Origin of the sequence: Metabacillus dongyingensis (assembly GCF_019933155.2) — a bacterium.
GTDB classification, from domain to species: Bacteria; Bacillota; Bacilli; order Bacillales; family Bacillaceae; genus Bacillus_P; species Bacillus_P dongyingensis.
The window spans coordinates 115,344-229,301 of record NZ_CP082944.1 but is presented as its reverse complement, the minus strand read 5'-3'; the positions used below and the strand labels follow the sequence as shown (position 1 = coordinate 229,301).

The following is a 113,958-nucleotide window of genomic DNA, read 5'->3' as shown; positions in this document are numbered from 1 at the left end:
AGGCAGACAGAAAAGTCAGGTTTTTGCCGGATTTGTTCAGGCCGAGCGAGTTTGGCAATGGAGCTTGACATCAATGCAGAAAATTACTGTCATATCTCATCCTATCAAACGTTTGTTTAACTCTTAAATCCTTTTTGTGCGCGGATCATTGCGCTTTACAAGATAGTAGCCGATACCTGCAAGCGCCATAATAATGACAATCGGAATAATATATGGCTCAGCAGCATATTTAATCTCGGTCCAATTCGTGCCTAGCTGAATTCCCAAATACAAAAAGAAAATGGTCCATGGAATCATGGCAGCAACAGTATAAATCGAAAATCTCCATAACGGCATCTTTCCGATCCCGGCAGGAATGGAAATGGCATGTCTCACAACCGGAATGAATCTTGCTGTAAAAATAACCCCGGCACCATATTTTTCAAACCAGGCCTCTGATAGATCCAAATGATGTTTATTAATAAATAAAAACTTCCCGAACTTTTCAAGAAAGGGTCTTCCGCCATAATACCCCATCCAATAAAGGAAAACTTGTGCAAGCGTTCCTCCTATCACTCCGGCAACAACCGCTCCCGCAAACTTAATTTGTCCAAGAGAGATTAAATAGCCGCCATAACCCAGAACAATTTCACTTGGAATAACCTCAACCATTAATCCCAGAGCAATTCCGTAATAGCCTAAATCAGCCAGAACCTCTAAAAGTGAATAAATGAATTCCTTCATATTTGCTCCCCTGCTTTGTATTTTCTATAAAGAAAACATCATGATCCCTCATGTACTCTGGATTAGAATTTAAAGTCCGTTCGGATCATACGGGCTTTACGAAGTGTGTCAAAGACAATGACAAGCGCCGGTCCTGCGAATAAACCGATAAATCCAAGAAGTTTAAACCCTATGAACAGGCTGATCAGCGCCGCTAAAGGAGTAATGCCCATACTGCTTGAAAAGATTTTAGGTTCAATGACCCTTCTGACCACAGTGATGACCAAAAAGAGAATCACCAGCCCAATTGATAAAGCTTGGTCATTTTGAAAAAATGCGTAGATCGCCCATGGAACGAGAAAAGATCCTGTTCCAAGTATCGGCAGAATATCCACAATGACTATCAAAAGAGACAAGACCACTGTGTAGGGAACTCCCAGGATGGAAAGACCTGCAAACGCCATCACAAAAGTCAGAGCACTTAAAAAAATCTGCGCTTTTACAAAACCAATACCCGCTTTATTTAATTCTTCCAGGACAAGGGTGAGTTTCTCTTTCGTTTTCTCAGTTAAACTGTCTGCAATCATTCTTTTTAATCGCGGAAGCTCAAGGCTGAATAAATATAAGGCGATTAGATAGATCAGGATTTCAAACATAAAACCAGGAAGAAAGGCGATAAAATCAAGCAAGCTGTTTAAAAAACCATTCACGCCTTCTTCAAACGATTTAAGTCCGGCTGTAAACGATTCCTCAAGTGATTGAACAACTCCTCGCGGAATGGTTTCCTGCACTTGTTCCCATTTCGTTAATGTGGGCTGAATGATGCTTGCATAAACCTCTTTAATGATTTCAGGGAGACTCGATGCAAATGACACAAATTGATCAAAGACAACCTTAACTGTAAAGTAGCCAATCATCCCCAGCAGTGCAACATAAGCTGTAAATGCGGCAAAAACGGCAAGACCGCGTCCGAATTTCAAGTGTTTTTGCAGCCTTTGCACAGCCCCATCCAGTAAGAGCGCAGTAATTAATGCGAATAGAAGAGATAGGCTTAGCGGCAAAAGGATCATGACTACAACGATCAAAATACAGAGCAAAATCCATTTTTTCTTGTTCACCTTTTCGTTTCCCCTTTTAATATATATGCGTGTTCCTTTTATTATAATCTATTAAAAGGAAATCAAGTTATATACTAAAAAAAAAAGCAAGCCACGGCAGCCTGCTTTTAAAGTTAATTATCGCGAAAAAGCTGTTTTTGCGGCGGCTTTTATCAATACAAACCAGCCTATTACCAGGAAGACCCCGCCGGCTCCAAATAAATAAGCAAAATACTGAAGGGCCTGATTGCCTGCAAACTCAAAAACAAGTTTGATAAACTCGTCGCGGACAACTGGAATGAACAGAAGGACAGCAGCCAATCCAATCGCGGCATATCCCCCTATTAAACCAAAGCGGTAAAACAAACTGCCGAGCAAAAAGAAGCCGGTCAATAAGAAAAAACAGATAGCGCCGTCAATAAAGAAATTGACTAGATACAGATTTTCATATCCAAGAAACTTTGAAAAGTAATACATCTTCAGATCTGCTCGAACCATACTTGATTCCATTCCTTCAAGCACCATGATCAAAAGAGTATGCGCAGCCGCCATAAATATAGCAAGCAAAAGGAGAAAGAGACTCGTGGCTGCATAATAATTTTTTCTGGTTGACCCCATTTTGATGCTGAACGGATACGTCTCTTTTACAGTCAGAAACCCGGCAATGGCACTGAAAATATAAACCGCTATTCCGCTTGAGACCGTCAGATTCCCACCAGTTGAAAGCTGAATGCCAAAGGAAAGAGCCATGCAGCTGATCAGGATCGTCCAGAAAATCGTGAGTGAATTTCGAATATCCAATACTTCAAACAGTAAGATTCCGCGACATTGTCTCATCATGCAGAAACCCCGCCTTTCGGTTTTGCTGTTAAATAAACCATTAAATCCTGAACCGGCACATGTTCAACCTGCAATCCAGCTTCATTAGCTTCCATGCGGTTTTCTCCGTACAGGACGGCCTGTTCCATACTTCCAAATGATTTGCGGTAAACAACGTTTTTGTTTTTTACAAATTCTGAAACGGCGGCTGAAGATCCATTGACCACAAATGATTCCTCTCTCAGTTCATCTGTATTTTTCTGCATCAGCAGCCTGCCTTCAGATACAATCAGCACTTCTTCCAGCAGACGGGTGATTTCGTCTATTAAATGAGTGGATAAAATTAATGTCCTCGGATATTCTTCGTACTCTTCCAAAAGCAAATCATAAAACTTGCTTCTGGCTGCTGCATCAAGTCCGATATACGGCTCATCAAATATCGTAATCGGCGATCTGCTTGCAAGACCAACTGTTATGCCCAGCGCAGATTCCATTCCCTTTGATAAAGTTTTGATTTTCATATTTTCATTAAGATAAAAATCCTCAAGCAGTTTTTCAGCCGTTTCCCGGTTCCAATTAGGATAAAAGTAATTTGCAATCTTAAGGATATCTTTTATCTTTAACCCTTTTTTAAAATTTTCGCTTTCATTGATCAAACAGATTGACTCCGTTATTTCTTGATTTTCAAATGGCTCTTGGCTGTTAATTAAGACTGATCCCCCGGTAGGCATAATCTGTCCGGCAAGAATTTGCATCAATGTAGTTTTACCGGCTCCATTCCTGCCCAGCAGTCCGTAAATCTTATTTTCTTCAAGCTGCAGGGTGATGCCGTCAAGCGCTCTTTTTTTGCCATAAACCTTCGTTAATCCGCTAATGTTAACGTTCATTAAGACCGCTCCCCTTTTCAAGCATTTCTTTTAGGTCGTTTACACTGATATTCAGTTTTGCCGCTTCAGATTTCAGCGGCAAAATAAATGCTTCATAAAATTGCTCTTTACGCTTTTGAACGAGCTTCCCCTTTGCCCCTTCAGCTACAAACATTCCAATCCCTCTCTTCTTAAAAAGAATGCCTTTCTCCACTAATTGATTGATTCCCTTTGCCGCTGTTGCCGGATTAATTTGATAATGTGCCGCAAACTCATTTGTTGATGGAATTCTTTCTCCTTCCTGAACCATGCCATTGATGATGTCATCTTCAATCTGTTCTGCTATTTGCTGAAATATTGGCCTGTCGGTATCTAAAAATGGATTCATATGACCCCTCTTTCGGTTCACTTGTTAGTTGGTTAGTTACTTATGTAATTAACTATATATCAAAATGTCAAACATTGTCAACGATAACATCCTTTTTTTAGAAAAAATGGGTTCGGTCCTAAATGAAAAAGACGATCCCTTCATGGGATCGCCTGTTTTATGATATTTTCTCAAATGTAACCTTGACCACTTTTTTGGTTTTTTCATTAAATTCAACGAAAACAAGCACTTGAAACGTTTTATTCTTTTCCTTCAGCGTAAGCTTGAACGTTTCGATTGAAGTTTCTTTTTTTCTCTTTTTTCCTACGTGCAGGTAGTCTGTGATTTGAGCACCAGGGTATTTTTCCATGGTCTTGCGCATAGCAATTCTTCCGTACTCTTCATAAGAAAGAACTTTAGTTTCTGCACTCGCATGAACAGAAAACGCGGTCGTACTTCCTGCCAAACAGAAAATCAGTAAGATGTTCAGCCAGCTCTTCATTTTTACAATCCCTTCCTTCTTTTTGGCTGTGTTCGCAAAAATTGTTGTTTTCAATTTCACGTTTATCAGGATCATATCGTGCTCTTTTCTTTAAAATCTTTCGAAGTTTTTCCGGTAGGGAGCGACTTAATAAACATAATACAAATGAAAAGCAACAATCTTTTAGAAAAGAGCCTTCTTTTTCATAGGGTTTGTAAATGAATGAATTCTATGCAGACATCTCTTTGATCATAAACACTTGCTCCGCTTTTTCAATGAAACCCTCTTTTTCTAAGATTTCATGGACCAGCTGATTGGATTTCGATAGATTGACAGCCGTCCTGTTAATCTCTTCTGTGTGTGAAAATGCGAATGCTTCATGAAGCAGCGTGCGCAGAACAGCTTCTTTCTCCTGATGTTCAGGGTGTGCCTCACATTGAAATAAAAGGATTCCTGATAGAGCTCCATCATCATCATATTTCCGTTTTGACAGGGCATAGCCAATGGTTTCACCCTTTTCGTCTAATGCAAGAATGGATTCACCGTCCCTTATGTTCTGCCACTGCACCTGCCAAGGCGTCAGCTTGTTATAAAAAGAGACATCCTGTACGTCCCTCGGCTTTTTAACCTGGACACGGAATCTGCCTTTTGGTTCTTCGAGCTTAAGAGGAGCTGAAAGACCAAGGTGTGCAATCCGGTCCACAACCTGATAGCCCATTTTTTCATAAAGCTTTATCGCACGATCATTATGAGAGACGGCTTCAAGAGTAGCAGTGTCTACATTTTCTTTTTCATAAAGAGACAAAACCTCTTCCATCAGCTTTAACCCGACCCCTTTGCTTCGGTACTCAGGAGCAACACCTGTACCGCCATTCCATGCTATTTTTTTGCCGTCAATGGTTCTGATTCCATTCAGAACCAGCCCAACCGGCTTTGAATCGTGAAAAGCTACAACAGATAATGCCGGCGAAAGGTTTTCAAGCACCATTCGGTTAAAAAAATTCTCAAGGGACAGCGTCATATCAAAGTAATATCCCTCAAAGCCTTTATTCCATGCGGTTAAAGCCTCTTCAAGCGTACATTGAGACAATCTCTTAATTGTGATCATACCGCGCCCCATTTCTCATTAGCTTCCCAAAATTCATCGGCTAATACACCCATTAGGATATTGTCGTGAAACTCCCCTTCATAAAAAAGCTCTCCCCGTATAACGCCTTCCTGCTTAAAGCCTAATTTCTCATAGGAGCGTTTTGCTCTTGCGTTGTAGTGATAAACATTTAGTCCTATCCGGTATAATCCCAAATGGTGAAAGCCATGCTCAAGGATTAATTTCATCGCTTCAGTGCCAAAACCATGTCCGCGATGCTTTTCATCGTTCAGGGCAATTCGTACACTTGCATTCCGGTTTAAGAGATCGATATCCATCAGGGCAAGATCTCCTATTGCTTCATCTGTTTCATTCCGTACAATCACAAGATCCATTCGTGTTTTATCCAGCGCAAAGCTTTCATAAGCCTGCTCTATTTTCTCCATTGTAAAAAACGTTTGTGTACCAGTAAGCCTTCTAATCTCTTTGTCCTGCACACTTTTAAAAATCATCTCGAAGTCGTCTTTTCTAAAAGGACGCAGGTATATATTTTCTCCTTGTAAAAACCTCATGCAGATCCCCCTTTTTCTAAGTACATGAAGATCATTTCTTCTAAGGCACGGATTTGTTCTTGATAAGGGTAATTCCTGCCTATTACTGAATAGTGAAGACAAATGCCGTCTATGGTTCCCCATACCATAGAAGATATGAGCGATGGATCCGTCTCTTTGTTGAATTCATTCTGCCTTATGCCTTCTTCGATGATTTCAACAAGCAGCACTTGATAAACGTCGTCATACCGGTCTGTCATGACTTTCTTAAGTTCTTCATCACGGCCAGAATGAATCCAGAATTCAAGGTGAACACCGATCATTTTCTGCCACTTTTGAGATAGCTCAATTTCCGCATAGTTTTTGAAAAACTGGTGAAGTTTTTCTTTTGCAGTCCCTCTCTCTAGAAAACTTCTTTTCAGTTTTGCGATATTCTGCTCTGTCCGCATCTGCATCAGCTGAAGGTAAATTTCTTCCTTGCTTTTAAAATAGTTGTAGATTGCGCCTTTACTTAACCCAGATTCAGCAACAATATCGTCTATTGTTGCAAGCTGAAATCCTTTTTCTCCAAAAGCCTTAAGGGCACTTTCCAGGATATGGCGTTTCTTTTTTTCCTTATATTCATCTGAAACAATTGGAGCCACCTTTACACCTCCTTAAAAACCGACTATATAGTTTATTTTATTCCACTGTTAACGGTAAATTCAAACAATTTTGAAAAAATTTTTGTTAAATCTACCATTTGACTTTTACACAATAACCCCTTAATGTAGGAAAGGTCATTTTTTAAAAACACACATATATCTTCTTATTAAGAGAGGCAGAGGGACTGGCCCTGTGATGCCTCGGCAGCGGACTCGGATTTCCGAGTGCTGTGCCAATTCCAGCAAGCCGCGTGCTTGAAAGATAAGAAGAGGTTTATTCCATTCCGGATTTAAGATCTCTTCTGCTTTAGAAGAGATCTTTTTTTATAATAAGAAAGGTGGTACACATGGAGACAAAAGGAAATGGACTGGCATTATTGCCGTTAATCATATTTCTTGCCCTATTTGTAGGGTCTGGTATTATAACAGGCGATTTTTATAAGATGCCGATTCTTGTTGCAATTATCATTGCATCAGGAGCAGCTCTTATGATGAATCGTAAAGAGACGTTCACTGCGAAGGTTGAGAATTTTGCTAAAGGGGCAGGTCATCTTGATTTGATGATCATGGTCTTTATCTTCATCCTGGCCGGAGCCTTCTCAGAAGTGGCAAAAGGGATGGGTGCAGTGGAATCTACAGTCAATCTTGCGCTTTCATTTTTGCCGCAAAGCTTTTTGATTGTTGGATTATTTATCATTGGAGCTTTTATATCACTTGCAATGGGAACTTCAATGGGAACAATTGCTGCACTTGCTCCAATTGGGGTTGGCATCAGTGCAGAGGCTGATATTTCAATAGCTCTTGCTATGGCTGCCGTTATTGGCGGTGCGATGTTTGGGGACAACCTGTCTTTCATATCGGATACAACAATAGCTGCAGTTCGGACACAGCAGACGGAAATGAGAGACAAGTTCAAGGTAAACTTCTTCATCGTTTTGCCGGCTGCCATCATTACTTGTGCTGTCTTAATTGTGATTACTCTCGGCAATCAATCTCCTGTTTCACCTGGAGAATTCAGTTTCATTAAAATGCTGCCTTATATAGCCGTACTTGTAACAGCTCTTCTTGGAATGAATGTCATTATTGTTTTAACTGGGGGTATCCTGCTTAGCGGAGTTATCGGGATGTCTGATGGCAGCTATACGTTAACTGATTTTCTTCAGAAAATAACAGAAGGTATTATGGGGATGGCCGAACTGGTCATTCTTTCACTCTTAATCGGCGGTATGGTTGAACTGATTAAACGAAATGGCGGCATTCACTTTATTTTAGAAGCGATGACAAAAAGAATTTCTTCTAAAAGAGGGGCAGAATATGCCATTGCCGGTCTTGTAAGCACGACAAACCTTGCGACTGCAAATAATACCATCTCTATTATTGCAGCGGGCCCGCTGGCAAAAGATATGGCAGATAAATATGAGATTGATAAACGTAAATCTGCCAGCCTTTTGGATATTTTTTCTTGCAGTATACAGGGTTTAATCCCTTATGGCGCTCAAATGCTTACTGCCGCTCAATTTGCAAAGATTTCACCAGCTGATATCCTGCCATTCTCTTATTACCCATTCTTAATAGCCGTTATGGGTATTGCGGCTATTATTATTGGCTATCCGAAATTTAAAAAAGCCAAGTAGTTCCTGCCCTGCAGAGTCCGAAATTGGACTCTGTTTTTTCATAGATCTAAAGCGCAGGCGGATTTGTTCTGACCAAAGCTCAATGGGCCGGAGCTTTACGGTTTATTTTCCACACCCCTTTGACTTTTATAGTTTTCCTAACAAGAAAAAGAGCCGCTCATCCTATGAGCGGCTTTACTTCTTCATCAGTCCATGCAGAAGAAACTGGATCGTATATTCTTTTTCTGCTTCATCGTCCCAATCCAAATCAGGCAGAATGATGAACCTTCCGATCAGGAACCCCATAATTGTCGTAATGATCATCCGCAACACTGTTTCAGGAGGCATGTCAATCATCTCTCCTTTTTCCTGGAAGTGAATGATCAGCTTCTTCAGCTTCTCAACCGCATGTTCCTCAACGACCTTTCGGAGCTCCCCTCTGAACTCTTCATGAAAGAAAACTTCCTGGAGCAAAATCTTGATGACAGGGTGATTTTTCTTTATAAACTCATAGCGGTTTTCAAGAATGTATCTCAGCATATGTTCAAGGTCCTGATGATTTTGCTTCGTCACGTCCTGAAGAAAATTTCTCACTAAAAATGGGGCAATGAATTTAGTTATAGTCGGCATGACGATCGCAAACAGCAGGTCTTTTTTCGTTTGATAATGACGGAAAATCGTCCCCTCTGCGACTCCAGCTTTTTTAGCTATTTCACTTGTTGATGCTGCTGCAAAGCCTTTATCTGCAAATATTTCAATGGCAGCTTCTACTACCTTTTTTTGTTTTTCACTCATCTTTACATCTTCATCTGTCAGCTTCAATAGCTCTTCAATGGAAAATTGATTGCTCATCTTTTAAAACTCCTCATTCATCTATGTCCCTATTATAAATGAAAAAGAGAACACAAGCATTACAGCCTTCTTACCTTTTTCAAAGCGAAGATATTCAGAATCAGAAATGCCAGGGAAAAACCAAGCAGAATATAGACATCCTGTGCAATGTCCTCCCACCCGTAACCCTTAATCATGATCCCCTGCAGAGCCTCTGCACCGTATTTAAGCGGCATGGCATAACTAATGGACTGCAGCCACTCCGCCATCGTTTCGAGTTTAAAAAGACCTGAAAAGAACACTTGCGGCACAATGACGAGCGGGATGAATTGAAACATCTGCAGCTCATTATTAGCAAACGTAGACAGCAAGGTTCCGAGAGTCAAAGAAGTCATCGCAAGCAGAAACGTAATGAGCAGTACATAGAAATAAGGGCCTTCCATCATCATGTCCAGCACACTTATGGAGAAGGCAGAAATCAAAACGGCCTGAAAGGTAGTAAAAATACCAAATCCGATCACATACCCAAGAACCAGTTCCCAGCGTTTAAGCGGAGTCGCCATGATCCGGTCCAATGTTCCGCTTGTTCTCTCCCGCAGAAATGAAACGCCTGCAATCAGAAAAACAAAGAAAAAGATAAATACACCAATAAGAACTGGACCGATGTAATCAAAGGAGGTCATATCGTCTGATCCGTGCAAGTAGTTCACAGATGGCTGTGCTTGTTGATCCGGCTGGCCGCTTTTTTGGAGCACCCCCAGCACTGCCCGGCTTACACTCGGATCAGAGCCTTCTAATGTAATCTCTTGATTTCCTTTATCGAACGAGATAAAGGCATCCAGGCCGTCTGCTGTTATCCATTTTTCAGGTTCATTTTCCTCATATTCTATGACTTTACTATCGTTCTCCCCGAGAACTGTCACCAATTGCTCAGGTGCTCCGTGCACGCCAATTTTAGGTGAATAGGCTTCACTGTCAAAAATAAAGTTCATCAGAGTCAGAATAAATAACGGAGCAATCAGCATCAGCGCAAGCGTCCGCTTATCCCGGAAAAATTGCTGAATGATACGCGTCACAATCGCAAGTACCCTCATTGTTTAGCACCCCCATATGCTAAAAATGCTTCTTCAATGGAGTGTGACATTGTTTCTGATTTCAACTGTTCTGGAGTTCCCGAAGCGATCAGGACTCCTTCGCGAATGAAACCAATCCTGTCACATTTTTCAGCTTCATCCATCACATGCGTTGTGACAATAATCGTCGTTCCAGTACGCCTGATGTTCTCAAGCTCCTCCCAAATTGACTGGCGCAGGATTGGGTCGATTCCCACCGTCGGCTCATCAAGCACTAGGATTTGCGGCTCATGAAGCATGGCGATCGCTAGCGAAAGGCGTCGCTTCATTCCCCCTGAATAATCTCCTGTCCGTTTCGATGCGTGCTCAGAAAGGTTAACAAGATCCATTACATACTGAATTCTCTCTTTTTTCTTCTTTCCTTTTAAACCGCTGAGAGCTGCGAAAAAAGCTATATTTTCTTTTCCGGTAAGCTCTCCGTAAAGAGCGTCTGACTGCGCCATAAATCCGATTTTTTGCAGCGATTTTAAGTCCGGCATTTTTACACCTAAAACGTTCGCATCCCCGATGCTTGCTTCCTCAATTCCAACTATCATTTTAATTAAGGTTGTTTTTCCTGACCCTGAAGGTCCGAGCAGGCCAAAGATTTCCCCCTTGCCTACTGAAAATGAAACATCTTTTATTACTTCTTTTTTGCCAAATGATTTTGAAACAGATTGGAGTACGATGCTCATTTCATTCATTTAAACGCCTCCTAAATAAAAGTGAGTAATCACTCATTTATACTGTATTCGATAATAATTGTTTTGTAAAGTGAGTAATCACTTTTTTGTTAAAAAAAGCAGCGAACTTTTGTACAGTTCGCTGCTTTCCTTTATTTAAGCAATTTCCTTATTAATTTCAGCCCATTTTTTGCATGAGGATATCTGAAACTGAAATCAAATCTTGTTGTTTGGTGAAGAACACTTTTGTAATGTGTAAAGGCTTCAAAGCTGTACTTGCCATGATAATTGCCCATTCCGCTTTCCCCCACTCCGCCAAACGGAAGATGCGGTGTGGCAATATGCATCAGTGTATCGTTTATGCACCCTCCGCCAAAGGAAACCTGTCCAATAATCTGCTGCTCAGTCTGTTTACTTGAAGTAAATAAGTAGAGCGCCAGTGGTTTAGGGCGATCTTGAATAAAAGTAATGGCCTGATCTAAATCGGTATATTCCATAACCGGAAAAACCGGACCGAAGATCTCTTCCTGCATAACAGCAGCATCCACATTTACCTCATCTAAAATTGTTGGAGCAATTTTTAAAGATTCACGATCGGCTTTTCCGCCAAAAATAGCCTTTCCATCTGAGAAAAATTCCGTTAAGCGGTCGAAATGCTTCTCACTGATCATTCTGCTGTAATTTTCATTTAAAAGCGGGTTTTCACTGAACATTTCCGTTATTTCAGCTTGTAGCAAGGATAAAAATTCTTTCTTTACTGCGCTGTGAATAAGCAGATAATCTGGGGCGATACAGGTTTGACCCGCATTTGTAAACTTTCCGAATGCAATTCTTTTTGCAGAGAGCTGTAAGTCAGCATCTTTGTGGACAATACACGGGCTTTTTCCGCCAAGCTCCAAGATAACGGGAGTAAGGTGCTTGGATGCTGCCTCCATAACGATTTTCCCGACCGGCACACTTCCCGTAAAGAAAATTACATCAAATTTCTGGGCGAGCAGCACTTGATTCGTTTCAATTCCTCCTTCAATCACGACGACAAGCTCTGAGGGAAAGGTTTCTTCTACAAGCTCTTTCAAAAGCTTAGACACGTTTGGTGCAAATTCAGATGGTTTTAAAACCGCTGTGTTTCCTGCGGCAATCGCTCCGATTAAAGGCGATAATGCCAGCTGAAACGGATAATTCCAAGGTGCGATAATCAGCGCGGTTCCAAAAGGCTCCGGAACAATTTTCCCGGTTGTACCGATGTGGGTCATTGCTGTTTTTACCTTTTTAGGAGCAGCCCATTTTTGTAGATTCTTTTGTGAAAAGGATATTTCCTCAAGGAGGATTCCGATCTCTGTTGAATAGGCTTCAAACTCGGATTTGTTTAAATCCTTTTTCAATGCATCCATGATCGCACGTTCATTTTTCTTTATAAAAAGACGAAGCTTTTCGAGCCGATCATGTCTTCCCTGAACGCTTCTTGTGTTTCCTTTTAAAAAGTAAGCTCTTTGATGAGAGAGAAGAGCTTGGATTTGTTCATGAGTATTCATTGATTTTATCCACCTTTTAAAGTGTTTATATGTTTAATCTCATAAACATATAATACACAATGAAACGATTTGATGTCAATTTATATGGAATCAGTTTCGCTGCCTATTTTTGTGCATAAAAGCAGGCAGCCGCCTGCTTTACTTCCAATAATCAAACATAGGTCCGCCTTTGCCCAATAAAGGATCATTTTCAGGCAATGGCACGTTTTGAATATGCTTCAACGCCTTTGGACGCTCTTCTTTCTTTCCCGTGCACATATCCATTTCCTGTTGATCTGGATAGGCTCCCATCACTTTGAAATCTGAGCTTTTTTCTATGCATTTATGTCCAACGCCTGCAGGAATGACTGCGACATCCCCTTGTTGAACAGCAACGGCTGTTCCGTTTTCCCCTCCGAAAAGGATTTTTGCCTTACCGCTTACAACTCCTAAAACTTCATGAGAGGTGCTGTGATAATGATGATAGTCATAAACACCATCTACCCATGTTCCCGACCAGCCGTGCTCAAGAATCGTGTACTCGAATTGTTCCGTTGAAGTAAAGGCTCCTTCGTAAACGAGAAGCGGCAAATTAGGATTATTTGGAATACTGCCGTCGTCTTTGAACAAGAATGTTTTCAGTTTCATTTTATTTCACTCCTTTTTTTACTGTTCCAGGTATAAGCAGACGCCAAACCGAGGATACTGCCTAATCTTCTGATGTAGTTTCCGCAAAAACATAGCAAATCGCCATAATTATTGCGGTTTATCATACGATCCTTATTTTTCCTTTTTAATTATAACAAGGATGAAGGAAACCGTATCTTTAATTTATCTTAATCCTGCATCGTCTTTTTTTCTGGCGGTTACGCAAACTGTAAGTTCAGGACGGACTTTTTTATATGATACTTTTATGTTTTCATATCCGCATGCAAGCATGTCATCGTGTATCTGCCGGCCGAACATTCTTGTCTTTTCAGCGCTTGCATCCTCTTCTCTTGGCTGCATGGTAATGGCGATTGCTCCGCCAGGTTTTAAGGATTTTGTAATGTTTTCGAGTCCTGCACGGGGATCGTTCCAAATTGTATAGTTATTAACGGAAAGGATTTTATCGTAGGAACGCTGCCGTAATTCAACCTTCTCTGCATCAGCTGTCATGAGCTTTACTCTCCCTTCTGCAATTTCAGATTCGAAATGCTTTTCTGCCTGTTCTTTCATTGTTTCTGATACATCAACACCATCAATCTTAATGCTGCGGTAATTCTTAAGCATGTGTCCCATGCTGTAACCTGGGCCAAATCCAATTTCTAAAATATGATCACCTGGTCTAATGCGCAATTTTGAAATGGTCCATTTGTTTATCGTCTGGTTTTCAAGTGCCATAATCCTGCCGGCGATGATACCAAAAAATCCTTTAGGCTTGCTGAAATTTTTCGTAAATGCTGAAAACATATCTGTCACCTCTTACGGATTCGTCTATTTCTTATCTTTATCACCAAACACAGCTTGTTAAACTACATCGGAAAGATAAATTGCTGTATTGACATGTATGCGGGTTGAACGTAAACTTAACTTAAACGTTTAAGTGATTTCGCATATTGCACGATGTTTTGCATATTGCTGTATTTGCTTAAACGATTAAGTAAAGGGGTTGACAACCTTGGAAAGTCCTCAGTCCGTTCAGGTAGAATCAGGTATTAAGCGGCTCGGCTTGTGGCGCAACCGTACATTTTTATCTCTTTTTGCTGCATATACTCTCTCCATATTCGGAGGCACCTTTCACACAATTGCCTTGAATATTTGGATATTGAAGACGTATGACAGCGCGACTTTGATGTCAGCGATATTAATTACTCATCTTCTCATCAGCTCCTGTTTTGCTTCCATTGCAGGGACAGCAGCAGACCGGATGAACCGGAAAAAAATGATGTGGATTTCGGATTTAATCCGGAGCGTGCTTGTAATCGGGCTTGCAGCTGCGATTTATGTGCATCCTCCTTTTTGGGTCATCATTCTTTTAACCGCTTTAACTGCTTTATCAGGGTTATTTAAAGGACCTGCTTTTAACGCTTCCCTTATTGATGTAGTCGGGAAAGAAAACATCCAAACCGCCACAGGAGCTATGAGTCTTGCAGATAATATTGCAAGAACTCTGGGATTTGCAGCAGGCGGAGTCATCGTGGCCGCTTTTGGGGGTGTCACTGCTATCTTAATTGATGCGTTTATGTTTCTTTTATCCGTTATTCTTGTCGTCATCGTAAAGGATTTCCCTGAACATCGGGCAGCGTTTGCAGCTAAAACTACGTTCAAGCAGGATTTTATGACAGGTTTCACTTATATATGGAAAGAGCCGTTTGCAAGAGCCATTACCATTCTCTCTCCTACCCTTATCTTGTTTTTCACAACTACGCTTATGATTATTCAGGTTATGGCAATCAAAGAATGGAGGGCAAGTCCAATAGAATTTGGACTGATTGAAGCTAGCATTCCTCTTGGATACATGGCAGGTGCCGGACTCATTATGTTTTTAGGGGAAAAACTGGTGCGCCGGGGTGTCCTCATTATCGGCAGCATGATAGGACTTGGACCGCTTTACATGCTGCTTGGAGAGATAAACTCCGCGGCATGGAGCATCCCGCTTATTCTATTGGTTGGTTTCATGTTTTCTTTTTGTACACTGCTTGTGAATGTTATCCTTCGATTAGAAGTTACAAGCGAGCTGCAGGGAAGAGTGTTCGGAATGATTGGTGCGCTCACAAGTGTTCTGCCCCCTGCAGGATTAGCATTCGCTTCCTTTTTTACAGATGCATTTGGCGGAGGACGGGTCCTCTTTATTTGCGGACTGTCGCTATTTGCAGTCGGGATTATCTGCTGGGTGCTTTTAAAAGATATTAAGAATTATAAATAAGCGTAAATAAGCGCATGCATAAAAAACAAGGTGATTACCGAAAACCAAAACTTTATTAGTGATCATTCTATTTTTTCTAGCCGTTTTTAGATTTTCATTAGCCATTTTCAATATTTTTATAGCGTAATGCTTTTGCCCTTCTGATCATTTACTGGCCGGCATGATAAAAAAGCATTTTTTGCCGGATTTGTTTTTGCCAAGGATTAGCCGCTTCCCCTTTCTATATGTGCATACAAAAAAGCTGCTTGATCACCAAGCAGCTGTCTTAATTTTTCACATCTCCATGATGGAATGGACATTTACCCTGGATAGGCTCAATGTCATCCCCGATAAAATATTGCTTCCACTCTCTGTGTTCAGGATCTCCGTAATGGCTGATGTTCGGATGCTTTGGAAGCTGATCCCACTTCTCAACGCGCTCTCTCACCTTTTCACGGGACATACTTCCGCCTTCTGATGTGCCTTCTAACCCTTCAAAGATGCGGCGGGGCTGAAAGCCAAGCACTAAGCTGTTCCCCAGATCTCTCGTTTTCCGCTGTTTATATGCTGGAGCGTTTCCGAAAACAAAGTACGGCTCATTTGCGAAAGAAAACGCCCAAAGATGATGATCCGGATCATGAGGATAATCCTCAGGCCATGGCTCCTTGTCATTGTCATGAAGATATTGAAGAATGTTCCAGAAGTACTCCCGGTAATAAGGAATGGATTTTTCATCTTCTTCCGGTTCGACGAAAACAAATAATCCGTGGCGGATCAGTCTTTTCGCATCATCAAATAATTGCTTGAAAGCAATCAGAGCCTCAGGAAGATTTGACCAGTCTTCCTTTGAAACATATGCGTATCTGAGCTCTCCTTTTTTTTCGGCTGCCATCCCGAAATAGCATGGAAAGGTTTTATCTGTTACTACATTATGAAAATTTTTATACTCCCGAATGACCCATTCAGGGACAAGTTCAGGGTTTGTCATATCTTCTTTTTCTAAAAGGTATTTAGATTTAGTTATCATCTTTTCACTCCTTGAAAGATTGCGAGAAAGTGTTCATACTTCATTAAATACCCTGCAAACCACTACTTAAACCCTTTTTATATTTATTAAACAAACGTTTAATTAAGACCCGATGCTATACGGTAAAAATTTCATTGTTTTTACAGTGCGCCAGTCGCTATACTTATCATAGAAAATGGTAAAGAAAAGAGTGGTCTCATGCTGAAGCGTTTTTTCGCCTATTACCGCCCTTATAAAGGGTTATTTTTGATTGATTTTTCATGTGCGGTAATCGCCGGACTGCTCGAGCTCGGCTTCCCGCTTGTCGTCAATGCCTTTATTGACCGTCTCCTTCCAAGCGGAGACTGGAACCTGATTATCTGGGCATGCGCCGGATTGCTTTTGCTGTACATATTAAACACAGTTCTTCAATATGTTGTCACCTACTGGGGGCACATGCTTGGAATCAACATAGAAACCGATATGCGCAAAAAGCTGTTTGAGCATATACAAAAGCTTTCCTTTCGCTTTTTCGATAATACGAAAACCGGTCATTTAATTTCACGCCTTACAAATGATTTAATGGAAATCGGCGAACTTGCCCATCACGGTCCAGAAGATTTATTTATAGCTGTGATGACGTTAATTGGAGCTTTTTCTGTGATGCTTGTGATAAATGTAAAGCTCGCGCTGCTGACATTCTTAGTCATTCCATTCCTGCTTTTCCTTGCTATTTACTTTAATAATAAAATGACAGGCGCGATTCATCAGCTCTATACAGACGTTGCTGACTTCAGCGCGCGTGTTGAAAACAACGTCAGCGGAATTCGCGTTGTGCAGGCTTTCGGAAATGAAAGATTTGAGAAAGATCAATTTCAGAAAAACAACCTGCGCTTCCGTTTATCAAAACTGCTTGCTTATAAAATTATGGCTATGAACTTATCAATCAGCTACTTCCTTATGCGCCTTGTCACACTGTTTGTCTTACTATGCGGCACTTGGTTCGTGATTCAAAATGAGCTTTCCTACGGTGAATTCATAGGCTTTGTCCTGTTAACGAATGTTCTTTTCCGTCCGATTGAAAAGATCAACGCCATCATCGAAAGCTATCCGAAAGGAATCGCGGGCTTTAAGCGTTATATTGAATTGATTGATACAGAACCCGACATTGAAGATAAACCAGGTGCAGCTGACGGTGGATCATTAACCGGGGATATTCGCTATGAAGGTGTATCCTTTGGTTATCAGAATGAGGACAATGTATTAAACGAAATTGATTTAACGATTCATTCCGGAGAGACCGTTGCATTTGTAGGCCCTTCCGGCGCCGGGAAAACGACGTTATGCAGTCTTCTTCCCCGATTTTATGAAGTGAGCGCAGGCCGGATTATGATTGATGGCACAGATATCCGCGACTTGACTCTTCACTCTCTGCGGAGGCAAATTGGAATTGTTCAGCAGGATGTGTTTCTTTTTTCCGGAACGATGAGAGAAAACATTGCTTATGGCAAGCTTGATGCAACGGAGCATGACATAAGGCTTGCAGCGAAACATGCACAATTAGAAGAACTGATTTTTTCTCTTCCAAACGGGCTTGATACGGTAATTGGAGAGCGCGGCGTCAAATTATCCGGCGGACAAAAGCAGCGCTTGTCCATTGCAAGAATGTTCCTTAAGAATCCGCCAATTCTTATACTTGATGAAGCTACCTCCGCCCTTGATACCGAGACGGAAAAAGCCATTCAGGAATCTCTGGCAAAGCTGTCTGCAGGCAGGACAACACTTGTCATCGCTCACAGGCTCGCAACGATTAAGACCGCAGACAGAATTATTGTGGTAAATAAAGAGGGCATTACTGAACAGGGTTCACATGATGAACTGATGGCAGAAGGAAAAGGATACCGCAGGCTTTATGAAGCGCAATTTCAGACTTAATGAGGAAATCGGCTGAAAAACATTGGACTTCAACTGTAAAAATTCTGATTTAATTTGATAAATTCTATAAATGGCTGCTAAGTGAAAATGGCATCCCTGATAGATGACAAAAAGCTGATCCGTCACCCGGATCAGCTTTTTTTAGCTCAATTTTGTATTCAAAGGCTTCAATTTCGCCTCAATTTCCGCACGGCGGTTTTCAAGGAACGGCGGCAGTGCAAGTGACTCTCCTAAGTGGTTCAATTCTTCATCTGTATCAAATCCAGGCCCATCTGTTGCAAGCTCAAACAGAATGCCATTCGGCTCTCTGAAGTACAGAGAACGGAAATAAAAACGGTCTACAAATCCTGAGCTTGGAATTCTCTCAGATTTCAGTTTTTCAATCCATTTATGCATTTCCTCTTCATTGTCCACACGGAACGCAACGTGATGCACGCCTCCGCGGCCGAGACGTTCTTGAGGAAGGTCGAGGCGTTCTTCAATGTGAACCTCTGCCCCTGATCCTCCTTCTCCTGTTTCAAATACTAAAATCTCTGGCTGTCCAGGCACGTCAGATGGATAGCTTCCTTTTGCTCTAAAGCCCAGAATGTCTGTTAAAATTTCAATTGTTCTCTCCGGCACTGCTACTGTTAACTTCACAGGTCCAAGTCCAATGATGGCGAACTCGGCTGGAACCGGACTTTTATCCCAAGGCTGTCCTGCGGCAACTCCATCGTTATTTTCATCAGAAACCAAGATCAGGCGCTGTCCTTCAAAGTCCTTGAATGACAAAGTTTGGCGGTATCCTGCTTGAACGATTTCGCCGTGTTCCACATCATGTTCTTCAAATCTTTTTTTCCAAAAGCTCAGTGCCTCGTCATTTCGTACACGCAGCGAGGTTGCCGATATACTGTTGACCCCTTCATGCACGCGTCCTGCATTTGGAATTTCAAAAAAGGTAAGCTCCGTACCCGGATTGCCCTTTTCATCTCCATAAAATAGATGATAAACAGATACATCATCCTGGTTAACGGTTTTCTTAATTAATCTTAAACCTAACGTCTTTGTATAAAACTCGTAGTTTTCAGGTGCTTTAGCAGTAATGGCCGATACATGGTGAATGCCTTTTAATGGCTGCATGTTCATCCCTCCAAATAATATCTTGAATTCGAGATAATTTCTATACTTACAATATACACGCTCTGATTAGTGATGTCAAATATAGTCTGCTGGTTCCTGATGAGCAATGGCCGAAGACAGCTGAAATAAGGCTTTTCACCCCTGATTTATGTCATTCAATCCCATCTCTCCCCTTAAAAGCATTGGAAAAAGTTTCATATTTTGCTAGTATCAAAGAGGAATGTTTTTTAGGAGGGATCTCATGAGCTCTGGAGATGACAAGAGACGGAAAAACTTGAAGGTCATTCAGTTTGATAAGGATAAAAATAGTTTAATTGAAACCTTGCAGCCTAAGGAAACGTTTGAAGATGTCGGAGGACTTGAGGATGTCAAAAAGCGGATTCGCATGGACTTTATCATGCCCATCCAATCTCCTGAGTTTTTTCAGGCATACGGAAAAACTGGAGGGGGAAGCTTGCTGTTGTACGGTCCTCCGGGATGCGGAAAGACTTTCCTTGCTAAAGCGATTGCCGGTGAAATCGATGCCAGCTTCATTCACCTGGAACTGCAGGCTATTCTCTCAATGTATGTAGGCCAAAGCGAACACAATTTGCATGATATTTTTGAAAAGGCAAGAGAACAAAAACCGTGCGTTCTATTTATTGATGAATTGGATGCACTGGGAGGCAATCGTCACCGCATGAGCCAGCATCATGACCGTGTGCTCGTGAATCAGCTGTTAGTTGAGCTTGACGGTCTCCAATCTTTTAACGATCAGGTATATATTATCGGAGCCACGAACACCCCGTGGTACCTCGATCCTGCCCTTCGCCGTCCAGGAAGATTTAATTCGCTGTTATTTATTCCTCCGCCGTCTGAGGAGGAACGTGAGCTGATTCTTTCAATCAAAACAAAAGATAAGCCTCAGGATAAGCTTGATTTGTCAAAAATAGCAAAGGTTACCAACCATTTCTCAGGCGCTGATTTAACACAGGTAATCGATGATGCTATCTCAAAAGCGATTGAGCGTTCTCTTGAACAAGGCTCCCTACAGCCAATGTCCAATACTGATTTGCTGAAGTCAGCCAAAGATCGTAATCCCACAACACTTGAATGGTTTGCCACTGCAAAAAATTACGCTACCTTCAGCGATACAAATAAAGATTACAAGAAAGTGCTTCACTACATGAAGACACATGGAATCAGGTAAGACATGAGTAATTGGCATATTCAGACAATCGAGCGCATTAAAAAACTCAGAGACTGGAGAAGATATGATGAAGCAATTGAAGAAGCACAGAAACTCATCGCATCAGATCCGGAAATCGCCCATTCCTATTCCATACTGGCAGATATTTATTCTCATAAAGAAGACTTTAAATCAGCGATTCATTTTTCAAAAGAAGCATTAAAAAAAGACCCTGAGGATTACACAGGCAGCTTTCTGCTGGTCAGCTCTTATTATCAAAGCGGAGATATGAAAACTTTTGATCACGCTGTTGAAGATGCACTGCGGATATATCCCGATGTTGCCCATTTCTATTATTTAAAAGCTCTGAGAGCCTTTCAAAAGAACAAGCTCAAGGACTCACTTAAGCTGATGGAGAGCGCTCTTGCCTATGAGAGCGAAGAGCCTGTTTACCTTGCAGCCTACAGTGATTTCCTGCTGCTTGCCAACAAGAAGAAAGAATCGAGGGAATTCGAAAGGATTGCCTTAGAAAAAAATGAGAATGACCCGCACGTATTCTATTCTTTGGCCAATACTGCTTTTAATCGCGGAGACTTCAAGCAGGCCAGAGAACTGAGCAGGCTTGCTGCCGAAATAGAGCCTGAGGAAGAAACATACAGAGAGCAATACATGGAATTATTAAAAACGGCCTATCCCATTCACACGTTCTTCCTCCGAGTTATACAGGTTAATTCCTTCCTGAGAAGAAGATCAGCCGTCTTATTTTGGATCATCATGATTTTTATTTTTTTTGCCTTTAACCCGTTATTTTGGCTCTACCTTTTGTTCACATTGTGTCCGTACTATATCAGCAATTTCCTAACAGGGCTGTTTGTCAGACGGAAGCTCGGGATTACCCGAAGGAGGCGGAATGTCAACATTTCAACTGCCATTCTTACTGGGTTATTCATCATATTGATTGGTATGGGCGCAGCATCTATCTTCATGGAATAAGTCATGACCTTTTTATAAAGGTCTATTTTTCTTTACCGGCACATTCAGGACGTTTCACTTTTTAATTGAACGGGGAATGGTAAAAAAAGAGAGGTGATTCGTGTGCCGTTTAATTACGATGAGGACTTTGAAAACACGGATTTCCGAAAGCATCCAGAGAAATACCGCATTGGCAGAGGCGAACAGGGTGTCCTCCTTGTAGAGCCATATAAAAGTGAGATCTTGCCTTATTGGCGCTTTAAAACTCCTGAGATCGCAAAGGGATCCTCTGAAAAGATTTATCATCTTTTTCTTGAATACAAAGACAACGATGACTTTGTCGGTATGGACATGGCGCGGAAATTTCTGCAAATGGGCTACACACGAGCAAGAAGATATGCTAATTACAAAGGCGGACGTAAGTATAAAGAAGATGGAAACATCCATAAACGGGAAATTGACGAGGGAAAAGCCAAGTCTGCTGCATTCTTCAAAGAAATGTGGATGGCAGTCAGAGAAGACGTTGAATATTTGGAATTAAAGAAAGAGCATCAGAAAAAGTATGGTTAAAAAAGCCTATCATTGTCTGACAATGATAGGCTTTTCCTTTTACAGCTTATGATATTTTTCTTCAACAAGGCCGATCAGCGGATGATTTTCAGGAAGCTGTGAAATCTCCTGCAGTGCACCCGAAATGCCCTTTGCCTGAATCAGCTGCTGAATTTCAACCGCTTCTTCATCTTTGTCAAAATCATATTTTAGACATGCTGCAATGCCAGCTGCAAGATCATCAGGCGAAATCCCTTTTTCAAGCAGCCTTCTTGCAGGTGCTACAAGACGGTCATCAAAGCCTAATTTACGTTTTGGAGATCTTCCGACTCGAGTGACCTCATCTGAAATATGTTTATTTTCAAATCTGGCAATGATTTTTTTCACGTAGTTCAAATGTTCTCCCTCATCAAAACCATACTCTTTTACAAGCAGCATGCTTGTCTCATTCAGAGCACCTTCAACGAGACGGCGAACCTCTGTATCTTCAATGGCTTCCTTAACGGTAGCCAGTCCTTTTTGATACCCGGCGTATGCAGTCACAGCATGACCTGTATTTACGGTGAAAAGTTTGCGCTCAATATACGGAATAAGATCGTCAACGTAAGTGACTCCCTGAATGGAAGGCATATTTCCCTTTGCCTTTGATTGCTCAATCACCCATTCAAAGAAAGGTTCTACTGATACACTTAGAAGATCCTCGTTTTCCTGAATAGGCACGATGCGGTCAACTGCTGAATTAGGGAAACCGATCAGCTCTGAGACGGAATGCCGCTCTTCCTCATTTAGGTGCTTGAAGATCTCACTCTTCAAATGGTCTGTTCCGCCAATCATATTTTCACAGGCAATCACATTTGCTTCTGTTTTTTTTTCTTTGAGGCCTAGAGCGATTGTTTTCGCAACAAACTTTAGAATATTTGGTCCCACCGCAGTTGTGATCAGGTCTGCTTCTGCAATCTTTGCGATGACTTCTTCTTGATTCTCATTGCTGTTGATTCCTTTAACACCTGAAACAATAAAGGACTCAAACTCATCAGAAGCTAATCTGACTTCATACTTCCCTTTTTCATTTAATGCGTCAATAACATCCTTATTGATATCAGCAAAATAAACTTCATACCCTGCTCCGCTAAGCAAAGCTCCAATAAAACCGCGGCCGATGTTCCCTGCTCCAAAATGCACAGCAATCATCTTAATTCTCCTCTTCAAATAAAGCAATCAGCTCTTGTTTTGTAGTTACTTCAAGCATTTTTTGAACATTTTCTTCTTCTGAGCATAGAATCGCAATTTGAGATAGAAGCTCTAAGTGCTCCCCGTCCTTGCCGGCAATTCCAAACAGAATTTTAGCATCTTCTCCAGTACCGAAATCTACGCCTTCCGGAACTTGAACAATTGAGATTCCAGAGTGATTGACTTCTTTTTTAGCGTCTTCCGTGCCATGCGGAATGGCAACGCCATTTCCCATATATGTCGTAGAAAGCTCTTCACGCTCAAGCATTTTTTCTACATAATCTTCGTTGACATATCCGTTTTCAACTAGTAATTTCCCAGCTAAACGAATCGCTTCGTCTTTTGATCCAATTGTTTGATTTAGGAGGATATTTGCCTCATCTAGTATTTTTTTCATTGTCGCACTCTCCTATTTTATAAATTTTTGCGTAAGCCATTTGTGAAAGGTTTCATTTAACACAGCTGTCATCTTTGTTCCGTTGCCGGATTGAAAAAGCTGAAGGTTGTCTTCTGTTTCGATCAATGTTGCACTGATCAGGCTTAAAACCTCAAGCCCTGTATGAGAAAAATCTTCAGGTGCGAGCAGGAGAGCAAGGGTCTTCATCTCAATTTCCCTGTTATCCATGCCAGGTACTGTATAAGGATGTTCAAGGTTGAAAAGAACGAAAACCGGCTTAATGTTGCAGGTATCCCGGCAATGGTAAAGAGCGATTGACGAATCCGGTATACCAAGCCCGCCAAGCTCCTCCCTCTTCAAAAGCTCGCTCGTCAGTGTTTCGGAGTCTCTAATAAGACCCTGTTCCTTCAATACCTCTGCTGCTGAAAATAAAACGTCCCGGTGGTTTCCATGATTCGAGAAATGGTAGACTCTGAAATGCCGGAGAAGCTCTTTAACGGTTTTTGCCGCTTCTTCAAAGACTTCGATCTTTTCAAGCAGATTGACCTCGCCTAAAGCCTCTGCATAGCTTGGATGTCTGGTCATTTTTTTAGATTTGGATGTGCTTTTTAATTGTTCGCGAATTTTTTCAGCCTCATGATCCGCAAGCAGCGGTCCGACCTGTATATAATCAGAAGAATCAAGCGGCAGACTAACGGTTGAAATGATTAAATCAAAGTTTTCCAAATTCAGTTTTTTTAAGCCAATAAGCGATGATAAAGCTGTTTCAGTAATTTCAGGTATCTCTTTGTGTATCCTTGTCGCAAGCATCTTCGAGGATCCAATTCCGCTTGAGCAGACGATTAATGCTTTATATGAAAAGACCTGTCTTCTTTCCTCAAGGCTTGAACCAAAATGCAAAACGACAAAAGCCGTTTCATCATCTGGAAAGACAAGCGAAGGAAAGACGAGTTCCAATCCTTTTTTTACTGCCTCATAAAGCTTAGGGTAATTTTCTTTTGTCTCTTTGGCAAACGGGTTATGTGTGTAAATCCCGTCTTTCATCCGGTAATAAGCCGGTTCTAAATGTGAAATAAGTCCATTGTAAAGAGACTGATTGTTTCTAAGAGGAGCGTCGAGTTCGTCTGCAACGTATTCAATCAGCTGCTTTACATGCAGGGAGATCAAGGAATTTCTTTGTTCAAAGTTGAAATCTTCATTTTGCCTTCTCGCTCTTCGAAGATGAACAGCAATCTGCGTGATTTCTTCTTCTGGAAGTGAGAGGCTGAAAACATTCGTTAATTGCTTTCCTATCCTTGCTGCCATTTGAAATTCCTCAGATTGAAGCACATTCTGCACATCACTTTTCACGAAGGACACTGGTTCTTGCTGCATCAGCCTTTTCACTGCAACACTTAAATGAATCAATAGGGAAAAATAAGCGTTATCCGCCATTTCATAGGGCATCATTTCGAGAATCGGCTTCAATGCATCATCTGCCTTATTCAGATCACAGCTGGTTAAAAACCCTAAATACGTTTGGCTTTCTGGCTCCCTAATAGGATCTTTATCAATAATCTGAATGAACTCCTGCTCATCAATTGTCTCCAGCAGCAATGCCTCAAGCAGCCTTCTTTTTGCCGTTTCTTCCCCTGTAAGCTGAACCCCAAATCCTCTTTTTCTTACTAATTCAAGCTCATAAGGTTCAATTTTCTTCTCCACCCGGTCTAAATCATGACTGATGGTTGCTGCAGAAACAAGCAGTTTTGACGCAAGGGCATAGAGCTTCATTTGTTCTTTGGATTGAATTAATTCACTTATCAGCAAATACACCCGCTCATCCTGAAGGTAATCGTAGGAAGACTGCGAGGACAAGTCATTCCGCAGCCGGTCTATATCTTCCTTTAGACCAGTCAGCTTCACCCCTTGCCCTGCCTTCTTCTCAATTACAATCCGGTAATTCTTCAGTGTATCTTCAAGCTTTTTCATTTCTCGGTGAATGGTTCTCGAACTCACCCCGACATCATTAGCAAGCGTGTGAACCGTAATGAAGCCGGGCTGTTCAAATAGCTGCTTTAAAATGTCTCGTTCTCTGGCTGTTATATACACTTTCATCACCATCCCTGCTCATCTAAGCAAACGGATTACTTCTTTAATCGCTGAACCAGTTCATCATATTTAGGGCTGTTTAAAAAGTTATCTACTGAAAGATGTTCAGCCTGAGGAACTTTAGCCTTTGCTCGGTCCGTTAAGTCTTTATGCGTAATAATAATATCCGCATCACCCGGCAGATTATTAATTGCCGAGTTTGTCACTTGAATTTCAAGACCTGCTTTTTTGAATTTATTTTTCAATACAGAAGCTCCCATTGCACTTGATCCCATTCCGGCATCACATGCGAAGATGACCTTCTCAACATTTTTACTTGGTGTTTGTACTTCTTCTGATCCCGCAATATTAGGCTGCTTTCCTTCTTTCAGATCTCCAACCAGTTTTTCATAAACCGGGCTGTTTAAGAAATTTTCTACAGAAAGGTGAATGGCATTAGGCAATTTTTCTTTTGCACGGCTTGTTAAATCCTTATGGGTTATGACCACATCTGCATCACTTGGCAGCTGAGCAATTGCCGTGTTCGTTACATCAACATTCAGCTCTGCTTTTTTCATTTTATTCTTCAGAACAGATGCGCCCATTGCACTTGAACCCATGCCTGCATCACATGCGAATACGACTTTTTTCACATTTTGATAATGGTTTGCTGCATTTGGTTTCTTTTCAGCAACAAGTGAGTCTGCAACACTGCTTTTCTTGCCTTTCATTTGCTGCATTTTCTCTGTTGCTGCTTCAATGCTCTCATCATCTGTTGATTTCGATGATTTTAAAATGACACTTGCTACTAAGAATGAAATGGCTGTAGCAACTACTACCCCTAAAATCACACCTGCAAAGTTTCCTCTAGGCGTCATCGCTAATAGAGCAAAAATACTTCCTGGTGATGGAGTGGCAACAAGACCTGCATCAAACAGCATGAATGTCAGTACACCACTTGCTCCTCCTGCAATAGCCGCTAAGATTAACAATGGCTTCATCAAAATGTAAGGGAAGTAAATTTCGTGAATCCCCCCGAAGAAATGGATGATTGCTGCACCAGGTGAAGACTGTTTCGCATTGCCTTTTCCAAATACCATATAGGCAAGCAGAATGCCAAGTCCTGGTCCAGGGTTCGATTCAATCAGGAATAAGATGGATTTTCCTGCTTTTGATGCCTGCTCAATGCCAATCGGGCTGAAAATTCCGTGGTTGATTGCATTGTTTAGGAACAAAACCTTTGCCGGCTCTACAAAAACACTTGCAAGAGGCAGCAAACCTGCAGAGACAATTGCTTCTACTCCGCCGATAAGAATGTTCGTTAAACCTGATACAAGAGGACCGATTGCTTTAAAAGCAAGAATTGTTAAAAAAGCCGCTGCAATACCTGCTGAAAAGTTATTGTAAAGCATTTCAAATCCAGATTTGACCTTATCCTTGAACACTTGGTCCACTTTCTTAATTAAATACCCGCCAAGAGGACCCATAATCATGGCGCCCAGGAACATCGGGATTTCTGAACCTACGATAACCCCCATTGTCGCCGTTGCACCAACGACACCTCCGCGCAGATCATACACCATGCGTCCGCCGGTAAATCCAATCAGCAATGGCAGCAGATAGGTGATCATCGGTCCTACTAGCTCTGCCAATTCCTTATTTGGCCACCAGCCTGTTGGAATAAATAAAGCTGTAATCAGCCCCCAAGCGATAAATGCTGCGATGTTCGGCATGATCATTCCGCTTAAGTGACTTCCAAAACGCTGAATTCGAACCTTTATATCTGAATTGTTTTGTGTAGACATGTATTAACCTCCTAATAGAAATTTATGAAAGCGTTTTACCAAAACTCTATATGTCTATCTTAAGACTCATATCCTGTTCGTACAATTTAAAGAAAACCCAACTTTGTCACTTGTGCTGTTGCCAACTATGAAAAGACTGGAACTAACGCTTTCAAGATTGTAAAATAGAGGAAAACATTTATGGAGGAACCCATGAAGAAGCGAATCCTGAATGGAAATGATGCAGACGCTTACCAAAAAATCCGGCTCGAGGGTTTAAAAAACAGCCCTGAAGCATTTGGATCAAGCTACGAGGAAGAACAGCTTTATCCGATTGATCTTTACAAATCTAGACTTGAATCAGATACTGCCTTTACGTTTGGAGTTTTTGAAAAGGAAGAACTTGCCGGTGTTGTCACTCTAGTAAAAGAAACGAAGGTCAAGCTTAAGCATAAAGCTTCGATTTACGCGATGTATGTTTCTCCTGATTATCGCGGAAGGGGCATAGGAAAAAAACTGATGGCTGAAGTGGTAAAAAAAGCACAGGAGTTTGACGATACAGAGCAGCTTCATTTATCTGTTGTGAGCACCAATCCTTCAGCAAAGCAACTATACACTTCATTTGGCTTCACCGTTTATGGTCATGAAAAAAGAGCGCTAAAAGCTGATGGCATCTATTATGATGAGGATCATATGGTTTTATTTTTATAAGCGGGCTTGTTTTCTATTTATCCATCTATTTTGGATCAGCCACATTTGACATGATATCCATCTAAATCAAGAATTTATCTGCGATCATAAAAAACGGACCAGGATTTGGTCCGTTTTTCATATTGGCCGTTCGATTGAAAACAGCTCTCCGACTCTTGCGTAATCATTTCCCGCAAGTCTGCTGACTGCACCCAGTCCATCAGGATTAATTCTTCCTTTTTCATATATGCTCTTTTCTACGTGAAACTGAACAATTTTCCCGATGATCAAATCACATGCAGGCGAATCGTCACCGCCGAGCTCAATCACTCGTTCAAGAACACATTCCATGCGTACTTTGGCTTCCGTTATTCCTGGCACAGCAATCCTGCTGCTCTTAATAGGCGTTAATTGCGCCAATTCAATCTCACTTTGATCAGGCTGAAGGTTTGCTGCAGTGATGTTTATCTTTTCAACGTTGTCATGATCAACGATATGCACAACAAATTCTTTCAGACTGCTGATATTCCTGGCAGTATCCTTTTGATTTCCTTCGCTTCTTTGAACGGACACCGAAATCATCGGGGGATTGGCGGTAACGATGTTAAAGTAGCTGAATGGCGCTCCGTTTAATGTTCCGTCTTCTGAAAGCGAAGTGACAAATGCAATCGGTCTTGGAATAATGCTTCCTGTTAAAAGCTTATAATTCTCCCTTTCCGTGTTAGCAGCTGGATCAATGCTCAGCATTTTCATCACTCCTTAAAGCTCTCTAATCTCAAATGGCGCAAGCGCTTTTTCAATCTTTTCTCTTTGCGGCTCATACCATTTCGGCAGCATCAGCTTTTCTCCCAGCGTCTCCTCATCATGAGCAAATCCTGGAGGATCTGTTGCAATTTCAAACAGGATTTCACCGTGTTCTCTGAAATAGATCGCATTGAAATATTGTCGGTCCTGTACTGGAGTGACATGATATCCTCCGTTTGCAACATGCTTTTGCCACTGAAGCTGATCCTCATCATTTTCTGCTCGGAACGCAATATGATGAACCGTTCCAACTCCCATTTGCCCGCGGCCGATTGGCGTCATTTTCAAATCAATCACATTTCCAATCTCTCCAGTTGAACGAAAACGGATAAAATCTCCTTCTTGGCTGATTTTTTCAAATCCCATGATCGCCTCCAGCAGTTCTGCTGTTCTCTCAGGCTGAGCGGATAACAGAGTTGCCCCTCCAAATCCTTTTATTGCAACATCAGATGTGACTCCGCCAAACTCCCACTTGTTTGATTCTCCTTCTTCCCGTTCAACGATTTCGAGGTGCAGACCATGCGGATCATCAAAAACCACATACTCCTCACCGAACCGCTCCATTTTAGAAAATGGAACATCCATCTTTTCAAGTCTGGCCTTCCAAAAGCTCAATGCTCCTTTTGGCACAACATATGATGTTACTCCAACCTGGCCATCCCCAACTTTCCCCTGATAAGCATCAGGCCATGGAAAAAAAGTAATAATCGTTCCCGGTTTTCCTGCTTCGTCTCCAAAGTAAAGATGATACGTACCAGGATCATCAAAATTGATTGTTTGCTTTACCAGTCTCAAGCCAAGAACCCCTGCATAAAAGTCCGCATTTTCCTGGGGATGACCAACGATTGCCGTGATATGGTGGATACCTGCCGTTTTTTTAGTCATAGAAAACCTCTCCTTAATAAATTGTATTTTCTCTCATTTTATCTAAATAACACTTATTTTAATAATTATCTCGAATTCAAGATAATTTTAATTCATTTGTTATCGCATGTCAACGATTTGCTCATTTTACAAATATTAGTATTATTTTATTGACAATAGTGTACGTCACACACTATTATAAAATTGGAGGTGTCATAATGAATGAATTACTGAACTCGCTGACCACTGAACTAAGAAGAGGAACCCTTACACTTGCCGTCCTCAGCCAGCTGCAAACACCTCAATACGGATATTCTCTCGTCCAGCTTCTTGAGAAAAACAACATAACAATTGATCAAAGCACCCTTTACCCCTTACTCCGCAGACTGGAAAAACAAGAACTCCTAATAAGTGAATGGGAACTGACAGAGACTCGGCCAAGAAAGTATTACAAACTGAGCGATTTTGGAAAAGAGGTGTATGAACAGCTTAAAGTTGAATGGCTTAAAACTTCTATTCAAATGAAAAAGCTATTAGAGGAGGAATGATTCAGTGAATCTGATTCATCTTTATATTAATGAAGTCACACGAAGGCTTCCTGAAAAGGCTCAAGAGGATATTGCCCTTGAGCTGCGATCGAATATTGAAGATATGCTTCCGGAGGACTATACCGAAGAAGATGTAAAAATGGTACTGACTAAACTCGGAAACCCCGCTGAACTAGCACAAAAATACTCTGGTAAACCAAATTATTTAATCGGGCCAGCAATGTATAATTCCTATCTGTATGTCATGAAAATATCCCTTGCTGCGGCATTGTGCATCACGTTTTTATCCAGGTTTTTTGAAGGAATCATTCAGCATCAGGGTGATACTTCCATTTTTTCTCTCATGCTGACCATTTTCTTTGACATTCTTATCGGCTCCCTGCTTGTTAGCTTTCAAGTGTTTACATGGGTAACTCTGACTTATACGTTTTTGGAACGCGCTGTAACGATAAGTGATTATGTAAAAAACACGAAATGGACACCAGACGATTTACTGGCTTTAACCCATACTCCTAAAAGATCCATTCCCAGGTCTGAACCCATTTTCGAATTATTTTTCACGGTGCTGTGGGCTTCCATCTTTTTGAACGCATCGAACCTTCTTGGCTGGTACACACTGCAGGGAACTGGTCTTGAAGACCTTAAGCTTGCTGCCCCTCTATTTCAGGCAGATGTTCTTAAAATGTATCTCCCCGGCATTGCTGCCATTTTTGCATTAGAGATGTTTATAGCTATTTACAAGCTTTATACAGGCAGATGGACCAAAAGGCTCGCCTGGATCAATACTCTCAGCAATCTCGTTTTCATCAGCTTTTACTGCATCATGCTGCTGAATCCAGAGCTTTTCACCAATGATTTTATCAGCTTGACGATGAATTCCTTTGGAATACAGCCTGAAAATCATGATGAGGTTTGGTCTAACTGGATTTGGGCGTCAGCTGCCATCGTCATTCTCATTTCAATAGTGGATATGGCAAAAGGATTCAGAAACAGCAGAAAGCATGTTCTTTAACAGTCAAAAGGTGTTTACCATTTGGTAAACACCTTTTCTTATTGAAGCTTTTCTTTATTGTATCCCTTTTCACCATATGGTTTCAGCTCGTTAAGCCATTTTTCCTCAAGCTTTTTCAAAGCATGTTTCGCATCAAAATAGCCCTCTTCTTTTCTTTTTAATACTTCCAGCACTTCTATTGAAAAAGCTTCTTTTCCAAAAGTACTCCATTCGTTTTGAAGTGTTTTGTTTGTGCTTGATCCTGATTCAAGTTCAAACTGCTTTCCATTCAATGTTTTTAAGTTCAATGTGCTTCCGATAAAAAGTTTCCCGTTTCTGATATTCTTTATTTGATAGATTCCCGCTTCGGGTTTCGATTCTTTATAAAGCTGTTTTAATTCTTTTTTCCGATCCATTAATTGAATCTCCTTTCCTTTTTAAAGTATTTTCCAATACTCGCTTCCATCTGCCTTGCGGGCAAGAAATCCATATTCAATTAAGTACCGTCTAAGGAGGACATAATCGTGATAAATGGATTCTAATAGTTGATTCACTTCTTTTTCGTCATATTTCCGTTTTCCTTCAAATCGGTCAGCAATCGCTTTTAGGACAATCAGCTTTTGCTTTTCTTTAAGCGGAAATTTCTTAAGCTTTCTATGTGTCCCCTCAGGAAATAACTTTTCAAGCATTTCTGCTTCCTCCTCCTGAGTGACATTGTATCGGCTGTCAATCATTTTGGCTGCCTTGTGAGGAGTTATCAATACCGGTGCATGCTGATCCTTTTCTCTTAAAAGCTCCATGATCGTCAGCATCATTTTTGCCTGGCGTTCTTTTTCCTTCAATACAAATCGGTGGTTTCTGATTGTAGCTGAACTTCCGATCTCTAGCTCTTTTTGGATTTCGGCATCATTTTTTCCGGCATAAAAAAGCCGTAATAAACGATTTTGATGGTCCGTCAGCCCAGTAAGCTTTTTATCAAGTCCAATCAGATAATCAAAGACAGATCCATGTTCTTTTTCAATATGAATCTTCATCGCTTTTTCAGCATCATAGAACATGTCATCTACAGGGTAAATAACGCCTTTTTCTGTTTTGTCTCCGCAAAGCAGACAAATATAGTGCTCCTGGTTTTGGATGAACCCCTGTTTCCATTCATCCAGAGAAGCACTCCAAAACAACTCAGATACATCCATATAACAAACACTTCCCTATTTTGTTTAATATATAATAAACATTTTATATTATCGTTTGTTTATTTTCAACTAAAAAACATAAAAAAGGCACCGCATTTACGGTGCCTCTCTCTTATTAAACAATCGCCTCAAGGGTAACCTCGATATTCCCTCTGGTTGCTTTAGAATATGGGCAAAACTCATGAGCCTTGTGAACAAGGTCTTCTAATTGAGATTTTTCAATCCCCTTCCCTTTTACATCAAGCTTTACGGCTAATTTGAAGCCGCCATCAGCTTCATCTTTTAAAAAGCTTACATTAGCCGTAACCTCAGATTCAAATTTCACTTTTTCTTTTCTGGCCATATGCTGCAGAGCTCCATCGAAACATGCAGCATATCCCGCTGCAAATAGCTGTTCCGGATTTGTAGCTTCAGGCATTCTTTCAGCTCTAGGTGATCCCGGCATGGCGATATCCATGTTGATTACGCCATTTGATGAGTGTACTTTTCCTTCTCTTCCGCCTACTGCTGTAACTGAGGTAGTGAATAATGGTTCTGACAATTTTCATCTTCCTTTCCAGAAAATTCATTAGCTGTTATACACATATTTTAAATACCCTTTTTTATGAATGTTATTCTTTTAAACTATTTCAATCTGCAGAAAAAAATCATTATTTTCAATGATTTTTTAAAACTTTCATCCTTTCCCTGAAATAAAATAAATAATTTTTGCAGAAACTAAATTATCAAAAACAAATAAGCTGTGAAATAAGACCGCTATTGACATCGGAGCGGTTGCAGCAGTCTTTTATTTATTGAAGTGTAAGGGTTTTCTTAATTGTTTCTGCTGCCATATCGTTTGCAATCAAAAGTTGAACTTCTATATACTTAAACAGTTATTGTTTTTTGCAAGAAGTATAGTAAGTCTCCGGAGATTGCGGAAAACAGAAGGTTTTCGAATTATATTTAAATAAAATAAGCAGTTTTGAGGTGTAGGATGAGACCAAAAGTTGAAGTGAAAAATGTAACGAAGGTATTCGGAAAATCCCCCAAGAATGCTATTAAGTTACTTAAAGAAGGATATTCAAAAAAAGAGATACTGGAAAAAACGGGTTCAACCATTGGCGTAAATAGTGCAAGTTTTGAAATTTACCCAGGTGAAATTTTTGTAGTAATGGGTTTATCAGGAAGCGGAAAATCAACATTGATCCGTATGCTGAACCGCTTAATAGATCCTACAATTGGCGAAATTTTAATCGATGATGTCGATATTGTTAAAATGTCAGCGCAGCAGCTGCGAGACGTACGCAGAAATAAAATCAGCATGGTTTTTCAAAACTTCGCTTTATTCCCTCATAAAACCGTACTTGAAAATACGGAACATGGGCTTGTACTCCGAAACGTACCGGCAGATGAAAGAAGAGAAAAAGCCATGCAGTCACTCGCGGTTGTCGGTTTGAAGGGATATGAAAATCAGTATCCTTCACAGCTCAGCGGAGGCATGCAGCAAAGGGTCGGTCTAGCGAGAGCCCTTGCAAGCAATACTGACATTCTGTTAATGGATGAAGCTTTTAGTGCATTGGATCCGCTGATCCGTAAAGACATGCAGGATGAATTACTTGAACTTCAAGAAACCATGAAGAAAACGATTATTTTTATTACTCATGACCTTGATGAGGCCCTTCGCATAGGGGATCGTATTGCATTAATGAAAGACGGTACAATTATTCAAATCGGATCTCCTGAAGAAATCATGATGAATCCTGCAGACAAATATGTAGAACGTTTTGTAGAAGATGTGGACCTTTCCAAGGTGCTGCAGGCATCTCATGTTTTAAAACGTGCTGAGAGAATGACTCCTGATCGCGGTCCGCGTGTGGCTCTGCAAATTATGAAGGCTCAGGGATATTCAAGCATCTTTATTGTAGACCGCAAACAAAAGCTATTAGGGGCGCTCACCGCTGATGATGCATCCAATGCAGTCAAAGAGAATAAGACGGTTGAAGATGTGATGGCAAGAAATATAGCGACAGTATCAGAAGATACATTGCTTACTGACGTTATCGAAGCACTATCGAATTCTGCCCTCCCGGTTGCAGTAGTTGATCAGGAAAATCGCTTAAAAGGTGTTATTATACGCGGTGCTGTTATTGGAGCACTTGCAGGAAACAAAGATGATCTGAACATGAAGGAGGCAGATTAAATGGGACTCCCGCAAATCCCCCTCGCTGATTGGGTAGATACTGCTGTAGGATGGATCATAACTAATTTTCAAGGCTTTTTCAGCGGCATATCTGCCTTCACCGAAGGCTTTATAGATAGACTGGTAAAAGTTTTAGAGCTTGGCCCTCCTTTACTCCTTATTATTTTGATTACGCTGCTAGCTTTTTACACAAGCCGCTGGTCTATTGGTCTTTTTACACTGATCGGTCTGCTTTTAATTGAGAATCTTGGACTGTGGGATGCAACAGTCAACACATTGGCCTTAGTGCTTTCATCTGTTGTCATCACTATCCTTATTGGGATTCCGATTGGAATATGGGCATCGCAAAGTGATAAAGTAAGACAGATTGTCACCCCAATTTTAGATTTCATGCAGACAATGCCTGGATTTGTTTATCTTATTCCAGCCATTCTGTTTTTTGGAATCGGGGTTGTACCAGGAATTATAGCATCTGTCATATTTGCTGTACCTCCTACAATCAGACTGACGAACTTAGGGATACGTGAAGTTCCTAAGGATTTGATCGAGGCTTCGAATGCATTTGGTTCAACGACTTCTCAAAGACTCTTTACCCTGCAGCTGCCGCTTGCAGCGCCTACCATTTTAGCTGGAGTTAATCAGAGTATCATGCTTGCATTATCCATGGTAGTTATTGCGTCATTGGTAGGGGCGCCAGGATTAGGGGCAGAAGTTTACCGTGCTGTAACACAGGTTCAAGTTGGAGGAGGATTTGTAGCTGGTTTAGCCATTGTTATTATTGCAATCATATTAGACCGGATTTCACAAAACCTGCGTAAGCCTGCCTATCATCAAGTTATACCTAAGAGATTTGCGTATAGTATTTTTTCTTTATTGGTAATTGGTGCTTTTATTGCCGTATCTTTTGGCGGAGGCCAGGCTGAAAAGGCTTCTCCGAGTAAAGTAGGCGAACAGGTCGATTACAAAATTACAGGAATTGATCCCGGAGCCGGACTTATGAAATCCACAGAAAAAGCAATGAAGGATTACGGCTTAGAGGGAGATTGGACATTAATAGAAGGCTCTTCAGCAGCCATGACCGCTGAATTACAAAAAGCCTATGAACAAAAAGAACCTATCATTATCACTGGATGGACACCTCACTGGATGTTTACAAAGTATAAGCTGAAATATTTAGAGGATCCTAAAGGCTCGTTCGGTAAAGGTGAATCCATTCACACCATAGTCAGAAAAGGCTTAGAAGAAGAAAATCCCGGTGCTTATAAAATCCTTGATCAATTCTCCTGGGAACCAAAAGATATGGAAGAAGTGATGGGAGATATCCAGGAAGGCATGAAACCCGAGGAAGCTGCTGAAAAATGGATTAACGGCCATCCTGACAAAGTGAAAGAATGGGCAGATGGCGCTCAAAAAGGCAATGGTGAAAAAGTAAGCCTTGTCTACGTTTCTTGGGAATCAGAAATCGCAAGTACGAATGTCATTGGTGCTGCATTAAAGAAGCAGGGCTATGATGTCACTTTAAAACAAGTAGAGGCAGGACCAATGTTCACGGGTGTTGCCAATGGCAGTGCAGACGCGTTAGTAGCTGCATGGCTCCCAACAACACATCAGGACTATATTAATGAATATAAAGATCAAATTGTCGATCTTGGGCCAAATCTTGAAGGAACGAAATTAGGTTTAACCGTTCCGGAATACATGCCTATTGAGTCAATTGAAGACCTTAAAAAATAAACAATAAAAGTGCTGAAGAACGATTCTTCAGCACTTTTTATTTTTGCTATTTATTTTTACTGTTGATCTGGTCTCTTTGTTCATACATATTACTCCGGATCTTCATCCATTCAAACAGATGAGTCACAATCACTTTTAATACCGCATAGCCCGGCACAGCCAGGATAATGCCGACTACTCCAAATAAGTTCCCCGCAGTCAGGATCACGAAAATAATGGTGATCGGGTGGATATGAAGATTCCGTCCCATGATCTGAGGGGAAATGAATTTCCCTTCAACTAATTGGACAATCGTCCACACAATAATCAATTTCAGCACCATAAACGGTGATGTGACTAGCGCGATAATGAATGCAGGTGTAATTGCGATTGCCGGTCCTAAATACGGAACAACACTTGTAAAGGCTGCAATAAGGGCAAGAAGTGATGCATACTCCATGCCAATAATCAGAAAGCCTATGTACATTAACGCACCAATGCAAAAGCTGACAATGATCTGTCCCCTAATATAGGAGCTGATTTGATTATTCATTTCATGCATTACATTATACGTTGAACTGCGGAAAGAAACGGGCATGAACTTAAGAACATAAGGCCCAAGCTTTTTGCCGTCTTTTAAAAGATAAAACAAAATGAACGGAAGCGTGACAATCGCAAGGATAAAATCCTTTACTATCCCTACGATATTTCCAATTCCAGCAAACATATTATTTATAATGGTTGATGCCTGATCCGAAATTTGTTTTGAGAGATCTGCGACGTTAATATTCAGTGTCTTTTGCGCCTGATTCACAAAGTCGCTTCCGACAACATCTCTGACCAGCTGCTCCACATCGCTTGTATATTGCGGGAAGCTCTTGATCAGGCTCAGCACCTGTTCCTTAAGAAACGGGATAACCGACACAATCAAGATTGTCAGCAAACCAATAATCACTATAAACAGGGCCAGGATCGTGTATATTCTTCGAATGCCTTTTCTTTCAAAAAAATCAACTACCGGATTTAATACATAATAAACGATGGCCGCAAGAATAATCGGCAGCAGAATCGTTTTAATTAATACCTCAATCGGTGTGAAAATAAAGGATACTTTCATAAAGACAAGAATGTTCAATCCAATCAGAAGCAAAATCAGAAGAAACAGAACAAATCTATTATTAAGGATAAACCTTTTAAACGTCCCTACTCTGGGATTTACCTGTTTCATGAGTGTCCTCCTTTTTCTCTATGCACTCAGTACTTGTACTCTAATGATTATTATAGTGGCTTTATTTAGAAATTGAAAATATAATTCAATTCCCTTTTAAAGAAAGGAAAATATCTGCAAATGAAGATGAGGTCTGTCATTTTTGAAATCAGCATTCTTATCCAAATTAGCCATTGTAAAAGGCAGCCTTTAAAAATCATCATCCATTTTCCCTTTACGCATATATTGTCTACAACTGACTAAGGGGTGGGATATGAATGTCTGAAGATTACATTGTCTTAATGAAAAAGTGGTGTGAAAATATGTTAGAATGCTTTAATCAGTTACGTGATGAAAAACGAAAACATGGGGATCATCAAGACTTAGAGGTTTGGCTGCAGCAAATAAGCCAATTTAAAGAAGAACTTTCAACGGGATCATTTGAAGACAGCGAGATCTATGAACGTGCTAATTCACTATATGTAAAGCTTGCGGCTTATTTTGAACAAGACAGCGAAAATGAGCAAACTCGCATTCAAGCTGAATCCGTCACTGTCGTTCCAATCGGGGGGCACGCTCTTCCTCCGCTGCCTTATAAATATGATGCATTAGAGCCCTACATTGATCAGGAAATTATGAAGCTTCATCATGATAAGCACCATAAAAGTTATGTGGATGGATTAAATAAAGCTGAAAAAGAAATGGAGAAAGCACGTTTATCTAACAACTATGATCTTATTAAGCATTGGGAAAGAGAAGCTGCATTTCATGGAGCCGGCCATTATCTTCATACGATATTCTGGAGTATTATGAGTCCAAATGGCGGCGGAAAACCTGCTGGAAAGCTAATGAAGGAAATTAATCAAACCTTTGGCACCTTTGAAAAGTTTAAACAGCACTTCTCTGAAGCAGCTGACAAAGTTGAAGCAGTAGGCTGGGCAATTTTAGTCTGGTCACCCCGTGCACGGCGATTAGAGATCCTTCAGGCTGAAAAGCATCAAAACTTAAGTCAATGGGATGTCGTACCAATACTTGTCCTTGACGTGTGGGAACATGCCTATTACCTGCAATATAAGAATGACAGAAAAAAATACATCGAAAATTGGTGGAATGTTGTTAATTGGCAAGAAGCAGAAGGGCGCTTTCAAAAAGCACAGCAATTAAAATGGAAGCCTTTTTAATGACCATCGGATTTTCATGAATGATATGTAAAAAAAGGATGACTGAAAACAATCAGTCATCCTTTTTTTTGAACTATAAATCTGCTTTTTTATTTTAATGACTCATTGTACTCCTTTGAGTCCTCAAATCTGATTTTTTACTCATTTTAATGACTCATTGTACTCCTTTGAGTCCTCAAATCTGCTTTTTTACTCATTTTAAGGACTCATTGTACTCCTTTGAGTCCTCAAATCTGCTCTTTTACTGATTTTGATGACTCATTAAACTCCTTTGAGTCCTCAAATCTGATTTTTTACTCATTTTAATGACTCATTGTACTCCTTTGAGTCCTCAAATCTGATTTTTTACTCATTTTAATGACTCATTAAACTCCTTTGAGTCCTCAAATCTGCTTTTTTATTCATTTTAAGGACTCATTGTACTCCTTTGACACAACGAAACAGCCCCAAAGCATATTAACGCCCTGCACAAAGACAGCAAAAAGGACAACCCTGTACGGATTGTCCCTGATCCTCCTACTTATTATTTGCTGATAAACATCTGCGTCCAGTAATGGCCGTAAGATCCGCCTTTAGCGTAGCCTACACCAATTTCTTTGAAATTAGAAGACAGAATGTTCTTGCGGTGTCCTTCACTGTTCATCCAAGCTGTCACAACGCTTTTCGCTGTTGTTTGGCCCGCTGCGATATTTTCTCCTGCATAGCTGTACTGAATACCGAAGCTCTTCATCATATCGAATGGAGAACCGTATGTAGGCGATGTGTGACTGAAGTAATTTTTGTCACGCATATCTTCCGACTTATATTTTGCTACTCTCGCAACTTCCCAATTGGCCGTAAGCGGCTTTAACCCGTATTTGGCGCGTTCTTGGTTAACTAGAGTAACCACTTCGCTTTCCATGCTTTGATAAGCGCTTCCAGAAGGAATGTTAAGCGATTGACCCGGATAGATCACATTGGCATTTTTAACGCTTGGATTGGCTTTGATTAATTCCGTGACGCCAACCTGATATTTCGACGCAATTTTCCACATCGTGTCACCGCTTTTAACGGTGTATGTACTTGCAGCACTTGCTTGACTGCTGAATCCAAAGGCTAGAGCGACAACCAACAACATAAGTGATAAAGATTTTAATGTTTTCATAGTTTTATTTTATACGAATACTAGATTAGAAGAATAGCGGTAGTTTTTACCGAATAAAAGGGTTTGACTTTTTAGACAATATACATATGCCTGTTTTTTTGAAAAGGCTTTCTAAAATGAAAAAGATAATCGCTATTCTTCGTTTTTTTCTTCCAAAATCTTTGACATTCATATATAAATGATGTAAAGTACCAAATGGACGAACAATTAAATTGATATTCAACAATAACATTCGTATTTAGGGGTGTAAATCATATGGAAAATGTATTTGATTATGAAGATATTCAATTAATACCTGCAAAATGTGTAGTAAACAGCCGCTCAGAGTGTGACACAACAATCGCTTTAGGAAATCATACATTCAAGCTGCCTGTTGTGCCTGCCAATATGCAGACGATTATAGATGAAAGAATTGCGGTTAACTTAGCTGAAAATGGTTATTTCTATATCATGCACCGCTTCCAGCCGGAGAAAAGAAACTCATTTATTCAAGATATGAAATCACGCGGATTAATCGCTTCTATCAGTGTTGGTGTGAAAGAAGAAGAATACGAATTCATTGAGCAATTGGCTGCAGAGCAGCTGACACCGGATTACATTACAATCGATATTGCACATGGTCATTCTAATGCGGTTATCGAAATGATTAAGCACATCAAGAAGCATCTTCCTGAAAGCTTTGTCATCGCTGGAAACGTTGGTACTCCAGAAGCTGTAAGAGAACTTGAGCATGCCGGTGCAGATGCAACAAAAGTAGGCATTGGCCCAGGTAAAGTATGTATCACGAAAATTAAAACCGGATTTGGCACAGGAGGCTGGCAATTAGCTGCACTTCGCTGGTGTGCAAAAGCTGCAACCAAACCAATCATTGCTGACGGCGGTATCCGCACACACGGAGACATCGCAAAGTCGATTCGTTTCGGTGCTTCTATGGTCATGATCGGTTCATTGTTTGCAGGGCACGAAGAATCTCCTGGAGAAACAATTGAAATGGATGGAAAGCTCTTCAAAGAATATTTCGGCTCTGCTTCAGAGTTCCAAAAAGGCGAAAAGAAAAACGTAGAAGGCAAGAAAATGTACGTGGAGCATAAAGGCGCTTTAAAGGATACCTTGACTGAAATGGAACAGGATCTGCAGTCATCTATCTCGTATGCAGGCGGAACCAAACTTGATGCTATTCGTACGGTGGATTATGTGGTGGTTAAGAATTCGATTTTTAATGGTGATAAGGTTTATTAATTAATATAAAAGAGGAGACAGGTATTTTTTTGCCTGGCTCCTCTTTTTTCTAATAAAAAAAACAGCGACTGATCCCTCACCAATGTTGCTGTATCTTTTCTTATGGTTAGTTAAAGAAGAAAAAAATTTTCTTGAGAGGAATATATCCTCTCAAGAAAATTTTTCCTTTAATTTAGATTTATCTTTTAAAGAATCAAATGTATTAAATAAAAATTGTTCAACTGACCTTCTATTAACATTTAAATATTCTTTATCCAATGAAAATGTAATTCTAAACTCAAATCAGGATTGGAATGAATCTTCCGCGTTTCTGCTAGATGCTTAGCAATTGTTTGACGAAGCTTCCTGTTTCCTTGGGCTTCATCGTAGATTAATGGCTGGTCAAATCGCCTGTTCTTTAATATGAATTCAAACTCTTGATTTGGCGAAAAGACGACGAGCACCTGTGTGAGCGTATTCCACCTGACTCCGATTAGCGTAGCGACTTGAATGCCGCGCGGAGTTCTGCAGTGAAAAGCTCTGGCTGCTCCCACGCCGCGAAATGTCCGCCTCTGTCGAGCTTGTTGTAATAGATGAGTTTGGGATACGCCTTCTTCGTCCAACTCTTCGGGGCCTGATAGAGCTCATCAGGAAAGACGCTTACGGCTACCGGGATAGATACGCCTTTGACGTCGAAGAAGGAGTACTTGTTCTCCCAGTAGAGACGAGCCGCAGAAATCGCTGTGTTCGTCAGCCAGTAGAGTGTGATGTTGTCGAGCACATCGTCTCGCGTAAGGCCTCCGGGGTGTCCGGCAAAAGCCTTTGAGATCAGCTCCAGACTCTTCGCGTCATGGTCAATCATAAAGGCTGCCAATCCAACAGGCGAATCCACCAGTCCGGTCAGCGTCTGCGGGCGCGTCCCCATCAAGAAGGCGTAACCGCTGTGTTTGTAGAAGAAGTCCAGCTGCTGGACCGCGCGTTTCTCTTCGGCTGAGAGACCGGAGGGCAGCGGATTGCCTGACTGAATCGCCTTATCAATGTCGGGCGGAACCACGCCAGGCATGTTGGAGTGAATGCCAACCAGTCCCGGAGCCTTCTGTACTGCCATCAAATCCGTGATAAGCGCACCCCAGTCGCCACCTTGCGCCACATACTTCGTGTATCCAAGGCGCTTCATCAGCACTGCCCAGGCACGTGCGATGCGGTCGGGGTCCCAGCCGACCTTGGTCGGCTTGCCCGAAAACCCGTAGCCGGGCATCGACGGAATCACCACATCGAAAGCGTCTGATTCCTTCCCGCCGTATGCCGTGGGATCGGTAAGCGGCCCGATAATCTTCATCATCTCGATGATTGAGCCGGGCCATCCGTGCGTGATGATGAGGGGCAAAGCATCTTTATGCTTCGAACGAACGTGAATGAAGTGAATGTCCTCACCATCGATATTGGTGATGAACTGCGGCAGCGCGTTCAGCTTCGCCTCAAACTTGCGCCAATCGTAATCTGTTGCCCAATAGCGCGCGAGTTCCTGAATAGTTGCAAGCTGCACGCCCTGCGATTGATCCGAGACCGTTTCCTTGTCAGGCCATTTTGTCGCGAGTATGCGCCTGCGCAATTCGTTAAGATCCGATTCCGGAACATTTACATGAAACGGACGAATGGCGTTCTTATCAGTATGTTGCTTTTTTATCTTCTTTTGAATAGTTTGGGATTTTTGGATATTCTGTGCCAGGGCATTTGTGCCGCAGGTTGTCAATCCTAGGGACAGAGCCGAAATCATTGCCAAACGAAACCAGTATCTTCTGCTCATAAGTAGTAGCGCTCCATTCGGATAGTATTCTAGTGATACCCTTTTGTTAGGTTCCATCCGAAGTGCATTTCTTATTCCATTTTCTCAAAAAAGGTTACTTCACCAACAGCAGATAACAAACGGGACTAACGCAACCCGTCCGCTCCGTCCATAGAGGCTGATGACCATCACGATGATCAATATTTCGAAACGTCTGGCGAAAGGAGTTCCGACTTGGACCGGCGACACGCCCTTCTCACGAAGTTAGCTGGCTGAAGGAGCAAAGCATCTCGGTAAACGTCGGCAAGCTGACATGAGCATACATACCGGCACGCAAATCGACTCTCCGTTTCATTTCGATAACGAGGGGCGGAAAGTGACGGAACTGGATTTGGAATTGTACGCGGGACCGGTCCGAGTTATCGATGTCTCGGGCAAACCGAGCATAGCATCGGCGCAGAAGATTTGGGCGTGCATGAACTGAACGGAGTCGTCCGCTTGCTGCTTCGGACCGGTACATAGACTAATCCAAGCGTGTTCCCTACGGAAATAGCTTATTTGCGAGGCGATATTGCGCTCTTTCTGGCGAGCAAAGGAATTCGGCTCATCGGGGTGGACGTGCCGTCTGTCGACCCGCTCGACAGAAAGGAACTGTCTGCCCATCATGGTCTTCACGGGCACGACATTCAAATCGACCTCGAAAGAGAAGACTTAACGTCATCTGCAAGCAGACAATTCAAATCGTATTTAAATTTATTTCTGAATGCAATAATCGTTTCGCATGAAGGGAATATCACTTAACGTTCCTTTTGAAACACCAATCCTGACCGAAAAATTCTTTTTGATTTAATTCATTTGATTTTCTGATAAATCTGACTTTTCCATCCAGGTTCAACTGTATCAGCTCCAGAAAACAAAAATACCCCGTAATTAGTTTCAATTACGGGGTTCAAGCTCATGATGTCTGTTATATTGGAGTAAATGCTGAAACACTCAGCAGTCTAATACTTTATTTACTCAGTCTAGAACTTATTTTTCAGTCTAATACTTCATTTTCCTTGAACAGTCGCTGTTTCTCTATAATCCCTCTTACTCAACCGTAACACTCTTAGCAAGGTTACGCGGTTTATCAACGTCACAGCCTCTGTGAAGGGCTGCATAGTAAGCAATCAGCTGTAAAGGAATAACAGAAGCAAGTGGTGTCAGTTCCTCATGTATTGCAGGAAGAACGAAACGGTCATCTTCTTCTTCTAGACCTTTAAGCGCGATGATGCATGGGTTAGCACCGCGTGCTGCTACTTCCTTAACATTTCCGCGGATGCTTAAGTTTACGTGCTCTTGGGTTGCAAGCGCGATAACAGGCGTGCCGTTTTCAATCAGCGCGATTGTTCCGTGCTTAAGCTCTCCACCGGCAAATCCTTCTGCCTGGATGTAAGAGATTTCTTTCAGTTTAAGCGCACCTTCAAGTCCTACATAGTAGTCTACAGAACGGCCGATAAAGAAGCAGTTGCGTGTTGTTGAAAGGTATTCACGTGCAATGTACTCCATTTCGTCTTTCTGATCGCAAAGGACTTCCATTGCATTTGCCACGATGCCAAGCTCTTTTACAAGATCAAAGCTTAACTCTACACCTCTTGCTTCAGCCGTGACAGCTGCAAGAATGGCAAGTACGCCTAATTGTGCTGTATAAGCTTTCGTTGAAGCAACAGCGATTTCAGGACCAGCATGAAGCAATAACGTGTGGTTCGCTTCACGTGAAAGGGTTGAACCAGGTACGTTTGTAATGGTTAATGACTGGTAGCCATGCTCTTTAATTTGAACAAGAACGGCACGGCTGTCTGCTGTCTCACCGCTTTGTGAGATAAAGATGAATAATGGCCTTTCTGATAAAATCGGCATGTTGTATGAGAATTCACTTGCAACATGAACCTCTACCGGTTTCTTAGCCCATCTTTCAATGAATTGCTTACCGACAAGACCTGCATGGTAGCTTGTTCCGCATGCTATGATATAGAGGCGGTCTGCAGAGCTGATAGCATCTACAATTGCTGGATCAATTGTCAGCTTGCCTTGATCATTTTGATATTTTTGGATGATTTTGCGCATAACAAGCGGCTGCTCATCCACTTCTTTTAACATATAGTGAGGGTATGTTCCTTTTTCAATATCACTGGCATCTAATTCTGCTGTATAAGGAGCACGGTCAATTGTTTCACCTTGAAGGTTTTTGATTGTAACAGCTTCACGTTTCACAATGACGATTTCTTTATCCATCAATTCTACATATTGGTCTGTTACCTGCAGCATCGCCATTGCATCAGATGCAACAACGTTGAAGCCTTCTCCAAGACCAACAAGCAATGGGCTTTTATTTTTAGCAACAAAAATCGTATCTGGATTTTGATTGTCTAAAAGCGCGATCGCATAAGAACCTTTTAAAATGGAAAGTGTTTGGCTGAACGCTTCTTCCACGTCCGCTCCTTTATTAACGAATTGTTCAATGACCTGAACAACTACTTCTGTATCTGTATCACTGACTAGCGCAACATCCTGAAGATATTCGCGTTTCAAGCTTGAATAGTTTTCAATAACACCATTGTGCACTAGCGTAAAGCGGCTTGATGCACTTTGATGCGGATGTGAATTGCGTTTGCTTGGTGCACCGTGAGTCGCCCAGCGGGTATGTCCAATCCCTGCTGTAGACATTACATTTGCATTCACTTCTTCACGAAGAATGGCAATGCGTCCTTTTTCTTTGAAAACATGCACGCCATCTTCATTGATAACAGCAATGCCCGCTGAGTCATATCCGCGATATTCAAGCTTTTCTAGTCCACGCAATAAGATTTCTTTCGTATCCTGTTGTCCAATATATCCTACGATTCCGCACATAATTAATGTATCCTCCCAAATAGGCGGGGGACAGGTCAAGCCACGGGGACCTTTTGCTGTCCCCTCACACATGTCTATATTTTTTTTAGTTTAATTACGTTCTTCCCTTTGTGCAAAAAGTTGCCTCTTTGTTTTCAGGAGAGAGCTTACGGCTGTAATTGTCAACCGGGAGGCATCCGCCGAACTTTCGATAATCCTCCATCCTCGTCAACTAAGCTATTTTCGGTCCGCTTAGTTCAGGCGCTTTTCATTAATACAACCTCACAATGCTCCTTTCCATTCTAAAATAAAAACACAAAAGTAATCATACTATATTAACCTTCAAATCGTCAATTAAGTACTTAGCAAATGTGGATAGAAAGATGCACTATTCAGTATATGTTTTTATTGAAAAGATTGTTCTTGACTGAATTTACCCTATTTCATCAGCAACTCAAACATTCCGCAATCAAGGACTGTCCAGCTGCGCTGAAGATAAAAAGACAAGAAGCAATGAGGTATGGTTATAGTATTCGACTTGTCCCATCAGGTTTATGACTGTGAAAATCAGTTAAATTCAAGCAGGTGAAAATTGCGGCATATTCACGATAATTATTTTTGAAGAAAATAGAAAAAGGGCCTGCCTTATAGGCAGACCCGTGATTGCTTTATTCCGTTCCCATTTCTTCTTTCACTACAGCAACGATGCGCGTAACATACTTCTCGCATAATTCTGCTGTTGGCGCTTCTGCCATTACACGCACAAGCGGCTCTGTGCCTGAAGGGCGGACAAGAATGCGTCCGTCTCCATTCATTTCACTCTCTACTTCTGCAATGACCTGCTTCACTTTCATGTTGTCCGTTACCTTATACTTATCCGTTACCCTCACATTAATAAGCAACTGAGGGAACTTTTTCATTTCAGCTGCAAGCTCGGATAACGGCTTGCCAGTTACTTTCATGATATTCACTAATTGAATAGCTGTAAGCAGACCATCACCCGTTGTATTGTGATCAAGGAAGATAATATGGCCAGACTGCTCGCCGCCAAGATTATAATCCCCTTTTTTCATTTCTTCCACAACATAACGGTCTCCTACAGCCGTTTGAGAACTCTTCATGTTGTTTGCTTCAATTGCTTTATAAAAACCAAGGTTGCTCATGATTGTAGAGACAACTGTTTCTTTTTTCAATCTTCCATGCTCATTTAGGAATTTTGCACAAATAAACATGATTTGATCGCCATCAACGATTTGGCCTTTTTCATCAACAGCGATCAGGCGGTCTCCATCACCGTCAAAAGCAAGACCGACATCAGCCCCTTTTTCCATAAGGAAACCGGCTAATGCTTCTGGATGTGTAGAACCTACGCCATCATTAATATTCAATCCATTTGGAGTTGTGCCCATAGTTGAAACATCAGCATCAAGATCTGCGAACAAGTGCGTTGCAAGAGATGACGTAGCACCATGTGCACAGTCAAGTGCAACGTGGATGCCTGTGAAATCTTCGTCTACTGTTTGTTTCAGGAATTGAAGATATTTTTGACCGCCTTCGAAATAGTCATTAACTTGTCCCAGATCAGCGCCAACAGGTCTTGGCAGTGAGTCTTCTTCCTGATCCATTAAACCTTCTATTTCTAATTCCTGCTCATCTGACAATTTAAAACCGTCAGGACCAAAGAATTTAATTCCGTTATCTTGAACAGGATTATGTGAGGCAGAAATCATAACACCCGCTTGTGCTCCAAGAGCCTTTGTTAAATATGAAACACCAGGTGTTGAAATAACTCCTAAACGCATCACCTCAGCACCGATAGAGAGCAGTCCTGCAACTAGCGCACCTTCTAGCATATGACCTGAAATACGTGTATCTCTTCCGATTAACACTTTTGGGCGGTTCGCATTTTTTGTTAATACGTAGCCTCCAAAACGACCGATTTTAAACGCTAATTCAGGTGTTAATTCACTATTTGCAACGCCTCTTACTCCATCTGTTCCAAAATACTTTCCCATTCTTTTATCGCTCCTTTAGACAGTTTCAATCATCACGATTGCTTAGAAGAAATTTTCACTTTCACTTTATCTACAGGAAGGGTCCATTTAATATCCTGCGGCCCATTCACTTCTACCTTAACATCATGCTCTCCGTCGGACAGATCTGTCACATTTACAAATAATTCAAGATCAGACGGCTTAATATTCGTCAATACACTAGGTGCTCCAACAACACTTAAATCGAGCTCTTCGGATTCCGGCTCAAGGAACTGAATAATTTTCCCTTCCCCTAAACCCCGGATATTAACAGGCAGATTCTCAAGTATTTTTTCTTCTTCTTTTTCAACGTCAACTTTAATTTGGATTTTTTCGGGACTTACTTTTGTCACTCCGTCAGGTACAGGAATATCTACATCGAGCACGGTATCATCTTTGATTTTGCTTAAATCCACTGTTACACCATCTATAAATTCAAGCGGATCAATCACATCCAGCGGTCCGTATATGGTCACTTCGTTCGGCACTGCTTCAATGTTTGAGATGCTTAATCCTTCTCCAAGCTCGCCTTCATTCTTAAGTTTAAAAGGAAGCTTCTTGCTTGGACTTGTAATCGGCACTGTCACATCAACAACAGAAGGGTAGACCTCTAAAGGCAGGATGTTTCCGTCGTCGTCATATACCGTGACTTTTGATTCTTGCTCAATGGTTTCATTAGCATTTTGCAGATTCACCCTTGACTTGATCATAGCAATGCTGTCAATAAGCGTTTTAGATCCGGTTACTCTTACAACACTCGGTTTAACAATTGGGTCCTGTGCTGTATAACCAGTTTCAATCTGGTCTTTATTTATAAAATCCACTTGTACCGGAAAATCACGTGTAACTTTCTCCTCCACATTTACAGTGATAATGGAAGGGTTCAAATTCACCTCAAGATTATCCGCTATATTCTTATGCTTTAATTGAACCCGGTGTGAGCCGATGGACAGATCCGAGAGTTCAGCATAAATTTCAAAATCTTTAAGCTGCTTTGCCTTTAATAGTGAATTAGTTGGCCCGCTCAGCGTAACAGCTACCGTTTCAGGCACTCCTGTCACAATAACATCTTCTTGATCCAAATACGTTTTCACTTCAACATCAGGAATTGTTTCTGTATCTTTTGCAGACTCAGACGGCGCAGATGGAAATACGGATGTTACTGGCCCCGGCTGTTTTTTCGGAGCCGGCGTTTCGAAATTAACAGATACATAAAGAATGAGCGCCATTAACAGTGCAATTATTCTCATTACCCAATGATTATTAATCATCTTATCCATTTTTCTTCCCCCTCCACTGCCATAGGTTTGAGGAAGTGACCTTTGCCTGCTTTCCAAATTCGGAAACCAAGATTTCACTTAAAGCTTCAACGGTTAGATTTCTGTGAAGCTCTCCGTTTCTGGTCACAGAAATACTGCCCGTTTCTTCAGAAACGACTATCGTAATACTATCGGTTACTTCACTGATCCCAACTGCTGCCCGGTGCCTTGTCCCTAATTCTTTTGAAATAAAAGGACTTTCGGACAGAGGCAGATAACATGCAGCCGCAGCAATCTGATTTTTCTGGAGAATAACAGCTCCATCGTGAAGCGGAGTATTCGGGATAAAGATATTAATTAAAAGCTCAGAAGAGAGAGCTGAATGAAGCGGTATGCCCGTTTCTATGTAATCACTCATCCCTGTTTCTTTTTCAATCGTAACTAATGCGCCAATTCTTCGTTTTGCCATATAATCTGTCGCTTTTGTGATGGCATCGATTATTTTTTGTTGTTCTTCCTCCTCTGGAGCTCCGCTTCTTGAGAATAATTTCCCTCTGCCCAGTTGCTCTAGCGCCCTTCGCAGCTCAGGCTGGAAAATAATAATGATCGCAAGAAAACCCCATGTTAATGCTTGGTCCATGAGCCATTGCAAAGTCTGCAGCCCTAAGTACTGGCTCAGTGTACGAACGAGAATAATAACGATAATGCCTTTCAGCAGCTGAACGGCCTTCGTTCCCCGTATCACCATAATCAACTTATATATAACGAACCAAACCAGGAGAATATCAACGGCGATGCCGAGGTAATGCAGTAGTGGAAATTCCTCAAATGCCATATTCTCTTCCTCCATCAGTTTTAGTCATTTGCATAGGACTATAACTACGATATTATACCATATATTCTGCAATTAAACCGTATTGTACTCACATAAGCAAAGCGCAGGCCAGCAGATAAGACTTCGGCAAAAAATACCGGTTTATCTTTTAGCCAGAGTCTCAAAAGTGGTACAGCACAAAAAAGGCCCCTTATACAAAAGGTGACCTTTTAATTAAATATGGCGACAACCTCTCTTGAAAGAGATTTCATTTGATACCAAATCCACTCAAAAGCCTCATTGATCTCTTCAACATCACCTGTCACCTGTCCAGCAGAAGCCATATACTCTCCGTTAATCACCGTGACGTTTCCTTCAACTTTGCCTTCAATATTGATTGTTCCGCCTTTAACGGTTACATCTCCCTCAACAGTTTCACCTTCAGGAACGGTAACCGTATTATTTTCAACAACCAAATTAGGCTGCTTTGAAACGCTGAATTCTGAATCAGTTGACCAGGAAGAAAATAAACTGCCTGTCATCAATAACATGAAAAGAGAAGCAGCAGCCAACAATGGATGACCCTTTAGCCATCTGTTGACACCAATCGTTTTCTTTTCTTTGGGCAGACGATCCATGATGGCTTGAGTAAAATCCATCGGAGCCTCAATATGGGATGTACTCTGAACCAAGGCGATTGACTTCTCAAGCTCATGCAGGTGCTGCGTGCAGTCCGCGCATGACTGAAGGTGCTCTTTCAAGATTCGCTCATCTTGCTGCTTTATATCATGATCCAAATATTGATGGATCCGTTCTTTCATTTGTTCTGAACACTTCAACCTTATCACCTCAAATCATAAATGCCTTAATTGCTTCCTCAGCGCTTCTCGTCCTCTGTGAATTCTTGTTTTCACCGTACCGATCGGCATATCTAGAATTTCACTGATTTCAATTAAAGAAAGCTCATCAATATACTTTAATACGATGACAGTACGATATTTATCGGGGAGCTTTAAAATTTCTTTTTGAATCATCTGCTGAAGCTCCATTGTTTCCACTTGATCCTCGGGCAGAGCTACATCTGCTGCTACTTGAGAATACATCGTTAACCCTTCCGTTCCTGTCACTTCGGCATCCAGGTAATAATCCGGTTTTTTCTTTCTGATTCGATCAATCGTTAAATTTGTCGCAATGCGATACAGCCACGTAGAGAACTTCTTATCCATGTCATAGCTGTTAATATTCACATAAGCCCGGATAAACGCTTCCTGGGCTATATCCTCCGCCTCATGGGAGTTCCCGAGCATGCGGTAGCAAAGCTGATAAATTTTGTCTTTATATATATCTACGATTTCGGCAAAAGCATTCTGGTCGCCCTTTTTAACTTGTTTAATCCTATTTTTTACGATCGTCTCCATGATACCCCTTACCCCCGCGCAAGTGCGGGTTCCCCTTATTACGTATAAGCCGCATAAAAGGTTTCATTTATTTCGCATAAAAATATTTTAACAAATTTTAGGTTGTCTGTAGATGGCTTTTTAACATGTTTACCTTAAATTTTTCTTAAATAAAAAACACAGTTTATAAACTGTGTCTTTTTTAAAAAATTAAAGGAGCTTTTCGCCGAATAAAGAACCCATCAGAGCTACTGCTACTGTAGCTGTTTTGTTCTTTTCATCTAAGATAGGATTTACTTCAACAAACTCAGCAGAAGTGATGATATCTGACTCTGCAAGCATCTCCATCGCTAAATGACTTTCTCTGTAGCTGATGCCTCCGATAACCGGTGTGCCGACTCCTGGAGCATCGTGCGGATCAAGTCCATCTAAATCGAGGGACAAGTGAACACCATCAGTACGCTCTTTCAAATATTGAATGGTTTCCTCCATTACCTTAGTCATGCCAAGACGGTCAATCTCATGCATTGTATATACTTTAATGCCTTTCTCCTTAATTAATTCCTTTTCACCATCATCAAGGGAACGGGCACCGATAATCACAATGTTTTCCGGCTTCACTTTAGGAGTGTAGCCTCCAATTCTCGTTAACGTCTCATCGCCGATGCCGATACTTACAGCAAGCGGCATCCCATGAATATTGCCTGACGGTGAAGTGTCGCCTGTGTTGAGATCTCCATGTGCATCATACCAGATTACACCAAGTTCTTTATAATGCTTTGAAACTCCTGCGAGTGTTCCGATGGCAATACTGTGGTCTCCGCCAAGCACCAGTGGGAACGAACCTGATTGAATCACTTCGTCAACTTGTTCAGAAAGCTTTAAATTCCCTTCTGACACCGCTTTCAAATTTCTTAAATTATTTAACGAATTGCTATCCTCTTCACGGTTTGGACGTCCAATTTTAATATCACCTTTATCTTCAATCTCATATTGCAGCCATTCAAGTCGTTCTACAACCCCTGCGTATCTGATAGCACTAGGCCCCATGTCCACACCTCGGCGCATTTGACCTAAATCCATTGGTACCCCGATAATTGATATTCTTTCTTTCATGTAAATCATCCCCCTTAGTAAGAAACTCTGTATCTATTGTACTGATAAAAAGGGTCATGACTCAACTCGACAAAATCGTGTATATATATACAGAGTTTTCTGTAAAATAATTGGAAATAGCAGGGAATAATTAATACGATGATGTAGAGTCAGCTGATTTCCTGGTCACTTGATTATTTTTCCGAATTTCTACTTCACCTTTATGACTGATCTGAATTGAACAAATTAAACATCAAATTGGATCCAAACCATCCAACTCGCATTAGCCGTTTTTTAATTAACGAAAAACTATAACCAACTCGCACGACTCAGTGTTCAATTCCCGAAAATGGGTTTTTGGCTCGCAACTTCATTTTTTTATGAAAAAAAGATATAAAAATACCTGTTACTAGCTGCTGTTAGCCATTATTAATCAAAACTGCTGTTAATTATGAAAGAGTTTAAGCTGTGTATTGAACTTCATATTTAGAACCGAATGCCCAACTCGCAAAAATCAGCCTTTAATTAGTAAAAACTTATTTCTGACTCACCAAAATAATGGTTTAACTTGCGGAAAATGATCTCCAACTCGCAAGCCTCATATTCAAAAAGAAAACTGTTATAACATAAAGGATAGGATATTGAATTCATATATAAATAAAGTGAAGCACGTATCCATAAAGTAATTTTTTTCATTATTCCTAAACAAAAAACCGTTAGACATTAAGTCTAACGGTTTTTACAGGGTGTTTATGATGGAGCCTAGCGGGATCGAACCGCTGACCTCCTGCGTGCAAGGCAGGCGCTCTCCCAGCTGAGCTAAGGCCCCGATATAAATAAGAAGTTCTGGAGCGGAAGACGGGATTCGAACCCGCGACCCCCACCTTGGCAAGGTGGTGTTCTACCACTGAACTACTTCCGCAAAATGGTGTGCCATGAAGGACTCGAACCTTCGACCCTCTGATTAAAAGTCAGATGCTCTACCGACTGAGCTAATGGCACCTTATAAGAAAACACTCTTCAGTTTTGCAAGACGCCCTAATCTAAGAAAGATTATTCTAGGAGCGGCTCGATTTATGTGCTGAAGCTACGCTTCAATGATTACTCGATCGTTCTCTAACGACTGAGAAATCGGCACAAGAAATGGCTGGGCTAGCTGGATTCGAACCAGCGCATGACGGAGTCAAAGTCCGTTGCCTTACCGCTTGGCTATAGCCCATCAATTATGTATTCTATAAAATTCTAATTGACCGTAAAAAGGTTTATGTTAACTAAACATATTATTTACAGTCTAGACAAGAACTATTCAGTTAAGTTTGTCTAAATAAAGTGGTGGAGGGGGACGGATTCGAACCGCCGAACCCGGAGGGAGCGGATTTACAGTCCGCCGCGTTTAGCCACTTCGCTACCCCTCCACACATAAGTGGTGCCGGCAAGAGGACTTGAACCCCCAACCTACTGATTACAAGTCAGTTGCTCTACCAATTGAGCTACACCGGCATATATAGTGAAATACAATACTATTTATTCGCTTTTTAAAGTCGTCTGCTGCAATGTCTTAATGGTGGAGGATGACGGGCTCGAACCGCCGACCCTCTGCTTGTAAGGCAGATGCTCTCCCAGCTGAGCTAATCCTCCGCATAAAAGATTGTTTGATATTTCACATATTAAGACTTAAGTTTGAATGGTGACCCGTACGGGATTCGAACCCGTGTTACCGCCGTGAAAGGGCGGTGTCTTAACCGCTTGACCAACGGGCCGTTTTATTAGTTTAATGTAAGCTCCCAACCGGGCTTGAACCGATGACCTCTTCCTTACCATGGAAGTGCTCTACCGACTGAGCTATGGAAGCAAGGCTCCGCAGGTAGGACTCGAACCTACGACCGATCGGTTAACAGCCGATAGCTCTACCACTGAGCTACTGCGGAATAATGCTAGCCTGGCGACGTCCTACTCTTGCAGGGGGAAACCCCCAACTACCATCGGCGCTGAAGAGCTTAACTTCCGTGTTCGGCATGGGAACGGGTGTGACCTCTTCGCCATCATCACCAGACATAATGACAAAAATTATTATACTATAAAATCCGAAGATTTCAAGTGTTTTTTTGAAAGAAGTTATTCTTTCAAAACTAAATAACGTATGATAACAAGATTCACTTAGGTTTTACACTTTATTAGACTGTGGTTAAGTCCTCGAACGATTAGTATCTGTCAGCTCCACACGTCACCGCGCTTCCACCTCAGACCTATCAACCTGATCATCTTTCAGGGTTCTTACTCACTAATGTGATGGGAAATCTCATCTTGAGGGGGGCTTCATGCTTAGATGCTTTCAGCACTTATCCCTTCCGCACATAGCTACCCAGCGATGCCTTTGGCAAGACAACTGGTACACCAGCGGTGCGTCCATCCCGGTCCTCTCGTACTAAGGACAGCTCCTCTCAAATTTCCTGCGCCCACGACGGATAGGGACCGAACTGTCTCACGACGTTCTGAACCCAGCTCGCGTACCGCTTTAATGGGCGAACAGCCCAACCCTTGGGACCGACTACAGCCCCAGGATGCGATGAGCCGACATCGAGGTGCCAAACCTCCCCGTCGATGTGGACTCTTGGGGGAGATAAGCCTGTTATCCCCGGGGTAGCTTTTATCCGTTGAGCGATGGCCCTTCCATGCGGAACCACCGGATCACTAAGCCCGACTTTCGTCCCTGCTCGACTTGTAGGTCTCGCAGTCAAGCTCCCTTGTGCCTTTACACTCTGCGAATGATTTCCAACCATTCTGAGGGAACCTTTGGGCGCCTCCGTTACATTTTAGGAGGCGACCGCCCCAGTCAAACTGCCCACCTGACACTGTCTCCCAGCCCGATCAGGGCTGTGGGTTAGAATTTCAATACAGCAAGGGTAGTATCCCACCAATGCCTCCACCGAAGCTGGCGCTCCGGCTTCCAAGGCTCCTACCTATCCTGTACAAGCTGTACCAAAATTCAATATCAGGCTACAGTAAAGCTCCACGGGGTCTTTCCGTCCTGTCGCGGGTAACCTGCATCTTCACAGGTACTATAATTTCACCGAGTCTCTCGTTGAGACAGTGCCCAGATCGTTACGCCTTTCGTGCGGGTCGGAACTTACCCGACAAGGAATTTCGCTACCTTAGGACCGTTATAGTTACGGCCGCCGTTTACTGGGGCTTCAATTCAAAGCTTCGCTTGCGCTAACCTCTCCTCTTAACCTTCCAGCACCGGGCAGGCGTCAGCCCCTATACTTCGCCTTGCGGCTTCGCAGAGACCTGTGTTTTTGCTAAACAGTCGCCTGGGCCTATTCACTGCGGCTTTTCAGGGCTATGAACCCTAAAAAGCACCCCTTCTCCCGAAGTTACGGGGTCATTTTGCCGAGTTCCTTAACGAGAGTTCTCTCGCTCACCTTAGGATTCTCTCCTCGCCTACCTGTGTCGGTTTGCGGTACGGGCACCTCTCACCTCGCTAGAGGCTTTTCTTGGCAGTGTGGAATCAGGAACTTCGGTACTAAATTTCCCTCGCCATCACAGCTCAGCCTTATGTGAGAAGCGGATTTGCCTACTTCTCAGCCTAACTGCTTGGACGCGCATATCCAACAGCGCGCTTGCCCTATCCTCCTGCGTCCCCCCATTGCTCAAATGGTGAGGAGGTGGTACAGGAATATCAACCTGTTGTCCATCGCCTACGCCTTTCGGCCTCGGCTTAGGTCCCGACTAACCCTGAGCGGACGAGCCTTCCTCAGGAAACCTTAGGCATTCGGTGGAGGGGATTCTCACCCCTCTTTCGCTACTCATACCGGCATTCTCACTTCTAAGCGCTCCACCAGTCCTTACGGTCTAGCTTCAACGCCCTTAGAACGCTCTCCTACCACTGTTCGTAAGAACAGTCCACAGCTTCGGTGATACGTTTAGCCCCGGTACATTTTCGGCGCAGAGTCACTCGACCAGTGAGCTATTACGCACTCTTTAAATGGTGGCTGCTTCTAAGCCAACATCCTGGTTGTCTAAGCAACTCCACATCCTTTTCCACTTAACGTATACTTTGGGACCTTAGCTGGTGGTCTGGGCTGTTTCCCTCTTGACTACGGATCTTATCACTCGCAGTCTGACTCCCAAGGAGCAAGTCTTTGGCATTCGGAGTTTGACTGAATTCGGTAACCCGATGAGGGCCCCTAGTCCAATCAGTGCTCTACCTCCAAGACTCTCATACTTGAGGCTAGCCCTAAAGCTATTTCGGAGAGAACCAGCTATCTCCAGGTTCGATTGGAATTTCTCCGCTACCCACACCTCATCCCCGCACTTTTCAACGTGCGTGGGTTCGGGCCTCCATTCAGTGTTACCTGAACTTCACCCTGGACATGGGTAGATCACCTGGTTTCGGGTCTACGACCACGTACTAAAACGCCCTATTCAGACTCGCTTTCGCTGCGGCTCCGTCTCATCAACTTAACCTTGCACGGGATCGTAACTCGCCGGTTCATTCTACAAAAGGCACGCCATCACCCATTAACGGGCTCTGACTACTTGTAAGCACACGGTTTCAGGATCTTTTCACTCCCCTTCCGGGGTGCTTTTCACCTTTCCCTCACGGTACTGGTTCACTATCGGTCACTAGGGAGTATTTAGCCTTGGGAGATGGTCCTCCCTGCTTCCGACGGGATTTCTCGTGTCCCGCCGTACTCAGGATCCACTCTGGAGGGAACGAAGTTTCGACTACAGGGTTATTACCTTCTCTGACGGACCTTTCCAGGTCGCTTCATCTACCCCGTTCCTTTGTAACTCCGTATAGAGTGTCCTACAACCCCAAGAGGCAAGCCTCTTGGTTTGGGCTAATTCCGTTTCGCTCGCCGCTACTTGGGAAATCGCGTTTGCTTTCTCTTCCTCCGGGTACTTAGATGTTTCAGTTCCCCGGGTCTGCCTTCATTATCCTATGTATTCAGATAAAGATACTGTTCCATTACGAACAGTGGGTTTCCCCATTCGGAAATCTCTGGATCAAAGCTTACTTACAGCTCCCCAAAGCATATCGGTGTTAGTCCCGTCCTTCATCGGCTCCTAGTGCCAAGGCATCCACCGTGCGCCCTTCATAACTTAACCTAAATGGTCAACCGCATCATAAGATGCGTTTCGCATTTCGTTGTTTGTTTAGACATAAATGTCTAGAAAATCACTAATTATGGTAAGCGTAAATCTCAGTGAATTACTTGTTATCAATTACGTTATCTAGTTTTCAAAGAACAACCGACAAATCGGATGATTTGTCTTCTATCATAGAGAGAATGATCTCTCAAAACTAAACAAAAACCAAAAGCGTCCTCATATCTTCCTTAGAAAGGAGGTGATCCAGCCGCACCTTCCGATACGGCTACCTTGTTACGACTTCACCCCAATCATCTACCCCACCTTAGGCGGCTGGCTCCTTGCGGTTACCCCACCGACTTCGGGTGTTGCAAACTCTCGTGGTGTGACGGGCGGTGTGTACAAGGCCCGGGAACGTATTCACCGCGGCATGCTGATCCGCGATTACTAGCGATTCCAGCTTCATGCAGGCGAGTTGCAGCCTGCAATCCGAACTGAGAATGGTTTTATGGGATTGGCTAAACCTCGCGGTCTCGCAGCCCTTTGTACCATCCATTGTAGCACGTGTGTAGCCCAGGTCATAAGGGGCATGATGATTTGACGTCATCCCCACCTTCCTCCGGTTTGTCACCGGCAGTCACCTTAGAGTGCCCAACTGAATGCTGGCAACTAAGATCAAGGGTTGCGCTCGTTGCGGGACTTAACCCAACATCTCACGACACGAGCTGACGACAACCATGCACCACCTGTCACTTTGTCCCCCGAAGGGGAACCTTCTATCTCTAGAAGTGGCAAAGGATGTCAAGACCTGGTAAGGTTCTTCGCGTTGCTTCGAATTAAACCACATGCTCCACCGCTTGTGCGGGCCCCCGTCAATTCCTTTGAGTTTCAGTCTTGCGACCGTACTCCCCAGGCGGAGTGCTTAATGCGTTAGCTGCAGCACTAAAGGGCGGAAACCCTCTAACACTTAGCACTCATCGTTTACGGCGTGGACTACCAGGGTATCTAATCCTGTTCGCTCCCCACGCTTTCGCGCCTCAGCGTCAGTTACAGACCAGAGAGTCGCCTTCGCCACTGGTGTTCCTCCACATCTCTACGCATTTCACCGCTACACGTGGAATTCCACTCTCCTCTTCTGCACTCAAGTTTCCCAGTTTCCAATGACCCTCCCCGGTTGAGCCGGGGGCTTTCACATCAGACTTAAGAAACCGCCTGCGCGCGCTTTACGCCCAATAATTCCGGACAACGCTTGCCACCTACGTATTACCGCGGCTGCTGGCACGTAGTTAGCCGTGGCTTTCTGGTTAGGTACCGTCAAGGTGCGAGCAGTTACTCTCGCACTTGTTCTTCCCTAACAACAGAGTTTTACGATCCGAAAACCTTCATCACTCACGCGGCGTTGCTCCGTCAGACTTTCGTCCATTGCGGAAGATTCCCTACTGCTGCCTCCCGTAGGAGTCTGGGCCGTGTCTCAGTCCCAGTGTGGCCGATCACCCTCTCAGGTCGGCTACGCATCGTTGCCTTGGTGAGCCATTACCTCACCAACTAGCTAATGCGCCGCGGGCCCATCTGTAAGTGACAGCCGAAACCGTCTTTCCAACTTGAACCATGCGGTTCAAGATACTATCCGGTATTAGCTCCGGTTTCCCGGAGTTATCCCAGTCTTACAGGCAGGTTGCCCACGTGTTACTCACCCGTCCGCCGCTGACCTCCGAAGAGGTCCGCTCGACTTGCATGTATTAGGCACGCCGCCAGCGTTCGTCCTGAGCCAGGATCAAACTCTCCGAAGAAAATTTGTGACTCAATTTGTTGCTGACTTCAAAAATTTAAAACGTTTGGTACGCTTTTGGTTTTGTTTAGTTTTCAAAGATCATTTCCGTCATCAGTGGTGACGGCTTATATAATTTAACATGGTCACTATCGCTGTGTCAACAACCTTTTGAATAATTTTTTTCGTTATTTCAAATTCAGATTGTTTCTTAGCGACGAATAATAATATAACATCTATTCCAACCATGGTCAATAGAAATTATTTGATATTTTTATTTAAATGCTGATCGAATTTTCCGCTGATAATTTTATACAAATTACTGAGGAGTTCTCTTTTTTCTAAAAGAGATCTTTTTTGAACAAATGTCAGATTCTCATCTATCAGTATATTGCTGATAATTGATAATTCCTGTTCGACCAGCAGTTCCATTTCCCGTGCTTCTTTATCATTAAAAATGAATCCTTTTGACATATGATCCTCCTCTAAGCTGCCTAAGTTTTATCATTATTGCACAACGTGTAATTTTCTAATCATATTATTAACAGCTTGGCATACATATGAGACAAGAACATTGGGACGGGGTTGATGAGGATGAACAATTTTTATGTTTTACATGTTAAAAAGATCAAACAACTTATCATTATTGTAATAGCTGCGCTTTTTACAGCCGGGATTTTATATATAGAAAACGTCATGCAATTTCCTGTTTTCTCAACCGCAGATGGACCTAAAGCCGTTTTCAGGGGTGAGGAGAAGGAAAATAAAGTGTCTCTTACATTTGATATCAGCTGGGGCGACGAAAAGGCAAAGCCCATTCTTGATACGTTGAAGAATAACGGCATTACGAATGCAACATTCTTCCTCTCTGCAGCATGGGCAGAACGTCATCCTGAAATCGTCAAGCAAATTGTGAAGGACGGACACCAGGTGGGAAGCATGGGTTATGCCTATAAAAATTACACCGCTTTGGAGGCTGAGGATATACGCCGGGACATTCTCATGGCACAGGATGTATTTAATGAGCTCGGTCTTAAGGATATTAAACTCCTCAGACCGCCAACAGGCAATTTCAATGAAGAAATTCTTACAATTGCCGAAAGATACGGATATACGGTTGTCCATTACAGTGTTGATTCTGATGATTGGAAAAATCCCGGTGTAGGCACCATTGTTAAAAACGTCAATGACAGTGTTCAAGGCGGGGACATTATCCTGCTGCATGCATCAGACTCCGCTAAGCAAACACAAAAAGCACTTCCCCAAATTGTTGACGGCCTGAAACAAAAAGGATTAAAGAATGTATCCATAGCTGAATTAATCGCTAATGGAAATGCGAAATCAACAGAAGTTAAATAATGAATGCCGAATTATAGAAAAAAAGCTAAGCTCACATCGGCTTAGCTTTTTTGACTTGAGATAATTTAGTTAATAATAAAAGCTGATACGCATTGCATATGAGAAGCGGAATGAGCATGAGATACAGCCAGTTTCCTTCATTTACACGGAGAGCAGGGACCCATTCGACAGCTGTAACGACAATCATAAAGAATAAAGCTGGAATGAACGCCATTTTATTGGTTTGCTGCATCTTGATATATGCTACAGCCAAGCTGAAAATGACCAGGAATAATGCAAGAAGGATATATGACAGAGGTGATTCGCCTTCTGCCGCGAAAAGCTGGTAGCGGAAATAAATCAAATCAAACACCACAAACAAAATCAGCACGATTTGAATCGCATTCCATAATGCTGCTGTTCTGAAAATGCCAAGACCAAAGCGGTGGATCGTTAAATACGCAAAAAAGCCCATTTGGCTAATAATACTGAAAATAAAACCTACACCGATCAGCCAAAATAAAATAGAGAGGATTTCAATAAGATCAAAAGATGTGAAAAATTTCTGATACTCTCCCCACCTTAATGCAAAACCGACGATGCTTGTACTAATGCCCCCGACAAGCAGAGTCGTCAAAAACAAACGGACCCAATTTCTACTGTTCAATGCAGTTTCCCCCAATATGTAATCTACTCATGAAATTTTACCAATGTCTTTCTAAAAAAGCTATTTTATTTACCAGTATAAAAAGCTTTAGATAATTCATATTAAAAATAGGCAACTTGAAAATGAAAGGAGCTTTGCACAGATGAAAAAGCGAAGGTTGCTCTCATTATTTACACTAATAGCCATCTGTTCCTTCCTTGCAAGCTGTTCTCCAAAAGACCAGCCCGCAGGACAACTGGATTATGAAGAAACAAAAAAGATGGTTGTTGATATATTAAAGACTGATGATGGAAAAAAAGCGATCCAGGAAATTTTGAAAAATGATGACATGAAGCAAAATTTGATCATGGATCAAAAAGTTGTCTCAGATACCATTTCTAAAACACTGACATCCGAAAAAGGAGCGGAATTCTGGAAAAAAACCTTTGAAGATCCAAAGTTCAGTGAAAGCTTCGCCAAAAGCCTACAGACGGAGCATGAAAAAGTAATTAAGGGCTTAATGAAAGACCCGGAGTATCAAGAAATGCTTATTGGAGTCCTTCAAAATCCCGAAATGGAAAAACAAACAGTAAAGGTGCTTCAAAGTCAGGAATTCCGCAAGCATCTTCAGCAAGTGATAACAGAAACCATTAATAGCCCGCTTTTCAAAACAAAAATGGAAGAAACCCTTTTAAAAGCTGCTAAAGAAATGAATCAGCAAGGCGGCGGTCAAGGAAGCTCAGGCGGCACTGAAAGCGGCGGACAGCAATCAGAAGGCGGTCAAGGTGAAACTGGAGAAGGCGGTCAATAATTCCCGTAAATCTAAAAAAAGAGAAAAGCGCCAATCACTTGGCGCTTTTCCTTTATACACTCACAGGCACAAGTTCTGTTACCTTTTTGGCAATACCTAAGTAAATCTCACCTGTAGGGTGATCTTTCGCATAAACAGATGGAGCAAAGTCTTCTTCGTTCCAGTCCGGCTGCTGAAGGGGGATGTTTCCAAGCACAGGCACATCAAGTTCATGCGCAAGCTTTTCTCCTCCGCCTTTGCCAAATACATATTCTTTTTCGCCAGTGAGCTTGCTTTCAAAGTAAGACATATTTTCAACTACCCCGATTACCTCATGCTCGGTTCTGAGAGCCATAGCACCCGCTCTAGCCGCTACAAATGCTGCTGTCGGATGAGGAGTTGTCACGATGATTTCTTTACATGACGGAAGCATAGCATGCACATCGAGTGCAACATCGCCAGTACCCGGAGGCAGATCAAGCAGCAGATAATCCAGATCTCCCCACTCTACTTCCTGAAAGAAGTTGTTGAGCATTTTACCAAGCATAGGACCTCTCCAAATGACCGGAGCATTATCTTCAACGAAAAATCCCATTGAAATAACTTGAACACCGAACCGCTCAACAGGGATGATTCTTTCGCCCCTTACAACCGGTCTTTTGGTGATTCCCATCATATCAGGAACACTAAATCCATAAATATCCGCATCAATTAAACCGACTTTCTTGCCTAAGCGAGCTAATGCTACTGCTAAATTAACCGATACGGTAGACTTTCCGACGCCGCCTTTTCCGCTTGCTATCGCTATAAATGTCGGCTGCTTTCCTTCAGTGAGCAAGGAAGGATCTTCAGGCTTTGCTGTTTGATATTTCGCAATTACTTCTTGAGGCAGCTCTGTGAAACGGAGACCGACTGTTGCAGCACCTGCTTCCTTCAGCTTAGCGACGATCTCCTGCTGCAGCTGCATTTGTTCTGATGTACCAGTTTTGGCAATCGCTACTTTCATACTTATATGATTTTTCTCTTCTTTTATCGAAACTTCTTCAATCGCATTTAATTCTTCTAAGGTTCTATGTAAAAAAGGTTCTTTTAAATTCCCGACGACTTTACGAGCTGTTTCCTCTTTCAGCATGATAACCACCCTTTGTTGTATTCGTTTACATCAGTATAACATATTTAGACAAAAAAGAGGTATCGCACGTTTGAACCTAAATGGAGGAATGCGCAGCAGCAAAACAAAAAAATCCTTCATTCTGGAGGATTTTTTTCATGGGTCATATATCTTAAGATGCCATTATAGATGGAAGCAGCTATTTTATCCTGATATTTTTCTGTTCCGAGAAGCCGGGCTTCCTCAGGGTTTGATAAGAAACCTACTTCTACTAATGCACCTGGCTTATCGATATGTTTCATTAAATAGATTGTATTCATTTGTTTTGCTTTTCTGTCTGTATTCTCTAAATTCCTTCTTAATTCATCTTGAATGAATTTTGCCACCTTTTCATTCTCTTTCATTTTTGAATGATAAAAAGTCTGTGCCCCGCTCCACTGATTAGAAGGAATGGCATTCAAGTGAATACTTAAATAAAGGTCTGCTTCTGATTCGTTTATTATTTGGAGTCTTTTTCTTAAATCCTGCCCTTTTCTTTTTGAATATCCTTTTGTATCCTTTTCAGCTAGATCAGTATCCTTTTCACGAGTGAGGAGGACCAATGCTCCCTGTTCCTGAAGGTAATCTCTGATCTGCTTGGATATGGAGAGTGCGATATCTTTTTCAAGATGTTCTTTCCCGACTGCCCCTCCGTCTGGTCCTCCGTGGCCTGGGTCTATGTAAATGACCTTTCCTGTTAAAGGGAGATTCCACGACTTCCAGGAGCTGTCGTTGTTGAATTGAAACTGAAATAATAGGAGTAATAAAATAAAGCCTGCACCGAAGCCAAACCATCTTAGCTTTCTTCTCATTTTTTCCCCTCCTGCTCGTCCTTTAACACTATATGGCGGACCAGCAGGAAATATGATAAGTTATCCAGTTTTAATGGAGACGAAGCTTAAGCCGTTTTTCTCCTTTTTCAAAACCCTCCGACCACCACAAATGAATTAAAAACTCGCATGCATAATAGATCGATTCATTTTTGAAGTCATTTTCGCCAGGGTTCCCCCATATCAGCATGTAGTCAAACAGCTGGTCAACAAGCAGTTTTTCTTCCCGTCTTGATCTTGCATTTACAGTCTGCATGGTTTCTCCAAAAAAGCCAAACCTGCTGTAGCTTGCACCGAGCAGATATGCCTCTATGGAAAAATCAATGCAGCCATCTTCTATAGCTGAGTAGTCAAACTTTCCGGAATGCATAAAAACGCCAAAGCACTCGTAAGCTTTTGTTTTCAGCTGAGTTAACGTAAGGTCTTTTAGTATGCTGCGTTCATAGCTGATTTGCTTCTCTCTTCTTTTATCTGAAAGTGAAGTGATATTTTCCATCATATAAATGCCCCCTCACTTTATTGTCCTACTGCTAATCGTTATCATACGCGGTAAAGATTTCAAATCTCAAATAGGAAGACGGTGTTTTAGAAACAACAAAAAAACCACAACATAATGTTGTGGTTTTTGGAAAACGAATTAACGTTTTGAGAACTGAGGTGCACGACGAGCGCCTTTAAGACCGTATTTTTTACGTTCATTTTTTGATGTGTTTCAACCCAATTAACAATACATCAAATGCCTTTGTTAATATGGATTTAATACTTTTTCGATTTCGATGAATTTCATTTAAGTGCATTAAAGGGTATTCAAAAGGTATTCATAAAATCATATGCTGGCGGGCAATGTGTGTAATTACATAGAATGTTCTTTTGCAATTATTTAAACCCACTTTTAACCACCTGATTTCCATCTATCCATCCGTCACTTTAGAGTAATATAAATTCTAGTAAAAGAATCATATTGTGTTCATTTTATAATTCTTGGTTATCCACAAGAAGTTAATATAATCTGTTTTAACTGATTCAATCCCCTTTCTTCGAGGTAGCACATGAATTTATCTCTACTATGCTTATCGCATAGATGCTCGTATTTCCTTCATTTTCTTTGACACTAAGGGATAAAAATTATTTTTTGCACTAGTTGTGGAATTCCCTCCGAAAAAGTCTGTCCCTGGACAAGATTTAACAGCATGTCCCTCTCCTTTATCTAACACTCTTTCTCCGGAGTTAATATCCCACCAGTGGTGGTATGTGATACTGTTAATAGAAGGAGTTAATCCATATTTTAAACTAAGCAAGGACGTGATCATCACAATCGTTTCCTTTTGTTCCGCAGTCATTTGATTCTTCCCTTTATCAAAGTTCCCAAGATTTTCAATAGCTAGTGCATCTGCTTCGATCCTATGCATGGCCGCTTTATTTTGCAAACCAAATGAACCTTCGGGAGGTGTGTCAAATGGCCTGCCAACTGCGACTTTTCCGTCCGGAAAGGTGGTTAATTGTTGACTGATGTTACTCCAACCCATTCCCTTAACATGATGCTCCTCCATGGCCTTCAACAATGAAAAATGATTGGAACCATTGAATTGCTGGTAGGAAGGTGAATAAGTGTGATGTTGTTGGATCTTCCCTATCTTCCTTGTGAAGATATGGTTGAAAAGCCAATCCTTAAATTCCTCTCTTGTCATCAGAACATATTGTCCTTGCATGGATAGCCTTTTCGGAGGAATCCTTAATCTTTGCCCGGTAAAGATATTGTTCGTTGCAAGTTTATTAGCTGTTTTTATGGATTGGACGGTAGAGTTAAATACTTGTGATAGCTCCCATAGCGTATCGCCAGGAGCAACTGTGTACATTATGGGAACCCTTAATTTCTGGCCAACCATGATTTTATCTGATTGCAATCCGTTGATAAGTTTCAGGTCTATTACAGAAGTTCCATACGTTTTTGCGATTTTTCCTAAATAATCTCCTGATTTCACGTCATACAAATTTCTCAGGTTATTGGCTGCATGGGCAGGATATCCATTCATTAGTAGTAGTAAAACCAAACTAAATAGAAGCATATATTGTTTTTTCATTTTTTTGAACCCCCTTGTGATATCGTGAAACGCTGTTATCCATCAAAGGCACCTTTTCCTTACCTTTTTATATTTTGTAAAACCGCTATGAAATTATTCTAATGCATTAAAAAAGCGACTGACTTATGTGAGCATTCGCAGATATAAGATTTTATAACTTATGGGGGATAATTTTCGCCCATTTACGTGGAAGACGAACAAGAAGCATAGATAGACGGTAAGGGGTAAGCACAAAAAGTTTTTTGATGATACGAACGTGTAGTGAATCAAAAAAGTTTTTTGCCCCTTGACTGGCTGACTATCCGACTTAGCCTTCAGCAGGTAGAGGGTCAGAAGCCTAGGAGGCTCAGGCTGCTGTCCTTTTTGGCTTTTATTTTTTTAGTCCTTTTATATTCAGAGTCGTTCACTCGTTAAGAAATGCAATGGGTCTACACGCTTTTCCGTAGATCGTCATAAGTCTTAAGTTTTGGGTAAGTTTTGTTCCAAAAAAAGAGACTGACTATAAATAGTCAATCTAAAGTGACGCAAGGTGCTACCTCACGTCTTGTATATAATATGAAAGTGTTAAGACAAGCGTTACCCTATTTATTAAGTTATGACACCTTATCATATTTCCCTACAAAAAATTACATTTTTTGAGCGTTCTTCTTTTATTTTCATAATCCTTTTTCAACAATTTTGTAATCTGGATATTTATTGACTATTCCTTTGTATGTCCTTCTATTTTTGATAAATTCACTTTTTATAGATAAAACAAGCAATATGCTGCGATGTTATCTCCAGCTCTTAAATTCCGAAGTGCTAGCGCAAGTTCCTTTCGGTCTTCTTTTGACCTGGTTTTCCTGAAAATAAGGCAATTCTTAAAAGTAGCTGAAAGCGAGGTAAATTAGAAAACTTTTATTTTTTTTCGTATTCTAGCTTTTACTGGAGCACGAAAAGGTGAAGTTCTTGCGTTGTATTGGTCAGATATTGATTTTAATAATAAATCTATATCATTTAGGAAGACCCTAGTTACAACAAAGGGGCTGCAACTTCTGCAGACGCCTAAAACAGCAGCTTCACGCCGCGTAATCAGTATTGACGATGAAACCCCCACTAGGGTGGCTTAACAAATGGTGTAAAAGGCAATCTGAAGAGTTTTACGATGTTGATATAGATTTACTACCTGATGACCAGTGCCTCTTTTCCTAGGTACGACCACAATGAAAGAAAAATGAAGTATATCCGTTTAGCCAGCTTAAATGATCAGTTAACCAAGTTACCCAAAAACCATAAGTATTTTCCGTCTATTTCCATTCATGGTTTACGTCACTCTCATGCTTCTTTGTTATTCGAAGCTTGGGCTAGCATTAAAGATGTACAAGCGCGGCTTAGCCATACAGACATTCAAACAACCATGAACATCTATACTCACGTCTCAAACACCGCCAAAGAAAAAGTAGCCAATTTATTTCAAGATTACATGGATTTATGAGGAGGGGTATTCAAATACCTTTTTCGACAAATAAAAAACCCCTCCCCGATACTTCGGGAAAGGGCATAAACATTGATAATTAACGTTTTGAGAACTGAGGTGCACGACGAGCGCCTTTAAGACCGTATTTTTTACGTTCTTTCATACGAGCGTCACGAGTTAGAAGACCAGCGCGCTTTAAAGTGCCGCGGTATTCTGGGTCAGCTTCTAATAATGCACGAGAGATACCGTGACGGATAGCGCCAGCTTGACCAGCAAATCCACCGCCGTTAACGCTAACTAAAACATCATAGCTTCCAGCTGTTTCAGTTAAGTTTAATGGTTGTTTAATATCTTCGATTAAAGCTGCGAATGGGATGTAATCTTTTACTTCACGATCGTTGATAACAATACGGCCTTCGCCTGGAACCAGACGAACACGCGCTACTGAGCTTTTACGACGGCCAGTACCGTAATATTGAACCTGTGCCAAATTAATAACCTCCTTAATAATTAACCGCGAAGTTCGTAAACTTCTGGTTGTTGTGCTTGATGTGGATGTTCGTTGCCAGCATATACATGTAATTTTTTGTACATTTGACGTCCTAATGAACCTTTAGGAAGCATTCCGCGAATTGCTAATTCAAGCATTTTCTCAGAATAGTTTGTACGCATTTCAAGAGCTGTTCTTGATTTCAAACCGCCTGGAAATTGGCTGTGACGGTAGTAAATCTTGTCAGTCAATTTTTTACCAGTAAGTTCGATTTGTGCTGCATTAATGATGATAACATGATCACCAGTGTCTACATGTGGTGTGTAAGTTGGTTTGTGTTTACCACGAAGTACAGATGCTACTTCGCTAGCTAGACGACCTAAAGTTTTGCCAGCCGCATCTACTACGAACCATTTACGTTCAACTTCAGTTGCTTTCGCCATATATGTTGTACGCATGTTTTTCCCTCCTAAATATCTTTCAATTGTTAAAATTTAATCATTCTATTTCAAAACACAAATTAAACTCTTCCGGGGCTTATTTGTGGGGTTGAAATACATACCATATGATATATTATAACGTTCAGGCAACATTGTCAAGAAAATGTTACACCTGGTTTAGTTGTCATAATAAACTTTCCACAAATATAATCCGCACCCCGGGGCTGTTTTGCCGCAAAGGGAACGATCCTGTGCCTTCAGTATCTCCGGAATCTGATAAGGATCCAGCGCTCCGCGTCCTGCATTGATCAGAGTGCCGACCAATATTCTTACCATGTTATAAAGAAATCCGTCGCCTACAAACCGGAAAGTAAGCATGTCATCTTCTTCATAAAATTCGATATCATATAATGTTCTTACCCGGTCTTCTTTATCCGTCTTCGCAGAACAGAAGCTCGTAAAGTCATGAGTGCCGATAAGAAATTTAATCGCTTCTCTCATTTTGACGTAATCAAGTTTATAAGGATAATGATAAGAATAATTTCGATTAAATACATTCCGTATCGCTGAGCGGCTTATTTTATAGCGGTATTCCTTGGCTCGGACATGATACCTCGCATGAAAGTCATCGTTTACAAACGCAACGGATTGAATCGCAACGTCCTCAGCGAGCAGGGAATTTAATGCATTGGGCCAGCGGTTCTCAGGAATATAAATATCTGTATCAAAATGCAGAACCTGACCAACTGCGTGGACTCCCGCATCCGTTCTTCCCGATGCAAATACTTTTACTTCTTTTCCTTTATGAAGCCTTTTAAGGCCCCTCTCAACCTCACCCTGTACAGTTCTCATATTCGGCTGAATTTGAAAACCGTTAAATCTTGTGCCATCATATCCGATTGTGCATTTTACCCTCATGATAAGCTCCTATGAACGAAATAGTAATAGAACAATGCCTACACCGATTAATATGGTTAGAATAACTGTATCGAGGATTCCCCATTTCAGCTCACGCAGCTTTGTTCTGCCCTCGCCGCCCTGATATCCCCGCGCTTCCATGGCTGTTGCAAGTTCCTCAGCCCGTTTAAAGGCGCTTATAAACAGCGGTACTAACAGCGGTATGATTGCACTGATCCTTTGTTTTACAGGCCCGCTCGCAAAATCAACTCCTCTTGCCATCTGCGCTTTCATGATTTTATCCGTTTCTTCCATCAGTGTTGGAATAAACCGGAGTGAGATCGACATCATTAACGCGAGCTCATGGACAGGAAGACCGATTTTTTTAAACGGATTCAGCAGACTTTCCATCCCATCTGTTACTTCAATAGGAGTAGTAGTTAACGTCAGGATTGTTGTAAGCAGAATAAGAAACAGGAACCGCAGGGAAATGAATATCCCTTGTCTGACACCTTCTTCATGAATCGAAAGAAAACCGAATTCAAACAGAAGCGGACCTTCTTTCGTGACCAGAATGTGCAGAATAAATGTAAATAGAATAATCCAGATAATCGGCTTCAAGCCATTCAGCAAAAATCTCGGCGGCAGTTTGGTAGAAGCAACGATAAAGAGCGTGAACAAACCAAGGATTAAATAGGTCAGTGCATTGTTCGCAAAAAAGACAATAAAGACAAATAAAAAGATCATCGTTAGTTTTGAACGCGGATCCATCTTATGAATGAGTGAACTTCCAGGCACATATTTTCCAATGATCATACTGTTCATCATTTCGGGTCACCCTTTATCTCAGATGCAACCTGATCAACCAAGTCATCTATGGAAAGCGAGATCCCTTTCAGTTCCTTGCCAAGCTTTTGTTCTATTATCCTTTGAAGCTTTACGGTTTCCGGAAGATCAAGTCCTGCAGAAATTAACGTTTCAGAATGGCTGAATACTTCTTCAGGCGTTCCTTTCATTTGAACCGTTCCTTTGTGCATGACAACAATTTCATCTGAATAACAGGCAGCGTCTTCCATGCTGTGCGTGACTAGGATGGTGGTAAGCGATCGATCTTGATGGAGGGTATAGAAAAGATCCATGATCTCTTTTCTGCCGCTTGGATCAAGTCCTGCTGTCGGTTCATCGAGTACCAGCACCTTCGGCTCCATGGCCAGGACACCTGCAATGGCGACACGTCTCATTTGTCCGCCGCTTAAATCAAATGGAGATTTTTGAAGAACCTCTGCAGGAAGACCGACACGTATTAATGCATCTCTTGCCTTCACTTTTGCCTCTTCAGGGGATACGCCGAAATTCAAAGGGCCAAACATAATATCTCGTTCCACCGTTTCCTCAAACAGCTGATGCTCTGGAAATTGAAAGACAATCGCAACCAGTTGGCGGATTGATTTCAGGTTCTTATTTTTCTTGTTGGCTTCAATCTTGCGGTCCCCAATAGAGATCGATCCCTTTGTTGGCTTCAGCAGACCATTTAAATGCTGCAGGATGGTAGATTTCCCTGATCCTGTATGTCCGATAATCGAAACGAAAGAATGATCTTTAATCGCCAGATTAATATCATATAGGGCAAGACGTTCAAAAGGGGAATGAACTTGGTACCTGTGCTCTAACTCTTTGAATGTAATATCCATAGTTCATTCACCAGGCTTTCTTCATCTAGATGGTTGCTCGTCAGGTTAACCCCTGCTTCTCTCAGCTTCATGCTTACTCTGTATGGAAAAGGGAGATCAAGGCCAATTTCAACTAGCTTCTGATCTAGTTTAAAGATTGTCTCAGGTGTACCTTCGGCGAACTTTTCCCCGCCATTCATGACAACAATCCTGTCAGCCTTTGAAGCTTCCTCTAAATCATGAGTAATCGATATGACTGTCACGATGCCCTGATCTTTTAGCTCTCTTACTGTTTCCATGACTTCTTTTCTTCCTTGGGGATCAAGCATGGAGGTTGCTTCATCTAAGATGATAATTTGAGGCTGCACAGCGATTACGCCGGCAATGGCAACACGCTGCTTTTGTCCTCCTGATAGATGGTGCGGCTCTTGATCGAGAAATGCTTCCATCTTCACTTTATGTGTAGCCCATTCCACGCGCTTTTTCATTACTTCCCGCGGCACTCCGTGATTTTCTAAACCAAAAGCCACATCATCTTTTACGGTTGTACCGACAAATTGATTATCAGGATTTTGAAAAACCATGCCAATCTGTTTTCGAATCTCCCAAACTGAATCTTCATTTAGAGTGATGCCGTTTACGATTACGTTACCCTTCTGAGGCAGGATCAGACCATTCAGGACTCTCGCAAGTGTAGACTTGCCCGAGCCGTTATGACCGACGACCGCAAGCCATTCTCCTTTGATTACACTTAAGGAAACGGAATTCAATGCGGGTCTTTCATCCTCTTCGTGATAACGGAATGTCACGTCATTCACATGAATGATCGGTTGTTCCATTGCTGCCTCCCTCACCTGTGTTTTTGTGCGTTTAATGTTATGGTGCAACCTTCACGCATAAAAACACCTGTACTCTTCTATTCTCTCTCTGCTCACACTTAGATTGCCCCTTCATTCTATGAATAGAATAAAGGGGCTTTAAGTGTATAAAAAAAGGGCATAGATCCAGTTTCTAAAAACTGACCCGCCCTTGGAGTAACTAAATATAATTAAACTAATTCGATAATGACCATTGGTGCTCCGTCGCCGCGGCGAGGTCCAAGTTTCATTATGCGAGTGTATCCACCTTGACGCTCTGTATAACGTGGTGCGATATCACCGAATAGTTTTTGAAGTGCATTTTGCGTGCCTTCTTCGTTTGCTACCTCGTTACGGATGTAAGCAGCAGCTTGGCGGCGGGCATGAAGATCCCCACGTTTACCTAAAGTAATCATTTTTTCTACAGTTGAACGTAATTCTTTCGCACGCGCCTCAGTAGTTTCAATGCGCTCGCTGATAATTAAATCTGTAGTTAGATCACGAAGTAACGCTTTACGTTGAGCACTTGTACGTCCTAATTTTCTGTAAGGCATTATGTGTTCCCTCCTTCGTTTAATACTGTATGTTAATTTTAGAAACACGCGAAAACGCTAGTTAACTTGTTAACTAGTCGTCAGTCGTCTTTACGAAGACCTAAGCCAAGTTCTTCTAGTTTCGCTTTAACTTCTTCCAAAGATTTACGACCTAAGTTACGAACTTTCATCATGTCTTCTTCTGTTTTATGAGCAAGCTCCTGTACAGTGTTGATGCCTGCACGTTTTAAACAGTTATAAGAACGAACTGACAAATCCAATTCTTCGATCGTCATTTCTAAAACTTTTTCTTTTTGGTCCTCTTCCTTTTCCACCATAATCTCAGCGTTTTGAGCTTCATCAGTAAGCCCAACGAAGATATTAAGGTGTTCAGTCAGAATCTTTGCACCAAGTGCAATAGCTTCTTTTGGACCTGTGCTTCCGTCTGTCCACACATCAAAAGTAAGTTTATCATAGTTCGACACTTGACCTACACGTGTATTTTCAACTTGATAAGACACGCGGGATACAGGTGTGAAAATAGAATCGATTGGGATAACGCCAATTGGCTGATCTTCTCTTTTGTTTGCATCAGCCGGAGTATATCCGCGTCCACGCTTCGCAGTCAATCTCATACGGAAATGTGCACCCTTCGCTAATGTAGCAATATGAAGGTCCGGATTTAGAATTTCAACATCACTGTCGTGAGTAATATCTGCAGCCGTTACAACTCCTTCATCCTGTACGTCAATCTCAAGCGTTTTTTCTTCCTCAGAGTAGATTTTAAGAGCAAGCTTTTTAATGTTTAAGATGATTGTTGTAACATCTTCAACAACGCCTTCAATTGTAGAGAATTCATGGAGTACACTATCTATCTGGATTGATGTTACAGCGGCACCAGGGAGTGAGGATAAGAGAATACGACGTAAGGAGTTACCCAAAGTAGTACCATATCCACGCTCGAGTGGTTCGACGACGAATTTACCGTACTTGGCATCGTCGCTGATTTCAACCGTTTCGATTTTTGGTTTTTCAATTTCTATCATCTATAAACCCTCCTTCAAAACGTCGAAACCCCGGCTAGACAAATATTTTGCATTTAGGTGTGTCTAACCGAAATTCCCCATTATAAAGTCCCGAATGTGCACAACAACAGAATAGTCATTTCTGCGAGAACTTTTTACTGTATCATAACCCATTATTGACAGGGATACAAAATCTATACAGAAAATTTATACACGACGACGTTTTGGCGGACGGCATCCGTTATGTGGAACCGGAGTAACGTCTCTGATAGCTGTTACTTCTAGACCAGCAGCTTGAAGTGCACGGATTGCAGCTTCACGGCCTGCACCTGGTCCTTTAACAGTTACTTCAAGAGTTTTCATACCGTGTTCAATTGATCCTTTAGCTGCAGCTTCAGCAGCCATTTGTGCAGCAAATGGAGTTGATTTACGTGATCCTCTGAATCCCAGTGAACCTGCACTTGACCAAGAAAGAGCGTTACCATGTACGTCTGTAATAGTAACAATCGTGTTGTTAAATGTTGAACGAATATGAGCGATACCAGCCTCAATATTCTTTTTTACGCGACGCTTACGAGTGTTCGTTTTACGAGCCATTGTGGGTTAACCTCCTTTACCTTATTTTTTCTTGTTCGCAACCGTACGACGAGGTCCTTTACGAGTACGAGCGTTATTTTTGGTATTTTGACCACGAACAGGTAAACTGCGACGATGACGCAAACCGCGGAAACTGCCGATCTCAATCAGACGTTTGATGTTTAAAGAAACTTCACGACGAAGGTCTCCTTCAACTTTCAGCTTGTCTACGATATCACGAATTTTACCTAATTCTTCTTCTGTTAAGTCACGCACACGTGTATCTTCAGAAACACCAGCCTCAGCTAGTACTTTTTCAGCAGTTGGACGACCAATACCGAAAACGTAAGTTAATGAAATAACAACGCGTTTGTCACGAGGAATATCTACACCAGCAATACGAGCCATTTAAAGCTGCACCTCCTTTAGTTTTAGCCTTGTTTTTGTTTATGTTTTGGATTTTCACAAATTACCATTACTTTGCCTTTTCTGCGAATAACTTTGCATTTCTCACAGATTGGTTTAACCGATGGTCTTACCTTCATGATTTCTCTTACCTCCTTAGTTGCGGAGTGTTTTATTTAAAACGGTACGTAATTCTGCCACGAGATAGATCATATGGTGATAATTCTACCGTAACTTTGTCTCCAGGTAAAATACGAATAAAATGCATGCGGATTTTTCCAGATACATGCGCTAAAACCGTATGACCGTTCTCAAGCTCAACTTTGAACATTGCATTTGGCAATGTCTCCTGTACAGTACCCTCTACTTCAATTACATCGTCTTTCGCCATTCACTTTTCTCCCTTCTTCAAATCAGCAACTTGCTCATTGACAAACTTTGTTAAGGCAAACCGAAGTTTCCCGTTTGTCACACGACCTGTTTCATATATACTGTTCTGAACTTCCGGAGATACGCAATCAATAAATTCTAGATGATTAACATTCTTCTTTTTCGGGGAGTGAAACAATCGATTCTCTCCATCAGCTATTAAAACGAATCGTTCATCGAGAATTCTGATCACAACAGCATATTGTCCAGCTTCTCTGCCTTCAGTAATATGGACAAACTGACCTATGCGCGGACTCGATTCGGCTTCGTTCAAACAATATCACCTTCGGATCAGGCTTTAGTTAAAATTTCATAGCCAGTTTCAGTAATAGCAATTGTATGTTCAAAATGAGCACACATCTTGCGGTCTTGCGTAACAACTGTCCAGTTGTCAGAAAGAGTTCTTACATAACGGCTGCCGGCATTAACCATTGGCTCAATTGCCAAGACCATGCCTGGTTTTAACCTCGGACCTTTGTTTGGCGGACCATAATGCGGAATCTGCGGATCTTCATGTAAATCCTGTCCAACGCCGTGTCCAACATATTCCCGAACGACCGAGAATTGATGCTGTTCAACATACGTCTGAATAGCGTGTGATATATTGGATAGTCTCTCGCCAGGCTTTGCTTCAGCAAGCCCTTTGTACAAGGATTCCTCCGTTACTTCAAGAAGTCTTTCGGATTCCTCAGAGATTTTTCCAACAGGATATGTCCAAGCAGAGTCACCATGATAGCCATTATATTTAGCACCAATATCAATGCTGATAATGTCTCCTTCACGCAATACTCGATCTCCAGGTATTCCGTGAACGAGCTCCTCATTCACTGAAGCACAAATGCTCCCGCGAAAACCATTATAACCTTTAAAAGATGGAATTGCATTGCTTCCGCGTATAAACTTTTCGGCAATTACATCCAGTTCTTTTGTAGTAATTCCAGGCTGTATATGTTTTTGGAGTTCCTGGTGGGTCAATGCGACAATGCGACCAGCTTCACGCATGATTTCAATTTCACGTGGAGTCTTACAAATGATCATTCACCTAATCCTCCAAGCAGCTCATTAACGTCAACGAAAACCTGCTTAATGTCCTGTTGTCCATTAATATTACGCAAATATCCTTTTTCTTCATAGAAATTCAGCAAAGGTTGTGTCTGTTTGAGATTCACTTCAAGTCTGTTTGCAACAGTCTCTTCGTTATCATCTTCTCTTTGGTAAAGCTCTCCGCCACATTTGTCGCAGATTCCTTCAGCCGCAGGAGGGTTGAAAACGAGATGATATGTTGATCCGCATTTTTTACAAATACGGCGACCTGTAAGACGCTCCATAAGGATGTCTTTATCAACCTCGATGTTAATGACATAATCAATTTTTCTATTAAGATCTGACAGAATTCCTTCTAAAGCTTCAGCTTGAGCAACTGTGCGCGGGAAACCGTCTAAGAGGAAACCTTTTTCACAATCATTCTTGCCCAATCTCTCACGGACGATACCAATTGTTACTTCATCAGGAACAAGTGCACCCTGATCCATGAAGGATTTTGCTTTAAGACCTAATTCTGTTTCACCTTTAATAGCAGCTCTGAACATATCCCCTGTTGAGATATGAGGGACTTCATATTTTTCAACGATTCGTTCTGCCTGTGTGCCTTTTCCGGCTCCTGGCAGACCCATAAGAACTAAATTCAAGAATATTACCCCCCTCAGTCTCTATTTAGAAGGAAAGGGACCCAAGTCCCATAACCTTACTGTTTAATGAATCCTTTGTAATGACGCTTAACAAGCTGACTTTCAAGTTGTTTCATCGTTTCAAGAGCAACCCCTACTACGATCAACAAGCTCGTTCCGCCAATCTGTGCAGAAGCTGGCAAGTTAGCGAACTTAATAAAGAATACAGGAAGAACTGAGATAGCTGCTAAGAAAAGAGAACCAACAAACGTCAGTCTGTATAGAATTTTTGTCAAATATTCTTGCGTATTTTTACCAGGGCGAATGCCTGGAATATATCCGCCTTGCTTTTTCAGATTCTCTGACATTTGTTCCGGATTAACCTGAACGAATGCATAGAAATAAGTGAAAGCAATAATTAGAGCAACATAGACTACCATGCCGATTGGCTGTGTATAGTCAAACGTTTTTTGAATCCAGTCTGTAACATCATTGGACCCAAAGAATGATGCAATCGTTGGCGGTGTAATAATGAACGAAACCGCAAAGATGACAGGGATTACGCCAGCCGGGTTCACTTTAAGCGGAAGGTGAGTAGACTGACCTTTCGCCGGTGCACGACCTGCTGAGTTCTTCGCATATTGAATAGGAATCTTGCGAAGCGCCTGCTGAATGAAGATAACTCCAACTATTATTGCGATTATCGCTAAAACTATCAGCGCAACTTTTACAATATTCAAGAAAAGCTGATCTCCAGCGTCCTGGAATTGTTGTGCATAGATTTGGTTAAGAGTTGTAGGGATTCCTGCTGCAATCCCTGCAAAGATGATAATGGAAATACCATTGCCAACACCTCTAGAGGTAATTTGCTCTCCTAACCACATTAAAAAAGCAGTACCTGCTGTTAAGACAACTGCAATTAAAAGGTACGTTGTAATACCTGGGTTTTCAATTAATAATCCCCCAGCGAGATTATTAAAACCATAAGACATACCCAACGCTTGGATGAAACCTAGTACAATCGTAAAATATCTAGTGAATTGTGCTAGTTTACGACGGCCAACTTCACCTTGCTTTGACCACTCAGTAAATTTCGGCACAACATCCATCTGCAAAAGCTGCACGATAATGGATGCTGTAATGTAAGGCATAATTCCCATCGCGAGGATAGAGAAGTTATACAGTGCACCACCGCCGAACGTGTTAAGAATTCCGAAAACATTCATTTCATCCTGAGCCTTTAAAACGTCAGCGTTGACGTTAGGCACAGGGATGAAAGTACCGATGCGAAATATAATTAACATTAAAAGGGTGAACAAGATTTTATTGCGGATATCACCCACGCGCATAAAATTGGAGATTGTCTTAAACATTAAATCACCTCAGCTGAACCGCCAGCAGCTTCAATAGCTTCTTTAGCAGATGCAGAGAATTTGTTAGCTTTTACAGTAAGCTTTTTCTCAAGCTTGCCGTCGCCAAGTACTTTCACGCCTGATCTTACTTTGCTGATCATGCCAGCTTCAAGTAAAAGTTCAGTTGTTACTTCAGTACCGTCTTCAAAAAGATTTAATTTGTCTAAGCTCACGATCGCGTAATCTTTACGGTTGATGTTCGTAAATCCGCGTTTAGGCAGACGACGGAATAAAGGAGTTTGACCACCTTCGAATCCAGGGCGAACACCGCCGCCAGAACGAGCGTTTTGTCCTTTATGACCTTTACCAGACGTTTTACCGTTACCAGAACCTGTACCACGGCCAACACGATTGCGTGTTTTGCGTGACCCTTCTGCTGGTTTTAATTCATGAAGTTTCATCGGGACACCTCCTTGATATTAGAGATCTATATTATTGTTCTTTAACTGTAACCAGATGTGATACTTTACCGATCATGCCGCGAATAGCAGCATTATCATCAAGTACAACAGTTTGATGCATTTTTTTAAGACCTAGTGTTTTAACAGTAATACGTTGGTCTTCTGGGCGACCAATTACACTACGAGTGAGGGTAATCGCTAATTTGTTTGCCATCATGTTTCCCTCCTTATCCTAACAATTCTTCAACCGACTTGCCACGTAGCTTCGCAACTTCATCAGCGCGTTTAAGTTCTGTTAATCCAGAAATTGTAGCACGAATCATGTTAATTGGAGTGTTAGAACCTAGTGATTTTGACAAGATGTCACTAACTCCTGCTAATTCTAGTACCGCACGAACAGGACCACCAGCGATAACGCCAGTACCTTCAGATGCAGGTTTTAAAAGGATGTTTCCAGCACCGAATCTTCCGATGACTTGGTGAGGAATAGTAGTACCAACCATAGGTACTTCAACAAGATTTTTCTTAGCGTCTTCGATCGCTTTGCGAATCGCTTCTGGCACTTCTTGTGCTTTACCAGTACCGAAACCTACATGACCGTTTTTGTCGCCGACAACTACTAATGCAGCAAAGCGGAAACGACGTCCACCTTTAACTACTTTAGCTACACGGTTTACGGTAACAACGCGTTCTTCAAGCTCTAATTTGTTTGGTTCAATACGACCCATTCTCTGTGTCCCTCCTTTTTTTATTAAAATTCTAATCCAGCTTCGCGAGCAGCTTCAGCCAAAGCTTTTACACGACCATGGTATAAGTAACCCCCGCGGTCAAATACAACAGATTTAACACCTTTTTCAATCGCACGCTTAGCAACTAATTCGCCAACTTTTTGAGCTGCATCAATATTAGCTTTTGCGTCAAGATTAAGATCTTTATCTAAAGTAGAAGCACTTGCAATTGTAACTGATTGAAGATCGTCAATTACTTGAGCATAGATGTGCTGATTAGAACGAAATACGTTTAAACGAGGACGAGCAGTTGTTCCAGATAATTTCGCGCGAACACGGCCGTGTCTTTTCTTACGCACAACGTTTTTATCAAGTTTCGTAATCATCTAGGTCACTCCTTTCTTATCATCTAGGCGATATTACTTCGCTGTTTTACCTTCTTTACGACGTACATATTCACCTTCGTAGCGGATACCTTTGCCTTTATAAGGCTCTGGCGGACGAATAGCACGGATGTTTGAAGCGATAGCTCCAACACGTTCTTTATCAGTACCTTTTACGATAATTTTCGTATTTGATGGTACTTCAATTTCGATTCCTTGTTCAGGAACGATTTCTACAGGATGTGAGTATCCAACAGCTAGAACTAGCTTGTTGCCAGATTTAGTAGCACGGTAACCGACACCTACTAATTCAAGACCTTTTTCAAATCCTTTAGAAACGCCCTCAACCATGTTGCCTAAAAGGCTGCGAGTAGTACCGTGAAGAGCACGATGTTCTTTTTGATCAGAAGGACGTGTCACAGTAAGTACGTTATCTTCAACTTTAACGTTGATATCAGAGTTAAAAGTACGAGTTAATTCACCTTTAGGTCCTTTAACAGTTACAGTGCTTTCGTTGATCGCAACTGTTACACCAGCAGGGATTTCAAGTGGTTTTTTACCAATACGAGACATTCATGTACACCTCCATTCTATTTCAGGTTCTTACCAAACGTATGCTAGAACTTCTCCGCCAGCTTGCTTCGCACGAGCTTCTTTGTCAGTTAAGACACCTTGAGAAGTAGATACGATTGCAATTCCTAAACCGTTAAGTACACGTGGTACTTCGTTAGCTTTAGCGTAAACGCGTAATCCTGGCTTACTGATACGTTTCAAACCAGTGATAACACGCTCGTTGTTTGATCCGTATTTCAAGAAAATACGAATGATACCTTGTTTGTTATCTTCTACATATTCAACATCACGAACGAAACCTTCACGCTTAAGAATTTCAGCGATCTCTTTTTTCGCTTTAGATGCAGGAATTTCTAATTTTTCATGACGAACCATATTCGCGTTACGAATACGAGTAAGCATATCTGCAATTGGATCTGTCATTACCATATCAAAATTACCTCCTTCCCGATTATGGGGTATTACCAGCTAGCTTTTTTAACGCCTGGAATTTGACCTTTATATGCGAGTTCACGGAAACAAATACGGCAAAGTTTAAATTTGCGCAGAACTGAATGTGGACGACCACAGCGTTCGCAGCGAGTGTACTCTTGTACTTTAAACTTTTGAGTGCGTTTTTGTTTCGCAATCATTGACTTTTTAGCCACGTTTTCGCCTCCCTATTTCGATTATTTTTGGAATGGCATACCGAACTGAGTTAATAACTCACGAGATTCTTCGTCAGTGTTAGCAGTTGTAACGATAACGATGTCCATACCACGAACTTTTGATACTTTATCATAATCAATTTCAGGGAAGATTAATTGTTCTTTAACACCTAGTGTGTAGTTGCCGCGTCCGTCAAAAGACTTTTTAGAGATACCGCGGAAGTCACGTACACGTGGTAATGATACAGAAACTAATTTATCTAGGAATTCATACATACGCTCGCCGCGAAGAGTTACTTTCGCACCGATAGGCATGCCTTCACGCAGACGGAATCCTGCAATTGATTTTTTAGCTTTAGTGATAACCGGCTTTTGACCTGAGATAGTTGTTAACTCTTCAACAGCTGTGTCAAGAGCTTTTGAGTTAGATACTGCGTCACCAACACCCATGTTGATTACGATCTTCTCAAGCTTTGGAACTTGCATCACTGATTTATAGTTGAACTTGCTCATTAAAGCAGGTGTAATTTCTTTTTGATACTTTTCTTTAAGGCGGTTCATGCGAGGACCTCCCTTCCTTATTTACTATTTATCTAAAGTTTCACCAGATTTTGTTGCAACACGTACCTTTTTGCCATCAACCACTTTGAATCCAACACGAGTTGGTTCACCAGATTTAGGATCTAGTGGCATAACATTTGATACATGGATAGGTGCCTCTTGGCTGATAATTCCGCCTTGAGGATTTGATTGAGAAGGTTTTGAATGCTTCTTCATAATGTTGATGCCTTCAACAAGTACTCGGTCTTTCTTAGGGAAAGCAGCAAGAACAGTGCCTTGTTTACCTTTATCTTTACCTGAGATAACCATTACCTTATCACCTTTTTTTACATGCATCCTAGTCGCACCTCCTTAGTAAGGCTGTCTATTTTCGATTTATAATACTTCTGGAGCAAGAGAAACAATTTTCATAAAGTTATTTTCACGCAATTCACGTGCAACTGGTCCAAAGATACGAGTTCCGCGAGGGCTCTTGTCATCTTTAATGATTACACATGCATTTTCGTCGAAGCGGATATAAGATCCGTCTTGACGGCGTGCACCACTTTTAGTGCGGACAATAACTGCTTTAACAACGTCACCTTTTTTAACAACGCCTCCTGGTGTTGCTTGTTTGACCGTACAAACAATTACATCACCAATATTAGCAGTTTTACGTCCAGATCCGCCAAGAACTTTAATAGTAAGAACTTCACGAGCACCGGAGTTGTCAGCAACTTTTAAACGGGATTCTTGTTGAATCATTTACGTTACCTCCCTTCGGAAAAATAATCCGAACAATATTAGATAATAACAGCTTCTTCAACAATTTCAACTAGACGGAAACGTTTAGTAGCTGATAAAGGGCGAGTTTCCATGATTTTCACTACATCGCCAACTTTAGCTTGGTTGTTCTCATCATGAGCTTTGAACTTTTTGGAGTATTTAACACGCTTGCCGTAAAGCGAATGCTTTTTATAAGTTTCGACAAGAACAGTGATCGTTTTATCCATTTTATCAGAAACTACACGTCCAGTGTAGACTTTGCGCTGGTTGTTGCGTTCACTCATTCTGCAACCTCCTCTCAGGATTATCGATTATTAGCAGCGATCTCTCTTTCAGTGATCACAGTTTTCATACGAGCGATCGATTTACGTACTTCACGAATGCGAGCAGTGTTTTCAAGTTGACCTGTCGCTAATTGGAAACGAAGGTTAAACAACTCTTCTTTAAGTGATTTTACTTTTTGTTCAATTTCAGCAGTGGTAAGATCACGAATTTCATTAGCTCTCATTTGATTCACCACCAATTTCCTCGCGTTTAACGAATTTTGTTTTGATTGGTAATTTGTGAGATGCAAGACGCAATGCTTCGCGTGCTACTTCTTCAGAAACACCAGCAATCTCAAACAAAACTTTTCCAGGTTTAACGACTGCTACCCAGCCTTCTGGAGCCCCTTTACCGGATCCCATACGTACCTCTAGAGGTTTCGCCGTATATGGCTTAGAAGGGAAAATTTTGATCCAGACTTTACCGCCACGTTTCATGTAACGAGTCATCGCAATACGAGCTGCCTCGATTTGACGATTTGTAATCCATGAAGCTTCTAGAGCTTGAATACCGAACTCACCGAAGTGAACTTCTGTACCGCCTTTAGCACGACCGCGCATTTTTCCACGGTGTTCTCTGCGATACTTAACGCGTTTTGGCAACAACATATTATTTTCCTCCTTCCTCTTTTTTCTTCTTAGTAGGAAGAACCTCTCCACGATAGATCCAAACTTTAACGCCTAATTTACCATAAGTAGTGTCAGCTTCAGCTGTACCATAGTCAATATCAGCACGAAGTGTGTGAAGTGGAACAGTTCCTTCACTGTAATGTTCAGAACGAGCGATATCAGCACCGCCAAGACGACCAGATACCATTGTTTTGATTCCTTGTGCACCAGCGCGCATAGCACGTTGAATTGTTTGCTTTTGAGCACGGCGGAAAGAAATACGGTTTTCTAATTGACGAGCGATGTTTTCAGCTACTAATTTAGCATCTAAATCAGCTCTTTTAATTTCAAGAATGTTGATGTGTACACGCTTGCCAGTTAATTGGTTAAGAGCTTTACGAAGTGCTTCAACTTCAGTACCGCCTTTACCGATTACCATACCTGGCTTAGCAGTGTGGATCGTAATGTTTACACGATTAGCAGCACGCTCAATTTCAATCTTTGAAACAGAAGCATCGCTTAAACGTTGGTTGATATATTCACGAACTTTGATGTCTTCGTGTAAAAGATTAGCATAATCTTTACCAGCGAACCATTTAGATTCCCAATCACGAATGACACCAATGCGAAGACCGACTGGATTTACCTTTTGACCCACGGATTATCCCTCCTTCTTTTCTGATACAACGATTGTAATGTGGCTCGTACGTTTGTTGATAGCACTAGCACGACCCATTGCGCGTGGACGGAAACGTTTTAGAGTTGGACCTTCGCCTACATAAGCTTCAGTTACAACCAAGTTGTTAATGTCCATTTCATAGTTGTGCTCTGCATTTGCCACAGCAGATTTTAGAACTTTTTCAATAATTGGAGAAGCAGTTTTCGGTGTGTGACGAAGAATCGCTACCGCTTCACCTATTTGCTTTCCTCGGATAAGATCAATTACTAAACGAGCTTTACGAGGAGCAATACGTACTGTTCTTGCAACGGCTTTAGCTTGCATTTAAAAGCCTCCTCTCATTAACGTCTTGTTTTTTTGTCGTCAGCTGCATGACCTTTATACGTACGTGTAGGTGCAAACTCACCGAGTTTGTGTCCTACCATATCTTCAGTAACGTATACAGGAACATGTTTGCGACCGTCATATACAGCGATCGTTTGACCGATGAATTGTGGGAAAATAGTAGAACGACGAGACCAAGTTTTGATCACTTGCTTTTTCTCTGACTCGTTTAACTTTTCAACTTTTTTGAATAAATGCTCATCTACGAATGGTCCTTTTTTCAAGCTACGGCCCATACTTGTACCTCCCTTCGCGATTGCGCTACGGTTCCTTCGAACCGTAGTACCATCACGTTATTTTTTACGACGACGTACGATGAATTTATCGGACTTATTGGATTTCTTGCGAGTTTTGTAACCAAGAGTTGGTTTACCCCAAGGAGTCATTGGAGACTTACGTCCGATTGGAGCACGACCTTCACCACCACCATGCGGGTGATCGTTAGGGTTCATTACAGAACCACGAACTGTAGGTCTGATGCCTAACCAGCGTGAACGTCCAGCTTTACCAATGTTGATAAGTTCATGCTGTTCATTTCCTACTTGACCAACTGTAGCGCGGCAAGTAGCAAGGATCATGCGAACTTCACCAGAAGTTAAACGAACTAATACGTATTTGCCTTCTTTACCAAGCACTTGTGCAGAAGTACCGGCAGAACGTACTAATTGTCCGCCTTTTCCAGGTTTTAATTCGATGTTGTGGATAACTGTACCTACTGGGATATTTTGAAGAGGAAGTGCATTTCCTACTTTAATATCAGCCTCAGGTCCAGAAACAACTTGTAAACCTACTTCTAGGTTTTTTGGAGCAAGGATATATCTTTTCTCACCATCTGCATAATTGATAAGTGCAATGTTTGCAGAACGGTTCGGATCATACTCAATTGTAGCAACGCGTCCTGGTATACCATCTTTATCGCGTTTAAAGTCGATAATACGGTATTGACGTTTGTGACCGCCGCCTTGATGACGTACAGTAATTTTACCTTGGTTGTTACGACCGCCTTTTCTGTGTACAGGCGCAAGTAATGACTTTTCTGGTTTGTTTGTTGTAATCTCAGCGAAATCAGAAACTGTCATGCCGCGACGACCATTTGAGGTTGGTTTGTACTTTTTAATCGCCATCTCGTTTCCCTCCTATCTTGAAAAATGTATTAGACTTCGAATAATTCGATTTCTTTGCTGTCAGCTGTTAATTTAACAACTGCTTTTTTACGCTTATTAGTAAGACCTGTATAACGACCTACACGCTTATATTTGCCTTTGTAGTTAAGTACGTTAACTTTCTCAACTTTTACGCCAAAGATCGCTTCGATAGCATCTTTAACTTGAGTTTTGTTAGCTTTAACGTCTACTTCAAACGTGTACTTTTTCTCAGTCATTAAGTCTGTTGAAAGTTCAGTGATTACGGGGCGCTTAATAATATCACGAGGATCTTTCATTATGCAAGCACCTCCTCTACTTTTTGCACCGCTGCTTTCGTAATAACAAGCTTCTCATGGTTAAGTACATCTAAAACGTTAATAGAATTAGCTGTAAGAACTGTAATGCCAGGGATGTTACGGGCTGATAATTCAACTGTTTCGTTTACATCAGCAGTAACGATCAATGCTTTCTTTTCAATAGAAAGACCTGTTAGAATAGAAGTCATTTCTTTTGTTTTAGGAGCATTCATTAGTAAGTCTTCTAATACTAATACGTTGTTTTCTTGTACTTTAGATGATAAAGCTGATTTGATCGCTAAACGGCGAACTTTTTTTGGTAATTTGTAAGCATAGCTGCGTGGTGTTGGACCGAATACGATACCACCGCCGCGCCATTGTGGTGAACGGATAGACCCTTGACGAGCACGTCCAGTGCCTTTTTGGCGCCAAGGTTTACGACCTCCGCCACTAACTTCTGAACGATTTTTAACTTTGTGATTTCCTTGACGTAAGGAAGCTCTTTGCATGATAACCGCTTCGAATAAAACGTGCTGATTAGGTTCGATACCAAATACAGAATCATTCAGTTCGATTTCACCAACGTTTGATCCGCTTTGGTTTAATAATGCTACTTTCGGCATTATCGAATTCCTCCTTTCTTGAAAAAATTATTTAGATTTAACGGCACTCTTTACTGTGATAAGTGCTTTTTTAGGTCCAGGTACATTTCCTTTGATCAATAGCAAGTTACGTTCAACGTCAACTTTGATGATCTCAAGGTTTTGAACAGTGATGCGCTCTCCGCCCATACGTCCTGGCAATAATTTGTTTTTGAATACACGGTTTGGAGCAACAGGACCCATTGAACCTGGGCGACGGTGGTAACGAGAACCATGTGACATCGGTCCGCGAGATTGGTTATGGCGTTTGATTGAGCCTTGGAAACCTTTACCTTTCGATATTCCTGTTACATCTACTACATCTCCAGTAGAGAAAATATCAACTTTGACTTCCTGACCAACTTCATACTCACCAGCTTCTCCGCGGAATTCCCTTACGAAGCGCTTAGGTGCAGTATTAGCTTTTGCAACGTGTCCTTTTGCAGGTTTGTTAGAAAGTTTGTCGCGTTTGTCTGAGAAACCAACTTGAACAGCTTCATAGCCGTCACTTTCAACAGTTTTCAATTGTAGAACCACGTTTCCAGTAGCCTCAATTACTGTTACCGGGATAAGGTCACCCTTTTCCGTAAATACTTGAGTCATACCAATTTTTTTACCTAAGATTCCTTTGGTCATTAGTCACACCTCCTATAATGTGTTATAAATCTATTTTTGAAATTAAAGTTTGATTTCAATGTCAACGCCTGACGGTAAGTCTAATCGCATTAATGCATCAACAGTTTGTGGTGTTGGGTTAATGATATCGATCAAACGTTTGTGCGTGCGCATTTCAAATTGCTCACGAGAATCTTTGTATTTGTGTACCGCACGAAGAATCGTATAAATCGATTTTTCAGTTGGCAACGGGATCGGACCAGAAACGTTAGCACCTGAACGTTTTGCTGTTTCAACGATCTTCTCAGCAGATTGATCAAGAATTCTGTGATCATATGCTTTCAAACGAATACGAATTTTTTGTTTTGCCATTATTTTCCCTCCTTTTCGCCTACTTTTAAAATAGACTTTCTCCGTAGAAATTTTCCGTACACTCGCCATGGCAAAGCGGCCGTGTGTATCGGCAACCTCCTACTTCATCGCAGTCAAAGACCAACATTGTCTATTATATAAAAAATCCGTGCCCAATGCAAGAAGAAAATAAAGTTTTTACTTTCTTGCGCACTTTTACTATTATACATACTTCATAGTCGTATGACAAGAGAATCAGCAGCTGGAAAATCTTTTTGCTGATTGGATAAAATACTTCTAATAGAAGAGATTTTTTCATATAAAAAAAGACGAGCATTAAAGCTCGTCTTTTTAAAAGTAGAATTACTCAGTGATCGTAGCTACGACACCAGCGCCTACTGTACGTCCGCCTTCACGGATTGAGAATTTAGTACCTTCTTCAATCGCGATTGGAGCAATTAGTTCAACAGTCATTTCGATGTTATCGCCAGGCATAACCATTTCAACGCCTTCTGGAAGTTGAATGATACCAGTTACATCCGTAGTACGGAAGTAGAACTGTGGGCGGTAGTTAGAGAAGAATGGAGTGTGACGTCCACCCTCTTCTTTTGAAAGAACGTAAACTTCTGATTTAAATTTAGTGTGTGGAGTGATTGTTTTTGGCTTAGCAAGAACTTGTCCACGTTGGATGTCTTCACGAGAAACCCCACGAAGAAGTGCACCGATGTTGTCGCCAGCTTCTGCATAGTCAAGAAGCTTACGGAACATTTCAACACCTGTTACAGTTGTAGATTTTGGCTCTTCAGTGAAGCCGATGATGTCGATAACATCTCCAACTTTAACTACGCCGCGCTCTACACGTCCTGTAGCAACTGTTCCACGACCAGTGATTGAGAATACATCCTCAACTGGCATCATGAAAGGTTTTTCAGTGTCACGAGCTGGAGTTGGGATGTACTCGTCAACTGCGTTCATAAGTTCAACGATTTTTTCTTCCCAAGCTGCGTCACCTTCAAGAGCTTTTAAAGCAGAACCTTTGATTACTGGAATGTCATCGCCAGGGAAGTCGTATTCAGAAAGAAGGTCACGAACTTCCATTTCAACTAATTCAAGTAACTCTTCGTCGTCTACCATGTCACATTTGTTCATGAATACAACTAGGTAAGGAACACCTACTTGACGAGAAAGAAGGATGTGCTCACGAGTTTGTGGCATTGGACCGTCAGAAGCAGAAACAACTAAGATTCCGCCGTCCATTTGAGCAGCACCAGTGATCATGTTTTTAACATAGTCAGCATGTCCTGGGCAGTCAACGTGTGCATAGTGACGAGTTTCAGTTTCGTACTCAACGTGTGCAGTTGAGATTGTGATTCCGCGCTCGCGCTCTTCTGGAGCAGCATCGATCATGTCGTATGCCATTGCAGCACCTTTACCGCTACGTTTAGCTAATACAGTTGTAATAGCAGCTGTTAAAGTTGTTTTACCGTGGTCAACGTGTCCAATTGTACCGATATTGGCATGCGTTTTGGAACGGTCGAATTTTTCTTTACCCATTCTAAATTCCTCCTTAGAGTCATGATTAATTATATAGATTGCAGAAAATGAAACTTGTCCACTTTCTATTCATACATAAGTAGTTATACTTCAATAAAAGGTGAAAATCAATTATTCACCTTTATTTTTTTTGATAATTTCTTCAGAAATTGATTTTGGAACCTCTTCGTAATGATCAAAATGCATTGAGAATGTTCCGCGACCTTGAGTATTTGAACGTAACGCAGTTGCGTAGCCAAACATCTCAGAAAGTGGAACCATTGCACGTACAACTTGAGCATTTCCGCGTGCTTCCATACCCTCTACTCGTCCGCGACGAGAAGTGATATCACCCATGATATCTCCCATGTACTCATCAGGGATTACAACTTCAACCTTCATAACAGGCTCAAGGATAACAGGGTTACACTTAGATACAGCGTTTTTAAGAGCCATTGATGCAGCAATCTTAAACGCCATTTCACTAGAGTCAACATCATGGTAAGAACCGTCAACCAATGAAGCTTTAACATCGATTAGAGGGTAACCGGCAAGAACACCATTTTTCATTGAGTCTTCTAGGCCAGCTCCAACAGCTGGGATGTATTCACGAGGAACTACACCACCGACGATTTTGTTGTGGAACTCAAAGCCTTTTCCTTCTTCGTTTGGTTCGAATTCGATCCAAACGTGTCCGAATTGACCGCGACCACCAGATTGACGTGCGAACTTACCTTCAACCTTTGCAGATCCGCGGAAAGTTTCACGATATGCAACCTGAGGAGCACCAACGTTAGCCTCTACTTTAAATTCACGTCTCATACGGTCAACAATGATATCAAGGTGAAGTTCACCCATACCAGAGATGATCGTTTGACCAGTTTCAGTATCAGTATGTGCTTTGAAAGTTGGATCTTCTTCAGAAAGCTTCGTCAACGCTGTAGACATTTTGTCTTGGTCAGCTTTTGATTTTGGCTCAACAGATAAAGAGATAACTGGTTCTGGGAAATCCATTGATTCCAAGATAACAAGACTCTTTTCATCACATAGAGTGTCACCAGTAGTAGTATCTTTAAGACCTACTGCAGCAGCGATATCTCCTGCATATACAGTTGAGATTTCCTCACGAGAGTTAGCATGCATTTGCAGGATACGTCCTACACGCTCACGCTTGCCTTTCGTTGAGTTTTGTACGTAAGATCCAGAGTTAAGAACACCTGAATATACGCGGAAGAAAGTTAATTTCCCAACATAAGGGTCAGTCATAACTTTGAAAGCAAGAGCTGAGAATGGACCCTCATCGCTTGATTCACGAGTTACTTCTTCTTCTGTGTCAGGAGTGATACCTTTGATTGAAGGTACATCAAGTGGTGATGGCAGGTAATCAAGAACTGCGTCAAGCATTAACTGTACACCCTTGTTTTTAAATGCAGAGCCACAGATAACTGGGTAGAACTCTACATTTACTGTACCTTTACGGATTCCAGCTTTCAATTCATCGATTGTAAGCTCTTCACCTTCAAGGTATTTCATCATAAGCTCTTCGTCAAGTTCCGCTACAGCTTCTACAAGCTTTCCGCGCCACTCTTCAGCAAGCTCTTTGTACTCATCAGGAATTTCTTTTGCTTCTGAACGAGTACCAAGGTCATCTTCATAGAAGTATGCTACGTTATCTACTAAGTCGATGATCCCTTCAAACTCATCTTCAGCACCGATTGGAAGCTGAATTGGATGAGCGTTTGCTTCAAGACGGTCATGCAATGTTTTTACAGAGTATAAGAAATCCGCACCGATTTTATCCATTTTGTTAACGAATACTACACGCGGTACTCCGTAAGTTGTTGCCTGGCGCCATACTGTTTCAGTTTGTGGCTCAACACCTGATTGTGCATCAAGTACTGCTACTGCACCATCAAGTACACGTAAAGAACGTTCAACTTCAACTGTGAAGTCTACGTGTCCCGGTGTATCGATGATGTTTACGCGATGACCCTTCCACTGAGCAGTTGTAGCAGCAGAAGTGATAGTGATACCACGTTCTTGCTCTTGCTCCATCCAGTCCATTTGAGAAGCACCTTCATGTGTTTCACCAATTTTATGGATACGTCCAGTGTAGAATAATACACGTTCAGTAGTAGTCGTTTTACCGGCATCGATGTGAGCCATGATGCCGATATTACGAGTTTTATCTAAGGAGAACTCTCTTGCCATTTGGTTTTTTCTCCTTCCTATTATAAGGATTATTATATTTTATTGTTAGAATCCTACCAGCGGTAGTGAGCGAATGCTTTGTTAGCTTCAGCCATTTTGTGAGTATCTTCACGTTTCTTAACTGATGAGCCAGTGTTGTTAGCTGCATCAAGAATCTCGTTAGCTAAACGCTCTTCCATCGTTTTTTCACCGCGAAGACGAGCGTAGTTTACTAACCAGCGAAGACCAAGAGTAGTACGGCGGTCAGGGCGAACTTCAACAGGAACTTGATAGTTTGCACCACCCACACGACGAGCTCTTACCTCAAGAACTGGCATGATGTTTTTAAGTGCTTGTTCAAACACTTCGATTGCTTCTTTACCTGAACGCTCTTTCACTAAGTCAAAAGCAGTGTAAAGAATAGTTTGTGCTTTACCTCTCTTACCGTCAACCATAATTCTGTTAATTAGACGAGTAACAAGCTTTGAGTTGTAAAGTGGATCTGGTAATACGTCTCTTTTTGTAACAGGACCTTTACGTGGCATGTTATATCCTCCCTTCATGCTATAATCTTAAGCTTTATATACTTAAGGCATTATTTTTTTGGTGCTTTTGGTCGTTTTGTACCGTATTTAGAGCGGCCTTGCATACGTTTGTCAACACCAGCAGTGTCTAATGCACCGCGTACGATGTGATAACGTACACCCGGTAAATCTTTTACACGTCCGCCGCGGATAAGTACAACACTATGCTCTTGCAGGTTGTGTCCGATACCAGGAATGTAGGCAGTTACCTCAATTCCGTTAGTTAAGCGAACACGAGCATATTTACGAAGAGCCGAGTTCGGTTTCTTCGGTGTCATTGTACCAACACGAGTACATACTCCGCGTTTTTGCGGTGATGAAGTGTTTGTTTGCTCTTTTTTGAAGCTGTTGTAACCTTTGTTTAACGCAGGAGAAGTTGATTTTTCAACTTTGCTTACGCGTCCCTTGCGCACTAATTGGTTAATAGTAGGCATGTTTATGTCCTCCCTTCTCGAAGTTTAATACCACACATCCAGGTGGTTCATATTTGGGCAAAAACAAAGTTTTTGCAGAGGATTTAAAACCCTTGGCAAAAACGGTTTTAATTGATAATAGCTACAGTTACTGCTCCTACTTCTATTCCGCAAGCTTTTCCAAGCTTTTTCATAGAGTCAACCATACTAAAGGGAATGTCCTTCTGTTTAGCAAGTTCAATAATCATTTGTATGATTCTTGAATCTGCGTCTTCAGCAATGATCAGTTCCTTTGCTTGATCAAGTTTTAGAGCCTTTACTGTTTGCTTCGTACCAACAATAATTTTATGTGCCTGCGATACTTTTTCATAAGACATAATAATATATCCTCCAAAGCAACAGGTTTTAATTAAGCACCTAGAACATACTAACATCGTAAGAGATGGATGTCAACTAGATCAATGAAACATTTTTCTAGAATCGTCCATCTCTTTTTCAGTTAGTTAATCTACAGTTACAGTTTCATCTTCCGGCTGTGTGCGCGGGATTGGGTTAACGCGTCTATAGCGCTGCATTCCAGTTCCGGCAGGCACAAGCTTACCGATGATAACATTTTCTTTCAAGCCGAGCAGTTCATCACGTTTGCCTTTAATCGCAGCATCAGTAAGGACACGAGTTGTTTCCTGGAATGATGCAGCCGATAAGAATGAATCTGTTTCAAGTGATGCTTTTGTAATACCAAGAAGGATCGGACGTCCTGTTGCAGGACGTTTGCCGTCAAGCAATACCTTTTTGTTGGCATCCGTAAATTGGTGAACATCAAGCAATGTTCCAGGCAATACATCTGTATCTCCTGCATCCATTACTCTTACTTTGCGAAGCATTTGGCGAACCATTACTTCAACGTGTTTGTCTCCAATTTCTACCCCTTGCATACGGTATACTTTTTGAACTTCACGAAGCAGATATTCCTGAACAGAAGTGATGTCTGTTACTTTGAGCAATTCTTTAGGGTCAATTGAACCTTCTGTAAGTTCCTGACCATGTTTAATTTGGTCGCCTTCAGCCACTTTAAGTCTAGCGTTGTAAGCAGCTGTGTAAGTGCGTGTTTCAACATCGCCTTTAATAACGATTTCCTGTTGTCTGTCACGAACTTCATTTATTTCCACTACTACCCCATCAATTTCAGAAATGGTTGCTTGACCTTTAGGATTTCTCGCTTCAAATAGTTCTTGAATACGAGGTAAACCTTGAGTGATGTCATCTCCGGCAACACCGCCTGTATGGAACGTACGCATTGTAAGCTGAGTTCCTGGTTCTCCGATAGATTGAGCAGCGATAATTCCGACTGCCTCTCCAACTTCAACCTCTGTACCTGTAGCCAAGTTGCGTCCGTAGCATTTTTTACATACACCATGACGGGTGTTACATGTAAATGCAGAACGGATCCATACTTCTTCAATACCTGTTTCAACAATCGCTAAAGCAAGGTCTTCTGTAATGAGGTCATTTTCAGAAACGATGACTTCGCCAGTCTCCGGATGTTTAATTGTTTTGCGTGCATGACGTCCAATTAAACGCTCTTCTAAATGCTCGATTACTTCTGTGCCTTCTTTAATTGATTTCGTCAAGATGCCGCGGTCTGTTCCACAGTCTTCATCACGAATGATTACATCCTGTGCAACGTCAACGAGACGTCTTGTCAAATAACCTGAGTCAGCTGTTTTAAGGGCTGTATCGGCAAGTCCTTTACGCGCACCATGTGTTGAGATAAAGTACTCTAACACTGTTAAGCCCTCGCGGAAACTTGATTTGATTGGAAGTTCAATAATACGTCCAGCCGGGTTGGCCATCAGTCCGCGCATTCCGGCAAGCTGCGTAAAGTTAGATGCGTTACCACGGGCTCCTGAATCACTCATCATGAAGATCGGGTTGCGTTTATCAAGAGAAGCCATCAGTTTGCCCTGGATAACATCTTTAGACGCACTCCAGATGGAAATAACACGTTCATAGCGCTCTTCTTCTGTAATCAGACCGCGTTTGAATTGTTTAAGAACATTATCTACTTTAGCTTGAGCCTCTTTAAGGATCTCTTCTTTTTCGCGCAATACGATGATATCTGATACACCAACCGTAATACCGGCTTTTGTAGAGTATCTGAATCCAAGATCCTTCATGCGGTCAAGCATTTTAGATGTTTCAGTGATATGGAATTTCTTAAAGATTTCAGCAATGATTTTACCTAAGATCCCCTTCTTGAACGGAGGAATAATCTCTTGGCTTTGAATGAATTCTTTTACATTCACATTTGCATCAATAAAGAATTTTTCCGGTGTTTCATCTTCAATATTGCTCTTCGTCGGTTCATTCATATAAGGGAATGAAGGCGGCAGAATTTCATTGAAGATCAATTTTCCTACTGTTGTTACAAGAAGCTTTTTGCGCTGTTCGTCAGTGAATGATTCATTAGGAAGAGAACTCGCTTGAACAGCAATACGAGTATGCAGATGCACATATCCGTTTTGATATGCGATCAATGCTTCGTTCGTATCCTTGAAGACCATTCCTTCGCCGACAGCTTCTTCACGTTCTAATGTCAGGTAGTAGTTGCCTAATACCATATCCTGAGAAGGAGTAACAACAGGTTTTCCATCTTTAGGATTTAGAATGTTTTGAGCTGCAAGCATCAGAATGCGTGCTTCTGCTTGAGCTTCAGCAGATAAAGGTACGTGAACCGCCATTTGGTCACCGTCAAAGTCAGCGTTATATGCTGTACATACTAATGGGTGAAGACGAATTGCACGGCCTTCTACAAGCGTAGGCTCGAATGCCTGAATTCCCAGTCTGTGAAGTGTAGGTGCGCGGTTAAGCAGAACTGGATGCTCTCTGATAACTGCTTCTAATACATCCCAAACCTCAGGAGATACACGCTCTATTTTACGTTTAGCACTCTTAATGTTATGTGCTAAGCCTTTTTCTACTAGTTCTTTCATAACGAAAGGCTTGAATAATTCTAGAGCCATTTCTTTCGGCAATCCGCATTGATACATTTTCAGGTTCGGTCCTACAACGATAACGGAACGGCCAGAGTAGTCAACACGTTTACCAAGAAGGTTTTGACGGAAACGTCCTTGTTTTCCTTTCAGCATGTGTGAAAGGGATTTAAGAGGACGATTACCCGGTCCTGTAACAGGACGGCCGCGGCGGCCATTGTCAATCAAGGCATCAACAGCTTCCTGAAGCATGCGTTTTTCGTTCTGAACGATGATGCTAGGCGCACCAAGATCCAATAGACGTTTTAAACGGTTGTTGCGGTTGATTACACGGCGGTACAAATCATTTAAGTCAGAAGTCGCAAAGCGGCCTCCGTCTAATTGAACCATCGGACGAAGTTCAGGCGGGATGACCGGAAGCACATCAAGGATCATCCATGATGGCTCATTTCCTGAGTTGCGGAACGCTTCTAATACTTCTAAACGTTTGATTGCACGGGTTCTGCGCTGACCCTGTGATGTTTTAAGCTCTTCTTTAAGCTGATCAACTTCTTTGTCCAAGTCGATGTCAGAGAGAAGTTTTTTAATTGCTTCTGCACCCATTGCAGCCTGGAAAGTTGAGCTGTATTTATCACGGTATGCTCTATATTCTTTTTCAGAAAGCAGCTGTTTTTTCTCAAGCGGCGTGTCGCCTGTTTCTGTAACCACGTAAGAAGCGAAGTAAATCACTTCTTCTAGTGCACGCGGAGACATATCAAGGACTAAGCCCATGCGGCTAGGAATGCCTTTGAAATACCAAATGTGTGAAACAGGGGCAGCAAGTTCAATATGCCCCATACGCTCACGGCGAACCTTTGCACGAGTTACTTCAACTCCGCATCGATCACAGACTACACCTTTGTAGCGAACTCTTTTATATTTTCCGCAATGACATTCCCAGTCCTTTGTAGGACCGAAAATGCGCTCACAGAACAAACCGTCTTTTTCTGGTTTTAATGTACGATAGTTAATCGTTTCTGGTTTCTTAACTTCACCGAATGACCACGAGCGAATTTTATCAGGTGAAGCGAGACCGATGTTCATATACTCAAAGTTATTTACATCTAGCAAGGGGCCTACCTCCCTTTTCGTCTTCAGGTTTTACCCTTATTGCTTACTATTCTTTAGTAACTGCGTCTTTTTCTTTTTCCATGGCTGCTGATGAAAGATCATCCGGCTGATCATTCAAGGATAAACCTTCTGATTGCTGTCCTTCTTCATCATCTTCTAAGTCTCTCATTTCGATTTCTTTTTCGTCGCTTGAGAGAATCTTGACATCCATACCTAAGCTTTGAAGCTCTTTAATTAATACTTTGAATGATTCTGGAACCCCAGGCTCCGGAACATTTTCGCCTTTGACGATTGCTTCGTACGTTTTCACACGGCCAACAACATCATCCGACTTAACTGTGAGAATCTCTTGAAGAGTATAAGCTGCGCCATAAGCTTCAAGTGCCCATACTTCCATTTCTCCGAAACGCTGTCCGCCAAATTGGGCTTTACCGCCAAGAGGCTGCTGTGTAACAAGTGAGTAAGGACCTGTTGAACGTGCATGCAATTTATCATCAACCATGTGGGCAAGTTTAATCATGTACATGATACCTACTGATACACGGTTATCAAACGGTTCACCTGAACGGCCATCATAAAGAACTGTTTTAGCATCGCGTGCCATGCCAGCTTCTTCAAGAGTTGACCAAACATCTTCCTCGCGGGCACCATCAAATACTGGAGATGCAACGTGTAAGCCAAGCTTGCGCGCTGCCATTCCAAGATGCAGTTCAAGCACCTGACCGATGTTCATACGAGATGGAACGCCCAGCGGATTTAACATGATATCCACCGGTGTGCCGTCTGGAAGATACGGCATATCTTCTTCAGGAAGAATTCTTGAGATAACACCTTTGTTTCCGTGACGTCCGGCCATTTTATCCCCTTCAGAAATTTTACGCTTCTGAACGATGTATGCACGGACTAACTGGTTAACTCCAGGTGGAAGTTCATCTCCGTCTTCACGGTTGAACACTTTAACATCCAGAACGATACCGCCGCCTCCGTGAGGAACACGAAGTGAAGTATCACGGACTTCCCTTGCTTTTTCACCAAAGATCGCATGAAGCAGGCGTTCTTCCGCAGTCAGTTCAGTTACCCCTTTTGGCGTAACCTTACCAACAAGCAGATCTCCGTCTTTTACTTCTGCACCGACACGGATAATACCGCGGTCGTCTAAGTTGCGAAGCGCATCTTCTCCAACATTCGGGATATCGCGTGTGATTTCTTCAGGTCCAAGCTTTGTATCACGTGATTCTGATTCATATTCTTCGATATGAATAGAAGTATAAACATCATCTTTTACAAGACGCTGACTCATGATGATGGCATCCTCATAGTTGTAGCCATCCCATGTCATGAATGCAACCATAACGTTGCGTCCAAGTGCCAATTCGCCTTTTTCCATAGAAGGTCCATCTGCAAGGATTTCACCTTTAACAACTTCATCGCCGACACTTACAATCGGACGCTGGTTGTAGCAGGTACCTTGGTTAGAACGAATGAATTTAAGAAGGCTGTACTTATCTAAGTTGCCTTTTGTTTTCACGCCATCCACATCTTCGTAGCGTCGTACCCAGATGTTTTTAGCTTCTACTTTTTCAACTACTCCAGGGAACTTACAGATTACTGCAGCACCAGAGTCTTTGCCTGATACATACTCCATGCCTGTTCCGACAATCGGAGACTCAGGGTTCATAAGAGGTACTGCTTGTCGCTGCATGTTCGCTCCCATAAGGGCACGGTTGGAGTCATCATTTTCCAGGAACGGGATACATGCTGTTGCTGCAGAAACTACCTGTTTAGGAGATACATCCATGTAATCCATTCTGTCACGGGACATAACTGTGTTCTCACCGCGGAAACGGGAAACGATGTCCTCATCAATGAATGAACCATCATCTGCTAAACGAGCGTTTGCTTGGGCAACTACATAATTATCCTCTTCATCTGCTGTTAAGTAATCGATGCGGGAAGTTACTTTCCCTGTTTCAGGATCCACGCGGCGATACGGCGTTTCAATGAAACCAAAGCGATTGACTTTAGCATATGAAGACAGAGAGTTGATCAAACCGATGTTTGGTCCCTCAGGAGTTTCGATCGGACACATGCGGCCATAGTGAGAGTAATGAACGTCACGCACTTCAAATCCAGCACGTTCACGTGTTAAACCACCAGGTCCAAGTGCAGACAGACGGCGTTTATGAGTTAATTCAGCAAGCGGATTCGTCTGATCCATGAACTGCGATAACTGAGAGCTTCCGAAGAACTCTTTAATTGACGCAATAACAGGACGAATGTTAATCAGCTGCTGAGGTGTAATTGTATTTGTATCTTGAATGGACATTCTCTCGCGTACAACACGCTCCATACGTGAAAGACCGATTCTGAATTGATTTTGAAGAAGCTCCCCTACAGAACGCAGACGACGGTTTCCTAAATGGTCGATATCATCTGTGTCTCCTACTCCATGAAGCAAGTTAAAGAAATAACTAATTGAAGACAGGATGTCAGCAGGCGTAATATTTTTAACGTTCTCTTCAACATAAGCGTTGCTGATTACGTTAATGACTTTTTCACCTTCTGAATCGATAGGAGCATAAATTTTAATTGATTGAAGCGTCACATCTTCTTCAACAACTCCGCCTGATGGCGTTATTTTTCTGAAGCCTACTCCACTCTCTAAATTAGGAATGATTCGGTCAAGTGTGCGTCTATCAATTAAAGTATCTTTTTCTGCAATAATTTCACCAGTTTCAGGGTCTACCAGTGTTTCCGCAAGACGCTGGTTGAAAAGGCGATTTTTAATATGAAGCTTTTTATTGATCTTGTAGCGTCCTACACTTGCAAGATCATAGCGTTTTGGATCAAAGAATCTTGAATCAAGCAAGCTCTTCGCATTATCCACTGTTGGAGGCTCACCAGGGCGCAGACGCTCATAGATTTCAAGAAGAGCTTTTTCTGTGCTTTCTGTATTGTCCTTATCAAGTGTGTTGCGAAGGTATTCATTTTCACCGAAAAGATCGGTGATTTCTTGATCAGAGCCAAACCCTAGTGCGCGCAAAAGAACCGTTACCGGCAATTTCCGAGTGCGATCAATACGCACATATGCAACATCTTTAGCATCTGTTTCGTACTCTAACCAAGCGCCACGGTTTGGAATGACAGTTGCAGTAAAGCCTTTTTTACCATTTTTATCGACTTTTCCGCTGTAATAAACACTTGGTGAACGTACGAGCTGTGATACGATAACACGCTCAGCACCGTTAATCACAAATGTACCTGTTTCAGTCATCAATGGGAAATCACCCATGAAAACATCCTGATCTTTTACTTCACCAGTTTCCTTGTTAATTAAACGCACCTTCACACGAAGCGGTGCAGAATAGGTAACATCGCGCTCTTTAGATTCCTCTACTGAATATTTAGGATCACCTAAACTATAATCAATAAATTCTAGCGAGAGGTTACCAGTGAAGTCTTCGATAGGAGATATGTCCTGGAACATTTCTCTAAGACCCTCATCAAGAAACCACTGATAGGAAGAGGTTTGAATCTCAATAAGATTTGGTAATTCTAACACTTCACTAATACGTGCATAACTTCTGCGTTGGCGGTGTCGTCCATACTGAACTAGTTGACCTGTCAACTGCTTCACCCCTCAAATCAAGCGTAATATAACTTGTAATATGTACTCGTAAATCAATCTATTAACCACCAATACACATACAAGGAGAAAACAAAAATAAAAAGGTCTCTATAAATTAGAAAACCACTTTTGTAAAACGTACTATTGATTTTATAAGTTTTTCCATCTGTCCTATATTTATACATTTATCTCAAAAAATAGAGACTTATGGAATATATATATTGGCATTTTATAATATTAACATAGCGAAAAATACGAGTCAATCTTTTTCTGCTCTGATAATAAAGTAGCCTTTATCCTTTTTGACTGTAACAACCTCTTTAAACATCTCACCCAATTTAGCAATAGCCGAAGGGGCTCCTTGCTTTTTCTGAATGACAATCCATAATTCTCCGCCCGGCAAAAGAGATTCAAAGCTTTTTTCAAAAATCTCGTGAACAACCTTTTTTCCTGCACGGATAGGTGGATTGGTTAAGACAGCCGCATACTTTTTCGAAGGATCAACATTTTCAAAAAGATTGCTTGCGATAATACGGACATTTTTCACACCGTTTGCTTCTGCATTTACTTTCGCAAGTTCTACCGCTCTCTCATTAACATCGATCATATCAACTGTGAGATCCTTGAATTCTTTAGCAAGCGAAATTCCAATTGGTCCGTATCCGCAGCCAACGTCTAACATGTCGCCTTTTTGTTCAGGTTTTGTAAATGTTTCAATCAGCAGTCTTGAACCGAAGTCGACTTCATTTTTTGAAAAAACGCCGCGATCACTTTGAAAATGAAAGGAATTCCCTCTTAAAGTAAACGTCCATGATTTACGGTTACTCTCAGCCTCTGGCTGTTGTGAATAATAATGATTTGTCATCTTTTTCCCTCCATGTTAAAGGAGTATAGCAAATCATGGTATTTTTCATACCTAGTATCTGCAAAAAATCAATTTCATGTCAAACGTGAAAAAAAAGCTCGCTATATGAATTAAGCGAGCTTTGTCTTTTTGGAATTACTTAACTTCTACAGAAGCGCCAACTTCTTCAAGTTTGCCTTTGATTTCTTCAGCTTCTTCTTTAGCGATTCCTTCTTTAACAGCTTTAGGAGTGTTGTCAACTAATTCTTTAGCTTCTTTCAAGCCAAGACCAGTGATTTCACGTACTACTTTGATAACTTTGATTTTTTGAGCACCAGCGCTAGCAAGTACTACATCAAATTCAGTTTGCTCAGCAGCAGCTTCGCCACCAGCAGCGCCACCAGCCATTGCTACAGGAGCAGCTGCAGTTACGCCAAATTCTTCTTCGATTGCTTTAACTAAGTCGTTTAATTCTAAAACAGTCATTTCTTTAACTGCTTCAATGATTTGTTCTTTAGTCATTGTATATTTCCTCCTTATAAACCTATTAGTTTTTTGTTTTGGTACAGGTCAAACAGATTAAGCGCCTTGCTCTTCTTTTTGTTCTGCAACTGCTTTAGTAGCAAGTGCAAGATTGCGGATTGGAGCTTGAAGAACGCTAAGCAACATAGAAAGTAAGCCTTCACGTGACGGAAGATCAGCAAGAGCTTTAATTTGTTCTACAGTTGCGATGTTTCCTTCGATTACACCTGCTTTGATTTCTAACGCGTCATGCTTTTTAGCAAAATCGTTAAGAATCTTAGCTGGAGCAACTACGTCTTCATTACTGAATGCAATTGCATTAGGACCTGTTAGGGCGTCATTAAGACCAGTAAGTTCAACATTTTCAACTGCACGGCGAGTCATTGTGTTTTTGTAAACTTTGAACTCGATGCCAGCTTCACGAAGAGTTTTACGAAGTTCAGTAACTTCTGCTACTGTTAAACCGCGGTAGTCAACAACGATTGTTGTTTTGCTGTCGCGAAATTTAGCAGTAATGTCATCTACGATGGATTTTTTTGTTTCGATAGCGCTGCTCATTGATACACCTCCTGTAAGAATCAAAGTCCCACACTTATACCGATCGGTGTTTTCTCTTAAAACAAGAAATGCCTCCACGTTAGACATGGAGGCAGTATATATACAAGCGATCTAATAATTCTAGTTCACATATATACACCTCGGCAGGAAATTAAGCTTATGCAAGCACCTACTGTCTACGGTATAAATGAAGTTAATTTGTTAAACAACATTTTTGATTATATATAAAGTTGACCCTTATGTCAACTATTATTTAACGCCGAAACTTGATGAATCAACTTTAACGCCAGGTCCCATAGTAGAAGCAACAGCTACGTTCTTCATGTATGTGCCTTTTGCAGCAGCAGGTTTTGCTTTTAATAACGTTTCGAAGATTGTAGTGAAGTTTTCAACTAGCTTGCTGTCTTCGAAAGATACTTTACCGATTGGCACGTGGATGTTACCAGCTTTGTCAACACGGTATTCAACTTTACCAGCTTTGATTTCTTTAACTGCTTTTTCAACGTCAAATGAAACAGTGCCAGTTTTAGGGTTTGGCATTAAGCCTTTTGGTCCAAGTACGCGGCCGAGCTTACCAACTTCACCCATCATGTCAGGAGTAGCTACGATTACATCGAAGTCAAACCATCCTTGTTGGATTTTAGCGATATAGTCAGCATCGCCTACGAAATCAGCTCCAGCAGCTTCTGCTTCTTTCGCTTTTTCACCTTTAGCAAATACTAAAACGCGTTGAGTTTTACCTGTTCCGTTTGGAAGAACAACTGCTCCGCGGATTTGCTGATCGTTTTTACGTGGATCAACGCCTAAACGGAATGCAACTTCAACTGTTGCATCAAATTTAGCTGTGTTTGTTTTCTTTACAAGTTCAATTGCTTCTTGAACTCCGTAAGCTTGAGTACGGTCTACTAATTTAGCAGCTTCTACGTACTTTTTACCTCTTTTAGCCATTTTAAATTTCCTCCTTAGTGGTTTTAGCGGAATAACCTCCCACGAATAAAGGTTGCGAACTTGTTAAAAGCAAACTCGCAACCCCTAAAACAAAACAACAATTAGTCTTCGATGACGATACCCATGCTGCGCGCAGTACCTTCAACCATACGCATAGCTGATTCAACATTAGCTGCATTTAAGTCAGGCATTTTTGTTTCAGCGATTTCACGTACTTTATCACGCTTAACTGTTGCTACTTTATTACGGTTAGGTTCACCTGAACCTGACTCGATACCAGCTGCTTTCTTAAGCAATACTGCAGCAGGCGGAGTTTTTGTAATAAATGTAAATGAACGGTCTTCAAATACCGTAATTTCAACAGGAATGATAAGTCCAGCCTGATCAGCTGTACGAGCGTTAAACTCCTTACAGAATCCCATGATGTTAACACCAGCTTGACCTAATGCAGGACCAACCGGCGGCGCTGGATTTGCTTTTCCAGCAGGAATTTGCAATTTAACCATTTTAATTACTTTTTTAGCCACGAGACACACCTCCTTAAGTCCGTGATGTGGTAATAGGGTAATACCCTCCCACTCATGTCGTTCATTCTTTATATGAATGATAGAAATTAATCAAGTTTTATGTCCCGCAAAGCGAGACATACTGACTTATGAAATATTATCACTTTTCTTTTGTGAATTCAAGTTTTTTCTTATAATTTATCAACTTGTGAAAATTCCAGCTCAACCGGTGTTTCGCGGCCGAACATATTCACAAGCACCTTCACTTTGCTCTTATCTTTATCAATCTCTTCAATTGATCCGGTAAAGTTAGCAAAAGGTCCGTCTATTACTTTTACAGTCTCTTTCAAATCGAAATCAAGTTCAACTCTCTTTTCTTCCATTCCCATATGCTTAAGGATCGTTACAACTTCTTCCGGAAGGAGCGCTGTTGGCTTTGAACCTGATCCAGCTGAACCTACAAATCCTGTTACACCAGGTGTATTCCGGACTACGTACCATGAATCATCTGTCATGACGATTTCTACTAGGACATAACCTGGGAATACCTTTTTCTTTGTTACTTTCTTTTTGCCGTTTTTATAATCTGTTTCTTCCTCTTCCGGAACGATTACACGGAAGATTTTATCTTGCATGCCCATTGATTCTACACGCTTTTCAAGATTCGCCTTTACCTTATTCTCATAACCGGAATAAGTGTGGACTACATACCAATTTTTCTCCATCTTTTATAGGACGATTTGTCCATTCCCTCCCTGCTTTTTAAATCTTATATTTTGAATCTGCTGTTCTTATTTCTTTGGCTGACTCTTTTGAAGACAATGAAAAAACCCGTCGAACGGGTTTTTGGGGAAATATAATATTCTCTATTATAGCACGATTTTATATCTATTATTCAAAAAATAAAATGAAATTGAAGATCCCAGTTTATTTTTTAAGACACTAGACGAATTAACGATGAAATTCCCAAATCAATAATGGCGAAAAAGACTACAGCAAAAGCGACAGTTGCAATAACTATAATCGTATAGCGTGTCAATTCTTTGCCTTTTGGCCAGCTGACCTTTTTCATTTCACGGGATACATCTTTGAAAAAATTAACAATACGCTGCATTTACATTACCTCCAAGAGAATTCAGAAAGCCTGTCATAGAAATAAAGAATCATGAGATGATTACTACTTTGTTTCACGGTGGTCCGTATGTGCGTTACAAGCTTTGCAAAATTTCTTGAATTCTAAACGCTCTTCGGAGCTTGACGTGTTTTTCATGGTTGTGTAGTTTCTGCTTCCACAGTCTGTGCAAGCCAATGTAACTTTCTTACGCATTTATGGCACCTTCCGCTAGTCCTTCATTTTTTCTTTAAAAATGTAACACACGCAAGGTTCTTCGTCAATCACACCTAACATGTTTTACATAATTTTTACATGTTGATTTCACGAAGCTCTAGATATCTTTCAAGCTTTCTCTTCACCCGCTGAAGGGCGTTATCTATTGATTTGACGTGGCGGTTGAGCTCTTCAGAAATTTCCTGATAGGATCTGCCGTCCAGATAGAGAACAAGCACTTTCCGTTCCAGGTCGCTCAGAAGCTCTCCCATTTTCAATTCAATATCGTCAAATTCTTCCTGATTTATAATCAGTTCTTCCGGGTCCATGACTTTCGCCCCTGAAATGACATCCATCAGTGTCCGGTCTGATTCTTCATCGTAAATCGGCTTGTCCAGTGAAACATAAGAGTTAAGAGGAATATGTTTTTGACGGGTTGCGGTTTTAATAGCGGTAATGATTTGGCGCGTGATGCACAGTTCTGCAAAAGCTTTGAAAGAAGTAAGCTTGTCCTCTCTGAAATCACGTATAGCTTTATACAAACCGATCATACCTTCTTGAATAATATCTTCTCTGTCAGCGCCTATCAGGAAATAGGACCTTGCCTTCGCTCTAACAAAATTACGGTATTTGGTTATTAAATAATCAAGAGCATCGCTGTCTCCATTATGAACAAGCTCCACAACCTGTTCATCCAAAAGAGCATGAAAGTCTTCCTTGCTGAGTCTACCCGTGCTGAAATGTGTGTTCATGCCGATCCCCCCGACCGCACAATAGATAGAAATATTATACAGTATGATTTTTGAAAGCGTCAACAGGCTATAAATCGCCCCTGCGCCATTTTTCAAACATTTTCAGGACATCATCTGTTATAGGAATCTTTGATTGAGGACTGTTCACTTTGATTTTCTCTACTCTTTTTTGAATTCTTTTTTCAATGGCTTCCACTTCATTTAAAAGTTCTCTTGCCGATTTTCTGAGAGCTCCCTGGCCAAAAATGGCCCATTGCTCTGTGAAATCGGAAGTTGCCACGTGAATCTGTGTCTTAATATTGTTCAGTGAAATCGCAAGTTTTTCAATGCGTTCATCTGCCGTTTCATTTTCCCGGGTATAAATTACTTCGACACGGTGGTTTTTTTGTTTCTTTTCAATACCCTTCACTTGATGAGCATCGAATATGACGATTACCCGGTAACCGGTGTAAGCTTGATACTCTGCCATTTTCTGAATAAGCAGCTCTCTTGCTTCTGAGAGATTCTCTTTTTTTAATGATTGAAGATTCGCCCAAGCACCGATGATGTTATATCCGTCAACAAGAAGGATATCCATTACCTTATTCTCCTAAAGGGTGACGCTTTCTAAAGACCTCATACATCAGCAGACTTGCTGCCACTGAGGCATTGAGCGAAGTGACCCGGCCAGCCATCGGCAAGTTGACCAGAAAATCGCATTTTTCTTTAACCAGTCTTCCCATTCCTTTACCTTCACTGCCTATAACTAATCCAAGAGGCATTTTTCCGTCCATAGAACGGTAATCATCTGACCCTTTAGCATCTGTGCCAACAATCCAGACGCCCCGTTCCTTTAATTCCTCAATGGTTCTTGCCATATTTGTCACTCTTGCTACAGGGATATATTCAATTGCGCCAGTAGAAGACTTCGCAACTGTAGCCGTCAGACCAACTGCTCTTCTTTTAGGAATGATGATGCCGTGCGCACCTGTTGCATCTGCTGTTCTCATAATAGAACCAAGGTTATGAGGGTCTTCAATTTCATCTAAAAGAAGAATAAATGGAGCTTCATTTTTATCTTCAGCCGCCTTTAGGATATCATCTACCTCTGAGTATTCATACGCTGCTACCTGAGCAACGACACCTTGATGATTTCCTTCAACCATTTGATCAATTTTCTTTTTAGGAACAGACTGAATGGAAATTCCCTTTTCTTTTGCAAGCACCATTATTTGCTGGGCTTGTCCCTTGACGGAGTTTTCCGCCATCCAGATTTTATACACATTTCTTGTCGATTTTAATGCTTCAATGACGGTGTTGCGGCCAATAATATATTCTTCTGACATTCCTATTTCCTCCCTTCGTTCTGAATCAATTCAAATGACGACTGAATGATTTCTGCTAGACGGTCTGCATTTTTTTCAAGATGCAGGTAGCCGATTAATGCTTCAAATGCTGTACTGTAGCGGTAGGTTTGAACATCTGTGTTCTTTGGAACCGTGCCTGATTTTGCATTTCGGCCGCGGCGTATGATCGCCATTTCTTCTTCAGAAAAATAATCTGCTTTTGACAATTCATGAAGAATTGTTGCCTGCGCCTTGGCTGAAACATATTTTGTTGCTAATTTATGCAGCTGATTTGGACGGACGTTGCCTTTAGAAAGCAGGTGATGCCTTACGTAGACTTCATAAATAGCATCACCTATATAGGCAAGAGCCAGGCTGTTCACTTGTTTTGGGTTCGGAATATCTTCTAAGTGAAGCATGCTTACCCTCTTTTCCATCTCGTGCCTTGAGGCGTATCTTCTAAAATGATGTTCATACCCTTCAGCTGATCCCGGATTTCATCTGACAGCTGGAAGTTACGGTCTTTTCTGGCTTGAATGCGCTTTTCAATCAATTCTTCAATTTCCGCATCCAAAAGTTCTTTATTTCCAAACTGAAGGCCAAGTACAGCTCCAAGCTCATCAAATGCATCAGTGAAAGCAGCAATTACTTCTTTTGAAGTATTCTTTTCCTGCAAATAGTAGTTGGCTTGCTTTGACAATTCAAACATAACTGAAATGGCGTTGGCTGTGTTGAAATCATCATCCATAGCTTCTACAAAAACCGCGCGCTGTTCAGAGATAATGTTCAGCCACTTTTCATTATCATCGGTTAAGTCAGTGCTGCTTTGTGCACGGTGCAGCAGATTTTCGTAAGATGTACGAAGGCGGTCTAATGCATTTTTAGTGCTCTCAAGCAAATCAACGGAATAATTAATCGGATGACGGTAGTGAACGGACAGCATGAACAATCTAAGAACCTGGGCATCATGTTCTTTCAGGATGTCATGAACCAATACAAAGTTGCCTAGAGACTTCGACATTTTTTCGTTGTTAATATTAATATACCCATTATGCAGCCAGTAGTTAGCAAACGGTTTTTCTGTCAGGGCTTCAGATTGTGCAATTTCATTCTCATGGTGAGGGAATGTTAAGTCCTGTCCCCCTGCATGGATATCAATTGTATCTCCGAAATGATCATGGACCATAGCGGAGCACTCAATATGCCAGCCGGGTCTTCCTTCTCCCCATGGACTTTCCCAAGAAATCTCGCCCTCTTTTGCCGCTTTCCAAAGCGCGAAATCAAGTGAATCCTGCTTCTTCTCTCCTGCATCGATTCTGGCACCAACTCGTAGTTCATCAATGGACTGATGAGAGAGCTTTCCGTAATCTTTAAAAACTCTTGTTCTATAATACACATCCCCATCTGCTTCATAAGCAAACCCTTTTTCAATTAAAGCTGAAATAAAGTCGATAATAATATCCATGCTTTCAGTCACACGCGGATGAGCTGTTGCACGGTCGCAGCCAAGAGCCGTGACATCTTCAAAATAGGCTTCAATAAAACGGTCCGCAATTGTCTGAACATCTTCTCCAAGCTCATTTGCAGCCTTTATCAGCTTATCATCTACATCTGTAAAGTTTGATACATAAGTGACATCGTATCCTCTATACTCCAAATATTTCCGGACAGTATCATAGACTATGGCAGGACGGGCATTTCCTATATGGATATAGTTATAAACGGTCGGTCCGCACACATACATTTTGACCTTTCCCTCTTCAAGCGGCTTAAATGTTTCCTTTTGTCTGGTTAGCGTATTGTATAACTTGATGGTCATCTTGACTCTTCCCTTCTTTCAAATGTGCAAGTTCTTGTCTCAAATGCAGCATTTCTGCTTCCAGTTCTTTGAACCTGTCTGCGACTGGATCAGGAAGATTGCAGTGATCAAGATCATTTTTGATTCTCTTCCCATTTTGTATCACGACCTTGCCTGGTATTCCTACAACAGTGGAATGATCAGGCACATCACGGAGCACAACCGAACCCGCACCAATCTTAGAATAAGCACCGACTGTAATGGATCCCAGTACTTTCGCACCTGTAGCAATCAAAGCGTTATCCAGAATGGTCGGATGCCTCTTTCCTTTTTCTTTCCCGGTTCCGCCTAAAGTTACCCCTTGGAAGACTGTTACGTTATTACCGATTTCACACGTTTCACCAATCACAACACCCATACCGTGGTCTATAAAAAAGCGCCTCCCGATTTTCGCGCCTGGATGGATTTCGATTCCTGTAAAAAAGCGGCTCACTTGAGAAATGACTCTTGCAATGAAGAACAGATTCCGTCTAAAAAAAGCATGTGCCAGCCGGTGCGCCCAAATTGCATGAAGCCCGGAATAAGTAAGAATGACTTCTAAATAAGACCTTGCAGCCGGATCCTGTTCGAAAACAACCTCGATATCTTCTTTCAGCATTTTGAACATTCTATTCCCCCCAAACATTCCCCATGATTTTTAATTGAAACTAAAAAAGCGCCTCTGCCTAATAGACAGAGACGCTTTAAATGCGCGGTTCCACTCTGTTTAAACAAGCAAAAAATTGCCTGCTTCAACTTTAGGCTCCTGTAACGGTGAGCACTCCGCTTTTATTTAATGCGTCAGACTGGCTGATGGTTCAATAAAAGACTCAAAGGTGCATTTCGAGAATGATTTCGCATAAACCTCTTTCAGCCGGGGAGGTTCTCTCTATCATGGAAATGGACTCTCTACTTCTCCTTATCAACGCGTTTAAATGTATTAATCATACTATATTACATTTTCAGAAAAAAGTTAACTGTTCGCACTTTTTAATCGGGTTAAAATTGTTTCTTTTCCGAGCAGCTCGATTGCCTGAGGCAAATCGGGACCATGAGTTTGTCCAGTTGTTGCAACACGGATTGGCATAAACAGATTCTTTCCTTTATGTCCGGTAGACTTCTGAACAGCTTTCGTAGCAGCTTTAATTTGATCAGCCGTAAAGGACTCAAGTTTCTCAATTTCCTCTGCAAATGCTGTAAGCACCTCTGGAACCTGTTCCTCTTCTAGAACATTTCGCGCTTCGCGATTATAAGTAATTTCTTCTTTAAAGAAAAGCTCAGTCAGCTCAACAATTTCTGCACCGTAACTCATTTTGTCCTGATGAAGGCCGATTAATTTCTGCGCCCAGCCCAGTTCTTCTGCTGAAGCAGCTTCTGATACTTTTCCAGCTTTGATCAAATGAGGAAGAGACAGCTCAACCAGCTGATCTAATTCTAGCTGTTTGACATATTGATTGTTCAGCCACATTAACTTCTGTGTATCAAAAACAGCCGGTGATTTCGATAGTCGACTCGGATCGAATATTTCGATGAACTGCTCTTTGCTGAAGATTTCTTCCTCGCCGCCCGGAGACCATCCTAGCATGCCGATAAAGTTAAAGAGCGCCTGCGGTAAATAGCCCAGTTCTTTATATTGTTCAATAAATTGAATAATTGATTCATCGCGTTTGCTTAATTTTTTGCGGTTTTCATTGACGATCAGTGTCATGTGGCCGAATATAGGTGCTTCCCAGCCTAATGCATTGAAAATCATAATTTGCTTCGGGGTATTTGAAATGTGGTCTTCCCCGCGAAGAACATGCGTCATTTTCATTAAATAATCATCTACTGCTACAGCGAAGTTATAAGTTGGCGTTCCGTCTTTTTTTACAATGACATAGTCGCCGATTCCATCAGTTTCGAATGAGATTTCATCTTTCACGATATCGTTAAATGTAATGACCTCTCCCTTTGGAACTCGGAAACGAATGCTTGGTTTTCTTCCTTCATCCTCAAGCTTTTGCTGCTCTTCTGGTGTTAAATGTGCGCATTTTCCAGAATATTGAGGAGTTTCGCCGCGGGCACTTTGCTCTTCCCGCTCCTGCTCAAGCTCTTCTTCTGTACAATAGCATTTATACGCCTTTTCGGCAGAAAGAAGTTCATCGTAATATTTTTTATAAAGATCATTGCGCTCTGACTGTCTGTATGGACCGTATTCACCGTCTGTATCGATGCTTTCATCCCAGTCAATGCCGAGCCATTTCAAATATTTAAGCTGGCTTTCTTCACCGCCTTCAATATTTCTCTTCTTATCCGTGTCTTCAATTCGGATAATAAACTTGCCGCCTGTATTTCTCGCATATAAATAATTAAAAAGGGCTGTTCGGGCATTCCCGATATGTAAATGTCCAGTCGGACTTGGAGCGTATCGCACTCTTACTTCATTTGTCATGGTTGTACCTCCGATAATCTTTAACGTCCGTTTCATTTTATCACTAAAGTCACTCTGTTCAAAAGATGATCCGTGATTATTTTTTCTGAATGAGAACCGTTGCCTGTGAAGCTATTCCTTCTCCTCTGCCCGTAAAACCAAGCTGTTCAGTCGTTGTTGCTTTTACATTCACTTGATTGACATCAGCCTCAAGCAACTCAGCAATTCTTTCTCTCATTTGATCAATATATGGAGCCATCTTAGGCTTCTGAGCAATGATAGTACAATCAATATTTCCAAGCGTATATCCTTTTTCTTTTACGAGCTGCCAAACATGCTGCAGCAATTTTGCGGAATCTGCATCTTTAAATTCAGGATCGGTATCCGGAAAATGCTTGCCGATATCACCGGCAGCAATAGCACCAAGGCATGCATCAGCTACTGTGTGAAGCAAAACATCCGCATCCGAATGGCCCAGCAGTCCTTTTTCATACGGAATCTCGATTCCTCCGAGGATGAGCGGGCGGCCTTCTACGAGCTGGTGCACATCAAATCCCTGTCCAATTCTCAACATTACGTTTCCCCTCTTTCACTTTCTAAGATGGCTTTTGCAAGCAGCAGATCATCTGGTGTCGTTAGTTTTATATTTGTATAGTCGCCCTCGATCACTTGAACTTTCCTTCCGCTTCTTTCAATCAAACTCGCGTCATCGGTTCCTAAGAACCCAGACTGCAGCGCTTCCTCGTGGGCAGTGAGGATATCTGAAAGACGAAAAGCTTGTGGGGTCTGTACGGCCCACAAGCTAGAACGTTCAACTGTTTCAATCACTTCGCTGTTTAGAACACGTTTAATGGTGTCCTTTACAGGGACTGCAACCGTTGCAGCTCCATCTTCACTTGCTGCTTTAACTAGTTTTGTCATCATGTTTTTCTTGATGAATGGACGTGCTCCGTCATGGACAAGAACAATCTCGGAAGATGCTGCCTTGAGACCATTATACACGCTGTGCTGCCTCTCACTGCCCCCGCTGATCAAACCTTTAATCTTACTGATTTCGTATTGATCAGCCATGGCGGCAAAAATATCTCTTTCGTTCGGATTTACAACTAAGAGAATGCCTGTACATTGTGGATCATATTCAAAAACTTTCAATGTATGAACAATAACAGGTATTCCATCAAGCTCAATGAATTGCTTGTTCTTCCCTGCATTCATTCGCTTTCCTTGTCCTGCAGCAGGAATGACTACTTCATACTTCATGCGTTTACTCCCCTACAATGCTTTTTCCAGCAGCTTGGGTTTAGCAAAAATCATTCTTCCGGCAGATGTCTGCAGCACACTAGTAACAATAACATCAATGTGCTTGCCTATATAATCTCTTCCATCTTCAACAACAATCATCGTGCCGTCATCTAAATAGGCGACGCCCTGATTATGTTCTTTTCCATCTTTAATGACTTGTACTTTCATTTCTTCCCCAGGCAATACAACCGGCTTCACAGCGTTTGCTAAGTCATTGATATTTAATACTGCTACACCCTGAAGCTCACATACTTTGTTTAAGTTAAAATCGTTTGTTACCACGACGCCTGATGTAAGCTTGGCCAGTTTTACGAGTTTGCTGTCAACCTCTTGTATTTCATCAAAGTCGCCCTCATAAATCTCTACTTTAATGGACAGCTCCTTTTGAATGCGGTTCAAGATATCAAGTCCGCGTCTTCCGCGATTTCGTTTTAATGCATCAGAGGAATCGGCAATGTGCTGCAGTTCTTCAAGTACAAATTGAGGAATCACAATTGTGCCTTCTAAAAATCCCGTCTGGCAGATATCTGCGATTCTGCCGTCGATAATTACGCTTGTATCCAAAATTTTAAGCTTTTTGTCTTCTGTTTCTGTTTCTTCCTCGCCAGCGCCTTTTTTCTTTCCGATTTTGCCGGAAATAGAGAAAAGATTGATTAACTCATCTTTCCGCTTGAATCCGACCTGAAAACCAAGGTACCCAAGCAAAAGTGTAAGAAAGATCGGAATAATCGTACTGAACACTTGATATTGGATGTCTTTAAACGGAATAACATTTACGATAAGAAAGGCAATTATAAGTCCGACAATCAATCCTAAACTACCAAATAGAACATCCGTTACAGGTGCCTTTACCAGTGATTCTTCTAAGAGCTTTACCCAGTTAATTACATAATCGACAAGCCAGAACGTTGCTATATAGAATAATATTGCTCCTAAAATGGCTAATGCATATGGTGAATTAATAAAAGGTATGTCTTGTAGATTTAACAATCTCATAAGCTCCGGCATAAAGAAAATGCCTAGAGTTCCTCCAAGAAACAGGAAAAAGATCTGCACAATACGCTTTAACATACCTCCACCTCCTTTTTATCTATTATAATCACTTTAATTCAATTAAAACGCCAAAGATATGAAATTCAAAAGCTGTAAACAGATTGAAATGTTAGAACAGATTATACCTTTTCCCAAAAAAGAAAAACAAGAATAATATAACCTAAATCTGCCGGATTAAAACGTTCAAACAAAAAGTTTCATAAAAAGTTCGCTATATTTGACGATCAATCAGCAGTTGCTCCTGCAGCCTGCGCAGACCTTCTTTAATTTTTTTCGCCCGAACTTCGCCAATTCCATCAACCTCATCCAACTGTTCTACGGTTGCACGCGTAATAAGTTTCAGATTTGTAAATTTGTTCACTAAATTTTCAATTATTACAGGCGGAAGGCGAGGAATCTTTTTAAGAACTCTGTAGCCACGGGGCATAACTAAATCCTCGAGATTGGTAAAATGTGCTGAATATCCAAGAAGCCTCAGCAGGACCATGTCATCTAAGAGCTCCGTATTTGTGAGAACCTGAAATTGATCGAGTACATATTTAGGATCAAGTGTTTTATCAAAACAATAATCTTTAATGACAAGCGCTGCTTCCTCTTCTATATCTGACAGCAATTCGTTCAGCTGTAAACGGATCAGGTGCCCTTCCGTTCCAAGTTCATTAATATAATTTAGGATTTCATTTTTTATTCTAAGAACCATTTCAATCCGGTGAATCACCTGCAGCAATTCATCAAATGTTACAAGTTCTTCAAATTCCAGTGCTCCAAGATTTATGATTGACTGATCAAGAACGGTGCGGTATTTCTCAAGCGTCTGAATGGCCTGGTTTGCCTTCGTTAAGATTACCCCGATGTCTCTCAGTGCATAACGAAGCTCTCCGTAATAAAGAGTAATAACATTTCTTCTTTGTGAAATGGCTACTACCAGATTGCCTGTCTGCTTCGCCACTCTCTCTGCCGTACGGTGACGCATACCTGTTTCGATTGACCCTATAAAAGC

General features: G+C 41.6%; 120 protein-coding genes, 10 tRNA genes, 3 rRNA genes, 3 pseudogenes, 1 riboswitch and 2 other annotated features (1 of these 139 cut by a window edge). Of the genes and pseudogenes, 17 read left to right on the top strand and 119 right to left on the bottom strand.

Features of this window, described 5'->3' with window-relative positions; all coding sequences use genetic code 11:
* Positions 1-123: 123 nt before the first annotated feature.
* The 9 genes from uptA to K8L98_RS01245 all read right to left on the bottom strand — a co-directional run bounded on the left by uptA (position 124) and on the right by K8L98_RS01245 (position 6,614).
* A complete protein-coding gene (gene uptA, locus K8L98_RS01285; protein WP_223439007.1) occupies positions 124-723 on the bottom strand; it encodes an undecaprenyl phosphate transporter UptA in 600 nt (199 codons plus the stop codon).
* Positions 724-785: 62 nt separating this feature from the next.
* Entirely contained in the window at positions 786-1,820 is a 1,035-nt protein-coding gene (gene ytvI, locus K8L98_RS01280) for a sporulation integral membrane protein YtvI (protein ID WP_223439006.1), read from the bottom strand.
* 117 nt (positions 1,821-1,937) lie between these two features.
* The gene (locus K8L98_RS01275; RefSeq protein WP_223439005.1) at positions 1,938-2,639 is read right to left on the bottom strand and encodes a hypothetical protein; all 702 of its coding nucleotides are present in this window, start codon (positions 2,637-2,639) and stop codon (positions 1,938-1,940) included.
* Complete coding sequence (locus K8L98_RS01270) at positions 2,636-3,505, bottom strand: ABC transporter ATP-binding protein (protein WP_223439004.1); 870 nt, start codon at positions 3,503-3,505, stop codon at positions 2,636-2,638. The genes K8L98_RS01275 and K8L98_RS01270 overlap by 4 nt, the downstream gene beginning before the upstream one ends.
* Positions 3,495-3,872: a GntR family transcriptional regulator gene (locus tag K8L98_RS01265; RefSeq protein WP_223439003.1), complete on the bottom strand. Its 378-nt coding sequence runs from the start codon at positions 3,870-3,872 to the stop codon at positions 3,495-3,497. Before K8L98_RS01265 ends, K8L98_RS01270 begins: the two co-directional genes overlap by 11 nt.
* 157 nt (positions 3,873-4,029) lie before the next feature.
* Positions 4,030-4,428 (bottom strand): DUF3889 domain-containing protein, encoded by a 399-nt coding sequence (locus tag K8L98_RS01260; protein ID WP_223439002.1) that lies wholly within the window; start codon positions 4,426-4,428, stop codon positions 4,030-4,032.
* A 133-nt stretch (positions 4,429-4,561) separates the two neighbouring features.
* The gene (locus tag K8L98_RS01255; RefSeq protein ID WP_223439001.1) at positions 4,562-5,440 is read right to left on the bottom strand and encodes a GNAT family N-acetyltransferase; all 879 of its coding nucleotides are present in this window, start codon (positions 5,438-5,440) and stop codon (positions 4,562-4,564) included.
* Positions 5,437-5,991, bottom strand: a complete 555-nt coding sequence (locus K8L98_RS01250) for a GNAT family N-acetyltransferase (protein WP_223439000.1) — start codon at positions 5,989-5,991, stop codon at positions 5,437-5,439. The genes K8L98_RS01255 and K8L98_RS01250 overlap by 4 nt, the downstream gene beginning before the upstream one ends.
* Complete coding sequence (locus tag K8L98_RS01245) at positions 5,988-6,614, bottom strand: TetR/AcrR family transcriptional regulator (RefSeq protein WP_223438999.1); 627 nt, start codon at positions 6,612-6,614, stop codon at positions 5,988-5,990. Before K8L98_RS01245 ends, K8L98_RS01250 begins: the two co-directional genes overlap by 4 nt.
* Before the next feature lie 161 nt (positions 6,615-6,775).
* Positions 6,776-6,883, top strand: a riboswitch (SAM riboswitch).
* A gap of 78 nt (positions 6,884-6,961) precedes the next feature.
* On the opposite strand from K8L98_RS01245, the gene K8L98_RS01240 reads away from it, so the two are divergent.
* Positions 6,962-8,248, top strand: coding sequence for a Na+/H+ antiporter NhaC family protein (locus K8L98_RS01240; protein WP_223438998.1), 1,287 nt, complete (start codon positions 6,962-6,964; stop codon positions 8,246-8,248).
* A gap of 174 nt (positions 8,249-8,422) precedes the next feature.
* On the opposite strand, the gene K8L98_RS01235 is transcribed toward K8L98_RS01240, so the two are convergent.
* From K8L98_RS01235 to K8L98_RS01210, 6 genes are all read right to left on the bottom strand, one after another.
* A complete protein-coding gene (locus K8L98_RS01235; RefSeq protein WP_223438997.1) occupies positions 8,423-9,079 on the bottom strand; it encodes a TetR/AcrR family transcriptional regulator in 657 nt (218 codons plus the stop codon).
* 59 nt (positions 9,080-9,138) lie between these two features.
* On the bottom strand, positions 9,139-10,152 hold the full coding sequence (locus K8L98_RS01230) for an ABC transporter permease (protein WP_223438996.1): 1,014 nt from the start codon (positions 10,150-10,152) through the stop codon (positions 9,139-9,141).
* Positions 10,149-10,865 (bottom strand): ABC transporter ATP-binding protein, encoded by a 717-nt coding sequence (locus tag K8L98_RS01225; RefSeq protein WP_223443055.1) that lies wholly within the window; start codon positions 10,863-10,865, stop codon positions 10,149-10,151. The genes K8L98_RS01230 and K8L98_RS01225 overlap by 4 nt, the downstream gene beginning before the upstream one ends.
* A 140-nt stretch (positions 10,866-11,005) precedes the next feature.
* Positions 11,006-12,385: an aldehyde dehydrogenase gene (locus K8L98_RS01220; RefSeq protein WP_223438995.1), complete on the bottom strand. Its 1,380-nt coding sequence runs from the start codon at positions 12,383-12,385 to the stop codon at positions 11,006-11,008.
* A 138-nt stretch (positions 12,386-12,523) separates the two neighbouring features.
* Positions 12,524-13,012, bottom strand: a complete 489-nt coding sequence (locus K8L98_RS01215) for a cupin domain-containing protein (RefSeq protein WP_223438994.1) — start codon at positions 13,010-13,012, stop codon at positions 12,524-12,526.
* A gap of 183 nt (positions 13,013-13,195) precedes the next feature.
* Complete coding sequence (locus K8L98_RS01210) at positions 13,196-13,816, bottom strand: class I SAM-dependent methyltransferase (RefSeq protein WP_223438993.1); 621 nt, start codon at positions 13,814-13,816, stop codon at positions 13,196-13,198.
* Between the two features lie 208 nt (positions 13,817-14,024).
* On the opposite strand from K8L98_RS01210, the gene K8L98_RS01205 reads away from it, so the two are divergent.
* A complete protein-coding gene (locus K8L98_RS01205; RefSeq protein ID WP_223438992.1) occupies positions 14,025-15,272 on the top strand; it encodes an MFS transporter in 1,248 nt (415 codons plus the stop codon).
* Between the two features lie 265 nt (positions 15,273-15,537).
* Here the strand turns inward: K8L98_RS01205 and K8L98_RS01200 are convergent, their stop codons facing one another.
* Positions 15,538-16,278, bottom strand: a complete 741-nt coding sequence (locus K8L98_RS01200; protein WP_223438991.1) for a YqcI/YcgG family protein — start codon at positions 16,276-16,278, stop codon at positions 15,538-15,540.
* A 198-nt stretch (positions 16,279-16,476) separates the two neighbouring features.
* On the opposite strand from K8L98_RS01200, the gene K8L98_RS01195 reads away from it, so the two are divergent.
* Positions 16,477-18,192: an ABC transporter ATP-binding protein gene (locus K8L98_RS01195; RefSeq protein WP_223438990.1), complete on the top strand. Its 1,716-nt coding sequence runs from the start codon at positions 16,477-16,479 to the stop codon at positions 18,190-18,192.
* A 141-nt stretch (positions 18,193-18,333) separates the two neighbouring features.
* On the opposite strand, the gene K8L98_RS01190 is transcribed toward K8L98_RS01195, so the two are convergent.
* Positions 18,334-19,311, bottom strand: coding sequence for a ring-cleaving dioxygenase (locus K8L98_RS01190; protein ID WP_420828811.1), 978 nt, complete (start codon positions 19,309-19,311; stop codon positions 18,334-18,336).
* 241 nt (positions 19,312-19,552) lie between these two features.
* Between K8L98_RS01190 and K8L98_RS01185 the strand changes: the two genes are divergently transcribed.
* From K8L98_RS01185 to K8L98_RS01175, 3 genes are all read left to right on the top strand, one after another.
* Positions 19,553-20,500: an ATP-binding protein gene (locus K8L98_RS01185; RefSeq protein WP_223438988.1), complete on the top strand. Its 948-nt coding sequence runs from the start codon at positions 19,553-19,555 to the stop codon at positions 20,498-20,500.
* 3 nt (positions 20,501-20,503) lie between these two features.
* The gene (locus tag K8L98_RS01180; protein WP_223438987.1) at positions 20,504-21,472 is read left to right on the top strand and encodes a tetratricopeptide repeat protein; all 969 of its coding nucleotides are present in this window, start codon (positions 20,504-20,506) and stop codon (positions 21,470-21,472) included.
* Positions 21,473-21,574: 102 nt separating this feature from the next.
* Positions 21,575-22,021: a DUF4385 domain-containing protein gene (locus K8L98_RS01175; protein WP_223438986.1), complete on the top strand. Its 447-nt coding sequence runs from the start codon at positions 21,575-21,577 to the stop codon at positions 22,019-22,021.
* Positions 22,022-22,060: 39 nt separating this feature from the next.
* On the opposite strand, the gene K8L98_RS01170 is transcribed toward K8L98_RS01175, so the two are convergent.
* From K8L98_RS01170 to K8L98_RS01155, 4 genes are read right to left on the bottom strand one after another with little or no spacing between them, the layout of a single operon-like run.
* Entirely contained in the window at positions 22,061-23,191 is a 1,131-nt protein-coding gene (locus K8L98_RS01170) for a mannitol-1-phosphate 5-dehydrogenase (protein ID WP_223438985.1), read from the bottom strand.
* Position 23,192: 1 nt separating this feature from the next.
* On the bottom strand, positions 23,193-23,627 hold the full coding sequence (locus tag K8L98_RS01165; protein WP_223438984.1) for a PTS mannitol transporter subunit IIA: 435 nt from the start codon (positions 23,625-23,627) through the stop codon (positions 23,193-23,195).
* 12 nt (positions 23,628-23,639) lie between these two features.
* Positions 23,640-25,721 carry a BglG family transcription antiterminator gene (locus K8L98_RS01160; RefSeq protein ID WP_223438983.1) on the bottom strand — a complete coding sequence of 694 codons (2,082 nt, stop codon included), beginning with the start codon at positions 25,719-25,721 and terminating at the stop codon, positions 23,640-23,642.
* 29 nt (positions 25,722-25,750) lie between these two features.
* Positions 25,751-27,499, bottom strand: a complete 1,749-nt coding sequence (locus tag K8L98_RS01155) for a PTS mannitol transporter subunit IIBC (protein WP_223438982.1) — start codon at positions 27,497-27,499, stop codon at positions 25,751-25,753.
* A gap of 192 nt (positions 27,500-27,691) precedes the next feature.
* Between K8L98_RS01155 and K8L98_RS01150 the strand changes: the two genes are divergently transcribed.
* A complete protein-coding gene (locus K8L98_RS01150; protein WP_223438981.1) occupies positions 27,692-28,189 on the top strand; it encodes a GNAT family N-acetyltransferase in 498 nt (165 codons plus the stop codon).
* A 117-nt stretch (positions 28,190-28,306) separates the two neighbouring features.
* Here K8L98_RS01150 and K8L98_RS01145 read toward each other — a convergent pair whose 3' ends face one another.
* The gene (locus K8L98_RS01145) at positions 28,307-28,915 is read right to left on the bottom strand and encodes a flavin reductase family protein (protein WP_223438980.1); all 609 of its coding nucleotides are present in this window, start codon (positions 28,913-28,915) and stop codon (positions 28,307-28,309) included.
* Between the two features lie 12 nt (positions 28,916-28,927).
* On the bottom strand, positions 28,928-29,857 hold the full coding sequence (locus K8L98_RS01140; RefSeq protein WP_223438979.1) for a ring-cleaving dioxygenase: 930 nt from the start codon (positions 29,855-29,857) through the stop codon (positions 28,928-28,930).
* Positions 29,858-30,054: 197 nt separating this feature from the next.
* Between K8L98_RS01140 and K8L98_RS01135 the strand changes: the two genes are divergently transcribed.
* Together K8L98_RS01135 and K8L98_RS01130 are read left to right on the top strand one after the other, a co-directional pair.
* The gene (locus tag K8L98_RS01135; RefSeq protein ID WP_223438978.1) at positions 30,055-30,384 is read left to right on the top strand and encodes a PadR family transcriptional regulator; all 330 of its coding nucleotides are present in this window, start codon (positions 30,055-30,057) and stop codon (positions 30,382-30,384) included.
* Between the two features lie 4 nt (positions 30,385-30,388).
* Positions 30,389-31,396 carry an HAAS signaling domain-containing protein gene (locus tag K8L98_RS01130; protein ID WP_223438977.1) on the top strand — a complete coding sequence of 336 codons (1,008 nt, stop codon included), beginning with the start codon at positions 30,389-30,391 and terminating at the stop codon, positions 31,394-31,396.
* Positions 31,397-31,434: 38 nt separating this feature from the next.
* Here the strand turns inward: K8L98_RS01130 and K8L98_RS01125 are convergent, their stop codons facing one another.
* The 3 genes from K8L98_RS01125 to K8L98_RS01115 all read right to left on the bottom strand — a co-directional run bounded on the left by K8L98_RS01125 (position 31,435) and on the right by K8L98_RS01115 (position 33,109).
* On the bottom strand, positions 31,435-31,791 hold the full coding sequence (locus K8L98_RS01125) for a GIY-YIG nuclease family protein (RefSeq protein ID WP_223438976.1): 357 nt from the start codon (positions 31,789-31,791) through the stop codon (positions 31,435-31,437).
* Positions 31,792-31,812: 21 nt separating this feature from the next.
* Positions 31,813-32,568, bottom strand: coding sequence for a DUF2087 domain-containing protein (locus tag K8L98_RS01120; protein WP_223438975.1), 756 nt, complete (start codon positions 32,566-32,568; stop codon positions 31,813-31,815).
* A 115-nt stretch (positions 32,569-32,683) separates the two neighbouring features.
* Positions 32,684-33,109, bottom strand: a complete 426-nt coding sequence (locus K8L98_RS01115) for an organic hydroperoxide resistance protein (protein WP_223438974.1) — start codon at positions 33,107-33,109, stop codon at positions 32,684-32,686.
* A 435-nt stretch (positions 33,110-33,544) separates the two neighbouring features.
* Here K8L98_RS01115 and K8L98_RS01110 point away from each other — a divergent pair, with 435 nt between their 5' ends.
* Both K8L98_RS01110 and K8L98_RS26500 read left to right on the top strand, forming a co-directional pair.
* Positions 33,545-34,750, top strand: a complete 1,206-nt coding sequence (locus K8L98_RS01110) for a quaternary amine ABC transporter ATP-binding protein (RefSeq protein WP_223438973.1) — start codon at positions 33,545-33,547, stop codon at positions 34,748-34,750.
* Positions 34,751-36,484, top strand: a complete 1,734-nt coding sequence (locus K8L98_RS26500; protein ID WP_275976729.1) for a glycine betaine ABC transporter substrate-binding protein — start codon at positions 34,751-34,753, stop codon at positions 36,482-36,484.
* Between the two features lie 46 nt (positions 36,485-36,530).
* On the opposite strand, the gene K8L98_RS01095 is transcribed toward K8L98_RS26500, so the two are convergent.
* Complete coding sequence (locus K8L98_RS01095) at positions 36,531-37,691, bottom strand: AI-2E family transporter (RefSeq protein WP_223438972.1); 1,161 nt, start codon at positions 37,689-37,691, stop codon at positions 36,531-36,533.
* Positions 37,692-37,948: 257 nt separating this feature from the next.
* Between K8L98_RS01095 and K8L98_RS01090 the strand changes: the two genes are divergently transcribed.
* Positions 37,949-38,851 carry a superoxide dismutase gene (locus tag K8L98_RS01090; protein WP_223438971.1) on the top strand — a complete coding sequence of 301 codons (903 nt, stop codon included), beginning with the start codon at positions 37,949-37,951 and terminating at the stop codon, positions 38,849-38,851.
* Between the two features lie 523 nt (positions 38,852-39,374).
* On the opposite strand, the gene safA is transcribed toward K8L98_RS01090, so the two are convergent.
* Positions 39,375-39,995: a SafA/ExsA family spore coat assembly protein gene (safA, locus tag K8L98_RS01085; protein ID WP_223438970.1), complete on the bottom strand. Its 621-nt coding sequence runs from the start codon at positions 39,993-39,995 to the stop codon at positions 39,375-39,377.
* A 255-nt stretch (positions 39,996-40,250) separates the two neighbouring features.
* Between safA and guaC the strand changes: the two genes are divergently transcribed.
* The gene (guaC, locus tag K8L98_RS01080) at positions 40,251-41,234 is read left to right on the top strand and encodes a GMP reductase (protein ID WP_223438969.1); all 984 of its coding nucleotides are present in this window, start codon (positions 40,251-40,253) and stop codon (positions 41,232-41,234) included.
* 472 nt (positions 41,235-41,706) lie between these two features.
* Here the strand turns inward: guaC and K8L98_RS01075 are convergent, their stop codons facing one another.
* The gene (locus tag K8L98_RS01075; protein WP_223438968.1) at positions 41,707-43,020 is read right to left on the bottom strand and encodes an epoxide hydrolase family protein; all 1,314 of its coding nucleotides are present in this window, start codon (positions 43,018-43,020) and stop codon (positions 41,707-41,709) included.
* 157 nt (positions 43,021-43,177) lie between these two features.
* Here K8L98_RS01075 and K8L98_RS01070 point away from each other — a divergent pair.
* A pseudogene (locus K8L98_RS01070) lies at positions 43,178-43,692 on the top strand (cyclase family protein); the annotation flags it as partial.
* A gap of 396 nt (positions 43,693-44,088) precedes the next feature.
* Here the strand turns inward: K8L98_RS01070 and glmS are convergent.
* The 21 genes from glmS to K8L98_RS00965 all read right to left on the bottom strand — a co-directional run bounded on the left by glmS (position 44,089) and on the right by K8L98_RS00965 (position 59,804).
* Positions 44,089-45,891, bottom strand: a complete 1,803-nt coding sequence (gene glmS / locus K8L98_RS01065) for a glutamine--fructose-6-phosphate transaminase (isomerizing) (RefSeq protein WP_223438967.1) — start codon at positions 45,889-45,891, stop codon at positions 44,089-44,091.
* 647 nt (positions 45,892-46,538) lie between these two features.
* Positions 46,539-47,885: a phosphoglucosamine mutase gene (gene glmM / locus K8L98_RS01060; RefSeq protein ID WP_223438966.1), complete on the bottom strand. Its 1,347-nt coding sequence runs from the start codon at positions 47,883-47,885 to the stop codon at positions 46,539-46,541.
* Between the two features lie 32 nt (positions 47,886-47,917).
* Positions 47,918-49,183, bottom strand: coding sequence for a CdaR family protein (locus K8L98_RS01055; RefSeq protein WP_223438965.1), 1,266 nt, complete (start codon positions 49,181-49,183; stop codon positions 47,918-47,920).
* Complete coding sequence (gene cdaA / locus K8L98_RS01050; RefSeq protein WP_223438964.1) at positions 49,176-49,997, bottom strand: diadenylate cyclase CdaA; 822 nt, start codon at positions 49,995-49,997, stop codon at positions 49,176-49,178. Before cdaA ends, K8L98_RS01055 begins: the two co-directional genes overlap by 8 nt.
* Positions 49,998-50,206: 209 nt before the next feature.
* Positions 50,207-50,797, bottom strand: coding sequence for an anti-sigma-W factor RsiW (gene rsiW / locus K8L98_RS01045; protein ID WP_420828810.1), 591 nt, complete (start codon positions 50,795-50,797; stop codon positions 50,207-50,209).
* Between the two features lie 33 nt (positions 50,798-50,830).
* Entirely contained in the window at positions 50,831-51,394 is a 564-nt protein-coding gene (gene sigW / locus K8L98_RS01040) for an RNA polymerase sigma factor SigW (RefSeq protein WP_223438962.1), read from the bottom strand.
* Between the two features lie 189 nt (positions 51,395-51,583).
* Positions 51,584-52,489 carry an arginase gene (rocF, locus tag K8L98_RS01035; RefSeq protein WP_223438961.1) on the bottom strand — a complete coding sequence of 302 codons (906 nt, stop codon included), beginning with the start codon at positions 52,487-52,489 and terminating at the stop codon, positions 51,584-51,586.
* A gap of 735 nt (positions 52,490-53,224) precedes the next feature.
* A tRNA-Ala gene (locus K8L98_RS01030) sits at positions 53,225-53,297 on the bottom strand.
* An 18-nt stretch (positions 53,298-53,315) separates the two neighbouring features.
* Positions 53,316-53,390 (bottom strand) — tRNA-Gly (locus K8L98_RS01025).
* A 4-nt stretch (positions 53,391-53,394) separates the two neighbouring features.
* Positions 53,395-53,470 (bottom strand) — tRNA-Lys (locus K8L98_RS01020).
* A 142-nt stretch (positions 53,471-53,612) separates the two neighbouring features.
* Positions 53,613-53,687: transfer RNA gene (locus tag K8L98_RS01015), tRNA-Gln, on the bottom strand.
* Between the two features lie 111 nt (positions 53,688-53,798).
* Positions 53,799-53,883 (bottom strand) — tRNA-Tyr (locus K8L98_RS01010).
* A gap of 9 nt (positions 53,884-53,892) precedes the next feature.
* A tRNA-Thr gene (locus K8L98_RS01005) sits at positions 53,893-53,968 on the bottom strand.
* Positions 53,969-54,030: 62 nt separating this feature from the next.
* A tRNA-Val gene (locus tag K8L98_RS01000) sits at positions 54,031-54,106 on the bottom strand.
* 47 nt (positions 54,107-54,153) lie between these two features.
* Positions 54,154-54,228 (bottom strand) — tRNA-Glu (locus K8L98_RS00995).
* A gap of 19 nt (positions 54,229-54,247) precedes the next feature.
* Positions 54,248-54,320: transfer RNA gene (locus K8L98_RS00990), tRNA-Thr, on the bottom strand.
* 4 nt (positions 54,321-54,324) lie between these two features.
* Positions 54,325-54,396, bottom strand: a tRNA-Asn gene (locus K8L98_RS00985).
* A 9-nt stretch (positions 54,397-54,405) separates the two neighbouring features.
* A 5S ribosomal RNA gene (gene rrf, locus K8L98_RS00980) occupies positions 54,406-54,521 on the bottom strand.
* 128 nt (positions 54,522-54,649) lie between these two features.
* Positions 54,650-57,580 (bottom strand): 23S ribosomal RNA (locus K8L98_RS00975).
* Between the two features lie 234 nt (positions 57,581-57,814).
* Positions 57,815-59,352: ribosomal RNA gene (locus K8L98_RS00970) — 16S ribosomal RNA — on the bottom strand.
* The 16S, 23S and 5S rRNA genes sit together here with 10 tRNA genes alongside, the layout of an rRNA operon.
* A 239-nt stretch (positions 59,353-59,591) precedes the next feature.
* Positions 59,592-59,804 (bottom strand): hypothetical protein, encoded by a 213-nt coding sequence (locus K8L98_RS00965; RefSeq protein ID WP_223438960.1) that lies wholly within the window; start codon positions 59,802-59,804, stop codon positions 59,592-59,594.
* 120 nt (positions 59,805-59,924) lie between these two features.
* Between K8L98_RS00965 and pdaB the strand changes: the two genes are divergently transcribed.
* Positions 59,925-60,689, top strand: a complete 765-nt coding sequence (pdaB, locus tag K8L98_RS00960; RefSeq protein WP_223438959.1) for a polysaccharide deacetylase family sporulation protein PdaB — start codon at positions 59,925-59,927, stop codon at positions 60,687-60,689.
* Between the two features lie 31 nt (positions 60,690-60,720).
* Here the strand turns inward: pdaB and K8L98_RS00955 are convergent, their stop codons facing one another.
* Positions 60,721-61,335, bottom strand: coding sequence for a KinB-signaling pathway activation protein (locus K8L98_RS00955; protein WP_223438958.1), 615 nt, complete (start codon positions 61,333-61,335; stop codon positions 60,721-60,723).
* A 142-nt stretch (positions 61,336-61,477) separates the two neighbouring features.
* Between K8L98_RS00955 and gerD the strand changes: the two genes are divergently transcribed.
* The gene (gerD, locus tag K8L98_RS00950) at positions 61,478-62,125 is read left to right on the top strand and encodes a spore germination lipoprotein GerD (RefSeq protein WP_223438957.1); all 648 of its coding nucleotides are present in this window, start codon (positions 61,478-61,480) and stop codon (positions 62,123-62,125) included.
* Between the two features lie 52 nt (positions 62,126-62,177).
* Here the strand turns inward: gerD and K8L98_RS00945 are convergent, their stop codons facing one another.
* The 5 genes and pseudogenes from K8L98_RS00945 to K8L98_RS00930 all read right to left on the bottom strand — a co-directional run bounded on the left by K8L98_RS00945 (position 62,178) and on the right by K8L98_RS00930 (position 66,165).
* On the bottom strand, positions 62,178-63,236 hold the full coding sequence (locus K8L98_RS00945; protein ID WP_223438956.1) for an Mrp/NBP35 family ATP-binding protein: 1,059 nt from the start codon (positions 63,234-63,236) through the stop codon (positions 62,178-62,180).
* A gap of 116 nt (positions 63,237-63,352) precedes the next feature.
* A complete protein-coding gene (gene cwlD, locus K8L98_RS00940) occupies positions 63,353-64,066 on the bottom strand; it encodes an N-acetylmuramoyl-L-alanine amidase CwlD (protein WP_223438955.1) in 714 nt (237 codons plus the stop codon).
* Positions 64,067-64,136: 70 nt separating this feature from the next.
* The gene (locus K8L98_RS00935; RefSeq protein ID WP_338037006.1) at positions 64,137-64,583 is read right to left on the bottom strand and encodes a DUF2521 family protein; all 447 of its coding nucleotides are present in this window, start codon (positions 64,581-64,583) and stop codon (positions 64,137-64,139) included.
* A 138-nt stretch (positions 64,584-64,721) separates the two neighbouring features.
* Positions 64,722-64,784, bottom strand: a pseudogene (rpsI, locus tag K8L98_RS26765) (30S ribosomal protein S9); the annotation flags it as partial.
* 370 nt (positions 64,785-65,154) lie between these two features.
* Positions 65,155-66,165: a LysM peptidoglycan-binding domain-containing protein gene (locus tag K8L98_RS00930; RefSeq protein ID WP_223438954.1), complete on the bottom strand. Its 1,011-nt coding sequence runs from the start codon at positions 66,163-66,165 to the stop codon at positions 65,155-65,157.
* 1,168 nt (positions 66,166-67,333) lie between these two features.
* On the opposite strand from K8L98_RS00930, the gene K8L98_RS00925 reads away from it, so the two are divergent.
* Positions 67,334-67,639 carry a tyrosine-type recombinase/integrase gene (locus tag K8L98_RS00925; RefSeq protein WP_338037005.1) on the top strand — a complete coding sequence of 102 codons (306 nt, stop codon included), beginning with the start codon at positions 67,334-67,336 and terminating at the stop codon, positions 67,637-67,639.
* Between the two features lie 79 nt (positions 67,640-67,718).
* Here K8L98_RS00925 and rpsI (K8L98_RS00920) read toward each other — a convergent pair whose 3' ends face one another.
* The 63 genes and pseudogenes from rpsI (K8L98_RS00920) to disA all read right to left on the bottom strand — a co-directional run.
* On the bottom strand, positions 67,719-68,111 hold the full coding sequence (gene rpsI, locus K8L98_RS00920) for a 30S ribosomal protein S9 (protein WP_029282760.1): 393 nt from the start codon (positions 68,109-68,111) through the stop codon (positions 67,719-67,721).
* A gap of 20 nt (positions 68,112-68,131) precedes the next feature.
* Entirely contained in the window at positions 68,132-68,569 is a 438-nt protein-coding gene (rplM, locus tag K8L98_RS00915) for a 50S ribosomal protein L13 (RefSeq protein ID WP_070875209.1), read from the bottom strand.
* 159 nt (positions 68,570-68,728) lie between these two features.
* Complete coding sequence (gene truA / locus K8L98_RS00910) at positions 68,729-69,472, bottom strand: tRNA pseudouridine(38-40) synthase TruA (protein ID WP_223443049.1); 744 nt, start codon at positions 69,470-69,472, stop codon at positions 68,729-68,731.
* 6 nt (positions 69,473-69,478) lie between these two features.
* On the bottom strand, positions 69,479-70,276 hold the full coding sequence (locus K8L98_RS00905) for an energy-coupling factor transporter transmembrane component T family protein (protein WP_223438952.1): 798 nt from the start codon (positions 70,274-70,276) through the stop codon (positions 69,479-69,481).
* Positions 70,273-71,139 carry an energy-coupling factor ABC transporter ATP-binding protein gene (locus K8L98_RS00900; RefSeq protein WP_223438951.1) on the bottom strand — a complete coding sequence of 289 codons (867 nt, stop codon included), beginning with the start codon at positions 71,137-71,139 and terminating at the stop codon, positions 70,273-70,275. Before K8L98_RS00900 ends, K8L98_RS00905 begins: the two co-directional genes overlap by 4 nt.
* Positions 71,115-71,957 carry an energy-coupling factor ABC transporter ATP-binding protein gene (locus K8L98_RS00895; RefSeq protein WP_223438950.1) on the bottom strand — a complete coding sequence of 281 codons (843 nt, stop codon included), beginning with the start codon at positions 71,955-71,957 and terminating at the stop codon, positions 71,115-71,117. The genes K8L98_RS00900 and K8L98_RS00895 overlap by 25 nt, the downstream gene beginning before the upstream one ends.
* Before the next feature lie 209 nt (positions 71,958-72,166).
* Positions 72,167-72,529: a 50S ribosomal protein L17 gene (gene rplQ / locus K8L98_RS00890; RefSeq protein WP_070875214.1), complete on the bottom strand. Its 363-nt coding sequence runs from the start codon at positions 72,527-72,529 to the stop codon at positions 72,167-72,169.
* 80 nt (positions 72,530-72,609) lie between these two features.
* Positions 72,610-73,554 (bottom strand): DNA-directed RNA polymerase subunit alpha, encoded by a 945-nt coding sequence (locus tag K8L98_RS00885; protein WP_070875215.1) that lies wholly within the window; start codon positions 73,552-73,554, stop codon positions 72,610-72,612.
* A gap of 186 nt (positions 73,555-73,740) precedes the next feature.
* On the bottom strand, positions 73,741-74,130 hold the full coding sequence (gene rpsK, locus K8L98_RS00880; RefSeq protein ID WP_029282777.1) for a 30S ribosomal protein S11: 390 nt from the start codon (positions 74,128-74,130) through the stop codon (positions 73,741-73,743).
* Positions 74,131-74,151: 21 nt separating this feature from the next.
* Positions 74,152-74,517, bottom strand: coding sequence for a 30S ribosomal protein S13 (gene rpsM / locus K8L98_RS00875; RefSeq protein ID WP_070875216.1), 366 nt, complete (start codon positions 74,515-74,517; stop codon positions 74,152-74,154).
* Between the two features lie 23 nt (positions 74,518-74,540).
* Positions 74,541-74,654: a 50S ribosomal protein L36 gene (rpmJ, locus tag K8L98_RS00870; RefSeq protein WP_003156543.1), complete on the bottom strand. Its 114-nt coding sequence runs from the start codon at positions 74,652-74,654 to the stop codon at positions 74,541-74,543.
* A 32-nt stretch (positions 74,655-74,686) separates the two neighbouring features.
* Positions 74,687-74,905 (bottom strand): translation initiation factor IF-1, encoded by a 219-nt coding sequence (gene infA / locus K8L98_RS00865; RefSeq protein WP_070875217.1) that lies wholly within the window; start codon positions 74,903-74,905, stop codon positions 74,687-74,689.
* Positions 74,883-75,217, bottom strand: a pseudogene (locus tag K8L98_RS00860) (KOW domain-containing RNA-binding protein). Before K8L98_RS00860 ends, infA begins: the two are co-directional and overlap by 23 nt.
* 17 nt (positions 75,218-75,234) lie before the next feature.
* On the bottom strand, positions 75,235-75,981 hold the full coding sequence (gene map, locus K8L98_RS00855) for a type I methionyl aminopeptidase (RefSeq protein WP_223438948.1): 747 nt from the start codon (positions 75,979-75,981) through the stop codon (positions 75,235-75,237).
* On the bottom strand, positions 75,978-76,631 hold the full coding sequence (locus K8L98_RS00850) for an adenylate kinase (protein WP_223438947.1): 654 nt from the start codon (positions 76,629-76,631) through the stop codon (positions 75,978-75,980). Before K8L98_RS00850 ends, map begins: the two co-directional genes overlap by 4 nt.
* Before the next feature lie 56 nt (positions 76,632-76,687).
* Positions 76,688-77,983 (bottom strand): preprotein translocase subunit SecY, encoded by a 1,296-nt coding sequence (secY, locus tag K8L98_RS00845; protein WP_223438946.1) that lies wholly within the window; start codon positions 77,981-77,983, stop codon positions 76,688-76,690.
* Complete coding sequence (gene rplO / locus K8L98_RS00840; protein ID WP_223438945.1) at positions 77,983-78,423, bottom strand: 50S ribosomal protein L15; 441 nt, start codon at positions 78,421-78,423, stop codon at positions 77,983-77,985. The genes secY and rplO overlap by 1 nt, the downstream gene beginning before the upstream one ends.
* Positions 78,424-78,454: 31 nt before the next feature.
* Positions 78,455-78,637 (bottom strand): 50S ribosomal protein L30, encoded by a 183-nt coding sequence (rpmD, locus tag K8L98_RS00835; RefSeq protein ID WP_101569366.1) that lies wholly within the window; start codon positions 78,635-78,637, stop codon positions 78,455-78,457.
* Between the two features lie 13 nt (positions 78,638-78,650).
* Positions 78,651-79,151 carry a 30S ribosomal protein S5 gene (gene rpsE, locus K8L98_RS00830; protein ID WP_029282798.1) on the bottom strand — a complete coding sequence of 167 codons (501 nt, stop codon included), beginning with the start codon at positions 79,149-79,151 and terminating at the stop codon, positions 78,651-78,653.
* Positions 79,152-79,174: 23 nt separating this feature from the next.
* Positions 79,175-79,537 carry a 50S ribosomal protein L18 gene (gene rplR, locus K8L98_RS00825; RefSeq protein WP_070875222.1) on the bottom strand — a complete coding sequence of 121 codons (363 nt, stop codon included), beginning with the start codon at positions 79,535-79,537 and terminating at the stop codon, positions 79,175-79,177.
* Between the two features lie 33 nt (positions 79,538-79,570).
* Complete coding sequence (rplF, locus tag K8L98_RS00820; protein ID WP_223438944.1) at positions 79,571-80,107, bottom strand: 50S ribosomal protein L6; 537 nt, start codon at positions 80,105-80,107, stop codon at positions 79,571-79,573.
* Between the two features lie 30 nt (positions 80,108-80,137).
* Positions 80,138-80,536, bottom strand: coding sequence for a 30S ribosomal protein S8 (rpsH, locus tag K8L98_RS00815; protein ID WP_029282804.1), 399 nt, complete (start codon positions 80,534-80,536; stop codon positions 80,138-80,140).
* Positions 80,537-80,568: 32 nt separating this feature from the next.
* Positions 80,569-80,754, bottom strand: coding sequence for a 30S ribosomal protein S14 (gene rpsN / locus K8L98_RS00810; RefSeq protein WP_010285078.1), 186 nt, complete (start codon positions 80,752-80,754; stop codon positions 80,569-80,571).
* Positions 80,755-80,775: 21 nt separating this feature from the next.
* Entirely contained in the window at positions 80,776-81,315 is a 540-nt protein-coding gene (gene rplE, locus K8L98_RS00805; protein WP_029282808.1) for a 50S ribosomal protein L5, read from the bottom strand.
* Positions 81,316-81,339: 24 nt separating this feature from the next.
* Positions 81,340-81,651 carry a 50S ribosomal protein L24 gene (rplX, locus tag K8L98_RS00800; RefSeq protein WP_070875224.1) on the bottom strand — a complete coding sequence of 104 codons (312 nt, stop codon included), beginning with the start codon at positions 81,649-81,651 and terminating at the stop codon, positions 81,340-81,342.
* A gap of 39 nt (positions 81,652-81,690) precedes the next feature.
* Positions 81,691-82,059 (bottom strand): 50S ribosomal protein L14, encoded by a 369-nt coding sequence (rplN, locus tag K8L98_RS00795; protein ID WP_223438943.1) that lies wholly within the window; start codon positions 82,057-82,059, stop codon positions 81,691-81,693.
* Between the two features lie 38 nt (positions 82,060-82,097).
* Entirely contained in the window at positions 82,098-82,364 is a 267-nt protein-coding gene (gene rpsQ, locus K8L98_RS00790) for a 30S ribosomal protein S17 (protein ID WP_070875226.1), read from the bottom strand.
* Between the two features lie 20 nt (positions 82,365-82,384).
* Positions 82,385-82,588, bottom strand: coding sequence for a 50S ribosomal protein L29 (rpmC, locus tag K8L98_RS00785; RefSeq protein ID WP_029282816.1), 204 nt, complete (start codon positions 82,586-82,588; stop codon positions 82,385-82,387).
* Positions 82,578-83,012 (bottom strand): 50S ribosomal protein L16, encoded by a 435-nt coding sequence (rplP, locus tag K8L98_RS00780; RefSeq protein ID WP_070875228.1) that lies wholly within the window; start codon positions 83,010-83,012, stop codon positions 82,578-82,580. The genes rpmC and rplP overlap by 11 nt, the downstream gene beginning before the upstream one ends.
* A 1-nt stretch (position 83,013) precedes the next feature.
* Positions 83,014-83,670, bottom strand: a complete 657-nt coding sequence (gene rpsC / locus K8L98_RS00775) for a 30S ribosomal protein S3 (protein ID WP_223438942.1) — start codon at positions 83,668-83,670, stop codon at positions 83,014-83,016.
* Between the two features lie 3 nt (positions 83,671-83,673).
* A complete protein-coding gene (rplV, locus tag K8L98_RS00770; protein WP_029282822.1) occupies positions 83,674-84,015 on the bottom strand; it encodes a 50S ribosomal protein L22 in 342 nt (113 codons plus the stop codon).
* Between the two features lie 17 nt (positions 84,016-84,032).
* Complete coding sequence (gene rpsS / locus K8L98_RS00765; protein ID WP_029282824.1) at positions 84,033-84,311, bottom strand: 30S ribosomal protein S19; 279 nt, start codon at positions 84,309-84,311, stop codon at positions 84,033-84,035.
* Positions 84,312-84,368: 57 nt separating this feature from the next.
* Positions 84,369-85,199 carry a 50S ribosomal protein L2 gene (rplB, locus tag K8L98_RS00760; protein WP_101569376.1) on the bottom strand — a complete coding sequence of 277 codons (831 nt, stop codon included), beginning with the start codon at positions 85,197-85,199 and terminating at the stop codon, positions 84,369-84,371.
* Between the two features lie 29 nt (positions 85,200-85,228).
* Positions 85,229-85,516, bottom strand: coding sequence for a 50S ribosomal protein L23 (gene rplW, locus K8L98_RS00755; protein ID WP_070875231.1), 288 nt, complete (start codon positions 85,514-85,516; stop codon positions 85,229-85,231).
* On the bottom strand, positions 85,516-86,139 hold the full coding sequence (rplD, locus tag K8L98_RS00750; RefSeq protein WP_223438941.1) for a 50S ribosomal protein L4: 624 nt from the start codon (positions 86,137-86,139) through the stop codon (positions 85,516-85,518). Before rplD ends, rplW begins: the two co-directional genes overlap by 1 nt.
* Before the next feature lie 27 nt (positions 86,140-86,166).
* Positions 86,167-86,793, bottom strand: a complete 627-nt coding sequence (rplC, locus tag K8L98_RS00745; RefSeq protein ID WP_223438940.1) for a 50S ribosomal protein L3 — start codon at positions 86,791-86,793, stop codon at positions 86,167-86,169.
* A gap of 42 nt (positions 86,794-86,835) precedes the next feature.
* Entirely contained in the window at positions 86,836-87,144 is a 309-nt protein-coding gene (gene rpsJ, locus K8L98_RS00740) for a 30S ribosomal protein S10 (RefSeq protein ID WP_029282834.1), read from the bottom strand.
* 342 nt (positions 87,145-87,486) lie between these two features.
* Positions 87,487-88,677, bottom strand: a complete 1,191-nt coding sequence (tuf, locus tag K8L98_RS00735; protein ID WP_223438939.1) for an elongation factor Tu — start codon at positions 88,675-88,677, stop codon at positions 87,487-87,489.
* A 111-nt stretch (positions 88,678-88,788) separates the two neighbouring features.
* Positions 88,789-90,867: an elongation factor G gene (gene fusA, locus K8L98_RS00730; RefSeq protein WP_223438938.1), complete on the bottom strand. Its 2,079-nt coding sequence runs from the start codon at positions 90,865-90,867 to the stop codon at positions 88,789-88,791.
* 53 nt (positions 90,868-90,920) lie between these two features.
* Positions 90,921-91,391 carry a 30S ribosomal protein S7 gene (gene rpsG / locus K8L98_RS00725; protein WP_070875236.1) on the bottom strand — a complete coding sequence of 157 codons (471 nt, stop codon included), beginning with the start codon at positions 91,389-91,391 and terminating at the stop codon, positions 90,921-90,923.
* 50 nt (positions 91,392-91,441) lie between these two features.
* Positions 91,442-91,864, bottom strand: a complete 423-nt coding sequence (gene rpsL / locus K8L98_RS00720; RefSeq protein ID WP_029282841.1) for a 30S ribosomal protein S12 — start codon at positions 91,862-91,864, stop codon at positions 91,442-91,444.
* A 107-nt stretch (positions 91,865-91,971) separates the two neighbouring features.
* Entirely contained in the window at positions 91,972-92,220 is a 249-nt protein-coding gene (locus K8L98_RS00715) for a 50S ribosomal protein L7ae-like protein (protein WP_223438937.1), read from the bottom strand.
* 126 nt (positions 92,221-92,346) lie between these two features.
* A complete protein-coding gene (gene rpoC / locus K8L98_RS00710) occupies positions 92,347-95,946 on the bottom strand; it encodes a DNA-directed RNA polymerase subunit beta' (protein ID WP_223438936.1) in 3,600 nt (1,199 codons plus the stop codon).
* A gap of 46 nt (positions 95,947-95,992) precedes the next feature.
* Positions 95,993-99,574, bottom strand: coding sequence for a DNA-directed RNA polymerase subunit beta (rpoB, locus tag K8L98_RS00705; RefSeq protein ID WP_223438935.1), 3,582 nt, complete (start codon positions 99,572-99,574; stop codon positions 95,993-95,995).
* 259 nt (positions 99,575-99,833) lie between these two features.
* Positions 99,834-100,439, bottom strand: coding sequence for a class I SAM-dependent methyltransferase (locus K8L98_RS00700; RefSeq protein ID WP_223438934.1), 606 nt, complete (start codon positions 100,437-100,439; stop codon positions 99,834-99,836).
* Between the two features lie 135 nt (positions 100,440-100,574).
* Positions 100,575-100,940: a 50S ribosomal protein L7/L12 gene (gene rplL, locus K8L98_RS00695; protein ID WP_070875241.1), complete on the bottom strand. Its 366-nt coding sequence runs from the start codon at positions 100,938-100,940 to the stop codon at positions 100,575-100,577.
* Between the two features lie 57 nt (positions 100,941-100,997).
* On the bottom strand, positions 100,998-101,498 hold the full coding sequence (gene rplJ / locus K8L98_RS00690; RefSeq protein ID WP_223438933.1) for a 50S ribosomal protein L10: 501 nt from the start codon (positions 101,496-101,498) through the stop codon (positions 100,998-101,000).
* Positions 101,499-101,552: 54 nt separating this feature from the next.
* Positions 101,553-101,698, bottom strand: a sequence feature (ribosomal protein L10 leader region).
* Positions 101,699-101,747: 49 nt separating this feature from the next.
* Positions 101,748-102,446: a 50S ribosomal protein L1 gene (gene rplA / locus K8L98_RS00685; RefSeq protein WP_223438932.1), complete on the bottom strand. Its 699-nt coding sequence runs from the start codon at positions 102,444-102,446 to the stop codon at positions 101,748-101,750.
* Positions 102,447-102,547: 101 nt separating this feature from the next.
* Entirely contained in the window at positions 102,548-102,973 is a 426-nt protein-coding gene (rplK, locus tag K8L98_RS00680) for a 50S ribosomal protein L11 (protein WP_029282857.1), read from the bottom strand.
* A 170-nt stretch (positions 102,974-103,143) separates the two neighbouring features.
* Complete coding sequence (nusG, locus tag K8L98_RS00675; RefSeq protein WP_101569391.1) at positions 103,144-103,677, bottom strand: transcription termination/antitermination protein NusG; 534 nt, start codon at positions 103,675-103,677, stop codon at positions 103,144-103,146.
* Between the two features lie 209 nt (positions 103,678-103,886).
* Positions 103,887-104,066 carry a preprotein translocase subunit SecE gene (gene secE, locus K8L98_RS00670; RefSeq protein ID WP_223438931.1) on the bottom strand — a complete coding sequence of 60 codons (180 nt, stop codon included), beginning with the start codon at positions 104,064-104,066 and terminating at the stop codon, positions 103,887-103,889.
* 63 nt (positions 104,067-104,129) lie between these two features.
* A complete protein-coding gene (rpmG, locus tag K8L98_RS00665) occupies positions 104,130-104,279 on the bottom strand; it encodes a 50S ribosomal protein L33 (protein WP_223438930.1) in 150 nt (49 codons plus the stop codon).
* A gap of 95 nt (positions 104,280-104,374) precedes the next feature.
* Positions 104,375-105,031, bottom strand: a complete 657-nt coding sequence (gene sigH / locus K8L98_RS00660; protein ID WP_223438929.1) for an RNA polymerase sporulation sigma factor SigH — start codon at positions 105,029-105,031, stop codon at positions 104,375-104,377.
* A gap of 67 nt (positions 105,032-105,098) precedes the next feature.
* A complete protein-coding gene (locus K8L98_RS00655; RefSeq protein WP_223438928.1) occupies positions 105,099-105,608 on the bottom strand; it encodes an NYN domain-containing protein in 510 nt (169 codons plus the stop codon).
* 4 nt (positions 105,609-105,612) lie between these two features.
* A complete protein-coding gene (gene rlmB, locus K8L98_RS00650; RefSeq protein ID WP_223438927.1) occupies positions 105,613-106,356 on the bottom strand; it encodes a 23S rRNA (guanosine(2251)-2'-O)-methyltransferase RlmB in 744 nt (247 codons plus the stop codon).
* 2 nt (positions 106,357-106,358) lie between these two features.
* Entirely contained in the window at positions 106,359-106,775 is a 417-nt protein-coding gene (locus tag K8L98_RS00645; RefSeq protein WP_223438926.1) for a Mini-ribonuclease 3, read from the bottom strand.
* 2 nt (positions 106,776-106,777) lie between these two features.
* Positions 106,778-108,175: a cysteine--tRNA ligase gene (gene cysS, locus K8L98_RS00640; protein WP_223438925.1), complete on the bottom strand. Its 1,398-nt coding sequence runs from the start codon at positions 108,173-108,175 to the stop codon at positions 106,778-106,780.
* On the bottom strand, positions 108,126-108,821 hold the full coding sequence (cysE, locus tag K8L98_RS00635; protein WP_223438924.1) for a serine O-acetyltransferase: 696 nt from the start codon (positions 108,819-108,821) through the stop codon (positions 108,126-108,128). The genes cysS and cysE overlap by 50 nt, the downstream gene beginning before the upstream one ends.
* 64 nt (positions 108,822-108,885) lie before the next feature.
* Positions 108,886-109,128 (bottom strand) — a binding site (T-box leader).
* A 38-nt stretch (positions 109,129-109,166) separates the two neighbouring features.
* Positions 109,167-110,624 carry a glutamate--tRNA ligase gene (gene gltX / locus K8L98_RS00630; RefSeq protein WP_223438923.1) on the bottom strand — a complete coding sequence of 486 codons (1,458 nt, stop codon included), beginning with the start codon at positions 110,622-110,624 and terminating at the stop codon, positions 109,167-109,169.
* Between the two features lie 76 nt (positions 110,625-110,700).
* Positions 110,701-111,177: a 2-C-methyl-D-erythritol 2,4-cyclodiphosphate synthase gene (gene ispF / locus K8L98_RS00625; protein ID WP_223438922.1), complete on the bottom strand. Its 477-nt coding sequence runs from the start codon at positions 111,175-111,177 to the stop codon at positions 110,701-110,703.
* Positions 111,177-111,863 carry a 2-C-methyl-D-erythritol 4-phosphate cytidylyltransferase gene (gene ispD, locus K8L98_RS00620; protein WP_223438921.1) on the bottom strand — a complete coding sequence of 229 codons (687 nt, stop codon included), beginning with the start codon at positions 111,861-111,863 and terminating at the stop codon, positions 111,177-111,179. The genes ispF and ispD overlap by 1 nt, the downstream gene beginning before the upstream one ends.
* A 12-nt stretch (positions 111,864-111,875) precedes the next feature.
* Positions 111,876-112,976, bottom strand: coding sequence for a PIN/TRAM domain-containing protein (locus K8L98_RS00615; protein ID WP_223438920.1), 1,101 nt, complete (start codon positions 112,974-112,976; stop codon positions 111,876-111,878).
* Between the two features lie 193 nt (positions 112,977-113,169).
* Positions 113,170-113,958, bottom strand: partial view of a DNA integrity scanning diadenylate cyclase DisA gene (gene disA, locus K8L98_RS00610; RefSeq protein ID WP_223438919.1) — the 3' portion only. 294 nt of this gene lie beyond the right edge of the window; 789 of the gene's 1,083 nt are visible here — the last part of the coding sequence; its start codon lies beyond the right edge, outside the window; the stop codon is at positions 113,170-113,172.

Excerpts from the sequence above, each read along its gene's own strand:
- uptA (WP_223439007.1), bottom strand. The coding sequence starts at position 723 with ATGAAGGAATTCATTTATTCACTTTTAGAGGTTCTGGCTGATTTAGGC.
- K8L98_RS01275 (WP_223439005.1), bottom strand. The coding sequence starts at position 2,639 with ATGATGAGACAATGTCGCGGAATCTTACTGTTTGAAGTATTGGATATT.
- K8L98_RS01270 (WP_223439004.1), bottom strand. The coding sequence starts at position 3,505 with ATGAACGTTAACATTAGCGGATTAACGAAGGTTTATGGCAAAAAAAGA.
- K8L98_RS01265 (WP_223439003.1), bottom strand. The coding sequence starts at position 3,872 with ATGAATCCATTTTTAGATACCGACAGGCCAATATTTCAGCAAATAGCA.
- K8L98_RS01260 (WP_223439002.1), bottom strand. The coding sequence starts at position 4,428 with ATGATCCTGATAAACGTGAAATTGAAAACAACAATTTTTGCGAACACA.
- K8L98_RS01255 (WP_223439001.1), bottom strand. The coding sequence starts at position 5,440 with ATGATCACAATTAAGAGATTGTCTCAATGTACGCTTGAAGAGGCTTTA.
- K8L98_RS01250 (WP_223439000.1), bottom strand. The coding sequence starts at position 5,991 with ATGAGGTTTTTACAAGGAGAAAATATATACCTGCGTCCTTTTAGAAAA.
- K8L98_RS01240 (WP_223438998.1), top strand. The coding sequence starts at position 6,962 with ATGGAGACAAAAGGAAATGGACTGGCATTATTGCCGTTAATCATATTT.
- K8L98_RS01235 (WP_223438997.1), bottom strand. The coding sequence starts at position 9,079 with ATGAGCAATCAATTTTCCATTGAAGAGCTATTGAAGCTGACAGATGAA.
- K8L98_RS01230 (WP_223438996.1), bottom strand. The coding sequence starts at position 10,152 with ATGAGGGTACTTGCGATTGTGACGCGTATCATTCAGCAATTTTTCCGG.
- K8L98_RS01225 (WP_223443055.1), bottom strand. The coding sequence starts at position 10,865 with ATGAGCATCGTACTCCAATCTGTTTCAAAATCATTTGGCAAAAAAGAA.
- K8L98_RS01220 (WP_223438995.1), bottom strand. The coding sequence starts at position 12,385 with ATGAATACTCATGAACAAATCCAAGCTCTTCTCTCTCATCAAAGAGCT.
- K8L98_RS01215 (WP_223438994.1), bottom strand. The coding sequence starts at position 13,012 with ATGAAACTGAAAACATTCTTGTTCAAAGACGACGGCAGTATTCCAAAT.
- K8L98_RS01210 (WP_223438993.1), bottom strand. The coding sequence starts at position 13,816 with ATGTTTTCAGCATTTACGAAAAATTTCAGCAAGCCTAAAGGATTTTTT.
- K8L98_RS01200 (WP_223438991.1), bottom strand. The coding sequence starts at position 16,278 with ATGATAACTAAATCTAAATACCTTTTAGAAAAAGAAGATATGACAAAC.
- K8L98_RS01195 (WP_223438990.1), top strand. The coding sequence starts at position 16,477 with ATGCTGAAGCGTTTTTTCGCCTATTACCGCCCTTATAAAGGGTTATTT.
- K8L98_RS01190 (WP_420828811.1), bottom strand. The coding sequence starts at position 19,311 with ATGCAGCCATTAAAAGGCATTCACCATGTATCGGCCATTACTGCTAAA.
- K8L98_RS01185 (WP_223438988.1), top strand. The coding sequence starts at position 19,553 with ATGAGCTCTGGAGATGACAAGAGACGGAAAAACTTGAAGGTCATTCAG.
- K8L98_RS01180 (WP_223438987.1), top strand. The coding sequence starts at position 20,504 with ATGAGTAATTGGCATATTCAGACAATCGAGCGCATTAAAAAACTCAGA.
- K8L98_RS01170 (WP_223438985.1), bottom strand. The coding sequence starts at position 23,191 with ATGATTGCTGTGCATTTTGGAGCAGGGAACATCGGCCGCGGTTTTATT.
- K8L98_RS01165 (WP_223438984.1), bottom strand. The coding sequence starts at position 23,627 with ATGAAAAAAATACTAGATGAGGCAAATATCCTCCTAAATCAAACAATT.
- K8L98_RS01160 (WP_223438983.1), bottom strand. The coding sequence starts at position 25,721 with ATGAAAGTGTATATAACAGCCAGAGAACGAGACATTTTAAAGCAGCTA.
- K8L98_RS01155 (WP_223438982.1), bottom strand. The coding sequence starts at position 27,499 with ATGTCTACACAAAACAATTCAGATATAAAGGTTCGAATTCAGCGTTTT.
- K8L98_RS01150 (WP_223438981.1), top strand. The coding sequence starts at position 27,692 with ATGAAGAAGCGAATCCTGAATGGAAATGATGCAGACGCTTACCAAAAA.
- K8L98_RS01145 (WP_223438980.1), bottom strand. The coding sequence starts at position 28,915 with ATGCTGAGCATTGATCCAGCTGCTAACACGGAAAGGGAGAATTATAAG.
- K8L98_RS01140 (WP_223438979.1), bottom strand. The coding sequence starts at position 29,857 with ATGACTAAAAAAACGGCAGGTATCCACCATATCACGGCAATCGTTGGT.
- K8L98_RS01135 (WP_223438978.1), top strand. The coding sequence starts at position 30,055 with ATGAATGAATTACTGAACTCGCTGACCACTGAACTAAGAAGAGGAACC.
- K8L98_RS01125 (WP_223438976.1), bottom strand. The coding sequence starts at position 31,791 with ATGGATCGGAAAAAAGAATTAAAACAGCTTTATAAAGAATCGAAACCC.
- K8L98_RS01120 (WP_223438975.1), bottom strand. The coding sequence starts at position 32,568 with ATGGATGTATCTGAGTTGTTTTGGAGTGCTTCTCTGGATGAATGGAAA.
- K8L98_RS01110 (WP_223438973.1), top strand. The coding sequence starts at position 33,545 with ATGAGACCAAAAGTTGAAGTGAAAAATGTAACGAAGGTATTCGGAAAA.
- K8L98_RS26500 (WP_275976729.1), top strand. The coding sequence starts at position 34,751 with ATGGGACTCCCGCAAATCCCCCTCGCTGATTGGGTAGATACTGCTGTA.
- K8L98_RS01095 (WP_223438972.1), bottom strand. The coding sequence starts at position 37,691 with ATGAAACAGGTAAATCCCAGAGTAGGGACGTTTAAAAGGTTTATCCTT.
- K8L98_RS01090 (WP_223438971.1), top strand. The coding sequence starts at position 37,949 with ATGTCTGAAGATTACATTGTCTTAATGAAAAAGTGGTGTGAAAATATG.
- safA (WP_223438970.1), bottom strand. The coding sequence starts at position 39,995 with ATGAAAACATTAAAATCTTTATCACTTATGTTGTTGGTTGTCGCTCTA.
- guaC (WP_223438969.1), top strand. The coding sequence starts at position 40,251 with ATGGAAAATGTATTTGATTATGAAGATATTCAATTAATACCTGCAAAA.
- K8L98_RS01075 (WP_223438968.1), bottom strand. The coding sequence starts at position 43,020 with ATGAGCAGAAGATACTGGTTTCGTTTGGCAATGATTTCGGCTCTGTCC.
- glmS (WP_223438967.1), bottom strand. The coding sequence starts at position 45,891 with ATGTGCGGAATCGTAGGATATATTGGACAACAGGATACGAAAGAAATC.
- glmM (WP_223438966.1), bottom strand. The coding sequence starts at position 47,885 with ATGGGAAAGTATTTTGGAACAGATGGAGTAAGAGGCGTTGCAAATAGT.
- K8L98_RS01055 (WP_223438965.1), bottom strand. The coding sequence starts at position 49,183 with ATGGATAAGATGATTAATAATCATTGGGTAATGAGAATAATTGCACTG.
- cdaA (WP_223438964.1), bottom strand. The coding sequence starts at position 49,997 with ATGGCATTTGAGGAATTTCCACTACTGCATTACCTCGGCATCGCCGTT.
- rsiW (WP_420828810.1), bottom strand. The coding sequence starts at position 50,797 with ATGAAAGAACGGATCCATCAATATTTGGATCATGATATAAAGCAGCAA.
- sigW (WP_223438962.1), bottom strand. The coding sequence starts at position 51,394 with ATGGAGACGATCGTAAAAAATAGGATTAAACAAGTTAAAAAGGGCGAC.
- rocF (WP_223438961.1), bottom strand. The coding sequence starts at position 52,489 with ATGAAAGAAAGAATATCAATTATCGGGGTACCAATGGATTTAGGTCAA.
- K8L98_RS00965 (WP_223438960.1), bottom strand. The coding sequence starts at position 59,804 with ATGTCAAAAGGATTCATTTTTAATGATAAAGAAGCACGGGAAATGGAA.
- pdaB (WP_223438959.1), top strand. The coding sequence starts at position 59,925 with ATGAACAATTTTTATGTTTTACATGTTAAAAAGATCAAACAACTTATC.
- gerD (WP_223438957.1), top strand. The coding sequence starts at position 61,478 with ATGAAAAAGCGAAGGTTGCTCTCATTATTTACACTAATAGCCATCTGT.
- K8L98_RS00945 (WP_223438956.1), bottom strand. The coding sequence starts at position 63,236 with ATGCTGAAAGAGGAAACAGCTCGTAAAGTCGTCGGGAATTTAAAAGAA.
- cwlD (WP_223438955.1), bottom strand. The coding sequence starts at position 64,066 with ATGAGAAGAAAGCTAAGATGGTTTGGCTTCGGTGCAGGCTTTATTTTA.
- K8L98_RS00935 (WP_338037006.1), bottom strand. The coding sequence starts at position 64,583 with ATGATGGAAAATATCACTTCACTTTCAGATAAAAGAAGAGAGAAGCAA.
- K8L98_RS00930 (WP_223438954.1), bottom strand. The coding sequence starts at position 66,165 with ATGAAAAAACAATATATGCTTCTATTTAGTTTGGTTTTACTACTACTA.
- K8L98_RS00925 (WP_338037005.1), top strand. The coding sequence starts at position 67,334 with ATGACCAGTGCCTCTTTTCCTAGGTACGACCACAATGAAAGAAAAATG.
- rplM (WP_070875209.1), bottom strand. The coding sequence starts at position 68,569 with ATGCGTACAACATATATGGCGAAAGCAACTGAAGTTGAACGTAAATGG.
- K8L98_RS00905 (WP_223438952.1), bottom strand. The coding sequence starts at position 70,276 with ATGATGAACAGTATGATCATTGGAAAATATGTGCCTGGAAGTTCACTC.
- K8L98_RS00900 (WP_223438951.1), bottom strand. The coding sequence starts at position 71,139 with ATGGATATTACATTCAAAGAGTTAGAGCACAGGTACCAAGTTCATTCC.
- K8L98_RS00895 (WP_223438950.1), bottom strand. The coding sequence starts at position 71,957 with ATGGAACAACCGATCATTCATGTGAATGACGTGACATTCCGTTATCAC.
- rplQ (WP_070875214.1), bottom strand. The coding sequence starts at position 72,529 with ATGCCTTACAGAAAATTAGGACGTACAAGTGCTCAACGTAAAGCGTTA.
- K8L98_RS00885 (WP_070875215.1), bottom strand. The coding sequence starts at position 73,554 with ATGATAGAAATTGAAAAACCAAAAATCGAAACGGTTGAAATCAGCGAC.
- rpsK (WP_029282777.1), bottom strand. The coding sequence starts at position 74,130 with ATGGCTCGTAAAACGAACACTCGTAAGCGTCGCGTAAAAAAGAATATT.
- rpsM (WP_070875216.1), bottom strand. The coding sequence starts at position 74,517 with ATGGCTCGTATTGCTGGTGTAGATATTCCTCGTGACAAACGCGTTGTT.
- rpmJ (WP_003156543.1), bottom strand. The coding sequence starts at position 74,654 with ATGAAGGTAAGACCATCGGTTAAACCAATCTGTGAGAAATGCAAAGTT.
- infA (WP_070875217.1), bottom strand. The coding sequence starts at position 74,905 with ATGGCGAAAGACGATGTAATTGAAGTAGAGGGTACTGTACAGGAGACA.
- map (WP_223438948.1), bottom strand. The coding sequence starts at position 75,981 with ATGATCATTTGTAAGACTCCACGTGAAATTGAAATCATGCGTGAAGCT.
- secY (WP_223438946.1), bottom strand. The coding sequence starts at position 77,983 with ATGTTTAAGACAATCTCCAATTTTATGCGCGTGGGTGATATCCGCAAT.
- rplO (WP_223438945.1), bottom strand. The coding sequence starts at position 78,423 with ATGAAACTTCATGAATTAAAACCAGCAGAAGGGTCACGCAAAACACGC.
- rpmD (WP_101569366.1), bottom strand. The coding sequence starts at position 78,637 with ATGGCAAACAAATTAGCGATTACCCTCACTCGTAGTGTAATTGGTCGC.
- rpsE (WP_029282798.1), bottom strand. The coding sequence starts at position 79,151 with ATGGGTCGTATTGAACCAAACAAATTAGAGCTTGAAGAACGCGTTGTT.
- rplR (WP_070875222.1), bottom strand. The coding sequence starts at position 79,537 with ATGATTACGAAACTTGATAAAAACGTTGTGCGTAAGAAAAGACACGGC.
- rplF (WP_223438944.1), bottom strand. The coding sequence starts at position 80,107 with ATGTCTCGTATTGGTAAAAAACCACTTGAAATCCCTGCTGGTGTAACA.
- rpsH (WP_029282804.1), bottom strand. The coding sequence starts at position 80,536 with ATGGTAATGACAGATCCAATTGCAGATATGCTTACTCGTATTCGTAAC.
- rplE (WP_029282808.1), bottom strand. The coding sequence starts at position 81,315 with ATGAACCGCCTTAAAGAAAAGTATCAAAAAGAAATTACACCTGCTTTA.
- rplX (WP_070875224.1), bottom strand. The coding sequence starts at position 81,651 with ATGCATGTAAAAAAAGGTGATAAGGTAATGGTTATCTCAGGTAAAGAT.
- rplN (WP_223438943.1), bottom strand. The coding sequence starts at position 82,059 with ATGATTCAACAAGAATCCCGTTTAAAAGTTGCTGACAACTCCGGTGCT.
- rpsQ (WP_070875226.1), bottom strand. The coding sequence starts at position 82,364 with ATGAGTGAACGCAACAACCAGCGCAAAGTCTACACTGGACGTGTAGTT.
- rpmC (WP_029282816.1), bottom strand. The coding sequence starts at position 82,588 with ATGAGAGCTAATGAAATTCGTGATCTTACCACTGCTGAAATTGAACAA.
- rplP (WP_070875228.1), bottom strand. The coding sequence starts at position 83,012 with ATGTTGTTGCCAAAACGCGTTAAGTATCGCAGAGAACACCGTGGAAAA.
- rplV (WP_029282822.1), bottom strand. The coding sequence starts at position 84,015 with ATGCAAGCTAAAGCCGTTGCAAGAACAGTACGTATTGCTCCTCGTAAA.
- rpsS (WP_029282824.1), bottom strand. The coding sequence starts at position 84,311 with ATGGGCCGTAGCTTGAAAAAAGGACCATTCGTAGATGAGCATTTATTC.
- rplB (WP_101569376.1), bottom strand. The coding sequence starts at position 85,199 with ATGGCGATTAAAAAGTACAAACCAACCTCAAATGGTCGTCGCGGCATG.
- rplW (WP_070875231.1), bottom strand. The coding sequence starts at position 85,516 with ATGAAAGATCCTCGTGATATTATTAAGCGCCCCGTAATCACTGAACTT.
- rplD (WP_223438941.1), bottom strand. The coding sequence starts at position 86,139 with ATGCCGAAAGTAGCATTATTAAACCAAAGCGGATCAAACGTTGGTGAA.
- rplC (WP_223438940.1), bottom strand. The coding sequence starts at position 86,793 with ATGACCAAAGGAATCTTAGGTAAAAAAATTGGTATGACTCAAGTATTT.
- rpsJ (WP_029282834.1), bottom strand. The coding sequence starts at position 87,144 with ATGGCAAAACAAAAAATTCGTATTCGTTTGAAAGCATATGATCACAGA.
- tuf (WP_223438939.1), bottom strand. The coding sequence starts at position 88,677 with ATGGGTAAAGAAAAATTCGACCGTTCCAAAACGCATGCCAATATCGGT.
- fusA (WP_223438938.1), bottom strand. The coding sequence starts at position 90,867 with ATGGCAAGAGAGTTCTCCTTAGATAAAACTCGTAATATCGGCATCATG.
- rpsG (WP_070875236.1), bottom strand. The coding sequence starts at position 91,391 with ATGCCACGTAAAGGTCCTGTTACAAAAAGAGACGTATTACCAGATCCA.
- rpsL (WP_029282841.1), bottom strand. The coding sequence starts at position 91,864 with ATGCCTACTATTAACCAATTAGTGCGCAAGGGACGCGTAAGCAAAGTT.
- K8L98_RS00715 (WP_223438937.1), bottom strand. The coding sequence starts at position 92,220 with ATGTCTTATGAAAAAGTATCGCAGGCACATAAAATTATTGTTGGTACG.
- K8L98_RS00700 (WP_223438934.1), bottom strand. The coding sequence starts at position 100,439 with ATGACAAATCATTATTATTCACAACAGCCAGAGGCTGAGAGTAACCGT.
- rplL (WP_070875241.1), bottom strand. The coding sequence starts at position 100,940 with ATGACTAAAGAACAAATCATTGAAGCAGTTAAAGAAATGACTGTTTTA.
- rplJ (WP_223438933.1), bottom strand. The coding sequence starts at position 101,498 with ATGAGCAGCGCTATCGAAACAAAAAAATCCATCGTAGATGACATTACT.
- rplA (WP_223438932.1), bottom strand. The coding sequence starts at position 102,446 with ATGGCTAAAAGAGGTAAAAAGTACGTAGAAGCTGCTAAATTAGTAGAC.
- nusG (WP_101569391.1), bottom strand. The coding sequence starts at position 103,677 with ATGGAGAAAAATTGGTATGTAGTCCACACTTATTCCGGTTATGAGAAT.
- secE (WP_223438931.1), bottom strand. The coding sequence starts at position 104,066 with ATGCAGCGTATTGTTAATTTTTTCAAAGATGTATCCCGTGAAATGAAA.
- rpmG (WP_223438930.1), bottom strand. The coding sequence starts at position 104,279 with ATGCGTAAGAAAGTTACATTGGCTTGCACAGACTGTGGAAGCAGAAAC.
- sigH (WP_223438929.1), bottom strand. The coding sequence starts at position 105,031 with ATGAACACACATTTCAGCACGGGTAGACTCAGCAAGGAAGACTTTCAT.
- K8L98_RS00655 (WP_223438928.1), bottom strand. The coding sequence starts at position 105,608 with ATGGATATCCTTCTTGTTGACGGATATAACATCATCGGTGCTTGGGCG.
- rlmB (WP_223438927.1), bottom strand. The coding sequence starts at position 106,356 with ATGTCAGAAGAATATATTATTGGCCGCAACACCGTCATTGAAGCATTA.
- K8L98_RS00645 (WP_223438926.1), bottom strand. The coding sequence starts at position 106,775 with ATGCTTCACTTAGAAGATATTCCGAACCCAAAACAAGTGAACAGCCTG.
- cysS (WP_223438925.1), bottom strand. The coding sequence starts at position 108,175 with ATGACCATCAAGTTATACAATACGCTAACCAGACAAAAGGAAACATTT.
- cysE (WP_223438924.1), bottom strand. The coding sequence starts at position 108,821 with ATGTTCAAAATGCTGAAAGAAGATATCGAGGTTGTTTTCGAACAGGAT.
- gltX (WP_223438923.1), bottom strand. The coding sequence starts at position 110,624 with ATGACAAATGAAGTAAGAGTGCGATACGCTCCAAGTCCGACTGGACAT.
- ispF (WP_223438922.1), bottom strand. The coding sequence starts at position 111,177 with ATGTTGAGAATTGGACAGGGATTTGATGTGCACCAGCTCGTAGAAGGC.
- ispD (WP_223438921.1), bottom strand. The coding sequence starts at position 111,863 with ATGAAGTATGAAGTAGTCATTCCTGCTGCAGGACAAGGAAAGCGAATG.
- K8L98_RS00615 (WP_223438920.1), bottom strand. The coding sequence starts at position 112,976 with ATGTTAAAGCGTATTGTGCAGATCTTTTTCCTGTTTCTTGGAGGAACT.